95 protein-coding genes, 1 pseudogene and 1 riboswitch (1 of these 97 cut by a window edge) are annotated in these 100828 nt (G+C 37.0%); of the genes and pseudogenes, 17 read left to right on the forward strand and 79 right to left on the reverse strand.

Annotated features, from left to right (window positions below; translation table 11 throughout):
• The 20 genes and pseudogenes from ACNHOZ_RS22495 to ACNHOZ_RS22590 all read right to left on the reverse strand — a co-directional run.
• Positions 1–15: the beginning of a YkvA family protein gene (locus ACNHOZ_RS22495; RefSeq protein ID WP_048018611.1), read on the reverse strand. It extends 369 nt beyond the left edge of the window; the window shows 15 of its 384 coding nt (coding positions 1–15); the start codon lies at positions 13–15; its stop codon lies off the left edge, out of view.
• 164 nt (positions 16–179) lie between these two features.
• A complete protein-coding gene (locus ACNHOZ_RS22500) occupies positions 180–617 on the reverse strand; it encodes an NUDIX hydrolase (protein WP_048018610.1) in 438 nt (145 codons plus the stop codon).
• A gap of 284 nt (positions 618–901) precedes the next feature.
• Positions 902–1366, reverse strand: a complete 465-nt coding sequence (gene rpiB / locus ACNHOZ_RS22505) for a ribose 5-phosphate isomerase B (protein ID WP_048018609.1) — start codon at positions 1364–1366, stop codon at positions 902–904.
• A gap of 73 nt (positions 1367–1439) precedes the next feature.
• Positions 1440–1574, reverse strand: a complete 135-nt coding sequence (locus ACNHOZ_RS22510) for a GapA-binding peptide SR1P (protein ID WP_155404437.1) — start codon at positions 1572–1574, stop codon at positions 1440–1442.
• A gap of 114 nt (positions 1575–1688) precedes the next feature.
• Complete coding sequence (pfkA, locus tag ACNHOZ_RS22515; protein WP_048018608.1) at positions 1689–2645, reverse strand: 6-phosphofructokinase; 957 nt, start codon at positions 2643–2645, stop codon at positions 1689–1691.
• Between the two features lie 105 nt (positions 2646–2750).
• Positions 2751–4082 (reverse strand): MFS transporter, encoded by a 1332-nt coding sequence (locus tag ACNHOZ_RS22520; protein WP_048018607.1) that lies wholly within the window; start codon positions 4080–4082, stop codon positions 2751–2753.
• A 684-nt stretch (positions 4083–4766) separates the two neighbouring features.
• Positions 4767–5477: a FadR/GntR family transcriptional regulator gene (locus ACNHOZ_RS22525; protein WP_034265132.1), complete on the reverse strand. Its 711-nt coding sequence runs from the start codon at positions 5475–5477 to the stop codon at positions 4767–4769.
• A 208-nt stretch (positions 5478–5685) separates the two neighbouring features.
• Positions 5686–6444 (reverse strand): SDR family NAD(P)-dependent oxidoreductase, encoded by a 759-nt coding sequence (locus ACNHOZ_RS22530; protein ID WP_034265135.1) that lies wholly within the window; start codon positions 6442–6444, stop codon positions 5686–5688.
• A 49-nt stretch (positions 6445–6493) separates the two neighbouring features.
• A complete protein-coding gene (locus ACNHOZ_RS22535; protein ID WP_048018606.1) occupies positions 6494–7441 on the reverse strand; it encodes a transketolase family protein in 948 nt (315 codons plus the stop codon).
• Positions 7441–8292 (reverse strand): transketolase, encoded by an 852-nt coding sequence (locus tag ACNHOZ_RS22540; protein ID WP_048018605.1) that lies wholly within the window; start codon positions 8290–8292, stop codon positions 7441–7443. The genes ACNHOZ_RS22535 and ACNHOZ_RS22540 overlap by 1 nt, the downstream gene beginning before the upstream one ends.
• Positions 8293–8589: 297 nt before the next feature.
• Positions 8590–9936, reverse strand: a complete 1347-nt coding sequence (locus ACNHOZ_RS22545; RefSeq protein ID WP_048018604.1) for an MFS transporter — start codon at positions 9934–9936, stop codon at positions 8590–8592.
• A gap of 16 nt (positions 9937–9952) precedes the next feature.
• A complete protein-coding gene (locus tag ACNHOZ_RS22550) occupies positions 9953–10537 on the reverse strand; it encodes a TetR/AcrR family transcriptional regulator (RefSeq protein WP_048018603.1) in 585 nt (194 codons plus the stop codon).
• 92 nt (positions 10538–10629) lie between these two features.
• Positions 10630–13143 (reverse strand): PEP/pyruvate-binding domain-containing protein, encoded by a 2514-nt coding sequence (locus ACNHOZ_RS22555; RefSeq protein WP_048018602.1) that lies wholly within the window; start codon positions 13141–13143, stop codon positions 10630–10632.
• Positions 13144–13777: 634 nt separating this feature from the next.
• Complete coding sequence (locus tag ACNHOZ_RS22560; protein ID WP_048018601.1) at positions 13778–14449, reverse strand: HAD hydrolase-like protein; 672 nt, start codon at positions 14447–14449, stop codon at positions 13778–13780.
• Positions 14450–14841: 392 nt separating this feature from the next.
• Entirely contained in the window at positions 14842–15057 is a 216-nt protein-coding gene (locus tag ACNHOZ_RS22565) for a DUF6366 family protein (protein WP_048018600.1), read from the reverse strand.
• Positions 15058–15775: 718 nt separating this feature from the next.
• Complete coding sequence (locus ACNHOZ_RS22570; protein ID WP_048018599.1) at positions 15776–16075, reverse strand: hypothetical protein; 300 nt, start codon at positions 16073–16075, stop codon at positions 15776–15778.
• An 82-nt stretch (positions 16076–16157) separates the two neighbouring features.
• Positions 16158–16682, reverse strand: a complete 525-nt coding sequence (locus tag ACNHOZ_RS22575; protein WP_048018598.1) for a hypothetical protein — start codon at positions 16680–16682, stop codon at positions 16158–16160.
• 645 nt (positions 16683–17327) lie between these two features.
• Positions 17328–17522 carry a DUF6980 family protein gene (locus ACNHOZ_RS22580; RefSeq protein WP_033578543.1) on the reverse strand — a complete coding sequence of 65 codons (195 nt, stop codon included), beginning with the start codon at positions 17520–17522 and terminating at the stop codon, positions 17328–17330.
• 25 nt (positions 17523–17547) lie between these two features.
• Positions 17548–17910: pseudogene (locus ACNHOZ_RS22585) on the reverse strand (hypothetical protein).
• A 45-nt stretch (positions 17911–17955) separates the two neighbouring features.
• On the reverse strand, positions 17956–18420 hold the full coding sequence (locus ACNHOZ_RS22590) for a hypothetical protein (RefSeq protein ID WP_048018596.1): 465 nt from the start codon (positions 18418–18420) through the stop codon (positions 17956–17958).
• A 235-nt stretch (positions 18421–18655) separates the two neighbouring features.
• Here ACNHOZ_RS22590 and ACNHOZ_RS22595 point away from each other — a divergent pair, with 235 nt between their 5' ends.
• Positions 18656–18850, forward strand: coding sequence for a hypothetical protein (locus tag ACNHOZ_RS22595; protein ID WP_013056341.1), 195 nt, complete (start codon positions 18656–18658; stop codon positions 18848–18850).
• A 121-nt stretch (positions 18851–18971) separates the two neighbouring features.
• Here ACNHOZ_RS22595 and ACNHOZ_RS22600 read toward each other — a convergent pair whose 3' ends face one another.
• Positions 18972–19640, reverse strand: coding sequence for a type 1 glutamine amidotransferase domain-containing protein (locus ACNHOZ_RS22600; RefSeq protein ID WP_048018595.1), 669 nt, complete (start codon positions 19638–19640; stop codon positions 18972–18974).
• A gap of 317 nt (positions 19641–19957) precedes the next feature.
• On the opposite strand from ACNHOZ_RS22600, the gene ACNHOZ_RS22605 reads away from it, so the two are divergent.
• The gene (locus ACNHOZ_RS22605; RefSeq protein WP_028413907.1) at positions 19958–20539 is read left to right on the forward strand and encodes a DUF2087 domain-containing protein; all 582 of its coding nucleotides are present in this window, start codon (positions 19958–19960) and stop codon (positions 20537–20539) included.
• Between the two features lie 295 nt (positions 20540–20834).
• Here the strand turns inward: ACNHOZ_RS22605 and ACNHOZ_RS22610 are convergent, their stop codons facing one another.
• Both ACNHOZ_RS22610 and ACNHOZ_RS22615 read right to left on the reverse strand, forming a co-directional pair.
• Positions 20835–21362, reverse strand: coding sequence for a GNAT family N-acetyltransferase (locus ACNHOZ_RS22610; protein ID WP_048018594.1), 528 nt, complete (start codon positions 21360–21362; stop codon positions 20835–20837).
• A gap of 19 nt (positions 21363–21381) precedes the next feature.
• Complete coding sequence (locus tag ACNHOZ_RS22615; RefSeq protein ID WP_048018593.1) at positions 21382–21834, reverse strand: MarR family winged helix-turn-helix transcriptional regulator; 453 nt, start codon at positions 21832–21834, stop codon at positions 21382–21384.
• 113 nt (positions 21835–21947) lie between these two features.
• On the opposite strand from ACNHOZ_RS22615, the gene ACNHOZ_RS22620 reads away from it, so the two are divergent.
• Positions 21948–22595: a YczE/YyaS/YitT family protein gene (locus tag ACNHOZ_RS22620; RefSeq protein ID WP_048018592.1), complete on the forward strand. Its 648-nt coding sequence runs from the start codon at positions 21948–21950 to the stop codon at positions 22593–22595.
• Positions 22596–22690: 95 nt separating this feature from the next.
• Here the strand turns inward: ACNHOZ_RS22620 and ACNHOZ_RS22625 are convergent, their stop codons facing one another.
• The 3 genes from ACNHOZ_RS22625 to ACNHOZ_RS22635 all read right to left on the reverse strand — a co-directional run bounded on the left by ACNHOZ_RS22625 (position 22691) and on the right by ACNHOZ_RS22635 (position 24669).
• The gene (locus tag ACNHOZ_RS22625; protein WP_048018591.1) at positions 22691–23452 is read right to left on the reverse strand and encodes a class I SAM-dependent methyltransferase; all 762 of its coding nucleotides are present in this window, start codon (positions 23450–23452) and stop codon (positions 22691–22693) included.
• A gap of 143 nt (positions 23453–23595) precedes the next feature.
• The gene (locus ACNHOZ_RS22630) at positions 23596–24045 is read right to left on the reverse strand and encodes a GNAT family N-acetyltransferase (protein ID WP_048018590.1); all 450 of its coding nucleotides are present in this window, start codon (positions 24043–24045) and stop codon (positions 23596–23598) included.
• 51 nt (positions 24046–24096) lie between these two features.
• On the reverse strand, positions 24097–24669 hold the full coding sequence (locus tag ACNHOZ_RS22635; protein ID WP_048018589.1) for a GNAT family N-acetyltransferase: 573 nt from the start codon (positions 24667–24669) through the stop codon (positions 24097–24099).
• Between the two features lie 285 nt (positions 24670–24954).
• Here ACNHOZ_RS22635 and ACNHOZ_RS22640 point away from each other — a divergent pair, with 285 nt between their 5' ends.
• Positions 24955–25701: a phosphorylase family protein gene (locus ACNHOZ_RS22640; protein WP_048018588.1), complete on the forward strand. Its 747-nt coding sequence runs from the start codon at positions 24955–24957 to the stop codon at positions 25699–25701.
• 244 nt (positions 25702–25945) lie between these two features.
• Here the strand turns inward: ACNHOZ_RS22640 and ACNHOZ_RS22645 are convergent, their stop codons facing one another.
• The gene (locus ACNHOZ_RS22645) at positions 25946–27211 is read right to left on the reverse strand and encodes an MFS transporter (RefSeq protein WP_048018587.1); all 1266 of its coding nucleotides are present in this window, start codon (positions 27209–27211) and stop codon (positions 25946–25948) included.
• A gap of 422 nt (positions 27212–27633) precedes the next feature.
• Between ACNHOZ_RS22645 and ACNHOZ_RS22650 the strand changes: the two genes are divergently transcribed.
• On the forward strand, positions 27634–28710 hold the full coding sequence (locus tag ACNHOZ_RS22650) for a cyanophycinase (RefSeq protein WP_048018586.1): 1077 nt from the start codon (positions 27634–27636) through the stop codon (positions 28708–28710).
• Between the two features lie 74 nt (positions 28711–28784).
• Here the strand turns inward: ACNHOZ_RS22650 and ACNHOZ_RS22655 are convergent, their stop codons facing one another.
• The 4 genes from ACNHOZ_RS22655 to ACNHOZ_RS22670 all read right to left on the reverse strand — a co-directional run bounded on the left by ACNHOZ_RS22655 (position 28785) and on the right by ACNHOZ_RS22670 (position 36340).
• On the reverse strand, positions 28785–30830 hold the full coding sequence (locus ACNHOZ_RS22655) for a sigma 54-interacting transcriptional regulator (RefSeq protein ID WP_243494407.1): 2046 nt from the start codon (positions 30828–30830) through the stop codon (positions 28785–28787).
• A gap of 219 nt (positions 30831–31049) precedes the next feature.
• On the reverse strand, positions 31050–33602 hold the full coding sequence (locus tag ACNHOZ_RS22660; RefSeq protein ID WP_048018584.1) for a cyanophycinase: 2553 nt from the start codon (positions 33600–33602) through the stop codon (positions 31050–31052).
• Positions 33603–33695: 93 nt separating this feature from the next.
• Entirely contained in the window at positions 33696–34868 is a 1173-nt protein-coding gene (gene iadA / locus ACNHOZ_RS22665; protein WP_048018583.1) for a beta-aspartyl-peptidase, read from the reverse strand.
• Between the two features lie 50 nt (positions 34869–34918).
• Positions 34919–36340 carry a YfcC family protein gene (locus ACNHOZ_RS22670; protein ID WP_048018582.1) on the reverse strand — a complete coding sequence of 474 codons (1422 nt, stop codon included), beginning with the start codon at positions 36338–36340 and terminating at the stop codon, positions 34919–34921.
• A 433-nt stretch (positions 36341–36773) separates the two neighbouring features.
• Here ACNHOZ_RS22670 and ACNHOZ_RS22675 point away from each other — a divergent pair, with 433 nt between their 5' ends.
• Positions 36774–37850 carry an isocitrate/isopropylmalate dehydrogenase family protein gene (locus ACNHOZ_RS22675; protein ID WP_048018581.1) on the forward strand — a complete coding sequence of 359 codons (1077 nt, stop codon included), beginning with the start codon at positions 36774–36776 and terminating at the stop codon, positions 37848–37850.
• Positions 37851–37883: 33 nt separating this feature from the next.
• Positions 37884–38822: a nucleoside hydrolase gene (locus tag ACNHOZ_RS22680; RefSeq protein ID WP_048018580.1), complete on the forward strand. Its 939-nt coding sequence runs from the start codon at positions 37884–37886 to the stop codon at positions 38820–38822.
• Positions 38823–38902: 80 nt separating this feature from the next.
• Here ACNHOZ_RS22680 and ACNHOZ_RS22685 read toward each other — a convergent pair whose 3' ends face one another.
• The 8 genes from ACNHOZ_RS22685 to ACNHOZ_RS22720 form a co-directional block, all read right to left on the reverse strand.
• Positions 38903–39067 (reverse strand): hypothetical protein, encoded by a 165-nt coding sequence (locus ACNHOZ_RS22685; protein ID WP_168760527.1) that lies wholly within the window; start codon positions 39065–39067, stop codon positions 38903–38905.
• A gap of 3 nt (positions 39068–39070) precedes the next feature.
• A complete protein-coding gene (locus ACNHOZ_RS22690) occupies positions 39071–39502 on the reverse strand; it encodes a MarR family winged helix-turn-helix transcriptional regulator (protein ID WP_048018579.1) in 432 nt (143 codons plus the stop codon).
• A gap of 196 nt (positions 39503–39698) precedes the next feature.
• Complete coding sequence (locus ACNHOZ_RS22695) at positions 39699–40682, reverse strand: agmatinase family protein (RefSeq protein ID WP_048018578.1); 984 nt, start codon at positions 40680–40682, stop codon at positions 39699–39701.
• Positions 40657–41946: an imidazolonepropionase gene (gene hutI / locus ACNHOZ_RS22700; protein ID WP_048018577.1), complete on the reverse strand. Its 1290-nt coding sequence runs from the start codon at positions 41944–41946 to the stop codon at positions 40657–40659. The genes ACNHOZ_RS22695 and hutI overlap by 26 nt, the downstream gene beginning before the upstream one ends.
• Positions 41947–41962: 16 nt before the next feature.
• Positions 41963–43624, reverse strand: a complete 1662-nt coding sequence (gene hutU / locus ACNHOZ_RS22705; protein WP_048018576.1) for a urocanate hydratase — start codon at positions 43622–43624, stop codon at positions 41963–41965.
• Between the two features lie 49 nt (positions 43625–43673).
• Positions 43674–45185: a histidine ammonia-lyase gene (gene hutH / locus ACNHOZ_RS22710; protein WP_028413924.1), complete on the reverse strand. Its 1512-nt coding sequence runs from the start codon at positions 45183–45185 to the stop codon at positions 43674–43676.
• 354 nt (positions 45186–45539) lie between these two features.
• The gene (locus ACNHOZ_RS22715) at positions 45540–46364 is read right to left on the reverse strand and encodes an aldo/keto reductase (protein WP_048018575.1); all 825 of its coding nucleotides are present in this window, start codon (positions 46362–46364) and stop codon (positions 45540–45542) included.
• 37 nt (positions 46365–46401) lie between these two features.
• Positions 46402–46593 carry a hypothetical protein gene (locus tag ACNHOZ_RS22720; protein ID WP_033578521.1) on the reverse strand — a complete coding sequence of 64 codons (192 nt, stop codon included), beginning with the start codon at positions 46591–46593 and terminating at the stop codon, positions 46402–46404.
• Positions 46594–46909: 316 nt separating this feature from the next.
• Here ACNHOZ_RS22720 and ACNHOZ_RS22725 point away from each other — a divergent pair, with 316 nt between their 5' ends.
• On the forward strand, positions 46910–47383 hold the full coding sequence (locus ACNHOZ_RS22725) for a YbaK/EbsC family protein (protein WP_048018574.1): 474 nt from the start codon (positions 46910–46912) through the stop codon (positions 47381–47383).
• An 852-nt stretch (positions 47384–48235) separates the two neighbouring features.
• On the opposite strand, the gene ACNHOZ_RS22730 is transcribed toward ACNHOZ_RS22725, so the two are convergent.
• From ACNHOZ_RS22730 to ACNHOZ_RS22780, 11 genes are all read right to left on the reverse strand, one after another.
• A complete protein-coding gene (locus tag ACNHOZ_RS22730; protein ID WP_048018573.1) occupies positions 48236–48544 on the reverse strand; it encodes a DUF5634 family protein in 309 nt (102 codons plus the stop codon).
• 212 nt (positions 48545–48756) lie between these two features.
• Complete coding sequence (gene map / locus ACNHOZ_RS22735) at positions 48757–49503, reverse strand: type I methionyl aminopeptidase (RefSeq protein WP_045291382.1); 747 nt, start codon at positions 49501–49503, stop codon at positions 48757–48759.
• 189 nt (positions 49504–49692) lie between these two features.
• Positions 49693–49833 carry a hypothetical protein gene (locus ACNHOZ_RS22740; RefSeq protein ID WP_168760331.1) on the reverse strand — a complete coding sequence of 47 codons (141 nt, stop codon included), beginning with the start codon at positions 49831–49833 and terminating at the stop codon, positions 49693–49695.
• Between the two features lie 126 nt (positions 49834–49959).
• Positions 49960–51309, reverse strand: coding sequence for an LLM class flavin-dependent oxidoreductase (locus ACNHOZ_RS22745; RefSeq protein ID WP_447697289.1), 1350 nt, complete (start codon positions 51307–51309; stop codon positions 49960–49962).
• Between the two features lie 21 nt (positions 51310–51330).
• Positions 51331–52182 (reverse strand): MetQ/NlpA family ABC transporter substrate-binding protein, encoded by an 852-nt coding sequence (locus tag ACNHOZ_RS22750; protein WP_048018571.1) that lies wholly within the window; start codon positions 52180–52182, stop codon positions 51331–51333.
• A gap of 40 nt (positions 52183–52222) precedes the next feature.
• Positions 52223–52876, reverse strand: a complete 654-nt coding sequence (locus ACNHOZ_RS22755; protein WP_048018570.1) for a methionine ABC transporter permease — start codon at positions 52874–52876, stop codon at positions 52223–52225.
• Positions 52815–53897 carry a methionine ABC transporter ATP-binding protein gene (locus ACNHOZ_RS22760; protein WP_048018569.1) on the reverse strand — a complete coding sequence of 361 codons (1083 nt, stop codon included), beginning with the start codon at positions 53895–53897 and terminating at the stop codon, positions 52815–52817. The genes ACNHOZ_RS22755 and ACNHOZ_RS22760 overlap by 62 nt, the downstream gene beginning before the upstream one ends.
• Positions 53898–53952: 55 nt before the next feature.
• Complete coding sequence (locus tag ACNHOZ_RS22765; protein ID WP_014460788.1) at positions 53953–54780, reverse strand: MetQ/NlpA family ABC transporter substrate-binding protein; 828 nt, start codon at positions 54778–54780, stop codon at positions 53953–53955.
• A 579-nt stretch (positions 54781–55359) separates the two neighbouring features.
• Positions 55360–56025, reverse strand: a complete 666-nt coding sequence (locus ACNHOZ_RS22770; protein ID WP_014460789.1) for a methionine ABC transporter permease — start codon at positions 56023–56025, stop codon at positions 55360–55362.
• The gene (locus ACNHOZ_RS22775; protein ID WP_014460790.1) at positions 56026–57039 is read right to left on the reverse strand and encodes a methionine ABC transporter ATP-binding protein; all 1014 of its coding nucleotides are present in this window, start codon (positions 57037–57039) and stop codon (positions 56026–56028) included.
• A 12-nt stretch (positions 57040–57051) separates the two neighbouring features.
• Positions 57052–57870, reverse strand: a complete 819-nt coding sequence (locus tag ACNHOZ_RS22780; RefSeq protein ID WP_063246929.1) for a MetQ/NlpA family ABC transporter substrate-binding protein — start codon at positions 57868–57870, stop codon at positions 57052–57054.
• Between the two features lie 80 nt (positions 57871–57950).
• Positions 57951–58067: riboswitch (SAM riboswitch) on the reverse strand.
• Positions 58068–58534: 467 nt separating this feature from the next.
• Between ACNHOZ_RS22780 and ACNHOZ_RS22785 the strand changes: the two genes are divergently transcribed.
• From ACNHOZ_RS22785 to ACNHOZ_RS22795, 3 genes are read left to right on the forward strand one after another with little or no spacing between them, the layout of a single operon-like run.
• Positions 58535–59380, forward strand: coding sequence for a transporter substrate-binding domain-containing protein (locus tag ACNHOZ_RS22785; RefSeq protein ID WP_048018567.1), 846 nt, complete (start codon positions 58535–58537; stop codon positions 59378–59380).
• A gap of 37 nt (positions 59381–59417) precedes the next feature.
• Positions 59418–60119 carry an amino acid ABC transporter permease gene (locus tag ACNHOZ_RS22790; RefSeq protein ID WP_048018566.1) on the forward strand — a complete coding sequence of 234 codons (702 nt, stop codon included), beginning with the start codon at positions 59418–59420 and terminating at the stop codon, positions 60117–60119.
• A 27-nt stretch (positions 60120–60146) separates the two neighbouring features.
• Positions 60147–60872 carry an amino acid ABC transporter permease gene (locus ACNHOZ_RS22795; RefSeq protein WP_013056300.1) on the forward strand — a complete coding sequence of 242 codons (726 nt, stop codon included), beginning with the start codon at positions 60147–60149 and terminating at the stop codon, positions 60870–60872.
• A gap of 69 nt (positions 60873–60941) precedes the next feature.
• Here ACNHOZ_RS22795 and ACNHOZ_RS22800 read toward each other — a convergent pair whose 3' ends face one another.
• The 10 genes from ACNHOZ_RS22800 to ACNHOZ_RS22845 all read right to left on the reverse strand — a co-directional run bounded on the left by ACNHOZ_RS22800 (position 60942) and on the right by ACNHOZ_RS22845 (position 77106).
• Entirely contained in the window at positions 60942–64520 is a 3579-nt protein-coding gene (locus ACNHOZ_RS22800; RefSeq protein WP_447697290.1) for a GH32 C-terminal domain-containing protein, read from the reverse strand.
• Positions 64521–64607: 87 nt separating this feature from the next.
• Entirely contained in the window at positions 64608–65435 is an 828-nt protein-coding gene (locus ACNHOZ_RS22805; protein ID WP_013056298.1) for a mannose/fructose/sorbose PTS transporter subunit IID, read from the reverse strand.
• Positions 65436–65461: 26 nt separating this feature from the next.
• On the reverse strand, positions 65462–66268 hold the full coding sequence (locus ACNHOZ_RS22810) for a PTS mannose/fructose/sorbose transporter subunit IIC (RefSeq protein ID WP_013056297.1): 807 nt from the start codon (positions 66266–66268) through the stop codon (positions 65462–65464).
• Between the two features lie 12 nt (positions 66269–66280).
• Positions 66281–66775: a PTS system mannose/fructose/N-acetylgalactosamine-transporter subunit IIB gene (locus ACNHOZ_RS22815; protein ID WP_048018564.1), complete on the reverse strand. Its 495-nt coding sequence runs from the start codon at positions 66773–66775 to the stop codon at positions 66281–66283.
• Positions 66772–67212, reverse strand: a complete 441-nt coding sequence (locus ACNHOZ_RS22820) for a mannose/fructose/sorbose PTS transporter subunit IIA (protein WP_033578518.1) — start codon at positions 67210–67212, stop codon at positions 66772–66774. Before ACNHOZ_RS22820 ends, ACNHOZ_RS22815 begins: the two co-directional genes overlap by 4 nt.
• A gap of 254 nt (positions 67213–67466) precedes the next feature.
• The gene (locus ACNHOZ_RS22825) at positions 67467–70253 is read right to left on the reverse strand and encodes a sigma 54-interacting transcriptional regulator (protein WP_048018563.1); all 2787 of its coding nucleotides are present in this window, start codon (positions 70251–70253) and stop codon (positions 67467–67469) included.
• A gap of 356 nt (positions 70254–70609) precedes the next feature.
• Positions 70610–72061, reverse strand: coding sequence for a glycoside hydrolase family 68 protein (locus ACNHOZ_RS22830; protein ID WP_048018562.1), 1452 nt, complete (start codon positions 72059–72061; stop codon positions 70610–70612).
• A 590-nt stretch (positions 72062–72651) separates the two neighbouring features.
• Positions 72652–74112: a protein adenylyltransferase SelO gene (locus ACNHOZ_RS22835; protein ID WP_048018561.1), complete on the reverse strand. Its 1461-nt coding sequence runs from the start codon at positions 74110–74112 to the stop codon at positions 72652–72654.
• Positions 74113–74385: 273 nt separating this feature from the next.
• Complete coding sequence (locus ACNHOZ_RS22840; protein WP_080968565.1) at positions 74386–75852, reverse strand: glycoside hydrolase family 32 protein; 1467 nt, start codon at positions 75850–75852, stop codon at positions 74386–74388.
• A gap of 12 nt (positions 75853–75864) precedes the next feature.
• Positions 75865–77106 carry an MFS transporter gene (locus ACNHOZ_RS22845; protein WP_028413935.1) on the reverse strand — a complete coding sequence of 414 codons (1242 nt, stop codon included), beginning with the start codon at positions 77104–77106 and terminating at the stop codon, positions 75865–75867.
• Positions 77107–77432: 326 nt separating this feature from the next.
• Between ACNHOZ_RS22845 and ACNHOZ_RS22850 the strand changes: the two genes are divergently transcribed.
• On the forward strand, positions 77433–78416 hold the full coding sequence (locus tag ACNHOZ_RS22850; protein ID WP_048018559.1) for a LacI family DNA-binding transcriptional regulator: 984 nt from the start codon (positions 77433–77435) through the stop codon (positions 78414–78416).
• A gap of 90 nt (positions 78417–78506) precedes the next feature.
• Positions 78507–78716 carry an alpha/beta-type small acid-soluble spore protein gene (locus ACNHOZ_RS22855; RefSeq protein WP_013058452.1) on the forward strand — a complete coding sequence of 70 codons (210 nt, stop codon included), beginning with the start codon at positions 78507–78509 and terminating at the stop codon, positions 78714–78716.
• Positions 78717–78805: 89 nt separating this feature from the next.
• Here the strand turns inward: ACNHOZ_RS22855 and ACNHOZ_RS22860 are convergent, their stop codons facing one another.
• Positions 78806–79006 carry a hypothetical protein gene (locus ACNHOZ_RS22860; protein ID WP_028413937.1) on the reverse strand — a complete coding sequence of 67 codons (201 nt, stop codon included), beginning with the start codon at positions 79004–79006 and terminating at the stop codon, positions 78806–78808.
• Between the two features lie 369 nt (positions 79007–79375).
• Complete coding sequence (locus tag ACNHOZ_RS22865) at positions 79376–80761, reverse strand: amino acid permease (RefSeq protein WP_033578512.1); 1386 nt, start codon at positions 80759–80761, stop codon at positions 79376–79378.
• A gap of 464 nt (positions 80762–81225) precedes the next feature.
• Here ACNHOZ_RS22865 and ACNHOZ_RS22870 point away from each other — a divergent pair, with 464 nt between their 5' ends.
• Positions 81226–81957, forward strand: coding sequence for a ZIP family metal transporter (locus tag ACNHOZ_RS22870; RefSeq protein WP_447697291.1), 732 nt, complete (start codon positions 81226–81228; stop codon positions 81955–81957).
• Positions 81958–82053: 96 nt separating this feature from the next.
• Here the strand turns inward: ACNHOZ_RS22870 and ACNHOZ_RS22875 are convergent, their stop codons facing one another.
• The 4 genes from ACNHOZ_RS22875 to ACNHOZ_RS22890 all read right to left on the reverse strand — a co-directional run bounded on the left by ACNHOZ_RS22875 (position 82054) and on the right by ACNHOZ_RS22890 (position 84548).
• Positions 82054–82278, reverse strand: a complete 225-nt coding sequence (locus ACNHOZ_RS22875; protein WP_028413940.1) for a hypothetical protein — start codon at positions 82276–82278, stop codon at positions 82054–82056.
• A gap of 147 nt (positions 82279–82425) precedes the next feature.
• Positions 82426–84012 carry a DNA-binding protein gene (locus ACNHOZ_RS22880; RefSeq protein WP_048018557.1) on the reverse strand — a complete coding sequence of 529 codons (1587 nt, stop codon included), beginning with the start codon at positions 84010–84012 and terminating at the stop codon, positions 82426–82428.
• Positions 84013–84193: 181 nt separating this feature from the next.
• Entirely contained in the window at positions 84194–84340 is a 147-nt protein-coding gene (locus ACNHOZ_RS22885) for a hypothetical protein (RefSeq protein ID WP_155017158.1), read from the reverse strand.
• A 67-nt stretch (positions 84341–84407) separates the two neighbouring features.
• A complete protein-coding gene (locus ACNHOZ_RS22890; RefSeq protein ID WP_013082478.1) occupies positions 84408–84548 on the reverse strand; it encodes a hypothetical protein in 141 nt (46 codons plus the stop codon).
• A gap of 217 nt (positions 84549–84765) precedes the next feature.
• On the opposite strand from ACNHOZ_RS22890, the gene ACNHOZ_RS22895 reads away from it, so the two are divergent.
• Positions 84766–86439 carry a ribonuclease J gene (locus ACNHOZ_RS22895; protein ID WP_048018556.1) on the forward strand — a complete coding sequence of 558 codons (1674 nt, stop codon included), beginning with the start codon at positions 84766–84768 and terminating at the stop codon, positions 86437–86439.
• Positions 86440–86666: 227 nt separating this feature from the next.
• Complete coding sequence (locus ACNHOZ_RS22900) at positions 86667–86819, forward strand: YpzG family protein (RefSeq protein ID WP_013056278.1); 153 nt, start codon at positions 86667–86669, stop codon at positions 86817–86819.
• A gap of 44 nt (positions 86820–86863) precedes the next feature.
• Here ACNHOZ_RS22900 and ACNHOZ_RS22905 read toward each other — a convergent pair whose 3' ends face one another.
• The 3 genes from ACNHOZ_RS22905 to ACNHOZ_RS22915 all read right to left on the reverse strand — a co-directional run bounded on the left by ACNHOZ_RS22905 (position 86864) and on the right by ACNHOZ_RS22915 (position 89171).
• On the reverse strand, positions 86864–87004 hold the full coding sequence (locus ACNHOZ_RS22905; RefSeq protein WP_168760514.1) for a hypothetical protein: 141 nt from the start codon (positions 87002–87004) through the stop codon (positions 86864–86866).
• A gap of 69 nt (positions 87005–87073) precedes the next feature.
• Positions 87074–88417, reverse strand: a complete 1344-nt coding sequence (locus ACNHOZ_RS22910; RefSeq protein ID WP_048018555.1) for an amino acid permease — start codon at positions 88415–88417, stop codon at positions 87074–87076.
• 127 nt (positions 88418–88544) lie between these two features.
• Positions 88545–89171: a LysE family transporter gene (locus ACNHOZ_RS22915; protein WP_080968564.1), complete on the reverse strand. Its 627-nt coding sequence runs from the start codon at positions 89169–89171 to the stop codon at positions 88545–88547.
• 166 nt (positions 89172–89337) lie between these two features.
• Here ACNHOZ_RS22915 and ACNHOZ_RS22920 point away from each other — a divergent pair, with 166 nt between their 5' ends.
• On the forward strand, positions 89338–89574 hold the full coding sequence (locus ACNHOZ_RS22920; protein WP_048018553.1) for a hypothetical protein: 237 nt from the start codon (positions 89338–89340) through the stop codon (positions 89572–89574).
• A 137-nt stretch (positions 89575–89711) separates the two neighbouring features.
• On the opposite strand, the gene ACNHOZ_RS22925 is transcribed toward ACNHOZ_RS22920, so the two are convergent.
• The 10 genes from ACNHOZ_RS22925 to ACNHOZ_RS22970 form a co-directional block, all read right to left on the reverse strand.
• A complete protein-coding gene (locus ACNHOZ_RS22925; protein WP_048018552.1) occupies positions 89712–90560 on the reverse strand; it encodes an MBL fold metallo-hydrolase in 849 nt (282 codons plus the stop codon).
• Positions 90561–90712: 152 nt separating this feature from the next.
• A complete protein-coding gene (locus tag ACNHOZ_RS22930; RefSeq protein WP_048018551.1) occupies positions 90713–92152 on the reverse strand; it encodes an aldehyde dehydrogenase family protein in 1440 nt (479 codons plus the stop codon).
• 491 nt (positions 92153–92643) lie between these two features.
• Positions 92644–92934, reverse strand: coding sequence for a putative quinol monooxygenase (locus tag ACNHOZ_RS22935; RefSeq protein WP_048018550.1), 291 nt, complete (start codon positions 92932–92934; stop codon positions 92644–92646).
• 196 nt (positions 92935–93130) lie between these two features.
• Positions 93131–93796: a type 1 glutamine amidotransferase domain-containing protein gene (locus ACNHOZ_RS22940; RefSeq protein WP_048018549.1), complete on the reverse strand. Its 666-nt coding sequence runs from the start codon at positions 93794–93796 to the stop codon at positions 93131–93133.
• 267 nt (positions 93797–94063) lie between these two features.
• Positions 94064–95284 (reverse strand): MFS transporter, encoded by a 1221-nt coding sequence (locus ACNHOZ_RS22945; protein ID WP_168760507.1) that lies wholly within the window; start codon positions 95282–95284, stop codon positions 94064–94066.
• Positions 95285–95642: 358 nt separating this feature from the next.
• Complete coding sequence (gene hutP, locus ACNHOZ_RS22950; protein WP_045291416.1) at positions 95643–96107, reverse strand: hut operon transcriptional regulator HutP; 465 nt, start codon at positions 96105–96107, stop codon at positions 95643–95645.
• A 211-nt stretch (positions 96108–96318) separates the two neighbouring features.
• On the reverse strand, positions 96319–97278 hold the full coding sequence (locus tag ACNHOZ_RS22955) for an L-threonine 3-dehydrogenase (RefSeq protein ID WP_034266646.1): 960 nt from the start codon (positions 97276–97278) through the stop codon (positions 96319–96321).
• Between the two features lie 37 nt (positions 97279–97315).
• The gene (locus tag ACNHOZ_RS22960) at positions 97316–98506 is read right to left on the reverse strand and encodes a glycine C-acetyltransferase (protein ID WP_048018548.1); all 1191 of its coding nucleotides are present in this window, start codon (positions 98504–98506) and stop codon (positions 97316–97318) included.
• Positions 98507–98968: 462 nt separating this feature from the next.
• Positions 98969–100429, reverse strand: coding sequence for an MDR family MFS transporter (locus ACNHOZ_RS22965; protein ID WP_048018751.1), 1461 nt, complete (start codon positions 100427–100429; stop codon positions 98969–98971).
• A gap of 317 nt (positions 100430–100746) precedes the next feature.
• Positions 100747–100827 (reverse strand): IS3 family transposase, encoded by an 81-nt coding sequence (locus ACNHOZ_RS22970; protein WP_447697073.1) that lies wholly within the window; start codon positions 100825–100827, stop codon positions 100747–100749.
• Between the last annotated feature and the right edge of the window lies 1 nt (position 100828).

Here is a 100828-nt window from a genome sequence, read left to right on the forward strand (position 1 = left end):
TAGTTGATTAAGCATGTTTCCTATTCTCCTTTTAGTAGGTTTTTTAAATAAGTATATCAGGAGATGGATACTTTTATTTTGCAACTCAATAAAACATTACATTTATCATTAATCCGGCAAGAATTTGGCTTAGCGATACTATTTTTAACTTTCCTAGTATCTTATTAGTAAATCTAAAGCTATACGAATAACTGATTAATGCAGTCATCTTGATTTGCAGCTAGTTTAGGAACAGCTCCAACAGGAACCCAATAATAGGAAAAGATTAATCCTGCATCTTCCCCTTCAGAATTCACCTTATATTCCCACTGTTCTGCCGTTTCTTTTTGAACTTCTAAATGAAAAACATGTCGTTCATGATATTGATTTTTACCTTCATGATGATAAACATATGTTTTCAATTTTGTGACGGATAAAAACTCCATTAATCCAGATTCTTCTTTGACCTCCCTATATAAAGCTTCTTCAATTGTTTCTCCTTCTTCTACAGTACCGGCTGGAACTTGAACTCCTGCTTCTGGATAATCTCTATGTTCGCAAACTAGTAACTCTGTATAGGGATCATTGAATCTAGTTATGTAAGCCATAACTTTTGTTATCATCGTTTTACCCTGCATGCTTGCTTCCTCCTATATATAGATACTAATCGTGCAAATTTCTTCATCAGCAAACAAACTTCTTTAGCTCTCAAGAATAAATCAGGCATATTTTATTACATCCATTTTAATTGCAAAAGAACTAGTCTCAGTGTTGTCATAATAAGCTGCTTTTACGGAAGGTTAACTGGTATGGGAATTGGAATAGTTAGTTTTGCTATTCTGATAAGATCTGTAATCATCATATCAGTAAGTGAAGTAATAAGAAAAGGCAAGAATCAGATTGATTCTTGCCTTTTCTGTCTTTATTTTCTTTCAAGAGAAGGTTCTGATCCATTTTCGTATTCTGTAATTTTACAGATGCGATTTTCATGACGCCCCCCAACAAATTGAGTTGATAACCACGTCTTCGCGATTTCGCGGGCTAAACCTAGCCCAATTACTCGTTCCCCCATGGCTAAAATGTTCGTATCGTTGTGTTCACGTGTCATCTTAGCTGAAAAAACGTCATGAACGAGTGCGCAACGAATTCCTTTTACTTTGTTAGCGGCAATACTCATCCCAATCCCTGTACCGCAGATTAAAATTCCAAAATCGGCTTCTCCATTCGCTATTCTTTTGGCAACTGGAATCGCATAGTCCGGATAATCGACTGAACTGCTGCATTTGCAGCCTAAATCTTCATATAATATGGACATTTCATCTAGCAGATTGACAATCTCTTTACGAATGTTTATTCCGCCATGATCTGAAGCAATTATAACTTTCATAAGATTACTCTCCTCATTCATCTATAGTCTTAATTAAAATTCTAATGATTTTTGAGTCTCTTTTCCTGATACGTTATTTCCTAGAACAATCCTCAGAACACTTCCCGTACCATGTTTTAACCCCTTCAGAGTTGTCTGCATTCTCAATAACTTTCCCACATACTTGACAAACGATAGTTCCCTGTTTTACATTAACCTGCTTATTCATAGCTATTTCCTCCTTTTTATTAGAAAAATTCGTTTGTATTCAAATACATTTCTTTAAAGACAAATTCGTTTTATCTTTAGTTTGATAAACCATTGTATGATAGAAAAGATGTGCTTAAGCTAGAATGGTATCCAGTAAGCTGTATTTATCATCATTACTAGATAACTTCGAATGAACTTTTTCAATATCTACATTGATTAAGTCATTTTCTTTAATTCCTACAGCCCTACCAGAATACCCTTTAAGTAATAGTTCTACTGCTGTAATCCCCATTTTACTTGCTAAGATACGATCAAATGCGGATGGCTGCCCTCCTCTTTGGATGAAACCTAATATACTCGTCCTTACGCTGATATCTAATTGATCCTCAACATATTTTTTCAGGTCTTGAATATCGTATATGTTTTCAGTAATTAGAATTAGGTTATCTTTTTTGCCACTTTTAATTTTCTTGTTCAGCTTGGAACATATCTCTTCAAAACTTAATTTTCTTTCCGGTGTCGAGATAATTTCTCCAGCTCCCGCTAAAGCAGAGTACAGGGCTAAATCTCCGCAATATCTCCCCATAACTTCTACAATCGTAGTCTTTTCATGAGATAAATCTGTATCCTTAATTTTACCGAGACATTCTAATATCGTATTTAATGTAGTATCAAATCCAAGTGAATAATCTGTGTAAGATAAATCATTATCAATCGTTGCCGGTATACCAATGACATTTACACCTAACTGATGTAATTTTTGTGTTCCTTTAAAAGAGCCTTCACCGCCGATTACTACTAAATGATTAATTCCATAATCTTTTAATATACTTAAAGCTTTTATTCTCCCCGACTCTTTCGTAAATTCTGGGCACCGGGAGGTTTTTAAAAATGTCCCTCCTTTATCCGCAATATAGTCTACGTCCGTAGAGGTTAATCTATAAAGTTTACCTTCTATTAAACCTTGGTAACCACCCTCGATTCCCATTACATCCATGTTGTGATAATCAGCTGTTTTTACTACTGCTCGAATAGCAGCATTCATTCCTGGAGCGTCTCCGCCACTTGTTAAAACTCCTAGCTTCATCATTGCCATACACCCCTGTTATTCTTATCCATGTAAGAAAGTTGACCGACAGTCTTAGAAACTAATTGCCGGCCACTTCTAGTACTACACATTTCTTTCAAATAAGAATCAACTAGTTTTTTCTAATCGATCGACTGTGTTTTTTTTAATAGCTCTTCCTGACTGTTTTAGTAAAAAGGCTACGATAAAGGACGCTACAAACATGCTAATACCTAAAAATGTCATACTAGCATTAAAAGATCCTGTTAGATCTTTAATGTATCCCACAATATACGGTCCGAAGAAACCGCCTAGATTACCAATACTATTGATAAGAGCAATAGCACCTGCAGCAGCAGCTTCTGTTAAGAAAGATGGTGGAATTGCCCAAAACGGAGAATATGCTCCGAACGCTCCGCAAAGACTGATCGTCAAGAATACAAACGATAAAACAATGTTCGTATTTGCAACGTAGCTACTGATAATTAATGACACGCCACTTGTTACTAAGCAAGCAACTACGTGAAAACGTCTTTCATTTTTTTTGTCAGAGTGGTTACTAACCAACATCATGGTTACCATTGCACAAACATACATTAACCCTAAAATCCAGCCCATCGCATGTGTACTAAGAGAAGTCGTTTTAGATAAACCTTCTGAAATAGTCGGTAAAAACATGACGATGCCATAGTAGCCAACCATCCAGAAAAAGTATCCTAGGGATAAGGTTAATACGTCACGATCTTTTAAGGCCTGAGCAAATGTATAGTGTTTGGCTTCCTGTTTTTCTAACTTCTCTTTTGTTGTAACGTCGATTAACCATTTCTTCTCCTCGTTCGTCAGCCATTTGACATCCTCAAGCTTATCGTCAAGATAGAAGAAACATATCACACCTAAGATCAAAGCTGGAATCGCTTCCAAAACGAAAAGCCATTGCCATCCAGCCATGTTTAACCAGTCAATGCCTAATAAGTAAGTAGAGAGAGGAGATCCTATTGCATTAGCACCAGGGATCGCAATCATAAATCCGGCAATTGCTTTTGCATGATGTTTTGTTTGATAAAAACCACTTAGATAAAAGACCATACAAGGATAAAAGCTAGCTTCAGCAACTCCTAAAAGAAATCTTGCTGTATAAAACTGCCATGGTGTTTGGATAAAAGCCATTAAAATAGCAATAACTGCCCACGTAATCATGATTCTACTAATCCATCTTCTAGCCCCGACCTTCGTCATCATAGCACTGCCAGGTACCTCTAAAAGGAAATAGCCAAGAAAGAAAATTCCTGCTCCTAATCCAAAAACAGCATTAGAAAAACCTAAATCTTCATTCATTTGTAATGCAGCAAACCCAATATTTACTCGGTCAAGTATAGATATGGTAAAACATAAAAATAGAAATGGAATGAGCCTCAACGTTACTTTTTTGGTAGTTGAACGTTCTAAGTTAATTGAATCCAAAATAATTCCTCCCCTGGGTTATCATCTTTCTCCTCTTCGTGTTCTTTGGTCTTTGACCCGAGTATTTACCCTAGGCTAATTGACAGAAAGAATTAGTGGTTGATATAAAAGATGATTAATCTATTTCTAAGTCTAAGTAAATCTAGCTCCTACTTCTGTAATCCCTTTCATATGGAGATGTAAAAAATGAAAAAGCGAAGTATCCCCTGTATTATTTATCATTTAAAAAAGTAAGAACTATTAGAAAATATCGTACAACAAAACCTTACTAGCGATATAAAAGCATTATAAATCTACTTTCTATACTAATAATCCAAAATATTTGTAATGCACAGTAACGATAAAAACGCTTACATTTTTGAGCCCCTCTGCTAATCTTTTCAAAAAATATCAAGCTTAAAAATAATGAATTTTAAGATTCACATTACCTCCGTTTTATTAATTTAGCTACTTGTATACTAAGTTACCTTATATAAACAGTGTACTTACATACCTAACAATTGTCAATATAATTATTAAATTAAACATTTTCTGAATTTTATTAGAAGAGAAGAAGAATGCGTATTTTGACATTATAGAAAAGTGCTTGCTTTATGCGGTTTTTTTAACACAAAAAAGGCAGCTGCACTTTAGCTGCCTTTTAACTTCATATTTAATATGCTTTTGATAGAAAGTCAGTTGGAATTAGGCTTTCCAATAACGATCATATAAATTTCGCATGTGAAAATTCATAATTCTCACAGCTTCTTCTTCATTATGCTGTTCAATTGCATTAATAAGTAATTTATGCTCATTAAAATTAACTTCTCTATAGTCAGGTTTCGTTACTGTTCGATCTCTTATAAACTTCCACATTTCCTGCTGCTTCATTGCATTGCTGATAGCTGCCATAATGCTAATAAATAAATCATTATGCGAGGCCTTGGCTATGCCGTTATGTAGGGCTTCATCCGTTTCTGGTACATACACGCCTGCGTTCGTTTCTTCCTCCATCTTATTAATTGTTGCACGCAGTTCCTTAATGTCTTCTTCTGTAGCTCTCAAAGCTGCAAAGCGTACAATAAGAGGTTCTATGTTCATTCTTGCTTCAACAATGTCTTCAGGGGAGGCAGATTCCATCAAAAATGTGGATTGAGAATTTTCAGCTTCTGTTTGAAATTCTTTAACGTATACACCTTCTCCTTGACGAGAATAAATAAAACCGTTCAATTCTAGTGCGCTAAGGGCTTGTCTAACAGGCACTCGACTTACACCGAATTGTTCACACAGCTCCCTTTCAGCAGGGAGTTTATCTCCGACTTGGAACGCGCCAGATTGAATTTCAGAAAGAATTTGATTATAAATTTGAATATATAATTTATTATTGGAAACTGGATTAAAACTAATGGAAATCACTTCTCTCTATAATTATTAACTCATTTTATTCATAATTAAGTAGACATAATTATTATATACTGTTCTATTTTTAGGGGCAACAAGCCTAGCATCTTCTAACAAAAAAATCCTTATTTATGTAGTGAGTTTTTCATTTTGCTAATGATTTTATCAATAAACAGCTATACAGGCATACCATAATGGCATGCCTGTATAACGAACTTGAATATTAATCCATATGTGAGCCACCGTTTATATCAATTTCTTCTCCTGTAATATACGAAGCTTCTTCTGAAGCTAAAAAGGCAATTGTAGCCGCGATTTCTTTCACTTCACCTGGTCTACCCATAGGAATACTATCAATCACAGACTTTGCATCTTCTTCAGGAAGAGACTTCCAAATCTCTGTATTAACGAGTCCAGGAGCTACACAGTTAACCGTAATGCCATCTAAAGCTACCTCGCGCGCTAAGTTTTTTGAAAAACCTAATACTGCTGCCTTAGATGCCGAATAGTGAGGTCCCCCAAACACTCCTCCACCTCTTTTAGCCGAAACAGAAGACAGGCTTATAATTCGACCATACTTTTGATCTTTCATTGTTTCTAATACTGCTTGCGTACATAGAAACAACCCAAACATATTGACGTTAAACACTTTTGTAATGTCTTCAAGCGTCATATCTTGAACGGTAACCTTTTGAGAAATCCCTGCATTATTAATTAAAATATCAATTCTGCCGAATTCTTCAAGTGTTTGTTTAACCATCGCATCGCAAGAATCCTTACTTGTTACATTTAGCTCTATTCCCAAGGCTTTACCACCGGCTTCTTTTATTTCGTTGACTGTATCCTGTACACCATCAAAATTGATATCTGCTATAACAACAGCCGCTCCTTGCTCTGCAAGTGTCAGGGCGATTGTACGTCCAATTCCTTTTTTGGAACCGCTACCAGTAATAATTGCTACTCTCTCTTTTAAATCAAACATATTATATTTCCCCCATCTTGTTAGCTTCTTCTATTTAATTTAGTTAGTCTTAAATCAGTTCTTTAGCTGTTTTGATAATATTTTCTACAGTAATTCCATTTAACTCTAATAGTTTTTCATAAGGCGCAGATTGCCCAAATTGATCCTGTACACCAATTCTTCGAACTGTACCTTTTCCTTCTTCCGCAACTACTTCACATACGGCACTGCCAAGGCCATTTAAAATATTGTGATCTTCAACCGTAATGATTTTTCCAATATTTAAGCAGTCAACCACTGCTTCTCGATCTAAAGGCTTAATCGTATGCATGTCTAGTAATTTCACAGATATGCCTTGTTTCTCTAATTCTTTCGTTGCCTCTAAAGCGAGTCGTACTGTATCGCCGTTAGCAATAATAGCGATATCGCTTCCCTCTTTAATTTTCTTGGCTTTTCCAATTGTAAACTCTTCATTTTCATCGTAAATCATGGGAACCGTATCGCGAGTAAAACGAAGATATACAGGTCCGTATATTTTCGCAGCTTGTTCTACTAGCTTTCTAGTAGAATAATAGTCAGCTCCCATAATGACAGTCATATTTGGAACCGATCTTAATACACCCATATCTTCTATAGCCTGATGACTTCCGCCATCGTTAGCTGGCGTTAGACCACCGTGTGAACAAGCAATCTTTACATTTAAGTTAGGGTAGCAGACTTCTTGTCTAATTTGTTCAAGCATTCTTAACGAACCAAAAACCGCGTAAGTGCTTACAAAAGGAATTTTACCAGTCGTAGCAAGTCCAGCTGCTAACCCAGCTGCATTTTGCTCTGCAATACCGACATTAATATGCTGGTCGGGTAATTGTTTGATAAAGTTTACTGTTTTACACGACTTTGCAATATCGACATCAATGACATAAATATTTTTATTTTCTTTCCCTAATTTTACGATTTCATCTCCAAAGGCTTCTCTCGTAGCTTTTTTTACTGTAAGATCTTTTTCTAGTATGCTCATTATCTTAAACCTCCTGCTACTTCTTCCATTGCTTGATGATATTGTTCTTCATTAGGAGCAACTCCGTGCCAATCAGCTACATCCTCCATGAACGAAACTCCTTTACCTTTTACCGTGTCACAGATGATACATTTTGGTCTTCCATTCTTCGCTACTCTTACTTCATCCAATGTTTCTACAATCTCTTCCATGGAGTGTCCATTAATTCGCTTTGTTTCAAAACCAAACGCATCAAATTTTTTCTCTAAATCTTGTAATGGCATAATTTCATCACAAAATCCATCAATTTGAAGTCTGTTATTATCTACAAATACAATTAAATTATCTAATTGGTACTTAACTGCTGTTTGAGCAGCTTCCCAAATTTGTCCTTCTTGACATTCTCCGTCTCCTACTAAAGAAAAAACTCGGTAGTCTTTAAAATCTCGTTTCCCTGCAATTGCCATGCCTACGCCACACGAAAGTCCTTGTCCTAGTGAGCCTGTTGAAATATCAATACCTTTACACTTTTTCATATCTGGATGCCCTTGAAACGGAGAACCGTATTCTCTTAGCGTGTATATCGTTTCATAGGGAACGAATCCTCGTAAAGCTAAAGCGGAATATTGAATGGGACAAACGTGACCTTTAGAAAGAACAAATCTATCACGATCTTCCCAGTTCGGATTGTGCGGATCAACATTCATTTCTTTGAAATAAAGCGCTACCATAATATCAGCTGCAGAAAGTGAACCTCCTGGATGGCCAGATTGTGCTCCATAAATCATTGTAAGAGCTGTTTTTCTTAATTGAATGGCTTTTCCTTTTAATTCTTCAATACTAATTTCTTTCATTTTAGTCACCTCATTAATTTATGACTTGCTGTTTTCTAAACGATATATCCATTAACATATAATTTAGTACACTTAGGTAACTTGTATACTAAGTAGCTTTGTGACTTAAGTGTACATCTGAAATGCGAGTTCGTCAATAACAAGATTGAATTATTAGAATTTTTTTATTTGAAACAAGTCAGTTTGTAAATTCGTGTGTTGTTTTTTCTAAGGTTTTTAAGCAAAAAAAGTACTGCTCCTATTTTAGAAGCAGTACTTTTTTTATTGATTAATTAGTAAATCGCATATATAACCAAAAGCTTTATCAAAAAACAACTATGCTTTTGCACTGGAATTATTGCTGCTTATCATGTCTTGGCTACCAGATTTAATGTTTTTAGCTACTAGTATACCTACTACCCCCGATAACCCTAAAATAATGAAGATGGAGTTGTAGCTTGTAACAAGAGCAATAAGCGTGGACGAAATAATACTTCCGAAATAACGAAACGTTGAATAAATGCCAGAGGCTGTACCAGATTGCTCTTTGCTTACCGAGTCTAGCGAGGCAACCTGCATGCTTGTTAAACCTATTCCGGTCGAAAAACCTCCAATAATTAAAGCCACTATGAGAAAAAGAATAGATCCAACGTTCTCTAAAGATAGAAAAAGAATAGTAGAGACAATGATCATAGCAAAAGAAAAGCCAATCACTTTTTTAGAACTAAACTTATTGTTTAACAATCCTCCTATCCAGCCGCTTAAAGACATTGAAATCGAAAAAACCGATAAAACAATACCCGTTTGTGCTGTAGATAAGTGAAATTGAGCCTTCATTAACAGCGGCATAATTAATAAAATCACATACATAACAAAATTGCTAAGCATAATAGACAAATTAGCGCTTGTAAAGGTGGCATTTTTAAACAAAGAAAAATTGATAATCGGGTTTTCTGCCGTATTTTCTCTTTTGATAAACAAGAATGAAGATAAAACAAATACTAATCCCATTATTAAAGCCTTAGTAATTTCCATACCGTGTGTTAATAAAATCAATAAGGAAATACTAATGGCTAAATAGATGGAACCTTGAATATCTAAAGTACTTGCTTGTTTTTTTACATTAGATTTAGGAATCATAACTATGCCACTGATTAAAGCTAAGAAAAGAAAAGGCACATTCACCCAGAATATAGCTTCCAAGTTGAAGTTTTCAAGCAATACAGACCCTAGCAATGGTCCAATTGCAGCACCCAATCCCATTCCCATTCCAAATACACCTAAAATTTTAGGAAGCCGCTCTTTTGGCACTACATATCTAATGATGGCTATCGTGTTAGGGGTGAGTAAAGCTCCTCCTACTGCCTGCAGTGATCGAAAAATAATAAGGGAAATGAGATTAGTTGAAAATATACATCCTAAAGATGCTATAAGAAAGAACACTACGCCCCATAAATAGATATTTCTGTTTCCGTACAAATCTCCTAGCTTTCCAGCGATAGGCTGAGTAACAGCCATTACAATCAAATAAATAGTTACTACCCACGAAATATTTGCAAGTGGTTCATTAAAATGAGCTGATATAGTTGATAGAGCAACGGCAATCATGGTTGAATTAATTGGTACAAGAAATGTCCCAATTAGCAATGAAATAATCAAGATAAGCTCTTTATGTTTACCCAAACATTAATGCCTCCTTTTAGTGGAGAGAAATTCCCTTTATAAACGTGTTTATACTGTTTTTTATCATATCTTGATAATCCGCATGTAAGGCTTTGTCTCCAAAATTTAGTTTATACATAAAATATCCCCAATACGTACTTAGGAAAATCTCTGCTTGTGTGCAGCAATCTAATTCTTTGATAGATCCTTTCCTTTGCATTTCTTCAAAGTATTCTTTTAATATTTTTTTCGTATCATTAATTTTTTTTATAATTTCCTCGTGCGCCTGTGAGAAAATTAAAGGGTCTTTTAAAGCAATTGAAATCATGTCTCGGTTATTATCAAAGTCTTTTAGTAACAGGTAACCGAAATTCGTCAAATCTTTTTCAAGCTCCCATTCAATTGATTTATCAAAAATCTCAAGTGAAAAGCTTGTTGTTTTGACAATAGCTTGAATAATGCCTTCTTTATTGCCAAAGTGGCGAAAAACCGTCAATTCATTAACGCCAGCTTGTTCTGCAATTTCTTTAGTGGTAGTACCTTTATAGCCTTTTTCTTTAAGCAGTTCTATTGTAGCTTTTGTTATCTTCTTTTTTGTTCCATCTTTTTTCATGTTAATCATCCTTTATGCTTCCTGAATGTAAGTATTTACTTTCCATTAGGCAGTATATAAAGGAAAAAGAGCTGTTGTCAAATAGAAGCGAAGAGAATCACTTAGTCATTTAAAAGCGTGACAATTCCATTCGTACCATCGACCATAACCATATCGCCATCTTTTAGCTTATCCGTACTTATTTTCGTACCAACTACTGCAGGAATTTCATATTCACGTGCAATTATTGCCGAGTGAGAAAGAATACCTCCAGCGTCGGTGATAACAGCCCCCGCAGTTTGAAATAAAGTAGTCCAAAGTGGAGTAGTGGTCTTACATACTAAAACGTCCCCTTTTTCTAACTTGTAAAATTCCTTTGTGTTTGAAATAACTTTTACTTTTCCGGTATAGATTCCTGAAGAAGAGGCTAATCCTTTGATAGAATGTTCGCTGTTCGCGTCATCTTCCTCAATAGCTCCCATATATTTCTCAGCTTCTTTCAGCTGAGCTGCTTCAGGGACGCCGAAGTATCTAGGTAAATTAGACGTTTGCTCATGTTCTGCGTGTTCTTTTTTCCGTTTCTCGATTAATTTTGTCATGTCTGCTGGATTTTCTAAAAGAGACTCTAGCTCATCAAGATATAAGAAGAAAATATCTTCTTCCACTAGAAAAACGTGATGATGTACTAGTAAATTACCTAGGTTAAGTAGGAACAAACGAGCTTTTGCATCCAGCATTGCATCGATATAAAAATGATGGTCATCTCTTATAACGGATGCATTTAATGCCCACTGATAGTATTTTTTAAACTCTTCTTTGTGTTTGCTATCCGCTATCTGTTCCAGGAATTCATTATAGTTCTGTTCACGTTTCTTGACCGTCTGTTTGAAATTCTCATCAAAGTTGTAATTGTTATTAACATATCCTTGAATAATCGATAATGCGTGAAGAGGATTCTCTAGCCAAGTTTCTCCTACAAAATCATGACTTACAACGTTTCGATATCCATACTGTTTTAGAAAAGTATCTACTTCAGCCATAAAGCTTTTTGCTGCTTTATTTCCCTCTAATTTCTTTAATAAAGTTTCTGTGCATTCTTCTTGAAAAATTTCAGTAAGTTCACTATCTCTTTTCACTGTTAAAGCAAGTCTAGAAAGCTGTTGATCTGTTTCCAACGATTTGTTCATTTTTCCGGTCAATAGCTCATAAACATCATGTCCGGATTTTTTATTTGTAAGGTTTTTATAGTACTCTTCAACTATAGTATTTAAAGACATTTGAGGCATAACAATATCAAAATGCAGATCATATGCCGTTTTATAAAAATCAGCTAAACTTTGAAGAATCTCTTTTCCTCTCTGAAGGGTTAGACTTTCATAGGTAAAACTATTTAATTTGTTATAGTAAGGCAAGAATTGTTCCGTAATCATTTGATTCATTCGTTTTGTTAGGATTGGATAAATACTTTCCATCAATTCTTTATTTTCTTGGAATCTTTTATTAGAATCTCCTTTAAAAGGCTCCATTTTTGTATAGATATGACCTTTATAAAGTTTTAAATTAAGTCTATTAAACATAAACTTTAATTTTTTAAAACTAGCAGCTGTTCCTTCAGAAAATGCCGGAATAATAAATGAAGCGTACAGAGGACTAACAGCATGAGAAAAACTTGTGTCATTTAAAATCCAAAACTCTTCCATATCGTCGAAACTTAAAGATATATCTTTTTGGAAAGGAGTTAATTCTTTGGCCTCTGTTAATGTGGTAATAGCTCTTGCCTGTAATAGATATACTTGATTGTCTTGAACCCCAAACTCTACGTCTACGGGATGTTGGTAAAGAGCTTCTACTTCTTTTGTTATTTCGGCCAATTCAATGATTTTCTCGTCTGTTAAACAAAACCTTTGCTGCTCATCTTCCGTTGTTTCGATTTCTTCAACGCCTTCAGCAAGTGGAATTATCTTTACTTCCTTTAGCCCTTTTTCTTTCTCTATTTTAAAAGTTTGTTTATTAACTAGGTAAACATCAGGTGTTACTAAGCCCGATACAATGGCTTCTCCTAATCCATAGCTGGCATTAATCATCATTTCTTTTGTATTATGATTGACAGGATTTTGACTGAATATCACTCCCGATACTTCGGACTGAATTAACCCTTGAACAACAACTGCTATTGAAATTTCATCAAAATTAGCATACATATTTTGAGTATATTGTTCGACTCTTTCAGTAAAAAATGAGGCCCAGCACGCTTTCACTTTACTCAAAAAATCCTCGGTGCTTTTCACATTAAGATAGGTTTCATACTGGCCAGCAAAAGATGCACCTTCTAAATCTTCAGCACTAGATGATGAACGAACAGCTACCGATGTATAAGAGCACTTTAGGTTTCGAAATGCCTCTATGAGATCTGATTCAATTTCAATAGGAATTTCCCCGTGTAAAATTCTCTCGTGTATATTATCCGTTTGACGATCAATCCCGTTCCATTCGATATATCGCTTTAAAGCTTCCGTTTGAATAACAAACCCATCTGGAATCGGTAAATTTTTTCTTTTCATTTTTATAAGGTTTAAAGCTTTTGCTCCAACTCGTTCATTCGCCTCGTCCACCTTTTGAAAACTTAAGCTATACATTAAAAATATTCATCCTCCCACAAACTAATTTTAAAAATGTAAGTAATTACTTACTTTATATTTATTTTAATTCTTTTAAATTTTTATGGTCAATAAAAAATGGTAAAATATTTAAAAAATACATATTTAGTTGTGCTTTATTTTAATTTCACTTAAATAATATTCCTCTTTTTTATTACATTTTTTAACTTTTATTAGTCTTTTTTATTATAAAGTCTAAATAGTTAACCAATTAAAAAGTTACTAAAAGAAATGCAAAAAACCCCATCTAAATTAAGATGGAGGTTTTCCTCTTTTACAGCTGGGTTAACCATTATCTCTGAGTGCTTACAAGCTTCCACTGGCTGAGTGACAATTTTATCTTATATCCTCTAATATATAAGTGAGCGCTATCAGATTTACGAATCATATGTGAAGTCATAATCCAAACTCTCCCTTCTTATAAAACTATTTTGGAAATCTCAACCTAAGCATAGCTCAGTATTGTAAACCATTTATTAATGACAAGAAAAGATTATGTAAACATTTTAAATTACAGGGGAACCGCTCATTACTTATGTTTCAACTTCAGTAGATTTAGGTCTATAATTGAGACATTAACCATCTATAATGGTTATGTACGAGGATCAGTCTATTAGACTGACAAGCTACTATTTATGTTAGATACAATCCTTTTTAACTCCATTAAATCATCTATTATCACATCAGCCTGCGCAAGCTCAGCTGCTTGAGCAAAATCAAAATTGCACCCCACTGCCATTAAACCATTATCCTTTGCAGCATTGATATCCGATAGACGGTCTCCCACTACTGCTGCGTGCTTTACATCGTATTTCTTTATAATCGTTTTGACTAAATCTCCTTTATCGAGCGTTTGGATTTGTTGAATACTAAATGTTTCTGTTACCCACTTATCCAAATCGTAATGGTCTACAATCGCTTCTAAATATTCCTTCAAACCGTTACTTGCTATGTAAATGGAGCAATTATTTTCTTTTAAATAGCTAAAAACCTCTTTTACATTGGGGTATAAAGCGCCTTTGCCTTTTTTTATATTCTCAACTAAGCTTTTCAAAAAATAGCCATCCGTATACTTTCTTATTTCATCTGAATGAGTAGGTAATAAAGCTTCCCATACTTTGGGTAACGGTACACCCATGATTTCACGATACTTATCAATAGGAGTACTAGTATCCCACTGGTTAAGTGTACGCAAATGGTTAAAGGTATCATCAAGTGATAATTCTAAAATTTTATCTGTTTGAAACAGCGTTCCATCCATATCAAAGATTAGTGATTGCAACATTAAGTATCTCCCTCTTTCAACAGTATTTAATACGTATCTATATACAATACCATAAAAAGGAAGATGTAATTTATTAAAAATAGTAATCACTATTCTCAGCACAAAAAGAGCACCTACTTATTTATAGGCACTCTTCTTAACTTTACATACTTTGTTTGAAATAATAAATGAAAAAGTGGCCGCTATAATCGAACTTAAAAATGGATAATTAACAGAAAAAATACTGACCGTTGAGCTACTCAAGTGCTGTGAAGTCTCAGGTACATATGTAAGTGTAAGAAATAGACCAGAAACAATTTGAAAAGCAAATAGCAACACTATAAAACTACCAATAAACACTGCATAGTTTTTCAAAATAACGCCTCCAGTATTTTCAATTTATAAACCTGATATTATTTTAAAAATAGTGACGCAACGATAAAACCTATAATCATTACAGTAATAAGTATACCTAGGCCCTTCCAGCCTAAGCTACCTGCTAAACCAGACAAGTTTCCAGCTTCATTTCTATTAAATGCATCGTTCATATTCCCAGCTGGATTTCTTTTTACCTCTTCGTGTTTTACTCTCTCTCTTCTTCTTTCAGGTGTTTCTTTATCTTCGCTCATTGTCACACCACCATTTTTAAAAAAATTATAACATATTATGGTTAAAATATAAATTAATGGTTTTTTAGAAACGAAGAAAGAAACCTATAGTGACAGATCTCTTTTCCTCAACTAACTGTACACATTTCTTTTTTTAATAAGTATGAAACAACGCTTTTTAATGAAAAAGTATACAGCTCTAGTTAATATAATTACTATTACAAACACCTACATCAAAGAGATCCTCTTTATTTAAGGGGATCTCTTTAATAGCCTTATACTAGATACACATTCTTGAAGTTTTTTTGTGTAAGCTTATTTATTTAAAACCTCTTCTTTTATAATTACTTTTTCATAGATCAATGGTTTGGTTCCTGCTTCTGGTAAAAGATAAATAAAAACAGTAAACATAAGTTGGAGGATTGAAACGACGGTCAAAAATAGAAAAAGACGTTCCTTATTCTTAAACCATATTACTAAACATAAAACTACAGATATTAACGACAAAAACAAAAAAAGAAAAAAGCTATATAAATAAGAAACACCGTAACGATACGAAATATTTAAAAAGAAGAATACTATGTAGAGAAGTATAAAAGTTGACGGTACTACTTTAATAAAGTTGCTCAATAGAAAAATCCTTTCCCTTTATTTGTTGTAGATTGGTCGCCCTGACACTCAATTTACATAAAAAAGCAAATATTGAAAGTTACAGCAAACATGATTATATTTATTTACTTCAATTTTTATCTCTCATTTTCTTTCTTTGAAAAATGAAACTAGCTATAAACAAAAAGCCCAATAACATCGTTAAATAAAAGGTTACAGAATCACCTGAACGATTAAATTCATCTACAATGATGCCTTCTTGAAACAATAAGGCTGCTGCAATTATTAAAAAGAAAAAAGAATTGACGATTACATAACTACTTGCTTTGACTTTATTTCTCAAGAAAATTATATACACCAAATTGCATGCTGAAAAAACTGCGATCAGGTAATAAATAGGCCTTAATAATGTAAATGTTTCCCCAAGCATCAGTATATTCTCCTCTATTACTATTATTTGAAATTTACTAGTCAATATAGTTCATTTTGCAAATAAATGATTATTACTCATCTTAATTATTTATTTTTTGAACCAAAATGCCGCCAACTTTATCCTTATCATCTAAAGAAAACTCAATATTGAGTTTATGAGTTTTATCAAAATACCCTATTATTGTTGCTCCGGTATCTTCTCTTTCGTAATAATTTTCTCCATATGCCATAATGACATCTTTTTTGCTGTCACCAGTATGTATGCCCTTTTCCGTACCATACTTGCTGCTAATAAAGTCATACCTACTGACTTTATTATCTACAATTTTAAATTCAACATCATACTTTTCTGTACTTTCTCCGTAAATGTAGGTAGTATACGGCGGTTTCTCCGTAACCTCTATAAATTTTGGTTTCTTCTTCAAAAAACTTGCTACGTCATATTTAGAACTGCCTATTGATACTGATTTAACATTTTCTAATTCAAGGTTTGTGCTTTTGGTGCTTGAATAGTATTTTTCTTTAGGCGTAAAAGATGGATCACAGCTAGCTACTAATAGTAAAATGAGTGGAAAGATAAACAAAAAATAATTCTTAATGCGCACTGTTAGACTCCTTTATATCGTTTGTTTTTACTCTGACTCTCGGCATTTTTAATCTATTAACTATTTTTCTTTTGCATATATAAGTCAATCGAATAGAAAACACTAACTGCAAAGTAATACATGGCAAGTATAGCTAACGTCTCATAAACAGATTCCGCAGCGCTATTTTTCACAAAAGAAAAAACAGTACGCACTACAAAGAAAACGATAGGATAGATGATAAATAGAGAATTAAATTTACGATTCATAATAACAAGAAGTTCCTTTATTTGGATATTTATGATTATTATAACATATAATTCTCTCGTTTATTTCTCTACTACATATTCAGTAAGTTTTTCGTTTACATAACACCGTTTATCAACAGGACTAAATCAAAAGAAAATCTTATTAGCAGGTCTTATTTTGATTATCTATTCTTTTTGACTTCTTATCTACAATGAATTTTAAATGGCTAATAAAAATCAACAAGCCACAGATAACCATTAACCAGCGCGTAATCCCTTGATGTAAAGGGTCAAAAAGGTTTAATAAAGCTATTCCCAATCCTGATAACATAGCTAGATAACGTAAGATCAAGTATAATCCCCCATTCCAAGAGTGAAGAGGATCTCTTAAACAAAAGATACCTCTTCATTTCTTAGTTCATAGCTCCGCACCACACCATGGACAAAATGAAATCCCAATAGTGGATGAGCCACCATCATGGATAATTAAACCGTATTCCTTGTTCGTTTTATCAAATAAGATAAGATTATCTGGACACTCAAATGGATCACTATGAATATCACACGTAAAGTTCACATGATAATTCATATAATCGCAGCAATGCTTTTTCATTCGTTTTCTCCTTACTATATCGTCATTATTGCTTTTCTCGGTAAGCTGAGCAGTGGTCATCTGAAATACGATAATTTTCCTTACCGGTTGGGGCTGCTACCTCAACTAATTTATGTCCCAACCAGTCCCACACAGCTACTGTATGCAAAGATACCCATTTCAGATTTCCTCTAGCAAGACGAAAAGAATCATATCAGTTTTCAGTTGTTACTAATAGATTTTTATAAGTAAGTTCCTTTTTCCTTAAGTGTTTGATTTCCAACATGAAATCTAACATATTTTCTTCCTTAGGTACTTGAATAATTCGCGCTATAAATGTTCCGTTAGGATTTTTTTTCGTTTTATAAACTTTTCCCCTTTCTATTTCTAACTCTGGACGCCCCCTCATCTTCCTTCACCCTGTCTGCTAACACATAATCTCTATGCTAAAAGGTTATAGCTGTTTCAGTAATTCTTCTAACTTTTCTTCAATATCTGTTTCTAAATGATTTTTTGACAAATCATACAAAGCACCTGCCCCTTTGAAATACCCACCAAAGTAATACCATAATTGAAGGTAATGAACGTATGCATCTTCTTCATCTGTAAATCCATCAAAGTTTATCGCAACTTGGGAACGATATTCTTTTTCTAGACACTGCTCCGAACTTAGATTTGGTAGTTGGTCGCCATCAATATCTCGACACACCCATATTTTTAAGTTCTGCTTACCATCATGTTCAAACTTATTTCTATATTTGTGCTGAAGACTTTCGCTGTATCCCTCTCCTACTTCTTCCAACTTCACTATCTCTCTTTTTAAATTCTCATTTATTTCACTCTCCGGGACTAAAATGTATTTGTCATCTGCTTCCTGACCCTGTTTATCCATAAATAGCTTTTTCAATTTATCAAACAAGCTTTTCCCACCTATCTAAAAAAGAATACAAGCATGTTAAATTCGATTAAAGAAAGCTCATTTCCTTCTCTGAACTGCGTTTAGTCGTCATAACTAATATGATACCAGCTACTTCCTTACGTGTGGAATCTTTTACGAGAGTGCTGATTTTCTGACATACTTGTAATTCGATATTTTTTACAGTGAATACATATGTTAAAGTGTAAAGTAGTGGAACGAAAGGAGTAACGACAACATGGCTCAACGAATCGTCAATATGTTTTTATCTGTTTTAGCTGCTTATGGAACGTTAATTCTAACGAAACACATGAGTATTGCAGATAATATTTTTGTGACACAGATTGTTCGTCTAATCATTTGTATTGTGGCTGTTATCATTGTGACAGGAATTACTACATACATTTTCAGAAATAAATCTTCTAATAAATAAAAGGGCAGCTATTTAGATAGCCGCCCTTTTTGTTTTCGTTAACTCTCATTTTATTTCACCCTAAAGAAATGGGGATGTCTCAAACACTCATGAGACATCCCCATTAAGGTCATACATACTTTTACGCGTTTAAAGCACGCACAAATTCTTTTGCGAGGCTGATTGTAGACTGTGGATTTTGCCCGGTTAAAAGCTTTCCGTCTACTTCAATATGATCGCTCCAATTATCTTTTGCAATAAACTCGGCGCCTAGCTCACGAAGTTTTGTTTCAAGAAGAAACGGCATGTATTTATCTAACGTTGTATCTTTCTCTTCTGCATCCGTAAACGCTGTAATACGTTTACCCTTTACAATCGGCTCACCGTTTTTTAGCTTTCCGCCTACAAGAGCTGCAGGTCCGTGGCATACTGCTGCAATCAGCTTGTCGTCTTCAGCAAATTCTGTTAGCAAACGATGTAAGTGCGTATCGTCTGGAAAGTCAAACATTGTTCCGTGCCCTCCGGGTACAAACATACCTGCAAATTCTTGTGAACTTATATCAGCTAATGATTTTGTATTCTCTAAAAATTTTCCTGCTTCTTTGTCTTCGTCCGTTACATCATCTGTTAAGCTGTTAGGATCCACAGGCGATTTTCCGCCTTTTGGACTTGCTAGGACTACTTCGTATCCTTCTTTTTTAAATTCTAAATATGCTTCAGAGAATTCTGTAAGCCAAATTCCAGCAAGCTCTCCATTCTCCATCGTATGTCCATTTGTAACAACCATTAAAACTTTTGAATTTCCTGCCATGATTTACTCATTCCTTTTTCATTTATTATTTACATACATGTATCATTAATAATTCATTTATCTTTTTGAATATGTTCCCCCGTATTATTTGATGAAAACATGGTAACTTTTTCTTACTAATAAAAAGAACAGGTGAAAATAATAGTTGAATTATATAGAGAAGCAGGATCTTTTTTACACTTTAAAGATTAGACGGAGCCGATTTTTTATATGCAGTGTGACAAGTCTTCACTTTAAATATTTTTTTGACATGTACATCCAATTCGATTAATATCAAATTAGATGTATATCGAATTAAAGAGAGAAGGTATTAAGCTATGCAATTAGATAAGTTGGTTAATTATCATAAAGCCGTTGGTGATCCTACCAGGATTAGAATTATTTCACTATTAAAAAAAGGGCCTCTTCACGGGCAAGCAATTGCTTATAAGCTGGGGTTGCAACCTTCAACTATTACTCATCATATTTCAAAGCTAAGAGATGTAGGAATTGTTTATCAAAGAAGACAAGGAAACATTATTTATTTTTATCTAGACCTTGAAAGACTTGAATATAACTCGAAGGCTATTTTAAGTATTGGAGAGGATTCGATGGAAAATCAAGACAATCATTTACAGGATAAAGACAAATTATCTATTGTTAAAAACTTTATAAATAGTGACGGTACTTTAAAAATTATTCCAAGTCAAAGAAAGAAAAAGAACGTAATATTAGCCTATTTAATACGTGATTTACAGCACGGAAAAACGTATCCAGAAAAAGAATTAAATGAACATATTAAAAAATATCATGAAGATTATGCAACGATTCGCAGAGAGTTAATTATGCAGCATTTTATGTATAGGCAAAATGGAGAATACGAGTTAAATCCGAAAGAGATGTGGCCCGTTATTTATTAAAGTGGACATAAAAACGTTCATTTTTTAAGCCTTCTAATTCGATATATGTCTAATTAGTTTGTGTTGTTTCAAATAGAATTAAAGTAAAAATGTAATTTCCAAAATGAAAGAAGCCAACATTTTGGTAAGTATGTGACATTAATTTCATTCTCCTATGTGTTGGCACAGCAACCATATTAGTTTGCTTACTACTTCCCCTAAAAGCATCTGCTTTGAAAAAAAGCATAAAATCTCTGTATGCAATAAGGATTATCCTCTACCAGTTAAATTAGTGAATAATCCTTATTTTTTAAAACTATAAAAAAAGTGTTTTAACCATGATGAGATCTATTTGTTCTTCGTCTCCCATATAAAATGAGTGAGATCCAATTTGAACAAATCCCTGTTTCTTGTAAAAAGCAATCGCATTTTTATTTTTTTCCCATACGCCTAACCAAATTTTCTTTTTATTAAATGTCGTTGCTATCTCTACTGCTTTATTAAATAAATGTTTACCAAGTCCTTGTTTTTGAAAGCTGTTACCTATATAAATTCTTTCAATTTCAAGCGCTTCTTCCCCCATCTCTTCAGACTGAGCGTCATTCATATTAACCTTTAAATAACCTGCAATTTCATGATTAACATACATAAAAAAGAATTGCGAGAACGTATTGGATAGTTCTTTTTCTAGCTGTTCGATTGTAAATGCTTTTTCTAAATAAGCTGTCATATTTTCTTGTGAATTCTGATCTTTAAATGTCTCATAAAACGTTTTATAGCTAACGTCTTGAAGATCATATACATCTTCAAGAATACACTTTTTTATATGCATCATCACTGACATGCGCCTCTCCTTTATATCATCAATAATTTCTCTTGTTTCCTTTTTTGACAAACTCCCAGTCTGTTTCGATATTTTTTCTTACTCTTTGAACTAGCTTAAGAATGGTATCTGCTTCTTCCCGGGTAAAACCTTCTAATGCCACTTTATCCGAATAATCATTTTCTCTTTTTATAAACGGGTATACGTTCTTCCCTTTTTCAGTAGGAAAAAGGTTTTTATTTTTTTTATTATGGAGATCATCTTTCTTTTCAATAAAACCATTCATTTCAAGCTTTTTTATAGCCCGAGCCGCTGTTGTGCGATCTACTTTTATCATTTCAGCTAACTTTTCCTGAATGATTCCTGGATTTTCACATATTCGCACTAAATACAAATACTGCCCTTTTGTCAGGTCATATTCTTTAAATTCTATATTACTAATTGAATCCAATGCTCTTGCTATCATGCCAATTTCACGCAGAATTTCACTCATAAAATATCTCCTTTATACATATTTTTGTTGCAAATACAATAAAAATAATCTACATTTAATGTATCTCAAAATAGTTGCATTTGCAACGAAAAATAACAAAAAGGATGATGACAGTGAAGTATGTAGTTTATACAGGAGGAATTTTACTATTAACTCTTGGAATTGCTTTGACGATACAATCTAACATAGGAGCTTCACCTTTTGATGCACTGTTGGTTGGACTGTCACTAAACGTAGGTTTTAGCGTTGGAAGCTGGGAGATTATACTTGCCTGTATTTTAATTTGTGGTAATTCTCTTTTAAGCAAACAAAAGCCAGAAATACTGGGACTGTTAACGGCATTCATAACAGGTCTTGGTATCGATATATGGCTTTTTTTCTTAAAGAATTGGATTACGTTCGAAAGTTGGTACAGCAAAGTATGTTGTTTCGGAATCGGTTTAATCATTATAGGAGTAGGAACCTCAGCCTATTTACATACAAATTTTGCACCTATTCCAATTGATCGCTTAACATTAATCATACAAAAACTAGCTAAAACCAATTTATTTCTTTCAAGAACATTTATTTACCTCACATTCTTACTAGCCGCAATATTTTTAAACGGACCAATTGGTGTTGGAACGTTATTAACCGTGTGTTTAGGCGGCGTGCTGCTTAATTTCTTTATGCCCATTACTCAAAAAGCAGTAGACTGCATTTTAACAAACTCTCGTATATCACAAAATCATACTAAAGATCATAAACGCTCCATTACATAACTGAAATAGAACGTTTATGTAAAATCATCATTCACATACAAAAATCGGATCTCCAGTTAGAGATCCGATTTTTATATGTGATTAGTTTACACTATTTATTTTGCCTCAGCTTTAATAATAAAACGATGTTGTTTTGCATCAAAGAAACCTTTAGACTGTATAATTCCATGTATGTTATACAACCCTTTGATATATGTTTCTACATCAAAATTAGGAACTTGCCAAGGAATTGCTTTTAGATAAAAAACTAGCGCCCCGATATCATAAAATCTCTGCACAGGAAATTCTTCTTTGCAAAAGATGATGTTAAAAGAATTTTGTTGGAGCTCTTCTATTGCTTTCTTTAAATTCCAATTAGAAAACTCTTTATTTAGTGGAACCCCTATACACTCATTGATTCGCGAACAGTCTAACCCTCCCACTTGCTGAGTGAAAAACGTGCCTTCCTTGGACAAAATCCTTCTTACTTCCGAAGCACAAAAAGATTCATGTTGGTTCAAAATTAAATCAAATGTATCATCTTTAAACGGTAAATTTGCGTCTTCATTTCGTTCAACAACTGTGACACCAAGTGGCTCTAATCGTTTTTTAGCAATTGGAACGTTAGGTTTGTATCCTTCGGTAGCATACATAACGCGAGGAAAAGGTTGTAACAAAGATAAAAATTCTCCTCCTCCTGTTCCCATATCTAAAGCGACATTAGAATTTTGAATAAGGTGGCAAGCTTCACTTCCATATGACCACGAAAGCATGCCGCTATCCATACGACCAGTACGAGTAATAATAGAAAAATCCCATCCAGTAAAATCAACATGTGTATTGTTTACAGCGTTTAAAAAATGTTTGTCCTTTATCATATTAAACTCCTCCTTTTATAGCTAGCATTAATCATCTATCCTAAACTAGTAAAAGGCGGACCACGAACATACAGACAGCGTTGTTATGTTTCATGTGCTAACGTATTCACACTAACCGCTCCTTTATTAAAATTACGTATGATTCATTTGTTTGTCCATTCATATGTAATATCAGGTAATTTTTCTTCGTTTTCACATCCTCTTTTTATAATACTGAAGCCGTGTTTCTCGTAAAACCTTTGGGCGTTTTTATTTCGTTCAAATGTACGTAATATTAATTTTCCATTTGATTCTGCTTTGGCTCTTTCAAGCAATCGCTGTCCGATTCCTCTCCCTTGATAATCTATATGAATGTACAGCTGGCTAATTTCGTCAGCCTTATAAGCAACCATTCCTACTATTTGTTTATCTATTAACGCTAATTCAACTTTATAGTGTGCTGACAATATATGATCTAAAAAATAAACATGACGGTCAAAACTGTGCATTTCCTTTTGTCCAATCGCTTTTTCTTTACTATCTCTCCACATTTTTACCGTTGCCTCAGCAAATTGTGGATGATAGTGAACAATATCAACATTAAAATGGGCCATACATTTTCCCCTTATCTGTCATTGTGCTATTCGTATTTTTAATAACTATGTCTAGATATTCTCTTCATGTGGTTGAAGCCTGTCAAAATCTTGTTTTAATAAAGAGTACATGTACAAATCATCAAATTTTCCACACGTAAATTCATAGCTCCTTAATAGGCCTTCTTTTATAAAACCGTGCTTTTTTATTAATTTTTGTGAAGCAGCATTAGCAGGCTCTATCAAAGCTTCGATTCTCCGCAAATTAAAATGTGTAAACCCATATTTTATGACCGCGCCGAATGCCTCATTAGCAATTCCATTTCCCCAGTAGTCTCTGGCTAATTCATAACCAATTTCCGTACGGTAATGGTCATGAACTCGATTAAGAAACCCGCAGCTGCCAATAATGTCGTCTTGTTCTTTAAGAGTAATGCCCCATCTTATTCCAGATCTTTTGTTTAAGATTGATTTATACCATGAAATCTCATTTAAAGCATCTTCAACCGCTGTAAAAGGCTCTAAACCGTAGTGCTTCATTACTTCTTTATCGGATAGGTATTTTAAAATATTGCTTGCGTCTTCTGCTACAATTTCCCTTAGTACAAGTCTTTTTGTTTTAATGACAGGAAAATGATGTGACATCTGTAATTCCCTCCTCTTATCCATTCATTAACTGGACGGATCTTTTCTCACAGCTTTATCTAATTTAAATAATGGTTAGTAAAAAAGTTCTTTTATTATTAGTGAATTCCTTTTTTAGTCATAAATATTTGTCGAAAAACAAGCAAAAAAGCACGCAATTCTTCATTTCTAAATCAGAACCGTCATTTATTTTGTATTTGTTCGTTTTAAAAATTAAAGGAATAAAAGATAGAAATGAAGAATTCTTCTCCAACTAGTCTAAATGTAAAAAGTAAGGAGAACGATATGAAACTGTACGGAGATTTTGAAAAAGAAGATTGGCTAAACGTATTAAAGCTATCAGAAAAAGAGCTGCCTAATGCATTTATTATTCATGGTGAGTGGGGATTCCAAGATAATCTAAGCTTATGGAAAGAGATTTTATCTACCAATGTTCATATGCCTAAATGGAACACGGTGATAGGTAAGTTCAAAAACAGAAATATAGGGTTTGCGAATGTGTACGGCAGTCCAATGGCATCAAACATCGTACATCAATTTGCCGGCAGCGGAACCGACTTATTTATTCAAACGGGATATTTTGGAGGCTTATCTTCCACTATACAATATGGAGATATTTTAATTGTATCTGCAGCACAAATGCAAGACGGCGTATCGCACTGGTATTTACCAGACCAAACGCTTGTAGAAGCTGACAAAGAGCTAGTGGAAGCCGCCTGCAGATATTGTGAACAAAAAGGCTACAGCTATATTAAAGGACATGTGGTCAGTATGGGTGCCATGCTTATGGAGACGCATAATATGGTAAAAGAATGGTCACTTGCAGATTTTCTCGGCGTGGATATGGAGACAGCTACCACTTTAGCGATTGCCCATAAATTCAACAAGCGCGCTGTGGGCTTGTTGAATTTATCAGACCACCTTCTTCACGGCGATACTCTATATTCGTATACAAAGGACAGAGAGTTAATAGAAAGTGAAACTGATAAAGCCATTCGCGATGTGGCTCTTTATTTAAGTAGTAAATTCTAATAGCGTGCTGTCTTATAAAAATTTTTGTATTATTGATATGAGTAAAATCTATTTGGAGTAGAATGCTCATTTATACTATTGTTTTTAGAAGTATAGCTTTATATGACTCTGAAGAAATGGGGTAGACTAAAAAAGATAACCACTTATAAAAGCGATTATCTTCTGGCTGCTTGAAAGTATAAAAATGAACCTTATAATAAATATACGAATTTTTCTGCACTGTAAATGCGACAGTCATTGTGAATTAAGAAGCATGCAGCACCTTCTGCTCCTTTTTTCCTTTTTCTTTAATTAGTAAGACACCTAACAACCCCATCATTGAAAACAAAATGGGAATCATAAAAGCATAATGATAGCCCACGTGCAGCGAGCGTTCAGGGAATAAATCAAGGACATTTCCGAAAATACTAGGTAATAATACGGCGCTTAAAAAGCCTCCCATATTAGCAAAACCTGATACAACTCCTACTTCTTTTACTGAAAAAGATTGACGTACTACGGCAAATGTCAAAGCGCTTGCGCCGTTTCCAAATCCGATGATAAAAAGTAAAATAACGACTAGCATGAATGAAGGTTTCACTCCCGTTAATAATAATCCTGTCCAGCTAAGCACCACAATAAGATGGACGAGTGAATAGATTTTTTTAATGGAGTTTAAGCTTGATATCCAGCTAATTAAAGGTCCGCCAATCATAGCGCCAAACAAACCATACATAATAAGCTGACTTGCATCAGCGCGAGATAAATGAAACACATTCATGCCATAAGGAACTCCCCAAGAGCCAATAAAACCTATATATGTACCTACTACACCAAAATGACAAAGAAATGTTGCCCATGCTTGACGAGTCGTCATTACCCTTTTTAGGATCGCCCATACGCTTTCTTGAGTCTTAACAGAGGCTTTATTTGCTTTAGCATCATCTACAAATAATCGTTTAGGTTTTATAACTAAAACGACATAAAGCAAATAAGATACCGCGATTAAAACTAGACCTATACTAAGAAAAGGAACTCTCCAGCCTGAAAAGGAAATCCACATAGATAAAGGCACGGTAGCTGATAATGACCCCACACTTCCTACCAGCCCAATTAAACCTAAAAGCTTTACAAACTCATTTCCCTTAAACCACTGACTTAAAATTAACACTAAATTGACAAAAATCATGGAGTCTCCCGTACCGACTAGTAAACGAGAGAAAATTAACACATACTCGTTGGGAGATGTGCTGTAGATAAGACTTCCTATCCCCGTTAAAAGCGACCCTATAATCAAAAATCGATTGGGACCGTATCGGTCAGAAAGTAAACCAATAGGAATCTGAAGACCTGCATATGCTAAAAATTGTATACTAGTCATTAATCCTATAACAGACGCTGAAACGTGAAAATCTTTCATTAACTGTTCTGTAATAAGTCCAGGGGCTGTTCGTTGACTGACAATCAAATAATACGCTAATAAAGCGGTTCCAAAAACAACCCATCTGTAGCTACTTTCCTGTTTGTTCATTTTGACAGATCCTCTCATGTATAATTTTTCTGCGTAGAAATGCTGGTGGAAAACGGTTAAGAGATGAAGACATTGATAGAATGAAGGTCTGTTTAATAAATAAGTCGCTATTGCGAACAGCTCTTCTTTTTATCCTTGTTTTTCCTTTCTATTATAATTTTAAGTTTTTAAAGGTTATTTTTCAATGAGGATGGACTTTTAAAATATATCCTTTACTATTTCCCTTTCACTATTAGGCATCAAAGTTAGAGTTCTTCTTGTCATTTTTGGTTATAAAGCAATTCAATAAGAACCCATCAAGAACCTATATCACCCGTGTTTTTTTCAAAAGACCTCTTTTTTCACAGCTTTTCAGCTGTTTAATAAGTTGGTATAAAACTTGCATGTTCATCTATGAACACTTACTAAAGGAGGAGAACTTTATGAAAAAAGTTAAACGTAAGAAAAGTATTAAAAAACAGGTCATTACTGGTGCTGTTCTCGCAGCATCTCTTTTACTGCCCATTTCAGCTTCTGCTGCATCTGCACCTTACACACTTTATCAAGTCGGAAGTACTGCAGACAAAGCGACTAGTACAAGCTTCGGACAAGTCTATATGGGCGGAAGCACCGATGTAGATGAAGCATTCAAATGGATGATTCAAAAGGCAAACGGCGGAGATTTCTTGGTTATAAGAGCGACGGGTACTGACGCCTATAATTCATATATCTATGACCTTGCCAAAAGCATAGGTAAGCCCCTTAACTCTGTTAGCACAATTGTTGTTGATGATTTAATAAGAGCAGGTTCAGACTCTTCTTTAATTGACAAAATTAACAAAGCAGAAGGCATCTTTTTTGCTGGAGGCAATCAAGCTGATTACGTAGATTTCTTAAAAGGATCGCCAGCTCTTACAGCCTTAAATAATCGTATTAATCAAGGCATTCCTTTTGGAGGAACGAGTGCCGGCACCATGATTCAAGGTGATCACGTTTATGACTCTATCTCAGCAGGCTCTACAACTTTAGATTCGAAAACAGCGCTAAACAATCCCTATAGTTCTCTTATTTCTTTTACAGATTATTTGATTCAAACCCCGCATAATAATAACATTCAAACAGACACTCATTTTGAACAACGAGATAGAATGGGACGCTTTTTAACATTTCTTGCACGTAATATTCAAGACGGAGAAGAAACTGGAACAAGCGCCAAAGGAATTGCTGTTAATGAACAGTCAGCGCTTCTAGTAGAAAAAGATGGTTCAGCTAAAGTAGTAACACAGCCAGGCTCTACAAACGCAGCTGTTTATCTAGCTAAAACGAATAAGGCGCCTACTACTTGTATAAGCGGTCAGCCGCTGACGTTTAATAATATTTCTATCTATAAACTATTTAATGGCAGCACTTTTAATCTTTCCACTTGGACGGGTTCTGGAGGGTTAGCTTATACTTTAAACGTAAATGGCGGTGTTATTACTTCCTCTACAGGAAAAGTATACGGAGGAAATCAGCCGTAAACGCCAAGTCTATGACGACACTATTTTATAGAAAAGGGAAACTTGATTAGTGAAGTTTCCCTTTCTTCCGTATATTAAGGATTGACTAAGTGCTGTTTTGTTTTTAAATGATATAGATAATGCAGTCCTTTTTCTGTTATTTTCGTTCCTGCTCTGCCTCTGCGTTTTATAATATACTCTTTTTCTTCTAGTACATCCAAACGATTTCTCACCTGCTGTTCTGTAAGAGTAAAGCCTTTTAAATGCTGTGTAATCCACTTTCTGCTTGCTGCTTTTCCTGTATCATTACACTGCTTTATCGTTTCTAACAGAGCGTGATTTTCTTGAAGTTCGATCAAGTCAACCGATTCATTTTCAATTTCATGTAAAGTATGCTCCTCCTTTTGACTACTAAGCCTATACTCTACGTCTTTTGCTTTCACTTCGTTTTCATCACAGACAGTAAGCAAATACTCGATGACTCCTTTTAATTCTCTTATGTTTCCTAGCCATTCATATTCGATAAGCAGATTCATCGCTTCTGGATGGATATGCGTCCACGTTTTTGATTTAGAAATAAAATGATGAATCAGTAAAGGAATATCGGTTCTTCTATACCTTAAAGGAGGAATCGTTAAAGATAATACGTGTAAACGATAGTATAAATCTTCTCGAAACAACCCTTCTTTCATTTTATGTAGTAAATTGTTGTGAGTGGCTGCTATTATTCTTACATTGATCGGAATGACTCTTGTCCCTCCTACCCGTCTAATTTCTTTTTCTTGAAGCACTCTTAAAAGCTGAGTTTGTAAACGCGGGCTGATATCACCAATTTCATCCAGGAAGATCGTACCTTTATCAGCGCTCTCAAACAGCCCTTTTTTGCCGCCTTTTTGGGCTCCTGTAAAACTGGCTTCTTCATACCCAAACAGCTCACTTTCTAGCAATGTATCGGTCATGGCACTGCAATTCACGGCAAGAAACGGTCCGTTTTTACGTGTAGAATGATTATGGATAGCCTGAGCAAACAGCTCTTTTCCTGTACCGGTTTCTCCTTGAATTAAAATAGGGTACTCAGTAACCGCCATTTTCCGGGAAATTTCAATCGTTTTAAGCAAAGCTGGGTGTTCTCCGATAATATCTTGATAATTATACTTAGCAGAAAAGCCGTTTTTTCTAAGTTCTGACTGCGCTTTTCCTTCTATTTCAACAGCTTGATTCACACTTTTAAACGTTGCTACCGTAGTATTGCTTTCCTGAATCATAGACTTATAGATAACCATTTCGTATCCGTTTACGTTAAAGTACTGACTTTTCTCGTCGGACGATGTAATAAACTCCACAAGGCCTTCGTTAGAAATGACATGTTGAATTTCACAATCTACAACATCAGAAGAAGATAGCTGAAACAATGATTCTAACCTTTTATTAAATAACGTAATTCTTTTATTGAAATCCACAGCTAGGATCCCATCTTCTACTACATTTACAACACTCTTTACATGGAGGTGAAGTTCTTTCATTTGCCCTTCTGCTTCTATTAGCTTTTTTTGCAGCTCAATAATATTTCGTAAATAGCGATCCCAAATAATTGAATGATTAGACTGATTAAAACCAAATGATTTTATAAGTTCAAAAATGGTCGCCATATCAAAAAGCCTAACGCCTATATCAATTACATGTTTTACATATGGCGGACATAAGTGAATCTCACCTGGAGAAACAGCAACTTCCACACCTTCGTAATAGGTCTTTTGCTTTTTAAAAGGAATAAACTGAACATGATTAATACCTACTTGATAGAGAGATTCTATTAATTTAAGGGTTTCTTTATCGTCATCATTTACAATTAATACTTTTGTATGGGCAGGGATTTGCAGCAATTCATTTATATGTTTATGGTGAATTGTTCTATTTCCTACAATTTCATGTGCATGCTGAACGTCTAATCTGTCCTTCATTTCGTGCTTTATACTCTCTGATGAGTAGAGTACAACATCGCCATCAATTTCACCCGGTAATTCTTCGTCAATCGCAAAGCATTCAATAAAAATGCAATCGTCTAGCAGCTCTTTTAATTGATCGTGCAAAATGATTCTAGTTTGCTTGCTTCCTGTTATTAAAACTAATTTCTTTTTCATCGTATGAACACCTTTCTACAGGCCTTTAAATTTGCTTGCCTTCAGATATTAGTCTTGGGATACTGTACCTATCATTTTATACGTTGCCCTCCATTTCATCTAGCGGACGTTTGTCCCTATTGTAAATAAAAATAAGTAGAAAAAAGTGCCTCCGCTTTAATAGGTGGAGGCACAATATGCTAAAGTGCTAGATGCATTGAATTACTGTCTGTTCTCTTTTTATTTAATAGCTACTTTTATTGGTTTGATATCTAAGGCTACCTTTACAATGGAATAATCGTCTTTTTGACCGTCTGTATAAGCCCAATACCCATTGCTTTCGGGGCTTTTTCGGAAGGTAAGCTCAAATCCTTTGTTTTGGTTAAACGCATAGCTCTTTATTTCTTTGCTCTGAGCGTTATCAATAAGATCGTAAGCTAAAAACTTTCTTAATACACCGTGTGGAGAGAAAAGACCTGTATTTGGTCCAACCTTTTCACTGTAGTATTCATTTTTTCTAGTAGACGTTTTAGCTGGGTTTATGACGATTTCTTTTGTTGTGATATTTACTTTATCGCCTGGAGTAATACAAGAGATAACAATATTTTTGTAATCACTCGGAAATTTGTCATTTGTCTGTACCTTCGCTAAGTCAACTAGCGTAATACCGCCTCTTCCCACAACTTCCATTTGTTTTTCTTTATTATTTACTACCATAGCAGTATCTTCATCGATGCCGTATGAAAGCTGATTTTTATTTCCTTTTTCATATGCTGTTGCAATAAGCCGTCCCAATCTTGCTTTGTTATCAAAATGCTGATCTACAAGACCGTATTGGAAGAAGCCAAGGCCTTTTTCTAAATAAGCAGGCCCTTGTTCTTGCTGAGTCATATCATCATAGGTGTCTGTAAACCCGTACGAAAGAGCTCCGTAGCTATCTCCGCCAGCGAGCATAGTATTACTCATAATTGCAGCTCCGGCGCTCGTACCGCCAAGTACTGCTCCCTTTTTATACGTATCCCATATAGCTTGTAAGACTTTTGAGTCTGAACCATTTTCATTACGCAAAGAGCCCGTAATCATCGTCTGATCTCCTCCTACAAACCAAATGCCTGTTAGCCCTTTAACTTTTTGCGCTAGTTTTTCATTGTTCATACTTAGTTTCCAACTCGACTCGTTTTCAGAAGTTCCTTTAAAGTCATGGTTTGAAATAGGTAAAATTTCTATATTTTCTGCCTTCACTCCGTATTTAACTAAATCGCCTTTAAACTGATTAGAGGAATCGAACTTAGTACTCGCTGCAGGCACAATTCCTATTTTGGCTTGTTTTCCTCCTGCAAGATCAATAAACTTGTTATACACGCTTGAATTGCTGCTGCCAAGCGCTCCGCCTGCAATTAAAAGATTACCTTTGATCGAATCGTATGCAGGACTTTCAGATGAAGAAAAAGTAGATTTTTTATACGTTAAACTAGTTTTTTTATCCGGCTGGAATTTGACGGTTTTGGGCGTAATATCCATTCTTACATTTACAATGGAATAGTCATCTTTTTGTCCGTCAGTATATCTCCAGTAGCCGTTTGTGTCATTATCCTTTTGGAAAGCAATTTCGTAACCAGACCCTCTACTGTCATAAACATAGCTGCTAGCAGATTTCATCGATTTATTGTCAACAAAAGAATAGGATAAATAAGCCTTTAATCTTCCATAGGGTGTAAAAACACCCGTAGCAGGCAACGCGTTAAAGGAATTATATTCAAACCCCTTTGTTTCTACTTTATCTTTTGGAAATTCAAATGATTTTAAATGAAAGTTAATTTTATCTCCAGGAGATAAGTAACTGACTTTTATGTTCTCTAAGCCTGAACGCACTTTTTGCTTAGATATAAGCTTAGCTTTGCTCATATCTAATACAGCTACTCCGCTTCTTCCAACGACTTCAACCTTTTGATCTTTATTGTTAACGACCATAGCAGTATCTTCGTCTACACCGTATGCAAAGTTTTTTTCTTTGTCACGTTTAGCATTATACGCAGCTACTGCCAGTCGCCCAAGTCGTGCTCGTTCATCCATATGCTGATCAATTATGCCGTGTTGGAAAAATCCCAGCCCTTTTTGAACTGATAGAGGCTCGTATTCTTTCTTATTGTGTTGGTTTTCGTTTACATGTTTATTTTCCTTGTTTCCTATACTTTCTTTTAAAGCTCCTAGACTGTCTCCTCCTGTAATCATGACGTCACTCATAATTGCAGCTCCTGCACTTGTACCTCCGATAACTGCTCCCTTACGATATATATCCCAGATAGCTTTTAACGCTTCAGAATCGTTTCCATTATTTTCACGAAGGGAATCCACAATTTTTGTTTGGTCTCCTCCAACAAACCAAACTGCCGTTAGTCCTTTAATCGTACGGGATAACTTCTTGTCGTTCACTTGATTCTTCCAAGTCGATTCATCTTTTTGTGTGTCAGAAAAATCGTGATTGGAAACGGGAAGAATTTGAATAGAATCTGAGTTTACTCCGTATTTCACGAGGTCTTCCTTAAACTTTTCAGAAGACTGCAGCGTTGTGCTAGCAGCTGGAATAATCCCTACTTTGGCTTTTTCTTTTCCCCCAGCAAGCAAGAGAAATTTTTCATATATATCGTGATTGGATGTTCCTACACCTCCGCCCGCAATAACAAGGCTGCCTTTAATGCCCTCAGTATTTTCTTGTGCTTTTGCAAGCAGGGGTGTACTCAACGAAGAAAGTAATGTAAAGCTGATGAGACATGAAACCAGTTTCTTTTTCATTTGAAAGATCCTTTCCACGCAAATTTTAATACCCTTCTCTAATTAGCTCGTATCCTTTCCGCGATACTTTCGATAAATGATATCTAAAACCTGTTATTCAAACGTTCCTTTCACAACAGGGACACCGTCTTTTACCATTACTTTACCTTGAGCAAAAACCGTTTTAATTGTTAGCGTCTCTTTGTCTAAAAGGACTAAATCTGCATCTTTTCCGGGTTGAATATGCCCTTTATTGGACAGTTTTAATACTTTGGCAGGATTAGAAGTAATGACTTGAAGAGCTGTTTCTAACGGTATTGATTCCTCTAATACTGCATCTCGTACTTCTTGAAATAAAGAAGACACTTTTCCAACTTGAAGACCTTTATAATCTCCGTTATCATCAAAAAACGGCAGGCTCGCGTTTCCATCTGATGAAAACGTAATGCTGTCAATCGCCACTTTCTCTTCCAGCATGATGCGTAACCCTTTGCTGCACTTAACTTCGCCTTCTTCTAAAAAGTGAGGGATCGTGCTAGTCGTAAAATCTACATATCCGCCTCGCTTTGCAAATTGAATTCCTTCTTTAAACAGCTCTTCATTTCTATTAATATGTGTAGGGTGAAACTGACGAATTGGCAGGTCTGTTTTATCTGCGATTTGATTCATTAAAGATAATTTTCGTTCTCCGTCTCCTACGTGAATCTCTAATATTCCGGCTTTCCCTGATAAAATCCCTCCATTGCGGGCAGCGGAAGCCACCTTCACCAGTTCTTCAAATGTCGGTTCAGAAGAACGGTGGTCGGAAATGGCAATTTCACCTACTCCGATAATTTTATCAATTAAAATAAGATCTTCTTCAATGCTATTAGTTAACGTTTTTACCGGTATTTGATAGGAACCTGTGTGAATGAAGCAGCTAATCCCTTCTTCTTCTAACCCTCTTGCTTTGGCCAGAAGGTTTTCCATTCTTCTTGTTGTACCGTCTGTTCCAAGTACACCTACAATAGTTGTAACACCGGCAGTCGTTGCATCGGTTAACATTAGTTCAGGAGTGCGTGTTTTATATCCACCTTCTCCTCCTCCGCCAATAATATGAACATGTGAGTCAATGAAGCCTGGAGCTATAATGTGATTAGCGGCATCTACAACATCAATAGGAATGGACGTATTTACATGATCAATACAATCTTTTATAAGGATGATTTTGCTGTCTGCAAGCAATATATCTTTTTTTCCTAAGTGCTGTGGTGCATATACTTCTGCGTTTTTGATTAAGGTTAACAACTTCTATTCCTCCTAGTAAGCTCAACTTACAAATTACATTTTTCTATCTCTTAAAATGGCCCGTAATTGATAAAATAAGCAATCACAACGGCTATTAGACCAATCACATATTGAATAAGGACTAACGGCAACACCCATTTTGCCCACTTTGTCCATGAAATTCCCGCAATTGCTAAGCCAGCCATTAATGTTCCAGCCGTCGGGAAAATAATGTTTCCGATGCCGTCTGCAAAAGAAAAAGATAATACTGCCGTTTGTCGCGTAATATCAAGCAAATCTGCAAGCGGCGTCATGATTGGCATCGTCAGCATCGCATGACCCGTTCCAGATGCTAAAATAAGATGAATCAGCGCTTGGAAGTTGTAGATTCCGATGACGCTTAAATATCCCGGAATATGTTGAATCGCTCCAGATACTTGATGAAGCATAGGGTCTACAATATGACCTTCATTTAAAACAACAAGAACTGCGCGAGAAACTCCGATAACAAGCGCTCCTCCAACCAGTGCTGCTGCCCCGTTTGTAAACGACTTAACCGTATTTTCAACAGAGAGTCTTCCAATAATCCCAATCACAACTGTCAAAATCACAAACAGAGAAGCAATTTCAGTAATGTACCACTTATACTTAATAACCCCAAAAGCAAGAATTACATAGTTAACAAGAAATGCTGCCATAATCCATTTATGCTTTCTAGTTAGCTTGGCATCGGAGTTTAAAAGTTTATTTGCATTAGTTATGCTGTATTTTCCGTATGTTCCAATCGAAGGACTTTTTTTAACTTTCATTGCATATCGGTAGACAAACCATACTGAAACAGCGTAAACAACTACGAATAAGATGAGACGAAAGCCCATTCCAGAAAACATAGGAAGCTCTGCTACTCCTTGTGCAACACCTACTGTAAATGGATTCATAACGGCCGTAGTAAAACCAGCTGATGCTCCAATTAACACAATAGCAGTCCCTGTTAATGCGTCGAACCCAAGAGCAAGTGCCAGCGGAATTAAAAGAGGAATATAGGCTAGCGTTTCTTCCGCCATTCCCATTAAAGATCCTCCTACCGCAAAAAATAGCATCATAACAGGAATTAATAGCTTTTCTCGGGTAGCGAGCTTTTTAGCCATCGTTGTAATTAATACATCTACTGTACCCGTAGCACTTAGTACACCAAAGAAACCGCCAATAATTAATACAAAAAAGATAATGTCGGCTCCTTCTACCATTCCTGTATGTATCGCTTTGACCATATCAAAGAATCCAACTGGTGTAGAATCAATCCATTTAAACGATTGAGGATCTACCGTTGTTCTCCCGTCTACTTCTACACGCGCATATTCTCCAGCTGGCAAGATATACGTTAAAATGGTAGCAATCACAAGAAAGCCTAACAATAAAGCAAAAACGTTTATTTTCCTCTCTTTTTTCCGTACTTGATTTAATGAACTCATTTCCTTTTGCGGTTCACTCATTCTTCTTCTCCCCTTTATTGTGAAATAATAGCTTTAGACAAACCTCTCTTTCTTTAAAAGCAGCTTCCTTATCTGCGACTATATATTGCTCCTTTCTTTTGTATTCCTCATATATAGTACAAGCAATTTTCGTGCCAACGTAGAACCGTTTAATTTTCTGAATTATGATATAATTAAATCGTGTTTTAGGTGTTAATTGGGTGTTTTTAAAAAATTAACACCGCCAATTAAGATGTTGGTTGATAGAAAATTTGGAGCACGAAGCATTAGCTAGTTCTTTTTTAAAAAGCTGCAAAAAGAAAGATAAAAGAATTTAATCTATAAACATAAAAAAATACTATTTTATTATTGTCTTTTCTTTAAGTAGATTAATACTATAAACCTTCAATCTATTTATAAAAGCATTGCGCATAATGAAAGGGTGTTCAAAACAATGACTGTTTATCGTTTCGGGGTATTGGCCGGTGATGGCATCGGGCCGGAGATTGTCGATGCCGCAGTTAAGGTAGTTAAAACTGCTTCTTGCAAAGCAGGAGTAAAAATGGAATGGATTTATCTGCCTATGGGATGGGAAGGAATTAAACAATATAACGATCCTCTTCCAGAAGTAACGATAGATGCTTTAAAACATACGCATGGATGGATACTTGGCCCGCATGATTCTGTGGCTTACCCTCTTGAACACAAAGAAAAGCGTAATCCTAGCGGAGAGCTTCGTCACAGTTTAGATCTTTACGCAAATATTCGCCCTGCTAAAACAATGCCAGGTATTAAAAGCGTCGTGAAAGAAGCCGATTTAGTGATCGTTCGAGAAAATACAGAAGGATTTTATGCCGATCGTAATATGTATTCTGGACACGGGGAATGGCAGATTACAAAAGACGTTGTGGTGACATCGGGGGTATTTACGCGAAAAGCCGTAGAAAGAATTGCACATGAAGCTTTTGCATTGGCTATGCAGCGTCGTAAAAAAGTAACAATCGTACATAAAGCAAATGTTTTAAGATTAAGTACCGGACTATTTCTAAACGTTTGTCGAGAAATAGCTGAGCAATATCCTGAAGTAAAAGTGGACGACTACCATATCGATGCCATGGCTGCTCATCTCGTACGTCGTGCAGCCGATTTTGATGTCATTGTGACAGAAAACATGTACGGTGATATTCTTTCAGATTTAGCAGGCGAGCTTGTAGGAAGCTTAGGATTAGCCCCTTCTCTTAATGCAAATGAACATATCGCTATGGCACAAGCAGCTCATGGTTCTGCGCCAGATATCGCAGGTTTGAACATAGCAAACCCAACCGGTATTATTTCTTCAGCAGCCATGCTACTGAAATGGTTGGCTGAAAAACATGCTGATCACAAACTTACAAAAGTGGCTGCTACAGTAGAACACGCACTTTATCAAACGCTTCAAGATGAAGTGAAAACGAAAGATTTAGGCGGACATGCCTCTACATTGGAGTTTACAGAAGCTATTTTAGAGAAAATAAAATCCACGCAGAATTAACAGCAATTTATCCATTCTATAGAGGTGATCATAATGAAAAAAAGAAAGATTATTATGGACTGTGATCCAGGTCATGATGATGCTATTGCTATTATTTTGGCTGCCGCACGACCGGAATTAGATATTTTAGCGATCACAACTGTTTCGGGAAACGCAGAAATTGAAAAAACGACGATGAATGCTTTGAAAGTGTGTGATTTAGTATTGTTACATAACGTGGTTGTCTCAAAAGGAGCAGGTGAACCATTGATTCGCACGCGTGAAAACGCTCCTAGCATACATGGTGATTCAGGGTTAGACGGCCCTGAGTTCCCTCCTCTGTCTCGCAGCTGGAGTGAAGAACACGGAGTAGATACTATTATACGAATGGTCAAAGAGTCAGAAGATCCCGTTACGCTTTTGCCTACCGGTCCTTTAACGAACATTGCTTTAGCTTTAATAAAAGCTCCAGAAATTAAAGAAAACATTGAAGAGATTATCCTTATGGGCGGCGGAACCTTCGGGAACTGGACGCCAACGGCTGAGTTTAACATTTGGGCAGATCCAGAAGCGGCTAAAAAAGTGTTTGATAGCGGTATTTCACTCGTAGTAATGGGGTTAGATATTACGCATCAAGCCGTTGCAACAGATAATGTTATTAACCAAGTGATGAACATTGATAATAACGTAGCAAAAAAGGTGGGTGAATTATTAGCGTTTTTTAAATCTGCCTATAAAGAAACGTTTGGCTTTGATGGTCCGCCTGTTCACGATGTATTAACCGTTGCTTATTGCATAGCTCCCGAACTATTTACGCTCAAAGAAGTTAATATTGTAGTAGAAACACGCGGAGAATACACGGCTGGAACGACTTCAGTTGATTTGCTTGGAGTTACAGGAAGGACAGCAAATGCGAAGTTTGGTTTAACCCTTGATGCAGATGGTTTTTGGGATTTAATGATTGAGGCTCTTAACACATATTCGGCTTCGTAATGTTCATCTAGAAGATAGGTAAGATCAGCACCAGAACGTCGAGTTCGCAACTCGGTGGTGCTGACTTACTTTTATTCATACTATCTAGCTGTTTTTTTCGCTTTTTGATTGAGCATTACAGTAATGATTGAAGCAACAATAACACCTGTAATCAAACAGTTGGATATATCTTTATAAATTACTCCCATTACTGTCCCGCCTATAACGCCTACACTAATAAGTGAAATTCGTTCTCTTTGACTCATGATTTATCCCTCCATCTTTTTTAACAAAACATTTAATTTATGAAGAGCAAACTGCAGGTCTAATTGCTCTTCTTCATTTAACTTCGCAAGATTTGTATGAAAATTACTATAAATCCCTCTCCACTTTTCCTCTTGAATACTTTTTCCCTTAGATGTTAATGAGACTAAAACTGCACGCTTGTCTCGCGAATCGGGCATTTTGATTAAATATCCTTCATTTTCTAATTCACTGATAACATTCGTTAACTGTTGTTTGGCAATATTTAATCCATTACTAATTTCCTTAATATTCAAATCTCTTTTTTTCATATACATGAATTCAACTACGTGATTTTGTAAATGTGTTAATTTCACTTCATTCTTGTTTAAGTTCTTGAAGTTTTCAAATAAAATCGGTATTAAAGCGATATATTCCTTAGCCAGTTTTTCCTCCATAAGATACTCACCTTCTTTAGTAAATATATTATTACTAATTTTAAATAAAAACAATATAAATCGTTTATTTTAGTAAAAATATATTTACTAAAATCTATACATACTTCTAAAGTTATGTTATCTCACTCTAAAAAAAGTTTATTAATCCTATGTAAGCAGCTATTTAACAATAAAAAAAGCAAGGAAGTATACTCCCTTACTTTCTGTTTACAACTCCCGTTAAAAAATTCAAAAATACATGTACGCCTGCTTTTACAGTTATTTCTCTTACGTCACGCAGTGGATCTAGACAAACGATATCCATTGCTTGAACAAGCGGATGACTCCCAGCCGTGTATACCGCTTCAAACAATTCCTCCGTTCTCATTCCCCCTGTGGTTCCTGCTGGAACTCCAGGTGCGTAAGCAATATCTAACACGTCCATATCAACGGTTAAATAGATCATGTCTACTTCTTTGCTCAACTGTTTTAGTGCTTCTTTCACCGTATGAGTTACTCCCGCTTGTCTTGCTTGCAGTAGCGTTACATAATGAACGCCTTTGCTATCCGCATATTCTTTTAACGATTTTGAGTTGTAAAACCCGTGAAGTCCGATATTCCATACATGAGCTGCATCAATCGTGTTGCTTTCGATTAAATTTCGTATAGGGGTTCCGTTAGAAGGACCGTTATCTTCTAAGCTACGTAAGTCAAAGTGCGTATCAAACTGTAAAATCCCTATTTTCTGTTCGGGATGTGACTCTTTCCACCCTTTTACTAACATAGCTGTAATGGAATGATCTCCTCCAAGCATAATAGGCAGCGCGTGCGGATGACATTTCCGCATAGACGTCATCGCTTCTTTTATATACTGATGAGACTTCCCTATATCCGTGACGTGCTGTTTTACGTCTCCTAAATCCAACACTGACAAGGAAGTCAAATCCGTATCATACTCAATATGATACGGGTTAAAGGATTTCCAAAGCTTCCTCATGGCCATTGGCGTCTCACTTGCTCCAGAAGCGCTAACGGAAGATCTTGAAAGAGGCACGCCCAAGACCGTAATATCTATCGATGTAAAGTCGACGTTGCACCCATCTTCAACTGTCTGAATCCAATCACTTACTTTTGGGTCAGAAGTACTTTGACGCTGCCAGCAAAAAGGCGGTCGATCAAGCTGTGGGTACGGATAGTTCATGTAAAACACCGCCTTCAACCACAACTTTCCCATCTTTTAATACCGTGTCTACAAGATTTACGGCATAGTTATACTGCAGCGTTTGGTAATTGGGCGCATCAAATAGCACTAAATCGGCTTTTTTACCTACTTCAATACTTCCGATTTGATTCTCTTTGCCAATGGCATGAGCCGCGTTGATCGTACAGGCTGTTAAAACTTCTGCTGGCGTCATTTTCATCGTTAAACAAGCTAAATTCATAATAAACGGCAGCGATTCCGTAGGAGAAGACCCTGGGTTTCGATCTGTAGACAAAGCAACCGGTACCCCTGCTTCGATCATTTTTCTAGCACGCGCCGGCTCTTCCATTAAAAAGAATGCAGTACCCGGCAATAGAACGGCTATAACTCCGCTTTCAGCCATTTGCTTAATTCCTTGATCGGATGCTTTTAATAAATGATCCGCAGACACAGCTCCCACTTTAGCCGCTAATTCTGCCCCGCCAAAAGACACAATTTCATCGGCGTGGATTTTAGGTTTTAGTCCGTATGCTTTTCCAGCTTGTAAAATACGCTCTGACTGTTCAACTGTAAACACGCCTTCTTCACAAAATACATCACAAAACTCCGCTAGCTCTTCTTTTGCAACAATTGGTATCATTTCTTCAATAACGTGTTGAACAAACGCATCTTCATTTCCTTTGTACTCAACTGGCACCGCATGAGCTCCCATAAAGGTTGAAACAACATCTACTGGATGCTGTTCATTCAGTTTCTTCGCTACTTTTAATTGTTTGATTTCATCTTTAAGATTTAAACCGTACCCGCTTTTGGCTTCGACAGTTGTAACTCCGTACTGCAGAAATTTATTTAAACGTTTTGTAGATTGCTTGATTAGCTCCTCTTCTGTTGCTTGTCGTGTACTAACGGTTGTTTGTAAAATTCCTCCTCCCGCTTTTAAAATATCAATATACTTTGCCCCGTTTAAGCGCATTTCTAATTCTTTTTCACGACTGCCTCCAAACACAAGGTGAGTGTGGGGATCAATTAACCCAGGCGTTACGATTTTTCCTTCGGCATCAATTATATTAATAGGTTCATGGATATGCTCAAGGTATTCCTGCGCTTTGACGTCAGGTCCAACAAATACAATTCTTCCATTTTTCACGAGTACGCTGCCATTTTCAATGATTCCTAGAGCTGACATTTCTTCCTCTCGTCTAGGCTGACTTCCGCCTTTAACCGTAATGACTTGTTCAGCGCATTTGATATACGTAATAGTCATACGTATCCCTCCTTTTTTATTCATGTAACGCAGGAATTTGTATCCCTTTTTCTTTTGCAGTTTGAATGGCCTTATCATAGCCGGCGTCTACATGACGAACAACACCCATGCCAGGGTCTGTTGTTAAAACACGTTTTAGACGTTTGGCGGCATCTTCTGTCCCGTCTGCTACTACAACCATTCCAGCGTGCAGAGAATACCCCATACCTACTCCTCCTCCGTGGTGAACGGATACCCAGCTTGCGCCTGCTGCCGTATTGACTAATGCATTTAAAATAGGCCAGTCTGCTACTGCATCACTGCCATCTTTCATTGCTTCAGTTTCACGATTGGGCGAAGCCACAGAACCGGCATCTAGATGATCTCTGCCAATAACGATAGGCGCTGACAGCTCTCCGTTTGCTACCATGTCATTAATAATTTTTCCAAAGCGCGCTCTTTCTCCGTAGCCTAGCCAGCAGATACGCGCCGGCAACCCTTGAAACTCAATTTTTTCTCTCGCCATTTTAATCCAGTTGCAAAGATGCGTATTATCCGAAAACTCACGTAAAATGACTTCATCTGTTTTATAAATATCTTCTGGGTTTCCTGACAAAGCGACCCACCTGAACGGTCCTTTTCCTTCACAGAACTGCGGACGGATGTACGCTGGGACAAATCCCGGGAAATCAAATGCATTCGCGACACCTTCATCGAGCGCCACTTGGCGAATATTATTGCCATAGTCAAAAGCAACCGCGCCTTTTCTTTGCATCTCTAACATGGCTTGAACGTGAATAGCCATACTTGCTTTTGATTGTTTTATATATTCATTTGGATTTGTATTCCGCAATTTTTCTCCTTCTGCTAAGCTGACTCCAATCGGCAAATATCCGTTAAGCGGATCATGTGCCGATGTTTGATCTGTCACAATATCTGGGATAAATCCTCGCTTTATCATTTCAGGAAGAATCTCGGCTGCATTTCCAACTAATCCAATGGACAGCGCTTTGCCCAATCTTTTTGCATCTTCAGCTAACTTGATTGCATCAGCTACACTTTCGACTACCGTATCGCAATACTTTGTTTCGATACGTTTTTCAATACGCGTGCGATCAACATCAATTCCAATGACAACGCCGCCTGCCATCGTAACGGCTAGTGGTTGGGCACCTCCCATTCCTCCTAATCCAGCTGTTAACGTAATGGTTCCTTTCAAAGTTCCGTTAAAATGCTGGTTGGCACACTCAGCAAATGTTTCATACGTTCCTTGAACAATGCCTTGGCTTCCGATATAAATCCAGCTTCCTGCAGTCATTTGCCCGTACATCATTAACCCTTTTTTATCGAGCTCATGGAACGTCTCCCAATTCGCAAAAGCAGGAACAAGATTTGAATTTGCTAATAAAACACGCGGAGCATCACTGTGCGTTTTAAAAACCGCAACCGGCTTGCCGGACTGTATGAGAAGCGTTTCATCTTCTTCTAATTCTTTTAACGTATCTACAATACGATCGAACGCCTCCCAGTTACGGGCTGCTTTTCCGATCCCTCCGTATACGACTAACTTTTCCGGATGCTCTGCTACTTCGGAATCTAAATTGTTTAGAAGCATGCGAAGAGCGGCTTCTTGTACCCAGCCTTTTGTCGTTAGTTCTGTTCCACGAGGTGCTTTTATTCCACTTTGTTTTGTCTCCATTTCGTTTTCCTCCTTTATAAAAATGAAAAACTGTTAAACTAACTTTTTATTACAGTGCTAGTTCATAATTCGTATCTTGCACAAAAGTTTTGAAATCAGCTGCTAACGCCTCAATATCACGTGAGAAAATTCGATCTTTCATAATGGTTGGTACGGTTTTTCTAATTCTTGAATAAATTTTTCTTGTTTCTGAAGCAAGTTTATCCACTCCTTGAATATCGGCTGCTTGAGCCGCACAAATTGCTTCGATTGATAGAACTCTTCTTGTATTTTGGATAATTTGATAAGCATGACGTGCAGCAGTCGTTCCCATGCTGACATGGTCTTCTTGATTCGCTGAAGATGGGATAGAATCAACACTTGATGGATGCGCTAATACTTTATTTTCGGAAACTAATGAAGCCGCAGCGTATTGAGTAATCATGAGCCCGGACTCCAGACCTGGATCTGCACTTAAAAATGCGGGCAGCCCGCTAAGCTGAGGGTTTACTATTCGTTCAATGCGCCGTTCAGAAATATTCCCAAGCTCCGCCATTGCAATTCCTAGAAAATCCATAGCAAACGCAATGGGCTGCCCGTGAAAATTCCCTCCAGAAATTACTTTGCCGCTGTCAGCAAAGATGAGCGGGTTATCAGTTGCTGAATTAATCTCAATTAACAGCTTTTCTTTTACATAATTTAAAACTTGATAAATAGCACCATGAACTTGAGGAATGCAGCGCAGTGAATAAGCATCTTGCACTCTTATTTGACCTTGAGAAGTAGTTAATTGACTGCCTTCTAAGTACGAAAGAATTCGGGCAGCTACCTGCTGTTGTTCCGGGTAAGGTCTTACTGCATGTGACTCAGGCATGAATGCTTCTACAATACCTTGCAGACCTTCTAATGTCAGTGCTGCAATTCCGTCAGCAAGATCAGCGAGCTTTTGAGCTTCAAGGTACGAAACTACTCCTACAGCCGTCATTGCCTGAGTGCCGTTGATCAAAGCTAGCCCTTCTTTTGCCTGTAATTGTATAGGTTCAAGCCCTGCTAGCTTTAAAGCATCTTCTCCTTGCATTCGCTGACCATTATATACAGCTTCTCCTTCGCCAACTAGCAGCAGCGCTAGATGTGATAACGGGGCTAAGTCACCGCTAGCTCCAAGCGAACCTTGACTCGGGATAACCGGTACTACGTTTTGGTTTAAGCAATCGATAAGAAGCTGCAAGGTTTCCAGTCGTATTCCGGAATACCCTTTAGCTAATGCGTTCGCTCGTAAAAGCAGCATGACTCTGCTTACTTCTAACGAAAATGGCTCTCCTAGTCCGCAGGCATGACTGCGAATCAGGTTAATCTGCAGATCGGCTAAGTCTGTTTTTGAAATAACCGTATCACTAAACTTTCCAAATCCCGTATTCACTCCGTAAATTACGTTGTTGTTCGTAATGCTCTCTTCAACTAACGTTCTGCTTTTTTGTATATGTTCAACTGCGTGATCGCTAATTTTCACAGAGTATCCTTGGTAAATAACTTTGTAAATTTGGTCGAACGTCAGTGAATTTCCATCAATTTGAATAAACATCATACCCGCTCCCTTGTTAAACTGTAGACTGCCTTTTCTTTTTGAACACAAAAAGGGGCTATATCAAAGAGGAAACAAGCTCCTTTTGATATAGCCCCCTATAAACTAACCTACTTACACTATGGGCTTTTATTAATAATCAGTATTTCACTTATACATACAATCGCTAAATGACTAAATCACTATACACTTTAAGCTGTACAACTTAAAGCAACTAGGGTACCTACACTAAGTATTACGCTGAATTAATCATTTGTCAATTATTATTTAAGAAAATTTTAAATAATCTGAAATAAAATCGTTATTTCTTATAGCAGCGATGATTCACGGCTGCACAATTTTATTTTTCAAACGTTATCGGACGTTCATGTCGCTTGGATGCGGACCTTTGCGGCGGTTGCTGTTTAATCCATTAATCTCTGCCATATCATCAGCAGTAAGTTCAAAATCAAACACGTTAAAGTTTTCTTCTATTCTAGACGGTGTAACTGACTTAGGAATGACAATTGTGTTGTTCTGTAAGTGCCAGCGCAATACAACTTGAGCCGGAGTTTTGCTATGTACTTCAGCAATTTTTTGAATAACCTCGTCTTGTAACACTTCTCCTCCTTGATCAAGAGGGCTCCATGCTTCCACGAAAATATTATGTTTGGCGCAAAACTCTTTTAATTCATTTTGAGCAAGATACGGATGGCACTCAATTTGGTTTAAAGCAGGCGTTACGTCACATTCATTTAACAAGCGCTCCAAATGCTCAATTTCAAAGTTGCAGACGCCAATTGCTTTTACTTTGCCATCGTGATAAAGCTTTTCTAATGCTTTATACGTCTCCACATACTCATCATATTGAGGAGTAGGCCAGTGAATCAAATATAAATCCACATAATCAAGTCCTAATCGTTCTAGGCTTTCATCAAACGCACGTAGTGCATTTTCATAGCCTTGGTCGCTGTTCCAAACTTTTGTTGTAATAAACAGCTCTTCCCGAGGAACAGAAGATTCTTTAATCGCTTGACCTACTCCTTCTTCATTTTTATAAATCATAGCTGTGTCGATAGAGGTATATCCAACTTCAATTGCTTTTGACACTGCAGCTGCTGCTTTGTTATCTTCTACTTGCCATACGCCAAATCCAAGCTGAGGCATTTTTAAGCCGTTGTTTAATGTGACAATATTCATTTTACATGTCTCCTTTTTTGTTAAAAAGTTCAAAGTTTTAATGATGGTGCCAGCCGATCAGCATAGCAACCTGGCCCATTATAATGCCGACTGGGATTCCTACAATCATGGCTCCAAATCGAAATTTAAAAGACCATGCCCGCGGTACAAGGGAAAACAAATAAATCATACTCATCGTTGCCATACATGTACTGCTAAAGAAACTGACGATAGTGTGTAAATTTGGCATTCCTTCTCCTCATTTCACTAGAACATTTGCGCCTTTTCAATTTCATCATTTATCTTTTGTTCTAATGCCTATGTTTTCGCAGCCGACATAGTTACATTCGTCAAAGGGTTCCGTAATCCTGCTTCAATCAGCTAAAAATACTTTACCTACGTAACTTTTTTAATTAAAACGAATATGTGCTTTTAACTGATAAGTTGTGTATAATTTCCGTATATACAAAATAATAAGAATTTTTTATTTCAAAGAGAAACTGTACATCCTCTGTAAGGCAATCATACATATTTGCGAGATTCAATGAAAGGAATGGATATAAAAAATGGCGATTGAAAAAGTAAAAGCATATTTTAAACAATATGACATGGAGAATCGAATTATTGAAATGGATGAGTCCAGTGCTACTGTAGAACTGGCAGCGCAAGCTTTAAAATGCGAGCCGCAACGAATAGCAAAAAGTCTTTCTTTTAACACAGAAGGAACCGTTTTATTGATTGTGGCAGCGGGAGATGCAAAAATTGACAACCGAAAATATAAAGAAGAGTTCGGAACCAAAGCAAAAATGCTTGGAGCAAGTGAAGTAGAAACGCTGATTGGTCATGCCGTAGGCGGAGTATGCCCATTTGCCGTTAATGAAGGTGTTCACGTGTATCTAGATGAATCTCTGAAACGTTTTGTTACCGTTTTCCCTGCCTGTGGAAGTGGAAATAGTGCAATTGAATTAACAATACCCGAACTAGAAGAATTTTCGAAATGCTTAAAATGGGTTGATGTGTGCAAAGGATGGAATGAATAACTTAGGTAAATTAAGGTACAGATATACATAAAATAAATCAATCAGTACACCAACAAGCTGAAACAATTTTTTGTTTCAGCTTGTTGGTGTATCTAAACGAATTTATGAAACAGCTTAACCCAACCTAGGTAAGAAACCCCTAAGAGAAATACAAAAAGAAATAGTAAAGGAATGTTCCTAGGGATAAAAAGCCAGCCGTCTAACGTATTCCACAGAAATTCACTTTTATTTGCTTTTCTCACCATTTTCACCTCAAGCAGATTTACTATTTTTTCTTCAAAAATTCTTTTACACAGTTATATACAGTATCTTCAACTTATGACCTTTTTTCAAGAAAAACGTGCACGAAAAATGGACTGAATGTGAATCTTTTTAATTTATACCCGTTATGTACGCACTCATCGCCTTATTTTCATCTGTAAAAAAGAAGAAGCCTACATGTTTAGATGCAGGCTTCTTCTCGTTGATTCAGTCTTTCCTTTGTTTGCCTAGTCAGGCCCTTTCGTTACGTATATCGGTTCATAACCAAAGTGCCTTGTGTCAGATACGAATATCTGCTTTCAATTTGCGGTAATACATTTGCTGAAGTCGCTGTTAAGCCTTTCAAAACTAATCAGTCCCTTCAAACGCTAAGTATTTAACCTTCCACAACAACCATTTGCATGATAGCTGCTGTACTATATGTGTACCCCGTATTTATATAGTAAAACCTAAAAAAACAAATTTTTAGACTTTATAGCAAAGAAAATTTAGATCCTATAAGCGAAAAAAGCGCGCCAGCTATCAGTGCCTCTTCTACTCATTCTCACGCAAGTAAAGAAAAGCATCCGCAGTGAAATTGATCAAATTTATTTAATGTATCATTTGATCAATTTGTTGAAATGCATCTTCAAGTGAAGTATATCCATTTGTTTCTCCTTCGTTACCTTGAAGAGTCCATTCTTGCTTTTCTACTGCTAGTTTCCCGTCTTTATCTTTTATATAAGGTTTGTTAACCATAAACACCTGATCATTCTTTTTTACTGTATAGCCAAGATAATAATGATTTCCTTCTCCTTCTTCTTCATATACAGAAACGCCTTGAAGGTTATATTTGTTTAAAATGTCATCCATATGATGAGTCAGTTCACTTACAATCGCTTCTCTTCCTACATATTCCACATTTCATACCCCTTTTCATTTTGATTTATACTTAGCATTCCCTTGAGCATATTCAATTACACTATCTTTCAAACGTTGTATAAACAAAGCGACTCAATATGAAATTCATTCATTACACAATAATAAAAAAAGCTACCTCACTATTGATACAATGAAAAAACATTGCTAAGTGAAGTAGCTTTTTTGTTACCGAGATCTATAGAGAAACTTGATTATAGTTCAGTTAAAATAATCGGTTCACCGTTTGTTACAACAATCGTATGTTCACATTGTGCTACAAGACTATTATCAGGTGTAACAAACGTCCAGCCGTCGTCTCCGCGTTCAATGATATGATCAGCTTTCATAGAGATAAACGGTTCTACAGCAATAACAAGACCTTTTTTCAAAAGTGCTTTATCCATTGGATCATAATAGTTTAAAATGTGGTTAGGAGCGTCATGCAAGCTGCGGCCAACACCATGACCCGTTAAATTTTCAATAACCGCGTATCCGTTTTGGTGTGCAAAGTTAGAAACAGCACGACCAATTTGGTTTTGTTTTGAACCAGCTTTTACTTTTTTCATAGCCGCCCAAAATGCATCTACTGCAGCTTGACACAGCTTTTCTTTTTCTTCATCTTTCCCGATAACAAATGAAATGCCTGTATCTGAATAATAGCCATCAAGTACGGCAGATACATCCACATTTACTAAATCGCCATCTTTTAATACGCGATCTCCCGGAATACCGTGAGCCACTTCTTCGTTGACACTAATGCACGTTACACCTGGGAAATCATATTCTTTTTCAGGTGCAGAAATAGCACCGTGTTCATCCAATATTTTTTTACCGATCATATCAAGTTCTTTTGTTGTCATACCTGCTTTTGCTTGGCTTTTCATCTCTTCGCGCGCAAGTGCAACGATGCGTCCAATTTTGCGTAAACTTTCTAAATCTTGTTCGTTACCAATAATCATAAAAAAACACTTTCCTTCCTCGAAATATATATCCTATCCGATTTTATCATATTTTTATGAGGATTTTTCAAAAGACCTTTTAAGAACTAAAATGTATGATTAATTAGATTAGTAAGATATTTATTATATGCTAAATTTTTGTTTCTTAACCAATTAAATGCTCAAAAAAGAGGTTGAGACATACCTAAATCAAATGAATCTAAAGACAGACAAATTGGATACATGAGCTGAACCGCTTGTTACACCGCTGTTGATTTCCGTGCAAGAATTCGCTTTCCGCGGGCGGCTTATGAGCCTCCTCGTCGCTTGCACTCCTCGCCCTCCAATCAACAGCTAGAAACACCTGCATACCTGAAACCTGCGTTCACCACAACAACAAAAAAATCCGAACGATTAATAAATTTTATTAATCGTTCGGATTTACCTTTAACTAAAATACTTTTATTTGGCTTGTTTCTACATGATAGGCTTTACACCTTCATCAACAAACTTATTTCCAGGTTTTTTAAGATCCAAATGGTCTCTTAATGTGTTTCCTTCATAGTCTAATCGAAACAAACCTCTCTCTTGTAAGATTGGTACAACAAGATTTACAAAATCATCTAAGCCAGATGGAAGCAAAGGAAACTGCAGCATAAATCCGTCCGCTGCTTTTTCCTGAAACCATCTTTCCATTTCGTCCGCAATTTGAATGGGGGTTCCTACAAAGTTATCTTTCCTTGCAGCACCGAAAAATCGCGTATAAAGATCTCCTACGGTAAGTTTTTCCCTTGCTATAATTCTTAGCATCTCATCAAACTGACTTTGGATGCCATTCACGGATGGAAACTCTATCTCTGAGGCAGGAGTGTTTAGGGCATACTTCGTAAAATCAACGTTCCCCATATACCCAGAAACGAACTTTAATCCTTCATACGGATTCACTAGCTTTTGTAAATCGCTGTATTTTTGAACCGCTTCTTCTTCTGTTTCTCCTATAATAGGGGAAATGCCGTGAAGAATATGTAAATCCGCTTCTGTTCTATTGTATTCAGAAAGCCTTGATTTAAGGGATTTATAAAAACTTTTGGCTTCTTCTATATTATCTCTGTGAGCAAATACCACTTCTGCCGTTCTTGCCGCTAAGCGCTGTCCCGGCTCTGAAGAACCGGCCTGAACGATAACTGGCTGTCCTTGAGCGGAACGAGCGATATTTAACGGCCCTTTTACAGAAAAATACTTCCCTTTATAGTTAAGCTCATGTACCTTATTAGCATCAAAAAACGCTCCGTTTTTTTTATCATATAAAAAGGCCTCATCTTCCCACGAATCCCATAACCCTTGAACAACATCAATGAATTCTTCTGCCCGTTCGTATCCGTGATCATGTTCCCAATGAGTATCACGGTTAAAGTTTAACGCCGTTTCACCTGTTGCATCTGCTGTAGTCACAACGTTCCACCCGGCCCTTCCTCCACTTACATGATCGACAGAGGCAAACTGGCGTGCTAGTGTATAAGGTTCATTGTAAGTAGTTGAAGATGTGGCAACAACGCCAATTTTCTCAGTAGCTGCTGCCATTGCTGTAATGATGACAACAGGTTCAAATCGATTTAAAATCTGAGGATGTGACTCTGCATTTACTGCTAAACTGTCGGCAATAAACGCAATATCAAATTTCCCTCTTTCGGCGGTTTGTGCAAGTTTTTGATAAACAGAAACGTCGATACTTGCGTTAGGCTTTGAATCAGGATGACGCCATGAAGCTACATGCATACCTGTGCCAATCAAATAAGCGGCAAGTTTCATTTTTCGTTCCTTGGCCATTTTCCCACCCCTATTTAGTCCTTATTTTGTTTCATACGTGTCTTTATACGTATTCAATTCTTTCAAACTAATAAACGTCGGAATATAATTTCCTTTGTATGTTTTTTTAATAAAGGCAGCCGTACTTTTGGATTGATACACTTTTACTAGCTTCTTTAAATACGCTTTATCCTGATCTTTTTTTCTTGCAGCGATGACATTAATATAGGGCTTCGCTGTTTTGTTTTCATGAATGAGTGCATCTTTTAAGCTTAGACCTGCTTCTACAGCTACACCGTTGTTAATAATGGAAGCCGCCGTATCTTGCATAACGCGGGGGGTGCTTGCAGAATCAACGGGAACAATCTTTAAATTTTTAGGATTGCTTTTAATTTTATCCTCTCCTCCGTTACCATCAAAGCTTTCGACCACTGTAATCAAATCTGCTTCTTGCAGCAAAATTAGTGCTCTTCCCCAGTTGGAAGGGTCATTTGGAACAGCAATTTGAGCACCATTTGGAATGTCTTTTAATGATTTATATTTTTCAGAATAAAGACCTAGAGGCGCAATGATCGTCGTTCCAATTGGCACAATATCGGTTCCGTTCTTTTGATTAAACAAATCTAAATAAGCAACGTGCTGAAACGCATTTACATCTATTTCTCTTTCGACTAAGGCTTGATTAGGATCATAAGCTGAAGAAAAATTTACAAGTTCTATATCCAGCCCTTGTTTTTTTGCTTTCTCTTTTATAAATTCCCACGTCCTAAGTTCAGAGCTTCGAATGCCTACTTTAATTTTAGCTTCTTTACTATTGGCACTGGATGAGGAATTAGAACATCCTGTTATGGCGAGGATGAACAACAGCAGAAGCAGGAATATCGGTTTTTTCATTTATAACTCTCCTTTTAAAAAACTTGCTTCTAATACGTTCTTACACTCTTCTAATCTTGCGTTCTATAACGTTTCCTAAAGATTGAATACCTTGAACAATAATAATAAGAAGCACAACGGTGACTACAATGGTAATCGTGCTGAAGCGCTGATAGCCGTAAGTAATAGCTAAATCGCCAAGTCCGCCGCCTCCGATAGCACCGGCCATTGCCGTTGCTCCAATTAACCCAATTGTGACAGTTGTTAAGCTTAAAATAAGAGAGGGAAAGGCCTCTGGAATTAAAAAACGGAATACAATTTGAGCTTTAGAAGCACCCATCGCTTGCGCTGCTTCAATAATACCTTCATTTACTTCAAGCAAAGAATTTTCAACGAGTCTAGCCATATAAGGTCCAATATGTAAAACTAGCGGAACAATAGCTGCCGTTGTACCAATAGTCGTTCCGACGACGAACCTTGTAAATGGGATAATCGCTACAAGTAAAATAATGAACGGAATCGAACGAAAAATATTTACAATAGGATTTAAAATTGAAAAAACAACTCGATTTTCAAGGATATGCCCCTTGCGTGTTACAACGAGTAAAATCCCTAAAGGAATGCCAATTAAGGCCCCGAAAAGCAAGGAAGCACTAACCATGTACAGTGTTTCCCACAAAGCCGCTAATATCAACTCTTGGCTTACTTCTAACATTTGCAACCACCTCTTCCATTTTTATATTTTGCTGCAGTGCATATAGTTCAGCTCTGTCTATTTCTTCTTGTGTGCCAATTAATTCAATAATTAAATGCCCAAATGGAATGCCCTGTAACTCCGTAATGTTTCCAAGTAAAATGTTCACCTGTACATTAAAGCGCTTTGATAAGGTGGAAATCACAGATTGACCGGAATTGCTGCCGAGAAAATTAATCTTAAAAATCTTCTGATTTGAATTTGTAGTTTGTACTAATTCATACATGTTTTGCGGAATGTCATCTCGAACAACGGACTGAACAAAATTTTTAGCAATTTCAGTACGTGGATTTGAAAAAATATCAAATACATTTCCTGTTTCAATAATTTTCCCGTCCTTCATCACAGCGACACGATTACAGATTTGCTTAATGACTTCCATTTCGTGTGTGATTATTACAATCGTAATTTGATATTCTTCATTAACTTTTTTCAGCAATTTCAAAATAGATTCTGTTGTATGCGGATCTAATGCGGAAGTTGCTTCATCACATAATAAAATAGAAGGGTTTGTGGCTAATGCACGTGCAATGCCCACTCTCTGTTTTTGACCTCCTGACAGATGATCGGGATATGCACCTGCTTTGTCTTCTAAACCTACAAAATGAAGCAGCTCTTCTACACGTATCTTTATGTCTTTTTTTGGTTTTCCACTTAATATAAGGGGCATTGCTATATTTTCAAACACTGTTTTTGAATTTAATAGATTAAAGTGTTGAAAGATCATGCCGATTCTTTTTTTATTTTTTCTTAGCTCTACTTCAGATAACGTTGCTAAGTTTTCTCCATCTACTATGACTTCACCTGACGTCGGGTACTCCAGCAGGTTAATCGTTCGAAGCAGTGTGCTCTTCCCCGCCCCGCTTAATCCAATTACTCCAAATATGTCTCCTTTTTGTATCGTTAAGTCAATGTCTTTTAGAGCTTCAACTTTCTTTGAGCCACTCTCGAATATTTTTGAAACACATTGAAACTTTATCAAAAGAAACCCTCCTTTTCTTTCAAACTGTTATTCCTATTTCTTTTTTACTCCTATACTAGAAAGCTGGAACGACTGCGCCATCATATTTGTCATTAATAAACTTTTTAACCTTATCTGTAGTAAGTGCTTTTGCTAAACGTTGAATATTTTTATCATCTTTTTTCTCTTTCGTAGTCACTAAAATATTCACATAAGGAGACTCTTTCTTTTCAATAATTAACGCATCTTCAGTTGGTTTGAACCCGCCTTCAAGAGCGTAATTTGTATTGATAGCTGAAGCTTCTACATCATCAAGAGAGCGTACAAGAAGCGGGCCGTCTACTGCAACAAAGTCTAGCTTCTTTTTATTCTTCGAAATATCTTCAACCGTATAAGAGCTACCACTAGGTTTCTTGTTTAATTCAATGATTCCATTAGCCTCGAAAAGCTCTAGTGCACGTGAAAAGTTCACCGGATCGTTAGGAACAGCAACCTTTGCTCCTTTGGATAAATCGTCAATTGATTTTATTTTTTTTGAATACACTCCAAAAGGTTCAATATGAACGTTTTTCACGCTGACAAGATTTAATCCACTGTCTTTATTCGTTTGCTCTAAGTATGGCGTATGCTGAAAATAGTTGGCATCTAATTCTCCATTTGCTGTTTGTTCATTTGTCTGTATGCCGTCTTTAATATTTACAATGTCCAACTTTATACCTTCTTTTTTTAAATCAGGTTCCACATACTTTAAAATTTCGGCATGCGGCGTGGAAGCTGCTCCCACTTTAAGAACTATATCTTCTTTCTTGTCACTATTTTGACCAGATGCTTTTTCTTTATTTCCACACCCTCCCACAACAGTAATCACTGCTAATAATGCAAAAAGCCATACAAATTTCTTCATTTCTCTCTCTACCTCCACTATTTGTGATGCATTAAACATATAGCGTTAATCTGCTGCCACTAAAAAAGACAAAAACTCTCAGGTAACCCCCGTCATTTTTGTCTCCATTCGTCTGGTCGACTGTTCTATTTAAACTATATGTTTAACAAACATTTTCAAATCCGATAATTCCAATAAGAATTTTAAATCTTTTGAAAAATATACCAAACATCTTTTTGACTGTCAATTTAGTATTTTTAAACCGTGAGATTACATATTTCATGCTTGCTCGCTATACTTAGGTGCTTTAATCAAGCATTAGATAAAAAATCTAGACAAAGTGTTTCTACAGCCCTTCTGGTCAACCAGAGGCTCTTCAAGCGTATCAATAACGTTGGAAGAGCCTCTTTTGTTTTATAGACAAGCAATAAAATTTTAAGATGAAATGAGGAAAATCCGTTAGAACCATTCAGCAATCAACAGAAATAGTACTGAACACTTGTCGGTCATTAACCCGTTAATTATAGAAGAACTAAAAATGTGTTTCATTTAAATAAAAAGCTCACGCACCTATAATGCGTGAGCTTCTTATTTTTATAGTCAGCTGTCTTTTTTTAACTTCCTTGCTGAATAATTCCCCAAGGATTGTATCAACTGAACAATAATAATCAAAATTAAAATGGTTGTATACATAACAGTCGGCTCAAAACGTAAGTGTCCGTATTGAAAAGCTATGTCTCCAAGCCCTCCTGCTCCAACAAGCCCTGCCATCGCCGTCGCTCCAATAAGACCAATAGTAGCTATTGTCAGCCCAAGAATAATACCTGAACGTGCTTCTCTAACAACAACATACCAAATAATTTTTGGTGTTGAGATTCCCATTGATTGATAAGCTTCTATAATACCTTTATCTACTTCAAGTAATGCAGATTCCATTAACCTAGCTATATAAGGGGCTGTATACACAACTAAAGGGACAATAACACCTTGTACGCCAATTGTAGTACCAGCAACTAGTTTAGTGAATGGAAGGATGAAAAATAATAAAATGATAAAAGGAATGGATCTAATAATATTAATAATCCAGTTGCACGTTCGATATACCCACACATTTTCAGCTTGACCACCTGGTCTTGTCATTACTAAAAAGATTCCCATTGGTAAACCAATGATGATGGCAATAATTAACGAGATAATGGTCATCGTAGCAGTTTGCAATAAACCTTCCCAGATTACACTTCCCCACTCATTAAAGAAAGCAGCCATTTAGTTTACCTCCTCTACAATTACGCCTTGATTTGTTAAGTATGTAATCGCTTGTTCATATTCTTCCTTTTCACCGCGTAAATGAACGAGTAACTTACCCAGAGTGTGGTTTTTTAGCTGTTCAATTCCCCCTGCTAATATGCTTGGCAATACATTAAATTTCCGAGAAACTAAAGCTAAAGCTGGTTCTTCTGAAAGCTCATTTCCAACAAAGTGCAAAGAAACCAGCTTACCGGTACTGCGATAAGACGCCATTATTTCAGACGGAATAGTGAAGGTATTTTCAGATTCTACAAAGCGTTTTGTTGTCGGATGCTTAGGGTTAGTAAAAAGGGAAACGACTGTACCTTCTTCTACGACGTGTCCATTTTCCATAACGGCAATTCGGTCACAAATGCGTTGTACCACATTTAACTCATGCGTGATTAAAAAGATTGTTAATCCAAGCTCTTTATTAATCTTTAACAGTAAGCTCAAAATGGCTTCGGTCGTTTCGGGATCAAGTGCACTAGTTGCTTCATCACTTAATAAAATCTCAGGTTCATGCGCTAGCGCACGAGCAATAGCAACACGCTGCTTCTGCCCGCCGGAAAGCTGTGAAGGATAATGATTTTGTTTATCTAAAAGTCCTACGATTGATAAATATTTTTCTACGCGCTCCTGAATTAATTTTTTGTTTACGCCTTCTAGCTTTAATGGAATCGCTATGTTGTCGTAAACTGTTGCCGTTTTTAATAAATTGTAGCCTTGAAAAATCATGCCGATTTTTCTTCTCGTTTTCTGCAGCTCTTGCTTACTTAGCTTTGATAGATTTTTTCCATCAATGATGACCTCTCCAGAAGTTGGTTTTTCCAATAAATTGATGCAGCGGATTAATGTGCTCTTTCCAGCTCCACTATAGCCAATAACACCGAATACTTCACCTTTATTAATCGTTAACGAAACATCTTTAACAGCTTCTACTGCTTTTCCGTTCACTTTATAGGTTTTAGAAGTTTTCTTCAGTTCAATCATTCTAGCCCCTCCTTAAAATGCCGGTACAACAGAACCTTTAAATTCTTTTTCTATGTATGTACGAATTGTATCTGAATGATAATATTTTTCCAATTTATCAATAATTTCATCTTGTTTATTCTCTGTACGGACAACAAAATAGTTTGGATATGGATTATTTTTTATTTTTTCATGATAGATTGCATCATTATTAATCGATAAGCCCGCTCCCATTGCGAAGTTTGTATTAATGGCTGCTGCAGCTACTTCATCCAACTGAGACGGAAGTTGAGACGCCTCTAACTCTACGATTTGAAGATCAAGCTTATTTTCAGAAACATCTTTTTTAGTAGCCGTTGTTTTCACACCATCTTTTAACTTAATAACTCCTGCAGATTCAAATAGTTTTAGCGCGCGGTATTCATTGCTTGGGTCGTTTGGTACTGCAATTTTATCTCCTTTTTTGAGCTCACTAACATTTTTAATACTATTTGCATAAATACCCATCGGGAAGGCTACTGTTTTGAACACATCTGTAATCTTATAATTTTTATCTTCCACTTGCTGCTTTAGAAAAGGTAGAGTTTGATAGTTATTGCTATCTAAATCATGTTGATCTAATGCTGTATTAGGAGTGTTATAGTCGTTAAAGACTTTTACCGTAATATCAATGCCATCTTTCTTGGCTAATTTTTTCACCTGCTCTGTGATTTGCTGGTGAGGTCCACCCGTTACACCAATTGTAATTTTTTTCGAATCTAATGCTTGTGCTTCTGATTTGCCGCAGGCTGCTGATACCAACAGGGATGCTGCTACTAAGGTAAGGCCAATTGCTTTTGTTACTTTTTTCATGTTTTTATTCTCTCCTTTATTTTCTCCATAAAAAAACGCCTCCCTCAAAGATTAAGAGAAGCGATAGTTTACGATCGGTTCTCTTATCTTCCAATGTACATACCATGCACATTGCTGGATTTAGCACCAAAACAATACATGTATTGTTAGGTTGCCGGGCTTCAAAGGGCCAGTCCCTCCACCGCTCTTGATAAGAGTTGTTTTTATAAAGTTTTATTTACATTAATTTAACTTTATTATCCGAAAATTGTCAATGTTTATTTTTAATATAATTTTTAGTATAGGAATAACAAAAGATTCGTATAATAAAAACTCAATTAAAAGATGATTTGTATAACTTATGATTTCTCTTTTCTTATTCTTATATAGTGAATAGCCTTCTATTACTTAAGCGAGAAGGTTTTTCTTTGTATTTATGATATTGACAAAAATAGGAATACACCGATATAATTCACATTAATTCTATCGGTAATATATATTTTATGAAAGTTGTAAGGAGTTTTACTTATTTTTTACTGTTAGAATATACTTCCTCTACCGTGGTAGTAAGTATATGTTCACCGCCTACTGGATCACCAATGGCACCGAAAAAGCTTTTTAGCAGCTTTTTCGGTGCTTTTTTATTATTCGTCAAACAGAAATTAGTATGGGGAGGAATAAAACGATGAAAAAATTATGCTTTACTTTAACTTTGGCAATTGGACTGATTATGGCTTTAGGAGGATGCTCTCAAAGCTCTAGCTCAGAAAATAGCGATAAAAAAGTAATCAAAGTTGCTTTGAGTGATGAAGTAAATCCGCCTTTTCTATTTACGAACGACCAGAATGAACCTATTGGATATGATATGGATTATTTAAAGCAGCTTGAAAAAAAGCTTCCAGAGTACAAATTTGAATACACCCTTGGAGAAGAAGAAACAAATTTGGTAGGTGTTTCGACAGGAAAATATGATTTCGCCATCAACTGGTTCTTTAAAAACCCTGAACGTGAAGAAAAGTTTCTTTATCCTGCACATGAATATGGTTATTCTTTAACAGCTTTAGTCACACAAAAATCACGAAACGATATCAAAACACTTGACGATATGGTAGGTCAAAAGTTTCCACCTGTATCGGCTACGGGTGGATTGCGCGCTATTTTAAATGCTTATAACAAAGAACATGCCACTAAGCCTTTAACATTAGAAAGCATTGATAACCCTTCTACGGCAGAAAACTTAAAGTTAGTGGATAAAGGTAAAGCGGATGCTATTTTTTTAAACGTAACAACATTTAACGAAGTACAAAAACAGCTCAAATTAAATTTAAAAGTAGGAGGCATTGTATCAAAAGAGCCAACTTGGTTAGTCTTTGATAAAAATAATCAAAAACTTGCTGATGAAATTGATAAAGCGACAGTCAAATTAAAAAATGACGGGACGCTAGAAAACTTGGCTGAAAAATGGTTTAAAGTAAATTTCTTTAAAGACTTAAAGTATATTAATCAACAAAACTTCAATTTTCAAGATTAAATGAGTATAAGAATTCCTCATTAAGGCGAGGTGAGATATGATTAGTACTGATTTTCATGATTGGTTAAAACTATTGTGGCAAGTGGTAGATAAACTTCCTTTAACATTATTTATGTTAGGCCTTTCTCTACTTTTTTCGTTGCTTTTAGGTTTCGTGATTGCTCTGATACGCATTCAAAAAAAGCCTGTTTTTTCTAAAATGGCTACCATCTATTTATCTTTTATGCGCTGTACACCGCTGCTTGTTCAGCTGTTTCTTGTATACTTTGGCCTTCCTCAGCTGCTGCTCCTTGTCCATATCGACATTAACAGCTGGAGTCGCATCACTTTCTTGGTAATTGCTTTTTCCTTACATACTGCCGCTCCTTTATCAGAAGTTATTCGTTCAGCATATCTCTCGATTGATAAAGGGCAGTTCGAAGCAGCGTATAGTATAGGCATGAACTATTTTCAATCCTTAAGAAGAATTATCCTTCCTCAAGCGTTTGTAGCAGCACTACCTAATTTAGGAAATGCTACGATTTCATTATTAAAAGATACTGCACTTGCTTTTAGCATTGGGATTATTGATATTATGGGGCAAGTTCGCCTTATTTTGGGCAACAACTATGGAATAGGAATGTTTGACATTTATGTTACGATTTCACTTGTTTATTGGAGCATGTGTATCGTAATTGAAATCATAGTCAGTTATTTAGAGAAACATCTTAAAAAAGGCAGGGTCAGCATCTCTAAATAACCTGCACTAGTAAAGGAGTGAACATGATTGCCTATTATTGATTTGCGATTTGCTTTGGAGCAAACTCCTGAAGTCTTAAAAGGTGTGCCTTTAACACTAACAATATCGATCATTTCAATGGCGTTAGGAAGTATTTTTGGTCTTTTCATTGCGGTATGCAGAATATATAAAATTCCACTGCTAAAGCAAATAGCTGTTATATACGTCTCATTTATGAGAGGCACTCCATTGCTCGTACAGCTCTATGTATTTTTCTACGGAATCCCTATTTTTATAGAATTTCTAAACGAGACTCAAGGATGGCACTTAGGCGGGGATACTATTTCACCTTTAATTTATGCTTTAATTGCGTACACATTAAATACCTCTGCTTATCAATCAGAGGTATTCCGTTCTTCTATTCAAACCATTGACCGTGGTCAATTTGAAGCTGCATATTCAATAGGAATGACTACTTTTCAAGCTATTAAAAGAATTATCTTTCCCCAATCTTTAGTAGCCGCTATTCCTAACCTTGGAAACATTTTTATTAGTTTAATTAAAGCCACTTCTCTTGCTTTTGCGGTAAAAGTAGTTGAAATTATGGCGATATCTAAGGTCATCGCCAATGATGGGTATAGATATTTAGAAATGTATCTGGTCGCTTCACTTATTTACTGGATTCTTTGCTTTTTCTTTGAAAGGCTGTTTGTAGTCATTGAGAAAAAGCTTAGTTATTATGAATTAAGAGAAGAAGTGCGTTCAGCTTCTTAGTCTCCCTAGAAAAATTGCTATAAACTGATTAAGAAAGCTGCCTTAGTAAACGGCAGCTTTCACAATCCCTTAATCCACTATTTCAAGCTTCACTTCATTAAACAAACTAGTAGAATTCCACACATTCAGCCCCGCATAGCCTTCTGAAAAGGTATGGTCCACTGCATTAATCACAAGCTTATCATCGAGATAAACTTGAATGTGTTCTCCTTCAGCCATCACTTTTAGATGGTAATCCGTATTTGGTTTTAAATCCAGCTTTCCCCCATCGTCGTAAATAATGAGATCCTTTCCTATTCCGTCTCTAAACGCAATGAGCTTTATTTGATTATTCAGCACATCTACATTCGCACCATAAGCATTGTTTGCCTGTTCATCCGAACGGAATACTAGCGCTCCTGCTCCTGTAGAATTTGAAACAGAATCGTCTAACACCTTTATTTTTGCCTCATATGTGAAATTTTTTGCTTCTTTTGATGATAAGGTAAAGGAATCTTCTTTGCTTCGTCCTTGTTTTCCGTTAATCGTATCGGCCCATAGTCCGCTAATATTCTTCCATTCAGATAAGTTTGTATCAACAGGACTTTTATTCCAAATAGATTTTAACGGATACATCTTAAGAGAATTTAATTTTACAGCCCCTCCTTTGCTGTAAAGCTTTATTTTATTGCTTGAAAGCGTTGGAAAGAGCTGGTCTGTTATTACTTCCGTGCCGTCATTTCCAAATACTTCTACAGACGACTGGTCTACAAACATATGAAGCTTAACCTTTCCGTCTTTTGGAAGCATGGGAGCAGAGTGTTTGCCTTTCACATTTTCACCAAAATCAAAACTTCCAGAGTTTGTTCGGTCAACAAATAATTGCTGCTTGTTTACGTTATAGCTGACTTTTGTATTTTCACTGCCTTCTTTCTGAATTTGAAAACCAAATTCTTGTGCATCCGTATTTGAAACATCGAATTCTGCAATGATTTCATATTTGTTTTCCTGTATGCCTGAAAGAAGATTTTTGTTTTCAGTAACCATCAGATTCTTCAACACCTTTTTTTCTTGCTTATTGCGAATTGAATCAATTGAAACAGGTATTTGTTTTAAACGAAGCCCTTTTGCTGTGTTGGTGAGTTCTATTTTTCTTGGGATTGACATAGAGCTTCTCCAAGTAGTAGTTGGGGTATTGTTGGCATATTGCCAGTTGCTCATCCAGCCTAGCCAATACTTTTCTCCGTTATCTCCTTCAACTCCGCTCCAATCTACAGCGGCATAAAAGTCGGCACCATAATCTGTCCAAAGCACTTCCTCTGGCGGGTTTTCATTTTTAAATGTTTTTCCGTCAAAATCACCAACAAAGTACTGCATACCTGAACCTCCAGCTGCCGCTCCATCATTGGTGCTGACCTGCAGCACCCATTTTTTCTTTGTGCTGTCTCCATCAACTGGCAGTTCAAGTAAAGTAGGACACTCCCAAATCCCTCCGTTGCTTCCGTGAGTTGATTTCACCCATTCTCCTGACACTGTGTTCCAATCCGAAAGCTCTCCGCCTTCCCTTTGTTTAGCTTCCTCTGGTTCTTTTGCTACACTATCTACTTTCTCCGGCATTTTTTCTGTATTAAATACATTCACATCATCTAGATTAATATGCCCCCATCCTCCTACAGCTTGATCAACGGCTTTAATGTACAGTACTTCTCCTATATACTTAGAAGCATCCCACACGTAGCGCTGGTACTTTTCATCTGCAAACTTTGTATTCGCTTGACGAATCAATTCTTTATCGTCGGATGCCCGGACTAAGGCTACATAGCGGTTTGTGGGGTCGTTTCCGCCTCCCATTAACAAATTAATTTCACCTGAACCGCTCAATTTAAAATAAGACGAATGTAATTCTCCAGTGGCATTATCGCCATCTTGCTTATCAGAAAAACCCCATAAATGATACTTTCCTTTTTGTTCAAAAAGACCGCTCCAATTTGCGGTTGCATCCGTTACATGATCGTTTGTGAATGCATTTCCCTTTATCGTTTTCCAGCCGGTGAGATCTCCTGTTTCAAAACTTTTATTTTTAATTTCTTTTTCATCTGTATCAATAAACTTTGTCATGTTAACGTCTTGAAACCGGACTGAAGATTGATTAACGTGTAGTCCAAACAATCCTTTTGAAAAAGTTTCATCTTTTGCAGTAAGGGTGAAGTTATCGTCTATATGCAAATCAAGTTCATTTCCCGATGCAGTTACTTTTACTTGATGTGATTTGCTCGTATCAATTTTTTCGTTTGTTTCAGCAAGGACAGTTGAAATGCCATTTTGAAGCTTGACTAGTTTGATTGTATCCTTAGAAGCATCTACGCTAGCTATATATCCGTTTTTGGCTTCAGCGTCTGCTCGGAAAAGTAGTGCACCTGAACCATGGTTTTCATCTAAAAATGTCATATTTGACTCGTAAATGAACTGATCTCCCTGTTCTTCACTCATAATATATCCGTCGCTGTTAGATTTACCGATTTTTCCAGCAGCAGTATCATTCCACGTTCCAGTAATAGATTTCCAGTTAGATAGATTGGTTATGAAATTAGATTGATTCGTAAATTTAACATGACGAAAGACAGCTGTGGAATTCCATGCTGTTAGTCCAAACTGACCGTTTTCAAAAGATGCATCACTGCCTTCTAAAACCTGTTTTCCATTTAGCAGTATCTTAAAGTGGTGACTGTTTGCTTCTACTTTCACGTAATACGCTTGTGACGTATCCAGCCTCATTGGCTTTGAAACAACGGTCGTTACGCTTCCTTTCTCTACTTTGTTAAGTGTTAAGAGGTTCTTTTCAGCATCTAAATTGACGGTATATGCGTTTGTTGCATCTTTATTAGAACGAAAAACAAGGCCTCCTGCACCTTCGCGTCCATTCTTTTCTACAAGCATAATTTCTCCCTCTAGAGTAAAAGATTGACCTTTTTGTTCAGACAAAGTATATGAATAGGCACCGCTTTGACCGTTTGCTTGAATCCCTCCGTCAGATCCAAACTCACTTGCGTATTTCCAATTTTTCAAGTCAGGTGATGTATAAAACATAATTTTATCTTTAGCAGCTAAAGACATCACCCACTGCTTGGTTTGCTCGTGCCAAAAGACTTTTGGATCGCGCCAGTCAGGAACTGGGGGATTTGGCATAACAGGATTTCCTTCATATTTGGTCCATGTTCTTCCGCTGTCCGTGCTGTATGCTAGACTTTGAACTTGCCCTTTACTGCCCGAGTGCGTAAAGATAGCTACCATCGCTTCTTTTCCAAACCCTGCAGTATTATTCCAATCGATAACGGCACTTCCTGAAAAGATCTCTCCGTTCTCATCTGGAGAAAGAGCAACCGGCAAGTGTTTCCATTTCACTAAGTCTGTACTAACTGCATGCCCCCAGTGCATAGGTCCCCAGGTGGTACCGTAAGGATAATACTGATAAAAAAGGTGGTACTCCCCGTTATAGTAGACCATTCCATTTGGATCGTTCATCCAGTTCGCTTCTGGAGAAAAATGAAATTGATTCCGATATTTTCCTTGATAATACCCTGTATTATCAGCTAATACAGGGTATACAAAAAACAAGCTTATGGAACAAGCGACTCCAATCATCAATAACTTTTTGACGGTTCTTTTCATCTTCCTTTCCTCCTTTATTGGCATACTGGCTATGTAAAACATGTCCACCAGCAGATGCTAGAAGAATAGATGACTCCCTTTTATTTATCAGCCTAAAAAGCCGATCCAATAACCTCCTATACCGATTAAGAAAATACCGAAAATAATAAGCAGCGGATTTGTACCTTTTCGAAGCATCCATGCTACTAATAAAGTTAGCGCTAAAGGAAGCAGTCCCGGTAAAATACTGTCGAGTACGTCTTGCACGGTTTTCACGACAACTTTACCAGAATCGTCTTTGATCCTAGAAACAACCACTGGTATATTAATAGTGGTCCATTTCGAAACCAATGCTCCCATTACAAAGAGTCCTAAAATGGACGCACCTTCCGTCAGTTTTTGAATTCGATTCCCTACTAAATCTTTTAAAATTTCTGTTCCTTTTAAATAGCCATATTTTAATCCATAATATTTTGTACTTAATCGAATGGCATTAATTAAGATAAAAAACAGCAGTGGCCCGGCAATATTCCCGCCTAACGCAAGAGATGCGCCTAGTGCCGCAAGAACTGGCCGCAGCGTTCCCCAGAAAATAGGGTCTCCTACGCCAGCAAGCGGGCCCATTAATCCAATTTTCATTCCGCTGATGGCTTTTTCATCAAAATCTTTTTTGTTTGCCATTTCTTCTTCCATTGCTGCCGTGACGCCGAATATAGGTGCAGAAATCCACGGATGTGTATTGAACCATTCTAAATGACGCTTTAGTGCTGCATTTCGCTGTGCCCCTGGTCCGTATAAACGTTTAATTGCTGGAATCATCACGTAACAGTAGCCCATTGCCTGAACACGCTCAAAGTTAAATGAACCGAGTAAAAAATTCGAGCGAATAAACATGCTAAAGATGTCTTTTTTCGTTAATCTTTTTTCATTTTCCATCTCTATCCCTCCCTTAAGTTCGCCGTTTAGGCATCTAAATCATCATCGTCGTCATATACTTGTTCGCTCCCTGTAGCTGCGGGAACGCCTGCCGGCTGCATTTGATTTCGCTGCTGCATTACTTGCTGATAAAGAAGGGCTAAACAAAGACCTAACGCCCCAAATCCTACCAGGTTAAACCCTGTAAATGCCGCTAATAAGAACCCGATATAGAAAAAGGGCTTTAAATGAGGAATGTTCATCATATTGATAACCATGGCATATCCTACGACCACGATAATGCCTCCCCCAATTTGCAGACCTTTTGTAATAACTTCCGGAATATTTCCGAGGAAAGTTTGCACGGCGCTTACGCTGATTAATGTAACAATTAACGTTGGAATCATAACGCGGAGAGCCTGAAAACCCATAGCAGTAATATGCATAATTTCAATTCCTTTAAAGTTCCCTTCTTCCGCGTACTTATCAGCTCGATGAATTAAAAATACTGTGATGGTACGAACAAAAATGGTGAGTACTTGCCCTGCAGCTGCTAAAGCTATAGCTACCGCAATGCCTTCACCAATCCCCTGACCAGCTGTGATAACCAAAATAGTTGAAATAACAGAAGCAATAGCCGTATCAGGTGCCATCGCCAATCCAACATTCATCCATCCAAGAGCCATTAATTCCAGCGTTCCGCCTAAAATAATGCCCGTTTTTAAATCTCCAAGCACCAAGCCTACTAATGTGCAGGCAATGAGAGGACGATGGGATTGCCCTTCGTCCAATACGCTTGCGATGCCAGTTACCGCTGCAATGACTAATAATAAAATAATTTGTATGGAAGACATAAACTCATCTCCTTATTTGATTTTTGTTTCATTTCTCAGTAGTTGAATAAAATTTTCGCTAGAATCTGAAGGTAATTGGCGCAGCTCAAGCTTTACGCCTAGTTCCTGCAGTTTCTCAAAAGCATCGATATCTTTTTTGGTAACGCTTACAGATTTGGTGATTTGTTTTCGGTCATTAGCAAAACGCATGCCGCCTACGTTTACTGTCTCAATAGGCACTCCAGCTTGAACAAGAGCAACAATATCTGCGGGACTTTCAAACAGCAGCATGGCTGTTGTATCCTGATAACGAGGGCTGTGAAATGCTTTTGTCATTTTAGAAATTGAGACAGCACTTGCTTTTACATTCGAAGGAGCCACAGAAAGAATAAGCGTTTTTCGCATTTCATCCGCTGCCACCTCATCTGAAACAATGATAATTCGATCTGCTGCATTTGTTTTGATCCATCTTGTTAATACCTGCCCGTGAATAAAGCGGTCATCAATTCTTGCTAAAACGATTTTCATAATAATCCATCCTCTCCGATTTGGTTTGCTTGCTGGACTTTCTCCAAATGTTCACTGCACACTTGAAAACTTTCTTCATTCACTTGCTTTAATCTCCCTAGCATCTCTTTTAATGTAACGTGTTCCCTCATGGCTAACACTTCTAATAACATAGGCAAGTTAACTCCGGATACCATATCCGCTGTTTTGTTTTTAAGGATATATGGAGTAGCCGCATTGTAAGGTGTACCTCCAAAAATATCGACTAGAAAAAGCACTTCATTTTCTAAGGGCATCTCCTCTAATGCTTGCTTATATTTTGCTTCAAGCGTTTGGATACCCTCTCCTTTTAGAAAAGGTACGGCTACTACGTGATTCTCTTCACCAAATATCATTTTGGAAGCCCCCTCTAATGCTGGTGCGAAATCACCATGCCCACTAATAATGACTGAAATCATGTACACTTGCTCCTCTCTTTTACGTTCTACACTTATTTATTGCAAGTATCGTGCCAACAAAGAGTATTAAGCGCTTTCATTTATTTTTCAATACCTTTTTCTATGTTGTTGATACAGGTTCCTTAAAATAAACAAACCTGTATCAAAACGTCATGCGTTTTAATACAGGTTTTTCTGTAATTTAAAAAAGGGGATAAAAAAAGAAACTAGCGGCATATAAATTAAACTAGTTTCTTGGGATTATCATATGATTTTTACATTTCATCCGCAAAAATGGTGGCAATAAATAATTTTTCATCTCTTGTTAAGGTAAGTTTAAGCTTTTTTTCGACGGCTTGTAATGTTTTTTCCGTTTTTTGATAAATACTTTCTAACTGATGAGTGATTTCTTCATCCTTCGGAAAAGCAAGGGGTTCGTTTTTTATCATTCTTTCTAAAGCAAAGGCTGTATGCATCACAATTCGAATCATAACGGTGTTGCTTAATTCCATTTCTAACTCATCTTGTACGTGACTTAACCACTCTAACAGAATTTCACTTATGAGATACGGATTAATAAATAGAAGGTACTTTCGCAAGTTTTCTTCGCAAAGTTCACGCACTACAATATTCCCTTCAGTCTTCTCCTCATCATAGCGTATCGTTTCTTTTGTAATTGCCTGTTGAAGTATTCGCTCTCCCTGCCCTTCAATAAGGACTTCTAGTGATACATGAGGCGCATCAATCTTAGGGTTTTTGGTACCTGCTGTTGCGACAATTTCATATTCTTTTTGAATTTCCCGAATGTTTGCTGCTAATTTAATAGAAGAAACGGTTAGAATTTTAATAGGCTCTTGAGATACTTTCCGTGAAATAATCGTTAAGATTTTTTCTAATTGTTTTGCTGTACCGCTTCCTGTTGTACAAATAGAAACAAGGGCTTTCTTTTTCCCAAACACATGCTGCTGCTTATCTATAAATTCCATAAAGTCTTTTTGCACCGAATCAAATATGGCATATAAATTTAAGTCTAAATAATTTACTTTTCTAACGGTGTCTAACACCATAGACGTCGTCACGTTGCTGATTGTTTTAATCTTAGTCCCTGTTTTTTGTTCTAACTTGCTTTCTAACATGGCAAGCGAGCCCATGTCTACAAGCATTAATACGCCTTCTCCTTCATCTACTTTCTTAATTCCCTGGATTAATCTATCTACAATTTCGACTGGAGATACCGTCAAAGGCACATCAATAGCTATAATAGGAGTACTTCCTAAAAGCTCCGTAGCCACTTCTACCATAGAAGTTGCCGTGCTGTTTCCATGTGCAGCAACCACAATCCCCACTCGCTTATTTTCTTCTAACGTTCGAATGGATTGAATAACCATTGTGAGATAAATAACTTCTATTTCTGGCACGACAATGTTAAACCACTTTTCGATTCGATTTTTAAAAAGCAGGGCTACCGCATATTCTTTTGGATACGTTTCGCGAATTTCATCTATCTCCTTTGTATTTAATACGTCTACTTGTTTTTTTCGCTTTAAAAAGGATTCCATATGCATACTCAAAAAATGAATAAATCTGCGATCAAATTTACAGTTCAATTCTTTTTCTGCTAAATGTTTTAATTCTTTTGTAAGCTGAATCACGTCGTCTTCTACGAATTTCATTAAATTAGAACTCTGGCCATTTTTTTGATTAAAAAAGCTCCGAACATTCAAATGAATGTCGGTAAGAATATATTGATTGATGTCTTCTTGAGATAAACCTTCTTTTGTTAAAACATCTACTTTTTCTTCTATTAACTGATATAAATTAAATGATACGTCTTCCTCTATTTTTATTTCTTGGCTCTCCATAGCCGGAGAAATGATCGTTTTGAGATTTACATATTCAGAAATTTTTCTGCTGCGCTCCATATTTTTACTATTTGAAATCCAATCTCGTTTAATATTATCAGGCAAATCTCTCACTGTAAGTTCCACCATATGTTTACTATCAAGGTTATTTAAAAATCCGTGTGCGCACACGAGCTGTACATTGGACTTTAACTGCCCTACATTCCCAAATTTTTCAGTGTGGATTAAAGCATTTAATACATCAATGTGGACACTTAGCTTTTTATTAATTCGTTTAGCTTCTTGTTCTAAAAGAAACGTTGTGAGATGAATCTTTTCTTTGAGAGATCGCTCTTCTAATGACGGAATATGGATAGTCATCGGAATTCTTCTTAAGAAAGTTTGCAGTAAGGCTGAACCGGGATTTTCAGTTGTAGCACAAATAATTAATACTTTAGACGTTCGCTTATGATCTGTTTCCCCTAGGCGATTGTACGTACCTTGATCAATGAGGTAAAAAAGCATTTCTTGACCTTCAGGAGGAAGCCGGTGTATTTCATCCATAAAGAGAATGCCTTCATTTGCTTGTTCTACTAAACCTACTTTACTTTCAGTTGCTCCAGTGAAACTCCCTTGCTTATGACCAAATAACTGAGAAAGAAGTAATTGAGGATTATGGTAATAATCAGCGCAGTTAAAGGTAATGAACGGGGCCCCTGTTTTTAACCTCTCTGAATATATAGCAAATTGATAGATTCGTTTTGCAAAAAGAGATTTGCCTGATCCCGTGGGACCTAATAGCAGCATATGTAACCCATTGGGCGGGTAAAGAATAGCAGCTTTTGCTTGAGAAATCGATTTTTTCAAACTGCCTGTGGCTCCAATCATTAATTCAAAAGGATTAGCAGAAAGTGCTTCTTCTTTTCCCCCATTAGATAGCTGCTCTAGTTTTTCCACTTCCATCTTATTCGTATCCCACTTTTGACGAAAAATGGTTTCGACAATCTCTAGCGGAGCGTAGCGAACGGGGAACATTTTAATTTTAATTACTTTTTGCATGCGGACAAGTTTGTTCAGTTCAAGACTTACATTAGATCTCTCTAAATCTAACTGTTCAGCAATTTCAATCGCTGAGCTTCCTTGTTTATGTAAAAGTTCCACTTCTGTAAACTCCTGAAAATTACTCAACAGCTGATTGTATACCTTATCAATTCGTTTCATTAGAAGCACCTTCTTTATTTTCAGTTCACGATCGGAAGTTTCTCTTTCAAAGAAATGAGACATTCCCTACTACTACAAGTTATTTCACCTATAAGTACCATCATGTCATACTAATCTATGAAAGCGTTTCAAGCCATTATATGTAAATATATTAAGTTAGTCAACCTTGCATGTCAACCGGTTTCATTCTTAAAGTTATAGTCTGTCTGAATGTTTCATTTTCTTTGAATAACTGTGAATCTGTATATACTACTTTTTCATTTTACTTAGCACTGCAGTTACAGCATATTTTTGCTTACATAATAAAACGAAAGAAAACAGCAGCAGTTGTCGCCATTCTCTTTCGTTTTTAAAAATTATTTATCTGCAGTTAATTGTCCTTGTTGTAAAATACTATTTTTCACAACAGTTGTTTTTGATCCTTTAATACTTAACAAGAAGCTAGGAGCAAACGTAGAGTGTTCCTCTGAATAGAAGCCTCTGTTTGTCATGTAACTTGTAATCACGACATTGTCTCCTTTAACTTGCGGAACTGCAAAATGTGAATACGTGAACGTTTTGTCATTAGGATCGAGGTTCATATGTAAAACAAGTCCTGTATCATTTAGCGGTTTGTATTTTCCTGTCAGCGTATTTGATACGTATCCTAGCATATATACGTCATCTTGGCCGATACCATCAATGGTCATTTTAGACCCGCGAGAATCTGTGAATAAGTACCATTTCCCATCTTTTTTGAATACATTTGCGCGTTCAATTTCATCTGTTACCGTGTTTGAGGTAATCAATGGATCCATTACTTTTTTTAAGGTATAGTCGTTATTTAGTTCTACAATGCCTAATGCGCCGTTTGCTAAAGAGGCTTTCTTTTTATTAGAACTCTGCAGTAATTTCTCTTTTTCTGATTGGAAAAATGGATTGTTTCCACCGTAGTAAGCTCGATTGTAAAGAGAATCCTCCCCTTGATAACCATCTTCAGTTCCTGTGTTTGCTTCAAACACAAGGTATTTATGCCCTTTATCTTCTACATAGTGAGGATCTCTCAACGTATGATTATCTTCTGAACCATATGCGCCTTCGTCGATAAACTGCTGAATATTTTGATATTTTTTACCATCACCATCAAAAATGGATTTATGATCTTCAACACCTTCAATTTTTAACGTATCTGCACTTGGCTGAGATACATTTACTTGAGCTGTTGTTAAAGTTTGTTTTCCATAGTTTGTACCTGAAAAATTAGTATAGAATAAGCGTACTTTTCCGTCTGATGTTAAAGTAGCAGATCCTGACCATTCTTGTGTTTGTTTTTTCAAATGAGGGTCATTCGGTACAAATTTATCACTGTCTTTGAACACTCTTCCTGCATTTTTCCAACTGTCAATCGACTCTTCACCTATTTTTTTATAAAACACATAAATAGATGTATCATCCGCATCTTTAGGATTGCCTGCTAGTGCAAATACAACTTGGTAACCATGGTAGTTGGCTACTGTTCCGTCAGCATTTTGCAGAGGCCAGCTGTCCCATACGTCTAAGTCAATTAAATTACCTGATTTATCATACCCTTTTGCAGAGGCAATATTTTTGATTGTTGCTTTATCAAAAGCTGGAACTTTAAACTGTTCGCTTTTTTGCTGCTGAGGAATTTTCAGCATGTTATCACGTGTAATATGAGAAACTCTATAATTATTATTTGTATCTTTATGATTGCTTTCAGCTGCCCATGTTTGAGATCCAGCACCTACTAACATAGCTGCAGCAAAAGATAATGCTGTTGTTTGCTTTGCGATTTTCTTAATGTTCATCTGTTTTCTCCCTTTTGTATCATACTTTTTCTTGTGTTACTCACAAGTGATCCATTTTCTATGTATCGAGAAGTCATATCCATCTGGTGAAATAACAGAACCGGTTCCATTACCTTTCCAAGATTACTTGCATAATATTGAAAAGTCAAATAGGTAAAATGGGGTGATCATACCCTTTTTTATCCCTTTGTTTTTTTAATTTAGTTATAAAGTCTTAAATCTTTAACTTTTTAATTAAATCGGCAAATTCATCATCATATTTAACCTACTATTCTTTTATAAGCTTTTCTACAGCTGTTAAAGTACCCAAGCTTCAAGAAAATATCGTTAATGTATTTTTTGTGAAATAGTGGAATAATTTATTATATAATAGTTTCTACTGGTAATAATAAGAGACAAAAGAATTAGGTAATCTCTTTTTATTTTGATTCTTTTATACTGTTAAATTTTATGCAGCTCTTCCCAAGGAATCGCTATCATTTCAATTAATCAATCATACATTTTTCAGAAAATCAAAAAGAGCTCTTTATAAAGAGCTCTTTTTGATTTCATTTATGCTGTCTTTAAATAGCTGTTCTTATCTAAATAAATCAAGTGCCGCAGTACGTTTGATAAGGCTGATTAGACGGAGCAGACGGTGTACAATACTCTGACTGATCCGGCGATTCATATGGGCTAGAAAGCACTTCTAGAAGATCTTCCATAACGCTGTAGTCTCCTTTTTGTGCTGCATCTAGCGCTGCTTCTACTCGGTGATTTCGAGGAATGACAGCGGGATTGTTATGTTTCATAAGCTCTTCCGACTCTGCTTTAGATTGTTTTTGTCTGCCTAGTCTTTTCTGCCATAACTCCTGCCACTGTGCAAATTCTTCGCTTTCAAACAGGTCACTCTTTCCTGGCTTATTGAAAGTTAATGCACGAAATGTATTTGTATAGTCAGCTTTATAGGTTTTCATCATGGTAAGAAGCTCTTGGAATAATGCTTCATCTTCTTTTTCTTCGTTAAAAAGTCCAAGTTTAGCCTGCATACCCGCCAGCCAGTTTTCTCGATAGAGTTTTGGAAATTCCGTCACGGCGTTTTGTGCTATTTCAACTGCTTTTTCTATATCTTGATCCAACAGAGGTAATAAAGCTTCAGCAAACCTCGCAAGATTCCACCCTGTAATGCCCGGTTGATTTTGATATGCATAGCGCCCTTGTACATCAATTGAACTAAATACAGTTTCTGGATCATAGGTATCCATAAATGCACATGGCCCATAATCAATTGTTTCTCCGCTAATTGTCATATTATCCGTATTCATGACGCCATGAATAAAACCAATAAGCTGCCATTTAGCAACTAGGGTAGCGTGACGCTTAATCACTTCTTGAAGAAATGATAAATATTTTTTTTCATTCTTTTCTATGTGGGAAAAGTGACGTTCTAATGCATAGTCAGCTAAAGCTTGAAGGTTTTCGACTGTTCCCCATTTTGCAGCAAATTGAAATGTGCCAAAACGAAGGTGACTGGAAGCTACACGCGTCAAAATCGCCCCCGGCAGTTCTTTTTCGCGAACAATGGATTCGCCTGTTGTTACGACTGCCAGGCTCCGAGTAGTCGGAACACCAAGGGCCTGCATCGCCTCACTAATCATATACTCACGCAGCATAGGTCCAAGAGCTGCACGACCGTCTCCACCCCGGGAATAAGGAGTTCGGCCTGAGCCTTTAAGCTGAAGATCCACTCGTTCACCCGAAGGCGTAACTTGCTCCCCTATCAGCATAGCCCGTCCGTCTCCTAGCATGTTAAAGTGGCCAAATTGATGTCCTGCATAAGCCTGTGCAAGTGGGAAAGCACCTTTTGGAACACTGTTTCCAGCCAAAATGCTAACTCCTTCTTGGCTTTGCAGCTGTTCTTTTTGCAACCCTAGAGATGCGGCTAAAGAGTCGTTAAATTTGACTATTTTAGGTGAACTCACTGGATTAGGATCAAGAGGCGTAAAAAAAATGTTTGGTAACTCCGCATAGCTATTACGTAAATTCCATCCTGTTTCTTTTTGATTAGTCATCGTATCTCCTTTTCTTCTTGTGTCTTAAAACATAACTCTTTTCTTTACTGATCGTGGTTTTATAAGTGCAGCAGCCCTGCTCTATCCTGCTTTCTTTTGGGCATCTTAGAGCAGGACAGTTTCTCTTTCATTCATTATCTCTTTTACTATTATATCGTATTTGCTCGTACTTTTAATCTAAAGTGCCTTATCCATTTATATACCGCCACTTTGTTGACGAGCTATTAAATGCTCAAAAAAGAAGAAGTATTAATATACTTCTTCCTCTGTATTTTACCCCCAAATATCTTTTAAATTCCAATACGTTAACTCTTTTACGATTACGTCTCCTCCTTCAGTAAATAACTCAATTCCAAGCCTGCTTTCTTTTGGATAAATGCGGCTTGTCATGGTAGCTTGTCCTTCGTTTGCAAATACTTCGATGGAAGAACGATCCACAAATATTCGTAAAGCTAGTGTCTCACCTGCTTGCAACGCTACTTTCCTCACGCCATCTTCTTTTCCCGAGTGAGTACAGTCAAGCACTAGCTTTTGCTCATTAAGGTTATAACACATAAGCGTTTCTTCATTGTTTATTCCACAAATTTTTATTCCTACTGATGAAGCTTGGCAGTCCGCTAAATCAAATACAGCTTGTATCTCTAGCAAATCTTCATTTACTTCTACTACATAGCTTTCAGAAAGAGCTTTATTGGTTAGCATATTATATTGAGTTTTCCGAAGTGATGTCAGCTCTTGGACGGGGTTCATTAACACTTTATCCTCTCTTAAAGTTAGTTCTCTCGGAAGCGTTAGCGCACCGCACCATCCATCCTCTTTCGTTGGCATATTAGCTTCCCACATGTCCATCCACCCGATTGCAATTCGTCTTCCTTTATCATCTAAAAGCGTTTGAACAGCATAAAAATCGTGGCCGTGATCTAATTCAGTAAATGACCCATGATGAAAGGTATTGGTTTCATAACTATATTCTCCAACTAAATATCCCGTTTGGAAAAGGTTGTGATAGGAATCACCTTTTGCTTCTATCCCTTGAGGAGAAATCATTAACACATGCTTTCCGTCTAACTCAAAGAAGTCCGGACACTCCCACATATATCCTAGATCTCCATCGCTTTTAGCAAGGACGCCAACATATTCCCATTTTCGTAAATTTGAAGACCGGTATAAAATAACGCGTCCCTCTTGTTTCTTTGTTGAGTTTCCTAGAATCATATACCAGAAATCCTCGTGCTTCCATACTTTAGGGTCTCGAAAATGATGAGAACTATCTGCCGGCGGCTCCGCAATAACTGGGTTGACCTCTACTTTTTCAAAGGTAATGCCGTCTTTACTAACAGCTATATTTTGGTTTTGAAAAAAAGTATCCAGCTCTTTGTCTATATAATTATGTCCTGTATAAATTAGCGTAAGCTCTCCTTGGTTATCCACGGCACTTCCAGAAAAACATCCATCTTTATCAAATGTATCTCCAGGAGCTAAAGCAATCGGTAAATGCTGCCAATGAACAAGATCTTTGCTTTTGACATGTCCCCAATGCATCGGTCCCCAATTCTCGTCATACGGATGATGTTGATAAAAAACATGATATTCTCCTTTATACTGAACCAACCCATTCGGATCATTAATCCAGTTCGCTGGCGCCATAATATGATACCCTAACCGATATTGATGATTTACCTTTTTCTCTGCTTCATTTAATGAACGTTGAACTTGCTCGATTTTATTTATCGTTAACATCATCATATCCCCCTATATAATCTGCGTGTTTTCTTGTACATCTTTTCTTATAAACTTATGTTTTTTAGAGTTTAGTAGTGTAAACATGGAAATAACGTTAAATACCAAAACCATACCTCCCATAATTAAATAGGTACGGGAAAAGCCTACGCTATCATATAATCCTCCCGCTATGGGTGAAAGAACTGAAGCACCTATTTGTGAAGCGAATTGGAATCCAACCAAATAAAGGATAGAAGATAGGCGCGTGTCAAAGTTAGCTGCCAAATATTTAAAGATGGCAATGAGCATAATAGGAAGTTCTAATGCATGAATAAGCTTCATCGAAGATATTCCAATTGGACCAACCACAAGTCCTGACCCAATAATACGAAATCCCATTAGAAATCCTGCTAAAATCAAACTATTTTTTGCACCGATCTTATTTACAATAAACGGTGCTGCGAACATCATTCCGGCTTCTAAAAACACTTGAAACGAATTTAAGTAGCCAAATACTTGATTACCTATCGATTCAGTAGGAAACAAAGATGCGTAATAGATAGGAAATTGCTGATCGTATACCCCATACACGCACGTAACGCCAACAACATAAATCATAAAAAACCAAAATTCCTTCAATAAGAATAAATTACCTACATCTCTCAGCGTGACGGATTCAGCTTTTTCCATTTCATAGCTGCTCATTTCTACCTTCACAGAAAAAATAATAGCCACTAGGATAACCGCTGAAACGGATGCCACCCAAAAATTAATATGAGGATTAATGTTAAATAGTTGTCCTGCAAAGAATGTAGCTGCAGCCCAGCCTAATGACCCCCACATTCTAGATTTCCCGTACTCAAATTTATATTTTCGGCTGACTTTCTCTATGTATGTTTCAATCGCTCCGATGCCCGCCAAAAACGCTACTCCTAAATATAAGCCTCCAATAATAGCTCCTATCAACACATTGTATTGAAGTAAGGGCCCATAAACAAAAATATAAAATGGTCCTACAAACACTAAAAGACAGCTAATAAAAAATAAAATGTGTTTCTTTAAACCTATCCTGTCAGATATATATCCGTACAAAGGCTGCATACACAATGCAAAGATAGCGTTTACAGAAAAGATTAAGCCTGTAGCTGATCCGTTCAACTTAATCTCTTGCCCTAACCAGATAGAAAATAAAGAGTAGCTCGACGACCACGTAAAAAAGAAGAAGAAAAAATATGCACTCAGCTTCCAATATAAGCTTTTTGAACTTTTCATTTTAGTTACCCCTTTAGCTTAAGATATAAAATCTTTTATCTAACAAAATGAAAGCACTTTCAACTTGATTTTATGTCAACCGGTTTCATATGTCAACCGGTTTCACATTTTATATTGCAAAAAGCTTGTATTAGGCGTAAAAGTGGGCTTTGTGGTATGTTTAAGTTGTTCAATAAACCGTTTACAATCCTTACATAGATTTTTATTTATCAAAATAAAACGTAGCGACTGGAAAGCTGCTCGCTTGATTGCATTTATTTTAAGGCTTTTCCACAGCAGATATATACTATAAAAGCAAGGTTTTGGAGAAATTAGGAGGAAACTAGATGAAAGCCAAAATTAGTGATGTAGCAAAAATTGCAGGTGTTTCACCGACTACAGTTTCTCGTGTATTAAATAACCGTGGTTACATAAGCAAAGAAACGCGAGAAAATGTTTATAAAGCAATGAAAGAAATTAATTATTTCCCAAATGATATTGCGCGATCATTATTTAATAAGCGAACAAATTTAATCGGGATGATTGTCCCGCAAACGAGCAACCCTTTTTTCGGAGAGTTAGCCTTTCATATTGAAAGTATATGTGCTTCCCTTAACTATAAAGTACTTCTTTGTAACAGTCTGAATCGCATTGATAAAGAAAAAAAATATGTAGAAATGCTTATCAGAAATCAGGTAGACGGGGTTATTGCCGTTACTTATAATAGAGGTATTTTTGATTCCGAAAGTCAAAGCCTTCCTGTAGTAGCAGTCGATCATTATTTATCCAAAGATATTCCAACCGTATCTTCTGATAACTATTCTGGAGGAGAACAAGCCACGGAATTGCTTATTTCAAAAGATTGTAAGCATATTATTCATATTAACGGTCCCCTTAAACTTGAAACTCCAGCTAACTTAAGAAGGAAAGCATATGAAAACGTGATGAAACAGTACGGAAAACAGCCTATCACGTATGAGATTTCAAATACCTTTGACCGCAACATTCAGCGAGAAACTATTTCTAAGGTTTTTGAAGAACATCCGGAAGTAGATGGTATTTTTGCAAGCGATGACTTACTTGCAGCTTTAGTAGTTGCTGAAGCACAAAAAAGAGGAAAATGTATCCCAAAAGATTTAAAAATCGTGGGCTATGATGGAACAGAAGCCAGTAAGACTTTGTTACCTGGCCTAACTACAATTCAACAGCCAATCGAATCGATTGCTCAAACAGCCATTGATATTTTACTAAAAGAAATTGAAGGAGAATTTAGTAATGTCCCCCGTGAAATCTGTCTTCCTGTTAAGCTTCTAGAAGGGCAAACGACGTAAAAATATGTTTTTTATAAAATAAATATCAGTTTGTTGCATATTCTTCTTCCTTTATTCACACCTTAACGTTACAGAAAGGAGTTGAATACAATGGCAAACAATAAAAGCAGCAATAATAATGAATTATTAGTATACGGAGCTGAACAAGCAATCGATCAAATGAAATATGAAATCGCTAGCGAGTTCGGAGTAAATTTAGGAGCTGACACTACTGCACGTGCAAACGGATCAGTAGGCGGCGAAATCACAAAACGTCTTGTACAATTAGCTGAGCAACAACTTGGCGGCGGACGTTTCTAAGACAATTTCATACACACCATGACTTAAGGAAGAATGGATATCCATTCTTCCTTTTCATATATTTAATTTCCATCTTTATATAAAAATTATTATTGCTCATCTTCTTTACTGACTGATTTTGTTTTTCCTTTCTTTAGTACAGCACTGATTCCTAAACAACAGACAGCTGCTATCCATCCGGAGATGAGAAAATAAACAGAAGTATTTGCAAAGAGTGTACCTATTAAAATAAACAGGCCTCCGAGAATAATAAAAAAGACGTGACCTTCACCAATTTTTTTCACCTTCATCACCTCTCCCCTACCTGCGTATACAAACTAATGTTCAGATACAAAAGAAACTTCTTGATAAACAAGAAGTTTTCTTACGTCCGTTTCTTTTTCAATAAAAAATAAAGTTGTTTTCTTTTTATTTATTCAACAAAACCACTCAATATTCTTCTCAATTACGTGCTATTCAATAATTTCTTCTGTTTTATACTCTTTCATAAATACATCAATAACATCTTCTGCTTCCTCGTTCTCCTCCTGCATTTGAACGAGTATTTCGTTTTGTGCATTTAATGACATTTTTTCTTATGTCTTTTATTTAAGCAAAACAAAAAAACGGCTTTTATCAGCCGTTTTTTTGTTTTGCTTTTCGATTATGAAAAAGCATATTTATTTCTTTATTTGACCGTTCTCTGTATCAGGTATCATACGTTTATTTATTCCGAATGCGTAAAAACTAATGACAACGAGAGCGAGGAAAATAACCCCTACAATAAGTGAAATACGCGTTTCATCATTAAACCACATGCCTACAAGCACCATTAGTAGAAAAGCAATGGTTACATAGTTCGTTACAGGCGCAAAAGGCATTTTGAAAGGATGACTATCCATTTCAGCACCTTTAGCTTTACGGAAACGAATTTGGCTGATAAGAATAATGAACCAAGGAATCATTCCAGGAAGCACGCTAGCACTGTATACATAAACAAATACATTAGGTGGAGCGATGTAGTTTAAAATAACACCAATTACTAATCCAATCATAACAGCGAGCGTACTGTAAATTGGAACGCCGTTGCGAGAAATTTTTGTAAAGAATTTAGGTGCTTGACCGTTTACACCGAGCGTATAAAGCATGCGTCCTGCACTAAAGATTCCGCTATTACAGCCTGACATCGCTGCCGTAATGACTACAAAGTTAATGATACCTGCAGCTGCGGTAACACCAACTTTAGCAAATGTAGATACAAATGGACTTCCTAAAGAATCTAACTCATTCCAAGGATATACCGTCACGATGACGAAAATAGCTCCAATATAAAAAATTAAAATACGCCAGATGATGCTTTGAATCGCGCTTGTTAACGTTTTTTTAGGATCCTTTGCTTCACCAGCTGTAATCCCAATTAGCTCGACTCCTTGATAAGCTGCAATAACAAGAGATAGCGCGAAGAAAAAGCCTGACCATCCGCCTGCAAAGAAGCCTCCGTGTGCCCAAAGATTTGATAACCCAATTGCGTCTCCATCATTTCCAAATCCAAAGAAAATTAATCCAAGTCCCGCGATAATCATTAAAATAATTGTTACAATTTTAATCATCGCAAACCAAAATTCAAACTCTCCAAATGATTTCACTGAAACTAAGTTTGCTGTGCCTAAAATCAACATGGCGATAATACCAGGCACCCAAGCTGGTAAATGAGGGAACCAGTAATGCATATATGCTCCTACCGCTATAATTTCGGACATCCCTACGATTACAAATTGAAACCAGTTACTCCATGCAGCCATATAACCTGCTAATGGATGAATATATTTGTGGCCAAATGTAGCGAATGAACCTGTGCTTGGTTCCATGTACAGCATTTCGCCCATAGCACGCATAATAAAGAAAATAAACATTCCGCAAATTGCGTAAGCAAGCAATACCGATGGACCTGTCCATTGAATCGTACTTGCTGATCCCATAAATAATCCAACGCCAATTGTTCCACCAAGCGCGATCATTTGAATGTGACGAGATTCTAAGCCTCTTTTTAACTCTTTGTCTGCCATTCCATTTCCTCCTCCTAAACTTGTTATAGCTCTGTTAGGAAAGATACTTTTTGTGTCTGATGGAACAGCTGTCGTTTTTAAATCATTCCATTTTTACCTAGTACCTTTACAACTAAACTATTTTTTCTATTTTTAGCTATTCGACTGTATAATTACTTATTTTATAATAATGAATTTTCCTCAGAAATACAATTGTTTTTTTCAGAAAAACACTTAAGTAAACCATTTACCTCTGTCAAATCAGTCATCTTCGTAAAATAGTTTTTTATTTCAGTATAATTAAAATTTTATGAATATTAAAATAAATATAGTCTCAGCTTGGATGCTGGAACACTCTCTTTCTCAAGGATAACGAAATAAAACCATTACTTAATCGAATAAATTCCTTTTTTCTACTTTTACGTTTTTTCTTTCTTTTCTTAGGGAAAGTATCCATAGAAAATAGAGATGAGGAGGGATTTTTCATGTGGCAAGCTGCGATGTGGGGCGGAATTTCAGGATCAGCTGTCCTTCTTGGTGCTTTGGCAGCAGTTTTTTTGCCTATCGGCAAAAAGATAATTGGTTATATTATGGCTTTTGGGACGGGTGTATTAATTGGAGCATCTACCTATGAGCTGCTTGGAGACTCGGTTCATAGCGGCGGGTTAAAAGCTACTTCTCTTGGGTTCCTTGCGGGGGCTGTCGTTTTTACTTTTTTAGACTATCTAATTTCACGTCAAGGAGCGAATAAAAGAAAGAGGTCTACAAAACAAATGGCCGCGAATAGTTCTGGAATTGCTATATTTATAGGGACCGTAATGGATGCAATCCCAGAGTCCATTATGATTGGAGCTAGCTTAATTGAAAATGCAACCGTTAGCTGGCTTCTTGTTATCGCTATTTTTATAAGTAATATTCCCGAAGGACTGTCCAGTACGACCGGTCTAGTAAAAAGCGGATTCTCTAAGAGGAAAATTTTTTTACTATGGGCAGCTGTTTTGTTCATTTCAGCTTTTAGTTCATGGACAGGCTTTGTTTTTTTAGATCATGCATCTGAGACACTTATGGCTGCTATTGCTGCTTTTGCCGGCGGTGGTATTATTGCTATGGTAGGTTCTACAATGATGCCAGAGTCCTATGAAGAAGGAGGTTCTATTACAGGATTGATTGCTGCACTTGGATTACTTGCTTCATTGATACTGGATCATTTTTCTTAATCGTCTTCATACTACTTTTATCGTTTCCAAGTAGAAAACAGAAAGCCTTCTACTTGGAGATATTTATCTCAAGCACATTATGATAAATGTGTCTTCTTAATAAATAAAATCGTAGTTCTCTCTTATTTCCTGAGTAAAAGCTTTCCAATCCGTAGCTTCAAATTCCGCATCCCGTGCTTTTAACTCTTTTTCCATTCCTTGAATCTCTTGAACAGCTTCTATTGTTCTTTCACTTCCTGGCCCTACTCTCCAAATTAATTCTTTGTATTCTTTAATTTTATCCATTAGATAACCTGTCTCTAATTCTTTATATTTAGACATATTAGCTGACTCCTTTTACTTCATTCTTTCTTCTAAGATATCATATTTCTCCTTTATGGATAAGCCTCTCCTCTGACGTTTCTTTAACCTCAAAGATAGGAAATACAACAACAAAAAAGCAAGCACAAGTGCTTGCTTTCACTATTATTAAGGCAGTGGTTCAACCGCTACGTTCCCTACCGTTACAGCTTCTGTATATGCGTTCGTACTGCTTTGGCGTAAACGGAGATTAGCACTCCCCGCTGCACTCGGATTTAGTTGGACATTTACAACCTTTTCTCCATTTCCAGCTGCGTCCGTTGTAATTGAAAAATTGCTGCTGTATCCATAGGATGACGGCCAGCTTCCATCTGCGTTTTGGACTTTAGCAATTTGAGTTCCCGATCCATTATATACACCTAGATTAAACGTGCTGTACGCAGTGTTAGCTGAAAGCCCGCTTACCTTTACGCGTATTTGGAATACGCCGCTCGTTGGTAAAATGGCTTGATGTTCAAATGTGTAAGCACTAGCAGTTGGTGGTTGCGTAGTTCCACCTTTATAACCATATGAACCAGATGCAAAAGTTGACGTATCATACCATTTATACCCTGCTGTAGGTGCTGACCATGGTTCTGGCTGAGGCTCAGTGGACTGACTTGGCGTTTCCGACGAAAGTAATGCTGTAGCTTGATCCAATTGAAGTCCTGATACTTGATTCAAAGAAATATAGCTTTCTTGCTTCGCTAACCAATTGACCATATTTACAAGCAGTGTAGAATCGTCTTGTTCCTTAAATCCGTCATATGTGGTTTTAGAAGATCCTGTATCTTCTCGTTTATATTTTGGTGTAGCATCTTCAACCGGTGAAGAATCTCCTATAAAAGCAGCTTTACCTGCCCCTACTTTTGAAACAGCAGCAAAAGGACCTTCTGCTCTTCCCCCTCCGTTATACACTCCTTGATCTACAGCATTTGACCATTTTGCCGTTGTCTTAGGAAGATACACAATTCCTTTTGCTTTGTTTGGGTCCGTAATTGCAACCGTAGAACCTGCATGCATAGCAACGGTGGAAACACCTAGCGTAATACCGAACGCTTGAGAAGGAGATACAATATCATTGGCTGTCACATCACCAATGGCATTATAGCGAAAGCGAACACCAAAGTTACTTGCTAACCAGTCAGAACTTGTTACGTTTTGCATTGCCTCAGAGTTTGCTTCTTCCGTTGTCATGCCTTTTGCTGGGTTTGTCCATGCTCCACGACGGTACCCGTTAAAAACTTCTGAAGAATCCCAGCGGTTTTTGTTTCGGTCTGCATTGTAATGATCAGCAATAAAGAAGACGCTTCCCCCGTTCTGAACATATTGTAAAAGGGCAGCTTGTTCAGAAGATTTATACGGAATATTTGCTTCTGGCACAACAAACACACTATAGCCGCTAAGGTCACTGTATGTAATCGGCGTAGATTTCCGCAGCTCTTTTACATCAAACCCGCTGCCAGCCAGCCCTTTCCCAAAATCAGAAAAACCTCCGTCAATAACCCAATCTGCTGTACCCGCCGTTTGACCATGGGTATTATCAAACAAGATTTTTTTACCATTGTTTTTATTTACAACAGAAGCTTTAATTTCTGGTGCAGGGTCAGCAGCGCTTTCTGCTGATGCTGGATGAGTAGTAAAAGGCAGTGAGATAGATAAAGCTGTACACATTGTCAAAACGGCATAACCTACGCGATTATATTTTTTCCGCATATAAAATGCTCCCCTCAAATTTTTGCAACGCTTGTCTTTTCAAGAGGATTATAGCAGGTTCATTTATGATTTTTTTAAATTTATTGTAAATAATATATATTTTTTCAAAAAAGGTTCTTTATACCTTATATTTGTCGAGACATTCCCTTTTAAATATGCCCATAATTATATGTAAAATTTGTTAACGATAACGACTTGAATATTCGAGAATACTGCGCAGCATTTGACGTGTACTTTTTGATTCGTTCGCCCGTTCTTTATATTCAAGAGGACGACTAGGCGTTGACTTATTTTCTTCTTTATACTGAGAATTTTTGTGTTCTGACACGTTTTTCACTTCCCTATCTCTATTTTATTCAGAGCAGCTCAAAGCTGCTCTTTTGTCTGTCATTCTTTTACTTATTATGACGACTTACTTTTGCTTTTTGAAGCTCATCTGTATGAATATCGTTTGATAAAATACTTTTATTCACATTATCGACAGCTGCTGCACTGCTGCTGACTCCTTGGTTTTTGCTTTTATTTTGTTTACTCATTCCATCCACCTCCATGTGTAACGTCTATATTTTATGGAGTTATAAAAAGAAAATAAGAGGTAGTATTAGGAAAATGACCTTCTTTTCTTTTTACTTGCATCCCCATATCCAATAAAAAATAAAATTTCCATATTTAACAGAATGCACCAGAAATAAATGTTCATACTAAGAGTAGAAATTCTCTATATCCATTTTGAAAATATAGGAGGAAATAAGTGTGAGTACAAATAGAAACACACTATCCATTTTTGCTTTAGGCGGCATTAATGAAATAGGAAAAAATATGTATGCCGTTCAATATGATGATGACATCATTGTAATTGACTGCGGCTCTAAATTTCCTGACGAAAGTTTATTAGGAATTGATTTGATTATACCTGATATTACATACTTGCAAGAGAATCAAGAAAAAGTTCGAGCACTGGTTGTGACGCATGGTCATGAAGATCATATTGGAGGTATTCCTTATCTTTTAAAACAGTTAAGCCTCCCCATTTATGCAACAAGCCTTACACTCGGATTAATCGACATTAAACTGCAGGAACATCAATTATCTGCAGAGACGGAGCTTATTGAAATCGACGAAGAGTCAGAAATTACATTAGGCAATATTCCGCTTTCTTTTTTCAAAACGAATCACAGCATTCCAGATTGTCTTGGAATTGTCTTTCATACGCCTGAAGGAGCTGTTGTGCATACCGGGGATTTTAAGTTTGATTTAACTCCTGTTAACGACCAATATCCAGATCTTCATAAAATGGCGAAAATCGGCAGTGAAGGTGTACTCGCTTTAATATCAGAAAGCACAAATGCGGAGCGCCCTGGATTTACGCCTTCAGAAAAGCTAGTTGGCAAACATGTAGAAGAGGCCTTTCGTAAAGCAAAGCGAAAAGTGATTATTTCTACTTTCGCCTCAAATGTTAACCGCGTACAGCAAATTGTAGATGCAGCGATTAAAACGAACAGAAAACTTGCGCTGCTAGGAAGAAGCATGGTTAACGTTGTATCAGTTGCGTTAGAGAAAGGGTATTTAACCATTCCTGAAGGGATGCTGATTGAACCTTATGAAGTACATTCACTTGCGCCTGAACAAGTCGCTATTCTCTGTACTGGAAGCCAAGGCGAGCCGATGGCCGCTTTATCTAGATTAGCCAGCGGAAATCATCGACAAGTAGAGATTGTTCCTGAAGACACGGTCATTTTATCAGCAGGGCCTATTCCTGGCAATGAACGTAATATCTCTCGTATTGTCGACAGTCTTTTCACACTCGGGGCTCATGTGATTTACGGTTCAGGAAGCGCAACAGGCATGCACGTATCAGGACATGGCTATCAAGAAGAGCTAAAATTAATGGCTACATTGATGAAGCCAAAGTATTTTATCCCCATTCACGGTGAGTTTCGAATGCTTCATCACCACAGCTTATTAGCAGAATCCGTAGGGGTGGAAAAAGCGAACATTTTTATTATAAATAACGGTGATATTGTCGACATCAAGGGCGGAACAGCTGTTCAAACAAGAAAAATCTCTGCAGGCAATGTATATGTAGATGGGTTTGGCATTGGGGATGTTGGAAATGCGGTTTTACGTGACCGCAAACAGCTTTCAGAAGATGGTATGCTGGTTATTGTGATTACTTTAAATAAAACGGAAGGAAAAATTGTGTCGGGTCCAGATACAATTTCGCGAGGCTTTGTTTATACAAGAGACTCAGAGCAGCTATTAAAAGACGTTAATCGACAAGTGACTAAAATTGTAAATCAATTGCAAAAAGCGCACGTTCACCAATGGAACATCATGAAAAAAGAAATTAAGACCACCCTTGGACAGTTCTTATATAACCAAACGAAACGAAGACCTATGATTCTTCCCATCATTATTGAAGTTTGATTACTCAACTAAAAAACTGCCTTAGTCCCCACTAAGGCAGTTTTACTTTATAAATCCGAAGCTTAGTCCAAAGTTAGAAGTTGCCCTTTATAGTTTATGAATAGGCACTCCCTTTATATGTATGGTTAAAAGTGTTAGGTGTATTTCTTCTTTTTTACCCCATTCTATAAGAGAGATATTTCACCGTAAATATCTCGTGAAAGTATCCTATCCTTGAGGTGATTATGATGAATGATAAAAATCAAGTAGATCAGCATTCAGAACTATTCCGCCACAACTGGACGAGACCGAAGCGTTCAAAGTCCCAAGTAAATGGACATACAGAGATGTCTCAAACGAACATCATCTTGCGAAGTAATGCAAAAGCTCATCGTTGGTAAGGATACACTTCAACAAAAAAAAGACGCGAACGCGTCTTTTTTTGTTATTGGCCGTCTGCCCCGCTTTGAGTTATCTTGCGAATATGACCATCTTCATAATTATTTTCTCGTAGCGCTTTTGCTTTGTTATCTACTACTTGTTTTTGATCTACTTGTGAAGAAGGAGTCTGCTTGTTTTTTGGCATGATCATAACCACCTTTTATTTTGTAATTGTACAACGTGCATAGTGTCCCTCATAAAGATTAAATATATGTTAACTAGCGGCTTCTTCTTCTTTCCACTTATGGCGCAGTTTTAAAATAACAAGGCTTATAACAATTAAAAAGCATAAGCTTGCAAAGAAACCTGGTCTGCTTGCAGATTCTAACAGCGTACCGCTTACTGCTAGCAGGATTAATAAGAGGCCAACAGCTTGTTTTACTTTATCCCAAACGGTTTGTTTGATTAAGCGATGAAACGAAATTAAAATAAAGAACCAGTTATAAATCAGCATCAGTCCCGCTGCTGTTGTAATGTACTCATAAATTTTCCCGGGCAATAGCAAGGAAAGGACAATAGAAACAATTAATCCTGCCGTTGTTAAAAGCAAAGCCGGTAAAGGAAACTGCAGCTTTTTCTGTTTTTGTTTTGAAAACAATGCAGGAGCATCTCCATCTTCTGAAAGAGTGACAATCATTGTTGTTACGGAAAAAAAAGACGCTGACATCGTTGAGAAACCCGCAATAATCATTGCTCCATTAAAAACATGAGGAAAAAATGGAAGATGATATGTTTCTAAAGCCTTTATAAATGGACTTTGATTTCCATGGAAATCATGAAATGGCACAATTAAAATAGCTAAACTCAGTGAAACAATATAAATAATTCCAAGAAGAATAAGCATACTTCTTCCCGCTTTCGGTGCGTCTTCTTTTTTTTCTAAACGAACCGTCATGATTCCCATGACTTCGATGCCGCCGAAAGCATAAAAGGCATAAAGCAAAGCGCCCCATAAACCTAAAAATCCATGAGGAAATACTTCACTTATCGTTCGCGGCACTCCTTGTTTGGCACCTTCGTCAAGAAATCCAAATAAAGCGAGACTAGCTAATACAATAAACATTAAAATAGCAGCCACTTTTGTGACAGCAAATACATTTTCCATTCGTTCAAAGCCTTTTGTTCCTATTAATACAACAGCAATGCCTAAAACAGCATAAATAGAGGCAAAGACCCACAGTGGAATACCGTCAAACCAAAAACGTGTAAAAAGAGATAAAGCCGTGAGCTGACTCCCCATGATCAGCATCTCTGAACTCCAGTATACCCATCCGCTGCTAAAGCCTGCCCATCTTCCATAAGCCTTTTTAGCATAGGAGCGAAACGAACCTTTTTGAGGATCTTGAGCACTCATTTTAGCAAGAGCGTCAAATACAATAAATGTACATACTGCTGCTAGTAAAAAAGCAATTAATACAGAGGGACCCGTGGCTTTTATTGCAATACTTGATCCTAAAAAATAGCCTGTACCGATGATGCACCCTACTCCGATTAAAGACAGCTGCCACCATTTTAATTTCCCTTCAACTTGACTTCCGCAGCCTATTTTCTTTTTCATACTATCACTCCTTACACCTCGATGTAGTGTGTGATAGTTTGAAAAATTTATGCGCAAAAAGAGGCAGCTTTTTACTATTTTTCAGCAGATAGAAAACGCTTTAAATTCAGTTCTGCTTTCTCCCCTTTTAAATAATGAATTGCTGCACAGCTTGCCAGCCGAAATATATACCAAATCCTATTAGAGAGAGGCCGGATATAACGGAAACTGCAGTCAAAAACGTCGCTGCTAAATACCTGCGAAAAGTGCTTGCTAAAGCTGCCATAGCAATATCCCAGCATAAAATCCCTGTAAAAATAGCACAGCTGTATAAAATAAGCTGTTCTGTTTCGTATGTATTAGCTGTTTTGGCTAAAACAGAGCCATAAATACCGAGCCAAAAAAGAATAGTAAGCGGATTTGTTAATGAAATTAAAAAACCTGAAAAAAAGCACTTTACGATCGAATCTCCTTTTGCATTCCGATGCTGTGTAATTTTCCCTGCGCTCATTAACCCTTCAATACCGGTATAAATCAATACAAAGCATCCAAACGAAAAAAGAAACGTTTTCATAAAATCGCTGCTTAAAAAATGAACGGACCCAAAGTAAACTACAAGCATATAAAGGGCGTCAACCGATGTTGCTCCTATCCCTAAGAACCAAGCATGTAAAAAGCCATTTTTGATTCCTTTATCAAGCTGAGCGGCGTTGATAGGACCGATTGGTGCGGCTAACGATAGCCCTAATAACATATAGCTGAAAAAAGCTCCCACATGCATCCCTCCCTGCTTCTGAGGTTTTATAAATTGAACTATGATAAATGTATGCAGCCTGCTTAGCTTGTACTACGTAATTTTTATTTTATTTCTAAATCCGTTTGTATACCTGCGAAAAACCAGCGCATGTTAACTGTAAATACTATACAGAAGGATGAGAGGCATGAATTCATACACTCATATTAAAGAAGCACTACAATTAGCTGAACAAGCTGTTTATCAAGGACAGATGGATTTGAATGGAGCTAATTTTCAAAATGCTCAAATGCATTTGAACATCGTTCAGCAGCAAATTAATGAACAAAAAGAAGCAACGTCTGGCGATAAAGAATTAAGACGAATAGAAGAGCATTTAAGACATTTACGCGAAGCCCATCAGGCTATTCAGCAAAATTTTTAATGAAAGTAAAAATAGCTCTTTTCTTACTTTTATAAAAAAACTAAAAAAGCTCTACGAACTCAGTGAGTTCGTAGAGCTTTTGATCTTCATCTGCAACTTTTAAGACCTGGGTAAAGATTAGAGTTATCCCTTTATTCTTATACATACTTTCCGTAATCCGGACGGGCAATTGTATCAAAATTTTCAACAAGCTTCAATAAATTAGTTGAAAGCCATTCTCCGGAAACCGGTTTTCCATGTCCGGTCACCGCCACAGACGGATGCAATGACTGAAGCACTTCAACTGATCTTTTGGCAGAGGCCCAGTCCGTAGTTAAATAACGAGGAGGACCGCTAATTTCCAATTCTTGCTCTAGTACATCCAGTAAATATTCTTGCTTAGTGGTAACAAAAGCATCCCCAGCGATAAGCGCAAGATCCTGCTTTCTAAAAAGAGAAATATGTCCTGGAGAATGACCAGGGGTGTGAATCCATTCCCATTCCGGCATATGAGGTACAGAGCCGTCGGCTGGTAAAGCTTGCACATGAGAACCTAAATCAATGGCTTCCGTTGGAAATAGCGGAGAAAGCTTTGCTACAAGCCCGCCTTCGACTGTGCCGTCTGGTGTGGGATAATTTTTTTTACCCGTCACATATGGAAGTTCAAGCGGATGTGCATATACCGGTATTTTCCACTTCTCCACTAATTCAATAATAGATCCAATATGATCAAAATGTGCATGTGTAAGAATAATTGCTTTTGGTTTTTTTTCTTTTCCAAACCTTTCCTCTGCCTCATTAATAATCATAGAAGCCGAGTTAGGCATGCCTGCATCAATAAGGACAAAGCGATCGTTCTTGGCTGGATTCCCTATAAAACATACGTTAACAATCTGTGTAGTATAGCTGTAGATATCCGGCGCCACTTCGACTCCTTTTCCACTGGCTATAGAGCTCATGGGAATGAAACTTTCCGTTGATGAACTTCCGTGCATCTCTCTATTCAATTTATAATTCCCTCCTTTAACGTGTCACTTCATATGCGTGATACACGTTTATGCTATCCACCTTTGCTTTCGTTATTCTTTTTTTAACTGGCTCTCTTTTATGTACCCATAAAAAAAGAAAGGAGAAAAACTCCTTTCTTTTTTTACATCAATTATACTTTTGCCGGAACTTTAACGCCCATGATCGCTTTTGGCTCTAGATATTCTTCAATACCAAATGCTCCCCACTCGCGTCCAATACCAGATTGTTTGAATCCACCGAATGGTGCAGCTCTGTCTTGCTCAGCATCGTTGACGATGATTTGACCAGCTCTAATATTTTTAGCAACATAGTCAAGTGTTTCTTGGTCTTTTCCGACCGCATAGCCTGCAAGTCCATAGACTGTATCATTTGCGATTTCAAGAGCTTGCTCTAGATCATCATACGTGATAATAGTAGTTACAGGTCCAAAGATTTCTTCTTGTGCAATAACCATATCGTTTGAAACGTCAGTAAAGACTGTCGGTTTAACAAAGTATCCTGTTTCTAAGCCGTCTGGTTTGCCCGTTCCGCCAGTAAGAAGCTTTGCACCTTCATCCATTCCTTTTTTAATATAATCCTGTACGCGATCCCACTGTTTTTCCGCTACGAGCGGTCCAGTTACGTTGTCTTTATTTAACGGATCGCCAACTGGGAATGATGGTAGAACCTTCTTCACTGCTTCTTCAAATTTTTCTTTCATAGAGGCAGGAATGATAATGCGCGTTGCTGCCGTACATACTTGTCCTGTATTCATTGCAATGTGTGAAACTGCTATTTTAGCCGCTTCTTCTACATCCGCATCCTCTAATACAACTAGCGGTGATTTCCCGCCTAGTTCAAGAGCTACTTTTTTGATTGTTTTAGCCGCGTTTTGCATAATTTTCTCGCCTACAGCACCTGACCCCGTAAATGATACAAAATCAATGTCCGGGTGAGAACTAATACCGTCACCGATTGTGCTTCCCGTTCCGTTTACAAGGTTGAAGGCACCTTTTGGTACACCAGCTTCATCAATGATTTCTGCTAATATCATCGCTGCATACGGTGTAAGTTCTGATGGTTTTAATACCATTGGACTTCCTGCTGCGATAGCTCCTGCAATTTTAGTAGACGTTTGATTTGTTGGGAAGTTCCATGGTGTAATAAGTCCGCTTACTCCAATAGACTCTTTTACGACCTTGTAGCTTCCATGATCTTTTTCAAATGTATAATCTTCAAGCGCATTAGCTGCTTCTTTAAAGTGGCTAAGTCCCATTTCATAGTGCACTTCTTCTGAAATTTTTAAAGGAGCGCCAAGCTCTTCAGTCATGACTTCAATAAGCTCTTGTTTACGCTTTTCATACCCTTTTGCAATATTGCGAAGCATTTTAATTCGCTCTTCTTTTGTTGTTCTTGAAAATGTGGGAAGCGCTGCTTTAGCTGCTGCCACGGCTTTATCTAAATCTTCTTTTGTACCTAAGCTAATTTTACCAATTGATTTTTCAGTAGCAGGATTGATCACATCTGACGTTTCGTTTCCTGTTGATTCAACCCATTCTCCGTTAATAAAGTGTTTTAAATTTGTACGCATTGATTTGATCTCTCCTTTTAGTTTGTTACTTTTAGTTTGTTAATTGTTGAACTATGTCATCTAGTTTTTATCTACCCGCCTGTCTGCTTCTCAAACACCGCTTCTATTATTTTTTGTTTCTTTCACTGCCTTATCCCTTTTCCAATCGGCTTTTCGCAGCTGAAATGATTTTTCCCCTGAAGCTTTTTAGTTCTTTATAACAAACAGAGATGGAGTCATAGCGAAATCAATCCCATCTAAAGGTGAACAAATCGGATAAAGGAGCTAGTATGGATTATTTACGATACCGCTGTGGATTTCCGTGCAAGGAGGTCGATGAGCCTCCTCGCTTACTCTACTGCTTGGTCTCACTAAATAAAACTCATATTCACCATAACCACAAAAAATCCGAACGAGGAATCAAGATTCTCCATCAAGAATCTTGATTCCTCGTTCGGACCTTCCTTCAACTAAAACACTTTTGCTCCAGCCTCTTTTGTATTTCTTTTGTATTAACGTACTTCTTGTAAACGATGTACCGCTCTGCTTTCAATTAACGGTTCTGTTTGCTGTCTGTATTGTTGATAGTGAGGTGTTTCAATGTGAGCTTCAACATCTTCTTTGCTTTTCCATTTCTCATAAAAAACAAATGTGCCTGCTTTGTCTGTATCCTGGTGGAGAGTGTATTGAATACATCCTTTTTCTTCTCTTGATGGTTCAATAACTTTTACTAACTCTGATCGAAGCTCTTCTTCTTTTCCTGGCTTTGCTTGTAAAATGGCGTTAATAATAATTTCTGACATCGTTTTTCCTCATTTCTTTAAAAATATTCTCCATAAAAAGCTTCCCTCTTTTTGTATTTATTACACTGACCATCATATTTTTTGTATGATGATGGATCTCTCTAGTCCAAAACAGCAAAACATACACATTATCTACGGCGGTCTTTGTTGATGCTGTTAATAAAAAAGCCTGTAGTCCTACAGGCTTTTTTACATCTTAGTTTAATAATTGTTTCACGACTGCTTTTGCTACACTGATTGTTGACTGAGGATTTTGACCTGTTATTAGGTTGCCATCTGCTTGTATATTATCTGTCCAGTTTGGAGCAGTTACTACATTTGCACCAAGTTCACGCAGACGTGTTTCCAAAAGAAACGGCATGAAGCGGTCTAATGTTGTTTCACGTTCTTCATCATCTGTAAACGCAGCAACATCTTTTCCTTCCACCAACGGCTTTTCATCTGATAATGTAACACCTACTAAGCCTGCCGGTCCGTGGCATACAGCGGCTACTACTTTGTCTCCTTCATATAGTTCACGAATTAAAGCATGAAGCGTTTGATTATCTGGCAGATCAAACATTGTGCCATGACCGCCTGGTAAGAAGACAGCATCAAATTTAGCACTGTCTGTAATTGTATCAAGTTTTAGGGTATTCTCTAGATGCTTAGCTGTATTTAAGATTTCTTGAGAAGTCTCTCCTTCAAGGCTGCGAGCATCCACCGGCGCTTTTCCTCCTAGAGGACTTGCTACAGTAATGGTAAATCCAGCTTTTTCGAACTCTACGTACGCTTCACCAAATTCTGAAAGCCAAAGGCCTGTTGGATGATTTTCTTTCATTTTGTCAGCCGTTGTTACGACCATTAATATATGTTTAGACATAGTAACGTCCTCCTGTAAATAAAGATAGTATTTTCTGTTTCCGCCTTACACACCATATTGTAAGAGAGGAATTACTATAATACAAATTAGAAAATATCTGCTTATCCATAAATATTTTTATAGATAATGTAGACGCCTTTGTTAATGAAGCATTTGCGAAAAAAACAACCGTACAACACCTAAACTTATTTTTTTATCCACTCAAAAAAACCGCCCTTTTGAGTAAGCGCGGTTTTTTCCAGAAAAGCATAGAATCTATTTTTTATTTTAAAGAGCAGACTGAGCGTTCATTTGTTTTACTTTTTTTTCTCCCGTTTTTTTAAGACTCATCATAAAAATAAACGAAATACAGTACAGCCCCGCCAAGTACGTCATCGCTACCGTCATATCATAGCTTTGCAAAAGATAGCCGACAAGAATGGGTGACAACCCTCCGAGCGCTCTCCCGAAGTTAAAAATAGTGTTCGTTGCAGTACTGCGAACTTCTACCGAATAGTGACTGCTGATCAAGGCTCCGTATCCTGCGAACATTCCGTTTGAGAAAAATCCGACAACAGCTCCTCCTATAAGCAGCCCTGCACTTCCTTCGGCATACGAGTATAAAAATACCGCACACGCTGAAGCGAGAAGAAAAATTCCAAAAGTACGTTTCGAACCAAAACGATCCATAAATTGACCAAATGTTAGCATGCCTATAATCATTCCAACGGCTGTACTGATTGTCCAAAGAGCTGAACTTGAAACAGAGAGTCCTTGTGATTGCTGAAGCATAGACGGAAGCCATATCATGAGTCCGTTATAGCCTGCAATTTGAACGGTAGCCATCACTGCCAGAGAAATAGTCGTCATCGCCGTCTTAGGCGTAGCAAATAGTTGACGTAGCTTGCCATTATTTTTAACAACGGCTGTTTTCTCTTTTTGAGCTTTTAGCCACTCAGGAGATTCGTTTAAATTTTTTCGTACGATAAAAGCAAAAATGACGGGGATAATTCCGACAAAAAACAGCGCTCTCCATCCGAAAATCGGCAGGATCAGAGAACTTAAAAGCGCCGCAAGAATAACTCCAAATTGTGCGCCAATACTAACATAAGATGAAGCTCTTCCTTGCTTATGTTTCGGCCACGCTTCTGCAACAAGAGCCATACCGATTCCGTACTCTCCTCCAGCCCCAATTCCGGCAATAAATCGTGAAGCATACACTTGTTCAACATTTGCTGCAAAACCTGTTAATGCCGTTCCGACTGCAAATAGAAGAACCGTGTAGGTAAAAACCCGCACTCTTCCAAATTTATCTGCTAAAATTCCGAAGATGACTCCGCCTATCAGCATTCCTATATTCGTAATAGAAGAAATAAGTCCACCCGTTGCTAAATCAATGTGAAATTCAGCGATAATCATTGACATAGCAAACGAGATAAACATAATGTCCATCCCTTCTAACGTCAAACCTGCTACTGATGCTACAACTGTCTTGTTACGATAATTCATGTTGTTCCACCCTCCACTGTATTCTTTCTGTATAAACGCTCTTTCTTTTTTGAAGGAATGGATAAATAACATATGTCCATTCTCTTTTGAAGCCTCTCTGGACTTCGTTTAAAAGAGGTAAGTAACGCATAAAAGCCCTTTTGTCGCAGAGGGCAAAAGGGCACAGATAGGCATAGAAGCAGTAAACAAGTTATCCGTCCTTTTCGGCCTCTCTGGACCGTCTTAAAGGCAGTTATTATATTAATCACTATGTTAACACGCCGCACAGAACCTTTCAATAAGAAAAATATCTTCTTTAAAGCAGCTATGTACATCTACTACTCGCTTTTTATTATCATACTATTTCATCAATTACTCTTTAGATATGGTTAAAACCAAAGCCTAATGTATCATGTTCAAAGCCTTTTTTAGGCGCACCTATCGTTCCATACACACAAACACTAATCCATTCCTCGCTTGATCCTGAGAACTCAATTTTTCCGCGTACAATTGAAAATGTGAGTCCTACTGTCCGTAAAATATCACCTAGCTGCAGCGTTCCTCGACTCACTCCTTGAATGGCTTCAAGTATAGCATGATAAAGAGCGTGAACTTCCCGGTACGACTGGGCATTAATAATTTTGTTTGTCTTGGCGCTCGTTTCAATTGCCGCCACGACTTTAGACAGTTCCATCGCTCCGACTTTTCCTACTGTGTAGCTATATCCTCTCTCATTGATTTCCTTTTCAATACCTTCAGCTAGTTCCGTATTATGTAAAAGAACGAGTAAAGATGTTAATCTTCCCATTGAAAAATCATTAACTTGTTGAAATTTATTGTTCAACTGTCATTCTCTCCCTTCTATCCCCTTATTATTTTAACAGACGAATACCTAAAAGGGTGCTGATTATTCAACGAACGAGCGCTCACTTAAAGGGGCAGAAGATCTATGTGTACTGTCCACCACTTTTACGAAGTAGAACTTGCATAAACAAGCAACCTGCCTTTTAGTAAGCGCTTACTTTATTTTCGAGGAAGAAATCATTTTTCTCTACTTACGTTAAGACAAGCTGTGATTCAACTTTTAACTTTCCCAGCATCTCTCTCGTCATTTTTTCTAGGTTATATTCTGCTTTAAATCCCCACTCTTCCTTCGCACAGCTGGAATCTATATGGTTAGGCCAGCTTTCAGCAATTGCTTGTCGAACAGGATCTACTTGGTAATTCAGCACAAATTCCGGAATCGTTTTTCGAATTTCCGCTGCCATTTGTTCTGGATCAAAGCTCATGGCAGAAACGTTAAATGAATTTCGGTGCTTTAGCTTAGAACCGTCTGCTTCCATTAGTTGGATGACAGCGTTTAGTGCGTCAGGCATATACATCATATCCATATAGGTTCCTTTGTCGATATAAGACGTATAGCGCTTATGTTTAACGGCTTCATAATAAATTTCAACAGCGTAGTCCGTTGTCCCTCCACCTGGAGGCGTTACGTATGAAATTAAGCCTGGAAAACGTAGCCCTCGTGTATCTACTCCGAATTTATGGTGATAGTAATCGCAAAGTAATTCACCCGCTACTTTATTAACACCATACATCGTGGTAGGACGTTGAATTGTATCCTGCGGCGTCCAGTCTTTTGGAGTCGTTGGACCAAATGCACCAATTGAACTTGGAGTAAAAAATTGGCACTTCAGCTCTCGAGCTACTTCGAGCGCGTTTACTAATCCGCCCATATTTAGATTCCAAGCTAGAAGCGGCTTTTGCTCGGCTGTCGCTGATAACAGCGCAGCCAAGTGAATAACCGTATCGACTTTATGCTTTTCGGCAATCGTAAATAACGCAGTCTGATCCGTTACGTCTAAAATCTCGAATGGACCTGAAGTCACAACATCGCTCGTCGTCTTGCGAATATCAGTGGCAATAATATTTTCTGAACCATATATCTCTCTCATTTTCATTGTTAATTCAGAACCGATTTGTCCTAGAGACCCCGTTATTAATACTTTTTTCATCTCAATATCCTCCTCATGTACTGCTTAGATTCAACGTTTAGATTAATTTCATTTCCTTGCCTACTTTTTTGTAGATACGAAGTGCTTCATCTAACATTTCTTTTGTATGAGCAGCCGTTGGCATATTGCGAACGCGTCCTGTCCCCCTTGGAACGGTAGGGAAAACAATTGATTTAGCGTATACCCCTTCTTCTATTAATCTCTCACTAAAAACCTGCGTTTGATTTTCATCGCCTATAATGCACGGAGTAATAGGTGTTTCACTTTCGCCGGTATTAAAGCCCAGCTCTTTTAACCCTTGCTTTAAATAACGGCTGTTTTCCCACATTTGATCCTGCAGCTCTGTACTTGTGCTTAGAATTTCAATCGCTTTAATACATGCAGCAGCCGTGCCTGGTGTAATAGCAGTCGAGAATAAAAAAGGGCGGCTTCGTACTTTCAACCAGTCAATTAAGTCTTTTTTTCCAGCTACGTATCCGCCTACAGCTCCAATCGCTTTTGACAAGGTTCCAATCTGGAAGTCTACTTTTTCAGATAAGCCAAAATGTTTGACTGTGCCCATACCGTTACCTAATACGCCCGACCCGTGAGCATCATCTACGTATGTGATTAAATCAAATTCCTCTGCAATTTCTACAATTTCCGGAAGCTTAGCAATGTCTCCATCCATTGAGAATACACCGTCGGTAATTACCATTATTTTATTATAGGCACCGGACTTTTGTGCTTCGCCTGCTTTTGCACGAAGATCTTCCATATCCGAATGCTTGTAAGGAATAATTTTTGCTTTTGATAGCCGACATCCGTCAATAATTGAAGCGTGATTCAGCTCATCTGATAAAATCGCGTCATGTTTATCCATAACCGCGGAGATAGCTGCCATATTGCAGTTAAAGCCAGATTGGTAAGCTATAGCTGCTTCCGTATGCTTAAACTCGGCAAGCTTTTCCTCTAGCTTGATATGAATATCTAGAGTTCCATTAATCGTTCGGACAGCTCCAGCTCCCACTCCGTATTTTTCAGTGGCTTCATTGGACGCGTTAATAAGCCTTTCGTCTGTAGCAAGCCCCAAATAGTTGTTGGATGATAAATTAATTAATTGTTTTCCATCAATTTGAATCACAGGTCCATTTGGTCCCTCTACTGGATTAATGACGTTGTATAGCCCTTTATCTTTTAAATCTTCTAAATTATTATTCAAGAATTCTTTTAAACGTCTGCTTGTCATCTTCCATACCCCCTCATTGTTGTTCAACACGTCTTATAAACTTCTCTTTTCCCCATTAAAAGATTAATCTAAGCACTTGTAGTATATGAATTAAAAATCAAGTGTATTCCTGAGAAAGACAAATGTTTCTTTTGTAAGCGCTTAAAATTCAATACTTATAGAATTTATAATAATCAACAACCAAGTAAATGTCCATACTAAAAAAACAAAAAATAAGAAATTTTCGGCAATAATAAAAATCCGTCCTTCTGTTAACGATTTTTCCCGAACGTTATTAGACAATATCTTTTTTCTTTTCTCTCTTTGATAATTCTTTTAAAAAAGAGACTAATGCATAACTAATTCAACAGCTAAAAGCACCTACATTCACCTACCAATAAAAAAATCCGAACGAGTTTGGTCCTTAATCAAACTCGTTCGGATCGTCCTTCAATTAAACTACTTTTGTAACAGTCTCTTCCGTTACTTTTGCACAGATATGTTTTTTATTTTTTTATGGCCGTTTTTTACTAATAAGCATGAGACAGCAAAGCTTAGTAAAGCAGCTAAAAACGTTCCACTGTAAATAATGTGAACACCTGATGCAAGAATTTCATGCAGCTTTGACAGTTCTTCTGCCGGTACCCCGCCTGTCTCAAACGAAGCATTCAAACTTTCTTGCCCTAATTTCTTTGCCTGTGAAAGCGTCACTAAGTTAAAGATTGTACCAAACACTGCGGAACCTAGTGTTTGACTAAATGTATTTGTAAACGTATTAAGAGCCACCGCTACTCCTCTTTTGCTGGCTGGGACTGCTGATTGAATAACTAACATAAAGATAGGCGTAATAATCCCCATTCCTAACCCAAGAACCCCAACGGCTACATAAATTAAAAATACGGGTGAGTGCGTGGAGACTAAAAACAGCATAAAACATGCCGTACTTACGATTGCCGTTCCTAGCGTAAGGATGGAGTGCGTTTTAAGACGCCCTACTAAATTCCCTGAAAGCAGTGAACCAATTGTCCAGCATACTGGCATGGGCATTAACACAAAACCGGCAGCGGTTGCACTTTTTCCCATCACTCCTTGGCTCCAAATTGGCAGGTAAACCGTAATACTAATAACTACTGACCCGACAAGAAGTGTTAATAAGTTTATAACAGATACACTTCGAATAGAAAACAGCTCAAGCGGAATAAGAGGTTCCGGCGATTTCTTTTCGATATAAATAAAGCCAATGAATGTCAGAACAGCTAGAACAAATAATCCTATAATGATCGGATCTCCCCAGTTTTGATGCTGACTTCCGGTTAAAAGCGCGTATAAAAATGCAATGGTTCCAACTGAAAACGTCACCGCTCCAATGTAATCGATATAGCGTTTTTCTTTTACCACTTCTTCTTTATAGTTTACTAGAAGAACAATAAAAGCCATTAGTCCAAACGGTATATTTAAAAAGAAAATATAGCGCCAAGACAGCGTATCGACTAAAAATCCCCCAAGAAGAGGACCGAGAACTCCAGCAACTCCCCAAACTGCGCTAATCCAACCTTGGGCTTTGGCTCTTTCTTTTGCTTCTTCATACAAGTCGCCAATAATAATCATTGTAAGCGGCATAACGACCCCGGCGCCTAGCCCTTGGATTGCTCTGTAGACAATTAATTGTTGCATCGAAAAGCTAAGCCCGCAAAGTATAGATCCGATTAAGAAAATAATAATTCCAATAAGCATAACTTTTTTTCGGCCGAATAAATCCGCTAACTTTCCGTATATAGGTGTAGATACAGCGGTTGTCAGCATATAAATGGCATATACCCAGCTAACTAGCTCAATACCCGACAAATCACTTGTAATTCTTGGAACAGCCGTACTGACAATGGTTCCTTCCATTGCAGCTAAAACAGTGACAAGCAGCAGCGCTGTCATGATTCGTTTCCTCATCTCTTTCTCTCCTTGCAACTGCGGGCATACCATCGTTTTTTTTACAGAAGATAAAAGCGGTTTCAATATACTTATACCCTTTTAGCCTTTATATGTATGTGATGCTCCGCATATAGTTACTGCCATATGCAGCCAAATAATTATTTTACTATAAAATTTTTCAAAGCGATAGAGAATTTCAAAAATATGACTTTCCTCTCATTTATAAAAACATGCGTACATGATGTTTAATTTCTTTTTTCAATTACAAAAAAGCATCCCGTAACAGGTGTTGAACTGCCCCCTGTCAAATAGACAGTGGAAATAAATAAAACTTTCTAAACGGCTTTAGCTCTGTATTCTAAGGGGCTAAGGCCGTTTAATCGTTTTTGTAAACGCTCATTATTATAAAAGTATATG

It is taken from the genome of Priestia sp. D51 (assembly GCF_053345675.1).

Coding starts and splice junctions, on each gene's coding strand:
- ACNHOZ_RS22500 (WP_048018610.1), bottom strand. CDS start 617: ATGCAGGGTAAAACGATGATAACAAAAGTTATGGCTTACATAACTAGA.
- rpiB (WP_048018609.1), bottom strand. CDS start 1,366: ATGAAAGTTATAATTGCTTCAGATCATGGCGGAATAAACATTCGTAAA.
- ACNHOZ_RS22510 (WP_155404437.1), bottom strand. CDS start 1,574: ATGAATAAGCAGGTTAATGTAAAACAGGGAACTATCGTTTGTCAAGTA.
- pfkA (WP_048018608.1), bottom strand. CDS start 2,645: ATGATGAAGCTAGGAGTTTTAACAAGTGGCGGAGACGCTCCAGGAATG.
- ACNHOZ_RS22530 (WP_034265135.1), bottom strand. CDS start 6,444: ATGTTTGATTTAAAAGAGAGAGTAGCAATTATTACTGGTAGCGGTTCC.
- ACNHOZ_RS22535 (WP_048018606.1), bottom strand. CDS start 7,441: ATGAGCATACTAGAAAAAGATCTTACAGTAAAAAAAGCTACGAGAGAA.
- ACNHOZ_RS22550 (WP_048018603.1), bottom strand. CDS start 10,537: ATGATTAACATGAAAAAAGATGGAACAAAAAAGAAGATAACAAAAGCT.
- ACNHOZ_RS22555 (WP_048018602.1), bottom strand. CDS start 13,143: ATGTATAGCTTAAGTTTTCAAAAGGTGGACGAGGCGAATGAACGAGTT.
- ACNHOZ_RS22560 (WP_048018601.1), bottom strand. CDS start 14,449: ATGTTGCAATCACTAATCTTTGATATGGATGGAACGCTGTTTCAAACA.
- ACNHOZ_RS22565 (WP_048018600.1), bottom strand. CDS start 15,057: ATGAGCGAAGATAAAGAAACACCTGAAAGAAGAAGAGAGAGAGTAAAA.
- ACNHOZ_RS22570 (WP_048018599.1), bottom strand. CDS start 16,075: ATGCTTGGGGAAACATTTACATTATTAAGGCCTATTTATTACCTGATC.
- ACNHOZ_RS22580 (WP_033578543.1), bottom strand. CDS start 17,522: ATGAAAAAGCATTGCTGCGATTATATGAATTATCATGTGAACTTTACG.
- ACNHOZ_RS22595 (WP_013056341.1), top strand. CDS start 18,656: ATGGCTCAACGAATCGTCAATATGTTTTTATCTGTTTTAGCTGCTTAT.
- ACNHOZ_RS22600 (WP_048018595.1), bottom strand. CDS start 19,640: ATGGCAGGAAATTCAAAAGTTTTAATGGTTGTTACAAATGGACATACG.
- ACNHOZ_RS22605 (WP_028413907.1), top strand. CDS start 19,958: ATGCAATTAGATAAGTTGGTTAATTATCATAAAGCCGTTGGTGATCCT.
- ACNHOZ_RS22610 (WP_048018594.1), bottom strand. CDS start 21,362: ATGTCAGTGATGATGCATATAAAAAAGTGTATTCTTGAAGATGTATAT.
- ACNHOZ_RS22615 (WP_048018593.1), bottom strand. CDS start 21,834: ATGAGTGAAATTCTGCGTGAAATTGGCATGATAGCAAGAGCATTGGAT.
- ACNHOZ_RS22625 (WP_048018591.1), bottom strand. CDS start 23,452: ATGATAAAGGACAAACATTTTTTAAACGCTGTAAACAATACACATGTT.
- ACNHOZ_RS22630 (WP_048018590.1), bottom strand. CDS start 24,045: ATGGCCCATTTTAATGTTGATATTGTTCACTATCATCCACAATTTGCT.
- ACNHOZ_RS22635 (WP_048018589.1), bottom strand. CDS start 24,669: ATGTCACATCATTTTCCTGTCATTAAAACAAAAAGACTTGTACTAAGG.
- ACNHOZ_RS22640 (WP_048018588.1), top strand. CDS start 24,955: ATGAAACTGTACGGAGATTTTGAAAAAGAAGATTGGCTAAACGTATTA.
- ACNHOZ_RS22645 (WP_048018587.1), bottom strand. CDS start 27,211: ATGAACAAACAGGAAAGTAGCTACAGATGGGTTGTTTTTGGAACCGCT.
- ACNHOZ_RS22650 (WP_048018586.1), top strand. CDS start 27,634: ATGAAAAAAGTTAAACGTAAGAAAAGTATTAAAAAACAGGTCATTACT.
- ACNHOZ_RS22655 (WP_243494407.1), bottom strand. CDS start 30,830: ATGAAAAAGAAATTAGTTTTAATAACAGGAAGCAAGCAAACTAGAATC.
- ACNHOZ_RS22660 (WP_048018584.1), bottom strand. CDS start 33,602: ATGAAAAAGAAACTGGTTTCATGTCTCATCAGCTTTACATTACTTTCT.
- ACNHOZ_RS22670 (WP_048018582.1), bottom strand. CDS start 36,340: ATGAGTGAACCGCAAAAGGAAATGAGTTCATTAAATCAAGTACGGAAA.
- ACNHOZ_RS22675 (WP_048018581.1), top strand. CDS start 36,774: ATGACTGTTTATCGTTTCGGGGTATTGGCCGGTGATGGCATCGGGCCG.
- ACNHOZ_RS22680 (WP_048018580.1), top strand. CDS start 37,884: ATGAAAAAAAGAAAGATTATTATGGACTGTGATCCAGGTCATGATGAT.
- ACNHOZ_RS22685 (WP_168760527.1), bottom strand. CDS start 39,067: ATGAGTCAAAGAGAACGAATTTCACTTATTAGTGTAGGCGTTATAGGC.
- ACNHOZ_RS22690 (WP_048018579.1), bottom strand. CDS start 39,502: ATGGAGGAAAAACTGGCTAAGGAATATATCGCTTTAATACCGATTTTA.
- ACNHOZ_RS22695 (WP_048018578.1), bottom strand. CDS start 40,682: ATGAACTATCCGTACCCACAGCTTGATCGACCGCCTTTTTGCTGGCAG.
- hutI (WP_048018577.1), bottom strand. CDS start 41,946: ATGACTATTACGTATATCAAATGCGCTGAACAAGTCATTACGGTTAAA.
- hutU (WP_048018576.1), bottom strand. CDS start 43,624: ATGGAGACAAAACAAAGTGGAATAAAAGCACCTCGTGGAACAGAACTA.
- hutH (WP_028413924.1), bottom strand. CDS start 45,185: ATGTTTATTCAAATTGATGGAAATTCACTGACGTTCGACCAAATTTAC.
- ACNHOZ_RS22715 (WP_048018575.1), bottom strand. CDS start 46,364: ATGAATATTGTCACATTAAACAACGGCTTAAAAATGCCTCAGCTTGGA.
- ACNHOZ_RS22720 (WP_033578521.1), bottom strand. CDS start 46,593: ATGCCAAATTTACACACTATCGTCAGTTTCTTTAGCAGTACATGTATG.
- ACNHOZ_RS22725 (WP_048018574.1), top strand. CDS start 46,910: ATGGCGATTGAAAAAGTAAAAGCATATTTTAAACAATATGACATGGAG.
- map (WP_045291382.1), bottom strand. CDS start 49,503: ATGATTATTGGTAACGAACAAGATTTAGAAAGTTTACGCAAAATTGGA.
- ACNHOZ_RS22745 (WP_447697289.1), bottom strand. CDS start 51,309: ATGGCCAAGGAACGAAAAATGAAACTTGCCGCTTATTTGATTGGCACA.
- ACNHOZ_RS22750 (WP_048018571.1), bottom strand. CDS start 52,182: ATGAAAAAACCGATATTCCTGCTTCTGCTGTTGTTCATCCTCGCCATA.
- ACNHOZ_RS22755 (WP_048018570.1), bottom strand. CDS start 52,876: ATGTTAGAAGTAAGCCAAGAGTTGATATTAGCGGCTTTGTGGGAAACA.
- ACNHOZ_RS22765 (WP_014460788.1), bottom strand. CDS start 54,780: ATGAAGAAATTTGTATGGCTTTTTGCATTATTAGCAGTGATTACTGTT.
- ACNHOZ_RS22770 (WP_014460789.1), bottom strand. CDS start 56,025: ATGGCTGCTTTCTTTAATGAGTGGGGAAGTGTAATCTGGGAAGGTTTA.
- ACNHOZ_RS22775 (WP_014460790.1), bottom strand. CDS start 57,039: ATGATTGAACTGAAGAAAACTTCTAAAACCTATAAAGTGAACGGAAAA.
- ACNHOZ_RS22780 (WP_063246929.1), bottom strand. CDS start 57,870: ATGAAAAAAGTAACAAAAGCAATTGGCCTTACCTTAGTAGCAGCATCC.
- ACNHOZ_RS22785 (WP_048018567.1), top strand. CDS start 58,535: ATGAAAAAATTATGCTTTACTTTAACTTTGGCAATTGGACTGATTATG.
- ACNHOZ_RS22790 (WP_048018566.1), top strand. CDS start 59,418: ATGATTAGTACTGATTTTCATGATTGGTTAAAACTATTGTGGCAAGTG.
- ACNHOZ_RS22800 (WP_447697290.1), bottom strand. CDS start 64,520: ATGAAAAGAACCGTCAAAAAGTTATTGATGATTGGAGTCGCTTGTTCC.
- ACNHOZ_RS22805 (WP_013056298.1), bottom strand. CDS start 65,435: ATGGAAAATGAAAAAAGATTAACGAAAAAAGACATCTTTAGCATGTTT.
- ACNHOZ_RS22810 (WP_013056297.1), bottom strand. CDS start 66,268: ATGTCTTCCATACAAATTATTTTATTATTAGTCATTGCAGCGGTAACT.
- ACNHOZ_RS22815 (WP_048018564.1), bottom strand. CDS start 66,775: ATGAAAATCGTTTTAGCAAGAATTGATGACCGCTTTATTCACGGGCAG.
- ACNHOZ_RS22820 (WP_033578518.1), bottom strand. CDS start 67,212: ATGATTTCAGTCATTATTAGTGGGCATGGTGATTTCGCACCAGCATTA.
- ACNHOZ_RS22825 (WP_048018563.1), bottom strand. CDS start 70,253: ATGAAACGAATTGATAAGGTATACAATCAGCTGTTGAGTAATTTTCAG.
- ACNHOZ_RS22830 (WP_048018562.1), bottom strand. CDS start 72,061: ATGAACATTAAGAAAATCGCAAAGCAAACAACAGCATTATCTTTTGCT.
- ACNHOZ_RS22835 (WP_048018561.1), bottom strand. CDS start 74,112: ATGACTAATCAAAAAGAAACAGGATGGAATTTACGTAATAGCTATGCG.
- ACNHOZ_RS22840 (WP_080968565.1), bottom strand. CDS start 75,852: ATGTTAACGATAAATAAAATCGAGCAAGTTCAACGTTCATTAAATGAA.
- ACNHOZ_RS22845 (WP_028413935.1), bottom strand. CDS start 77,106: ATGAAAAGTTCAAAAAGCTTATATTGGAAGCTGAGTGCATATTTTTTC.
- ACNHOZ_RS22850 (WP_048018559.1), top strand. CDS start 77,433: ATGAAAGCCAAAATTAGTGATGTAGCAAAAATTGCAGGTGTTTCACCG.
- ACNHOZ_RS22855 (WP_013058452.1), top strand. CDS start 78,507: ATGGCAAACAATAAAAGCAGCAATAATAATGAATTATTAGTATACGGA.
- ACNHOZ_RS22860 (WP_028413937.1), bottom strand. CDS start 79,006: ATGAAGGTGAAAAAAATTGGTGAAGGTCACGTCTTTTTTATTATTCTC.
- ACNHOZ_RS22865 (WP_033578512.1), bottom strand. CDS start 80,761: ATGGCAGACAAAGAGTTAAAAAGAGGCTTAGAATCTCGTCACATTCAA.
- ACNHOZ_RS22870 (WP_447697291.1), top strand. CDS start 81,226: ATGTGGCAAGCTGCGATGTGGGGCGGAATTTCAGGATCAGCTGTCCTT.
- ACNHOZ_RS22875 (WP_028413940.1), bottom strand. CDS start 82,278: ATGTCTAAATATAAAGAATTAGAGACAGGTTATCTAATGGATAAAATT.
- ACNHOZ_RS22880 (WP_048018557.1), bottom strand. CDS start 84,012: ATGCGGAAAAAATATAATCGCGTAGGTTATGCCGTTTTGACAATGTGT.
- ACNHOZ_RS22890 (WP_013082478.1), bottom strand. CDS start 84,548: ATGAGTAAACAAAATAAAAGCAAAAACCAAGGAGTCAGCAGCAGTGCA.
- ACNHOZ_RS22900 (WP_013056278.1), top strand. CDS start 86,667: ATGAATGATAAAAATCAAGTAGATCAGCATTCAGAACTATTCCGCCAC.
- ACNHOZ_RS22905 (WP_168760514.1), bottom strand. CDS start 87,004: ATGCCAAAAAACAAGCAGACTCCTTCTTCACAAGTAGATCAAAAACAA.
- ACNHOZ_RS22910 (WP_048018555.1), bottom strand. CDS start 88,417: ATGAAAAAGAAAATAGGCTGCGGAAGTCAAGTTGAAGGGAAATTAAAA.
- ACNHOZ_RS22920 (WP_048018553.1), top strand. CDS start 89,338: ATGAATTCATACACTCATATTAAAGAAGCACTACAATTAGCTGAACAA.
- ACNHOZ_RS22930 (WP_048018551.1), bottom strand. CDS start 92,152: ATGCGTACAAATTTAAAACACTTTATTAACGGAGAATGGGTTGAATCA.
- ACNHOZ_RS22935 (WP_048018550.1), bottom strand. CDS start 92,934: ATGTCAGAAATTATTATTAACGCCATTTTACAAGCAAAGCCAGGAAAA.
- ACNHOZ_RS22940 (WP_048018549.1), bottom strand. CDS start 93,796: ATGTCTAAACATATATTAATGGTCGTAACAACGGCTGACAAAATGAAA.
- ACNHOZ_RS22945 (WP_168760507.1), bottom strand. CDS start 95,284: ATGAATTATCGTAACAAGACAGTTGTAGCATCAGTAGCAGGTTTGACG.
- ACNHOZ_RS22955 (WP_034266646.1), bottom strand. CDS start 97,278: ATGAAAAAAGTATTAATAACGGGGTCTCTAGGACAAATCGGTTCTGAA.
- ACNHOZ_RS22960 (WP_048018548.1), bottom strand. CDS start 98,506: ATGACAAGCAGACGTTTAAAAGAATTCTTGAATAATAATTTAGAAGAT.
- ACNHOZ_RS22965 (WP_048018751.1), bottom strand. CDS start 100,429: ATGAGGAAACGAATCATGACAGCGCTGCTGCTTGTCACTGTTTTAGCT.